The organism is Mycetocola sp. Y171 (assembly GCF_056713165.1).
In genome coordinates, this window is the sequence record NZ_JBWYGX010000001.1 from 280,527 (window position 1) to 393,892 (window position 113,366).

The 113,366-nt window shown below is 67.7% G+C and carries 105 protein-coding genes, 1 tRNA gene and 1 pseudogene (2 of these 107 cut by a window edge); 49 read left to right on the top strand and 58 right to left on the bottom strand.

The features are described 5' to 3' along the window. The 7 genes from rho to argS all read right to left on the bottom strand — a co-directional run. Positions 1–436: the 5' end (the start) of a transcription termination factor Rho gene (gene rho, locus AC1M2K_RS01405; RefSeq protein ID WP_480239551.1), read on the bottom strand. The gene continues 1,808 nt to the left of window position 1, outside the view; the window shows 436 of its 2,244 coding nt (coding positions 1–436); it begins with the start codon at positions 434–436; its stop codon lies off the left edge, out of view. 439 nt (positions 437–875) lie between these two features. Further along, positions 876–1,805 carry a homoserine kinase gene (gene thrB, locus AC1M2K_RS01410; protein WP_480239552.1) on the bottom strand — a complete coding sequence of 310 codons (930 nt, stop codon included), beginning with the start codon at positions 1,803–1,805 and terminating at the stop codon, positions 876–878. Beyond that, complete coding sequence (gene thrC / locus AC1M2K_RS01415; protein WP_480237629.1) at positions 1,802–2,884, bottom strand: threonine synthase; 1,083 nt, start codon at positions 2,882–2,884, stop codon at positions 1,802–1,804. The genes thrB and thrC overlap by 4 nt, the downstream gene beginning before the upstream one ends. A 2-nt stretch (positions 2,885–2,886) precedes the next feature. Continuing rightward, complete coding sequence (locus AC1M2K_RS01420) at positions 2,887–4,194, bottom strand: homoserine dehydrogenase (protein ID WP_480239553.1); 1,308 nt, start codon at positions 4,192–4,194, stop codon at positions 2,887–2,889. Further along, positions 4,191–5,594: a diaminopimelate decarboxylase gene (lysA, locus tag AC1M2K_RS01425; RefSeq protein WP_480239554.1), complete on the bottom strand. Its 1,404-nt coding sequence runs from the start codon at positions 5,592–5,594 to the stop codon at positions 4,191–4,193. Before lysA ends, AC1M2K_RS01420 begins: the two co-directional genes overlap by 4 nt. A gap of 140 nt (positions 5,595–5,734) precedes the next feature. Then, the gene (locus AC1M2K_RS01430; protein ID WP_480239555.1) at positions 5,735–6,559 is read right to left on the bottom strand and encodes an LmeA family phospholipid-binding protein; all 825 of its coding nucleotides are present in this window, start codon (positions 6,557–6,559) and stop codon (positions 5,735–5,737) included. A 1-nt stretch (position 6,560) separates the two neighbouring features. Next, positions 6,561–8,228, bottom strand: coding sequence for an arginine--tRNA ligase (gene argS, locus AC1M2K_RS01435; RefSeq protein WP_480237633.1), 1,668 nt, complete (start codon positions 8,226–8,228; stop codon positions 6,561–6,563). A gap of 107 nt (positions 8,229–8,335) precedes the next feature. Here argS and AC1M2K_RS01440 point away from each other — a divergent pair, with 107 nt between their 5' ends. Further along, positions 8,336–8,959 carry an iron ABC transporter ATP-binding protein gene (locus AC1M2K_RS01440; protein WP_480237634.1) on the top strand — a complete coding sequence of 208 codons (624 nt, stop codon included), beginning with the start codon at positions 8,336–8,338 and terminating at the stop codon, positions 8,957–8,959. Positions 8,960–9,053: 94 nt separating this feature from the next. Here AC1M2K_RS01440 and AC1M2K_RS01445 read toward each other — a convergent pair whose 3' ends face one another. Then, entirely contained in the window at positions 9,054–9,848 is a 795-nt protein-coding gene (locus AC1M2K_RS01445; RefSeq protein ID WP_480239556.1) for a transglutaminase-like domain-containing protein, read from the bottom strand. A gap of 98 nt (positions 9,849–9,946) precedes the next feature. Here AC1M2K_RS01445 and AC1M2K_RS01450 point away from each other — a divergent pair. Continuing rightward, a tRNA-Arg gene (locus AC1M2K_RS01450) sits at positions 9,947–10,019 on the top strand. 40 nt (positions 10,020–10,059) lie between these two features. Here AC1M2K_RS01450 and AC1M2K_RS01455 read toward each other — a convergent pair. Both AC1M2K_RS01455 and AC1M2K_RS01460 read right to left on the bottom strand, forming a co-directional pair. Beyond that, positions 10,060–10,347, bottom strand: a complete 288-nt coding sequence (locus AC1M2K_RS01455; protein WP_480239557.1) for a DUF1905 domain-containing protein — start codon at positions 10,345–10,347, stop codon at positions 10,060–10,062. A 48-nt stretch (positions 10,348–10,395) separates the two neighbouring features. Then, entirely contained in the window at positions 10,396–11,769 is a 1,374-nt protein-coding gene (locus tag AC1M2K_RS01460; protein ID WP_480239558.1) for an aspartate aminotransferase family protein, read from the bottom strand. An 80-nt stretch (positions 11,770–11,849) separates the two neighbouring features. Here AC1M2K_RS01460 and AC1M2K_RS01465 point away from each other — a divergent pair, with 80 nt between their 5' ends. Beyond that, positions 11,850–13,280 (top strand): gamma-aminobutyraldehyde dehydrogenase, encoded by a 1,431-nt coding sequence (locus AC1M2K_RS01465; RefSeq protein WP_480239559.1) that lies wholly within the window; start codon positions 11,850–11,852, stop codon positions 13,278–13,280. A gap of 105 nt (positions 13,281–13,385) precedes the next feature. On the opposite strand, the gene AC1M2K_RS01470 is transcribed toward AC1M2K_RS01465, so the two are convergent. Next, a complete protein-coding gene (locus AC1M2K_RS01470) occupies positions 13,386–14,222 on the bottom strand; it encodes a DUF3097 domain-containing protein (RefSeq protein WP_480239560.1) in 837 nt (278 codons plus the stop codon). A gap of 147 nt (positions 14,223–14,369) precedes the next feature. Between AC1M2K_RS01470 and AC1M2K_RS01475 the strand changes: the two genes are divergently transcribed. Together AC1M2K_RS01475 and AC1M2K_RS01480 are read left to right on the top strand one after the other, a co-directional pair. Continuing rightward, positions 14,370–16,403 carry a TPM domain-containing protein gene (locus AC1M2K_RS01475; protein ID WP_480239561.1) on the top strand — a complete coding sequence of 678 codons (2,034 nt, stop codon included), beginning with the start codon at positions 14,370–14,372 and terminating at the stop codon, positions 16,401–16,403. A 40-nt stretch (positions 16,404–16,443) separates the two neighbouring features. Further along, complete coding sequence (locus AC1M2K_RS01480; RefSeq protein WP_480239562.1) at positions 16,444–17,232, top strand: PspA/IM30 family protein; 789 nt, start codon at positions 16,444–16,446, stop codon at positions 17,230–17,232. Between the two features lie 125 nt (positions 17,233–17,357). Here AC1M2K_RS01480 and AC1M2K_RS01485 read toward each other — a convergent pair whose 3' ends face one another. Then, positions 17,358–18,110, bottom strand: a complete 753-nt coding sequence (locus AC1M2K_RS01485) for a gamma-glutamyl-gamma-aminobutyrate hydrolase family protein (RefSeq protein ID WP_480239563.1) — start codon at positions 18,108–18,110, stop codon at positions 17,358–17,360. Between the two features lie 152 nt (positions 18,111–18,262). Here AC1M2K_RS01485 and AC1M2K_RS01490 point away from each other — a divergent pair, with 152 nt between their 5' ends. From AC1M2K_RS01490 to AC1M2K_RS01505, 4 genes are read left to right on the top strand one after another with little or no spacing between them, the layout of a single operon-like run. Continuing rightward, a complete protein-coding gene (locus AC1M2K_RS01490; RefSeq protein WP_480237643.1) occupies positions 18,263–19,081 on the top strand; it encodes an arginase family protein in 819 nt (272 codons plus the stop codon). 38 nt (positions 19,082–19,119) lie between these two features. Next, complete coding sequence (locus AC1M2K_RS01495; RefSeq protein WP_480239564.1) at positions 19,120–20,544, top strand: dihydrolipoyl dehydrogenase family protein; 1,425 nt, start codon at positions 19,120–19,122, stop codon at positions 20,542–20,544. 5 nt (positions 20,545–20,549) lie between these two features. Continuing rightward, on the top strand, positions 20,550–20,921 hold the full coding sequence (locus AC1M2K_RS01500; RefSeq protein WP_480237645.1) for a Fe-S oxidoreductase: 372 nt from the start codon (positions 20,550–20,552) through the stop codon (positions 20,919–20,921). A 33-nt stretch (positions 20,922–20,954) separates the two neighbouring features. Beyond that, entirely contained in the window at positions 20,955–21,992 is a 1,038-nt protein-coding gene (locus AC1M2K_RS01505) for an LLM class flavin-dependent oxidoreductase (RefSeq protein WP_480239565.1), read from the top strand. Between the two features lie 7 nt (positions 21,993–21,999). Here AC1M2K_RS01505 and AC1M2K_RS01510 read toward each other — a convergent pair whose 3' ends face one another. After that, positions 22,000–22,827: an aldo/keto reductase gene (locus AC1M2K_RS01510; RefSeq protein WP_480239566.1), complete on the bottom strand. Its 828-nt coding sequence runs from the start codon at positions 22,825–22,827 to the stop codon at positions 22,000–22,002. Positions 22,828–22,858: 31 nt separating this feature from the next. Here AC1M2K_RS01510 and AC1M2K_RS01515 point away from each other — a divergent pair, with 31 nt between their 5' ends. Beyond that, positions 22,859–23,431: a uridine kinase family protein gene (locus tag AC1M2K_RS01515; RefSeq protein WP_480239567.1), complete on the top strand. Its 573-nt coding sequence runs from the start codon at positions 22,859–22,861 to the stop codon at positions 23,429–23,431. A 25-nt stretch (positions 23,432–23,456) separates the two neighbouring features. On the opposite strand, the gene AC1M2K_RS01520 is transcribed toward AC1M2K_RS01515, so the two are convergent. The 3 genes from AC1M2K_RS01520 to AC1M2K_RS01530 all read right to left on the bottom strand — a co-directional run bounded on the left by AC1M2K_RS01520 (position 23,457) and on the right by AC1M2K_RS01530 (position 25,932). Then, positions 23,457–23,930, bottom strand: a complete 474-nt coding sequence (locus tag AC1M2K_RS01520) for a siderophore-interacting protein (protein WP_480239568.1) — start codon at positions 23,928–23,930, stop codon at positions 23,457–23,459. Between the two features lie 72 nt (positions 23,931–24,002). Beyond that, complete coding sequence (locus AC1M2K_RS01525) at positions 24,003–24,464, bottom strand: carboxymuconolactone decarboxylase family protein (RefSeq protein WP_480237650.1); 462 nt, start codon at positions 24,462–24,464, stop codon at positions 24,003–24,005. A 34-nt stretch (positions 24,465–24,498) separates the two neighbouring features. Then, positions 24,499–25,932: an amidase gene (locus AC1M2K_RS01530; RefSeq protein ID WP_480239569.1), complete on the bottom strand. Its 1,434-nt coding sequence runs from the start codon at positions 25,930–25,932 to the stop codon at positions 24,499–24,501. 105 nt (positions 25,933–26,037) lie between these two features. Between AC1M2K_RS01530 and AC1M2K_RS01535 the strand changes: the two genes are divergently transcribed. Genes AC1M2K_RS01535 through AC1M2K_RS01545 form a run of 3 tightly spaced genes read left to right on the top strand, consistent with a single transcriptional unit; the run spans position 26,038 to position 28,087 of the window. Further along, positions 26,038–26,400 (top strand): GntR family transcriptional regulator, encoded by a 363-nt coding sequence (locus tag AC1M2K_RS01535; RefSeq protein WP_480237652.1) that lies wholly within the window; start codon positions 26,038–26,040, stop codon positions 26,398–26,400. After that, positions 26,397–27,305 (top strand): ABC transporter ATP-binding protein, encoded by a 909-nt coding sequence (locus tag AC1M2K_RS01540; protein ID WP_480237653.1) that lies wholly within the window; start codon positions 26,397–26,399, stop codon positions 27,303–27,305. The genes AC1M2K_RS01535 and AC1M2K_RS01540 overlap by 4 nt, the downstream gene beginning before the upstream one ends. Continuing rightward, on the top strand, positions 27,302–28,087 hold the full coding sequence (locus tag AC1M2K_RS01545; protein ID WP_480237654.1) for a hypothetical protein: 786 nt from the start codon (positions 27,302–27,304) through the stop codon (positions 28,085–28,087). The genes AC1M2K_RS01540 and AC1M2K_RS01545 overlap by 4 nt, the downstream gene beginning before the upstream one ends. A gap of 65 nt (positions 28,088–28,152) precedes the next feature. Here the strand turns inward: AC1M2K_RS01545 and AC1M2K_RS01550 are convergent, their stop codons facing one another. Genes AC1M2K_RS01550 through AC1M2K_RS01570 form a run of 5 tightly spaced genes read right to left on the bottom strand, consistent with a single transcriptional unit; the run spans position 28,153 to position 31,119 of the window. Then, positions 28,153–28,521 carry a hypothetical protein gene (locus AC1M2K_RS01550; protein ID WP_480237655.1) on the bottom strand — a complete coding sequence of 123 codons (369 nt, stop codon included), beginning with the start codon at positions 28,519–28,521 and terminating at the stop codon, positions 28,153–28,155. Between the two features lie 32 nt (positions 28,522–28,553). Next, a complete protein-coding gene (locus AC1M2K_RS01555; protein WP_480237656.1) occupies positions 28,554–29,132 on the bottom strand; it encodes an N-acetyltransferase family protein in 579 nt (192 codons plus the stop codon). A 35-nt stretch (positions 29,133–29,167) separates the two neighbouring features. Beyond that, positions 29,168–29,878 (bottom strand): uracil-DNA glycosylase, encoded by a 711-nt coding sequence (locus AC1M2K_RS01560; RefSeq protein ID WP_480239570.1) that lies wholly within the window; start codon positions 29,876–29,878, stop codon positions 29,168–29,170. Then, complete coding sequence (locus AC1M2K_RS01565; protein ID WP_480239571.1) at positions 29,875–30,600, bottom strand: Type 1 glutamine amidotransferase-like domain-containing protein; 726 nt, start codon at positions 30,598–30,600, stop codon at positions 29,875–29,877. The genes AC1M2K_RS01560 and AC1M2K_RS01565 overlap by 4 nt, the downstream gene beginning before the upstream one ends. A gap of 9 nt (positions 30,601–30,609) precedes the next feature. Next, the gene (locus AC1M2K_RS01570; protein WP_480239572.1) at positions 30,610–31,119 is read right to left on the bottom strand and encodes a phosphoribosyltransferase; all 510 of its coding nucleotides are present in this window, start codon (positions 31,117–31,119) and stop codon (positions 30,610–30,612) included. Positions 31,120–31,202: 83 nt separating this feature from the next. Here AC1M2K_RS01570 and AC1M2K_RS01575 point away from each other — a divergent pair, with 83 nt between their 5' ends. Continuing rightward, a complete protein-coding gene (locus tag AC1M2K_RS01575; protein WP_480239573.1) occupies positions 31,203–32,408 on the top strand; it encodes a benzoate/H(+) symporter BenE family transporter in 1,206 nt (401 codons plus the stop codon). Then, positions 32,405–33,691: a GNAT family N-acetyltransferase gene (locus tag AC1M2K_RS01580; RefSeq protein WP_480237661.1), complete on the top strand. Its 1,287-nt coding sequence runs from the start codon at positions 32,405–32,407 to the stop codon at positions 33,689–33,691. Before AC1M2K_RS01575 ends, AC1M2K_RS01580 begins: the two co-directional genes overlap by 4 nt. Positions 33,692–33,698: 7 nt before the next feature. Here AC1M2K_RS01580 and AC1M2K_RS01585 read toward each other — a convergent pair whose 3' ends face one another. Further along, positions 33,699–34,424, bottom strand: a complete 726-nt coding sequence (locus AC1M2K_RS01585) for an aminoglycoside phosphotransferase family protein (protein ID WP_480239574.1) — start codon at positions 34,422–34,424, stop codon at positions 33,699–33,701. A gap of 2 nt (positions 34,425–34,426) precedes the next feature. Then, positions 34,427–35,194: an SDR family NAD(P)-dependent oxidoreductase gene (locus AC1M2K_RS01590; protein WP_480239575.1), complete on the bottom strand. Its 768-nt coding sequence runs from the start codon at positions 35,192–35,194 to the stop codon at positions 34,427–34,429. Positions 35,195–35,322: 128 nt separating this feature from the next. Here AC1M2K_RS01590 and AC1M2K_RS01595 point away from each other — a divergent pair, with 128 nt between their 5' ends. The 7 genes from AC1M2K_RS01595 (at position 35,323) to AC1M2K_RS01625 (ending at position 42,409) form a co-directional block, all read left to right on the top strand. After that, positions 35,323–36,648, top strand: a complete 1,326-nt coding sequence (locus tag AC1M2K_RS01595; protein WP_480237664.1) for a bifunctional o-acetylhomoserine/o-acetylserine sulfhydrylase — start codon at positions 35,323–35,325, stop codon at positions 36,646–36,648. An 81-nt stretch (positions 36,649–36,729) separates the two neighbouring features. Continuing rightward, positions 36,730–37,635 (top strand): oxygenase MpaB family protein, encoded by a 906-nt coding sequence (locus AC1M2K_RS01600; protein WP_480239576.1) that lies wholly within the window; start codon positions 36,730–36,732, stop codon positions 37,633–37,635. 91 nt (positions 37,636–37,726) lie between these two features. Further along, on the top strand, positions 37,727–38,959 hold the full coding sequence (metX, locus tag AC1M2K_RS01605; protein ID WP_480239577.1) for a homoserine O-acetyltransferase MetX: 1,233 nt from the start codon (positions 37,727–37,729) through the stop codon (positions 38,957–38,959). Positions 38,960–39,033: 74 nt separating this feature from the next. Continuing rightward, entirely contained in the window at positions 39,034–40,230 is a 1,197-nt protein-coding gene (locus AC1M2K_RS01610) for a sensor histidine kinase (protein WP_480237667.1), read from the top strand. Then, entirely contained in the window at positions 40,227–41,402 is a 1,176-nt protein-coding gene (locus tag AC1M2K_RS01615) for a hypothetical protein (protein WP_480239578.1), read from the top strand. Before AC1M2K_RS01610 ends, AC1M2K_RS01615 begins: the two co-directional genes overlap by 4 nt. Before the next feature lie 26 nt (positions 41,403–41,428). Beyond that, positions 41,429–42,076, top strand: coding sequence for a LuxR C-terminal-related transcriptional regulator (locus AC1M2K_RS01620; RefSeq protein ID WP_480237669.1), 648 nt, complete (start codon positions 41,429–41,431; stop codon positions 42,074–42,076). A 27-nt stretch (positions 42,077–42,103) separates the two neighbouring features. Further along, positions 42,104–42,409 carry a thiamine-binding protein gene (locus tag AC1M2K_RS01625; RefSeq protein WP_480239579.1) on the top strand — a complete coding sequence of 102 codons (306 nt, stop codon included), beginning with the start codon at positions 42,104–42,106 and terminating at the stop codon, positions 42,407–42,409. On the opposite strand, the gene AC1M2K_RS01630 is transcribed toward AC1M2K_RS01625, so the two are convergent. The 5 genes from AC1M2K_RS01630 to AC1M2K_RS01650 form a co-directional block, all read right to left on the bottom strand. Then, positions 42,349–43,629, bottom strand: coding sequence for a glycosyltransferase 87 family protein (locus AC1M2K_RS01630; RefSeq protein WP_480239580.1), 1,281 nt, complete (start codon positions 43,627–43,629; stop codon positions 42,349–42,351). The two genes, AC1M2K_RS01625 and AC1M2K_RS01630, sit on opposite strands and share 61 nt — an antisense overlap. Positions 43,630–43,656: 27 nt before the next feature. Further along, complete coding sequence (locus tag AC1M2K_RS01635; protein ID WP_480239581.1) at positions 43,657–45,150, bottom strand: ferredoxin--NADP reductase; 1,494 nt, start codon at positions 45,148–45,150, stop codon at positions 43,657–43,659. Continuing rightward, a complete protein-coding gene (locus tag AC1M2K_RS01640; protein ID WP_480239582.1) occupies positions 45,147–46,028 on the bottom strand; it encodes an FAD:protein FMN transferase in 882 nt (293 codons plus the stop codon). The genes AC1M2K_RS01635 and AC1M2K_RS01640 overlap by 4 nt, the downstream gene beginning before the upstream one ends. Beyond that, positions 46,018–46,458 (bottom strand): FMN-binding protein, encoded by a 441-nt coding sequence (locus tag AC1M2K_RS01645; RefSeq protein ID WP_480239583.1) that lies wholly within the window; start codon positions 46,456–46,458, stop codon positions 46,018–46,020. The genes AC1M2K_RS01640 and AC1M2K_RS01645 overlap by 11 nt, the downstream gene beginning before the upstream one ends. 115 nt (positions 46,459–46,573) lie before the next feature. After that, positions 46,574–47,425: an ADP-dependent NAD(P)H-hydrate dehydratase gene (locus AC1M2K_RS01650; RefSeq protein WP_480239584.1), complete on the bottom strand. Its 852-nt coding sequence runs from the start codon at positions 47,423–47,425 to the stop codon at positions 46,574–46,576. 41 nt (positions 47,426–47,466) lie between these two features. Here AC1M2K_RS01650 and AC1M2K_RS01655 point away from each other — a divergent pair, with 41 nt between their 5' ends. After that, the gene (locus AC1M2K_RS01655; RefSeq protein ID WP_480239585.1) at positions 47,467–48,090 is read left to right on the top strand and encodes an HAD family hydrolase; all 624 of its coding nucleotides are present in this window, start codon (positions 47,467–47,469) and stop codon (positions 48,088–48,090) included. A gap of 2 nt (positions 48,091–48,092) precedes the next feature. Beyond that, on the top strand, positions 48,093–49,175 hold the full coding sequence (locus AC1M2K_RS01660; protein ID WP_480239586.1) for an NADH:flavin oxidoreductase/NADH oxidase: 1,083 nt from the start codon (positions 48,093–48,095) through the stop codon (positions 49,173–49,175). A 44-nt stretch (positions 49,176–49,219) separates the two neighbouring features. Here the strand turns inward: AC1M2K_RS01660 and AC1M2K_RS01665 are convergent, their stop codons facing one another. The 3 genes from AC1M2K_RS01665 to guaB1 form a co-directional block, all read right to left on the bottom strand. Then, positions 49,220–50,269, bottom strand: coding sequence for a hemolysin family protein (locus AC1M2K_RS01665; RefSeq protein ID WP_480237678.1), 1,050 nt, complete (start codon positions 50,267–50,269; stop codon positions 49,220–49,222). Next, the gene (locus tag AC1M2K_RS01670; RefSeq protein ID WP_480239587.1) at positions 50,262–51,578 is read right to left on the bottom strand and encodes a hemolysin family protein; all 1,317 of its coding nucleotides are present in this window, start codon (positions 51,576–51,578) and stop codon (positions 50,262–50,264) included. Before AC1M2K_RS01670 ends, AC1M2K_RS01665 begins: the two co-directional genes overlap by 8 nt. Before the next feature lie 133 nt (positions 51,579–51,711). Continuing rightward, on the bottom strand, positions 51,712–53,151 hold the full coding sequence (gene guaB1, locus AC1M2K_RS01675; protein WP_480239588.1) for a GMP reductase: 1,440 nt from the start codon (positions 53,149–53,151) through the stop codon (positions 51,712–51,714). Positions 53,152–53,285: 134 nt separating this feature from the next. Here guaB1 and AC1M2K_RS01680 point away from each other — a divergent pair, with 134 nt between their 5' ends. The 3 genes from AC1M2K_RS01680 (at position 53,286) to AC1M2K_RS01690 (ending at position 59,879) form a co-directional block, all read left to right on the top strand. Further along, positions 53,286–56,969: a multifunctional oxoglutarate decarboxylase/oxoglutarate dehydrogenase thiamine pyrophosphate-binding subunit/dihydrolipoyllysine-residue succinyltransferase subunit gene (locus AC1M2K_RS01680; protein ID WP_480239589.1), complete on the top strand. Its 3,684-nt coding sequence runs from the start codon at positions 53,286–53,288 to the stop codon at positions 56,967–56,969. 106 nt (positions 56,970–57,075) lie between these two features. After that, a complete protein-coding gene (locus tag AC1M2K_RS01685) occupies positions 57,076–58,110 on the top strand; it encodes an alpha/beta hydrolase (RefSeq protein ID WP_480239590.1) in 1,035 nt (344 codons plus the stop codon). A gap of 50 nt (positions 58,111–58,160) precedes the next feature. Beyond that, complete coding sequence (locus AC1M2K_RS01690) at positions 58,161–59,879, top strand: cation:proton antiporter (protein ID WP_480239591.1); 1,719 nt, start codon at positions 58,161–58,163, stop codon at positions 59,877–59,879. Between the two features lie 8 nt (positions 59,880–59,887). On the opposite strand, the gene AC1M2K_RS01695 is transcribed toward AC1M2K_RS01690, so the two are convergent. The 3 genes from AC1M2K_RS01695 to AC1M2K_RS01705 are packed head-to-tail and all read right to left on the bottom strand — an operon-like array spanning position 59,888 to position 63,101. Then, on the bottom strand, positions 59,888–62,134 hold the full coding sequence (locus tag AC1M2K_RS01695; protein WP_480239592.1) for an MMPL family transporter: 2,247 nt from the start codon (positions 62,132–62,134) through the stop codon (positions 59,888–59,890). Positions 62,135–62,187: 53 nt separating this feature from the next. Beyond that, positions 62,188–62,430 (bottom strand): alpha-ketoglutarate decarboxylase, encoded by a 243-nt coding sequence (locus AC1M2K_RS01700; RefSeq protein WP_480237685.1) that lies wholly within the window; start codon positions 62,428–62,430, stop codon positions 62,188–62,190. After that, a complete protein-coding gene (locus AC1M2K_RS01705; RefSeq protein WP_480237686.1) occupies positions 62,427–63,101 on the bottom strand; it encodes a sigma-70 family RNA polymerase sigma factor in 675 nt (224 codons plus the stop codon). Before AC1M2K_RS01705 ends, AC1M2K_RS01700 begins: the two co-directional genes overlap by 4 nt. Positions 63,102–63,148: 47 nt before the next feature. Between AC1M2K_RS01705 and aroA the strand changes: the two genes are divergently transcribed. The 3 genes from aroA to bcp are packed head-to-tail and all read left to right on the top strand — an operon-like array spanning position 63,149 to position 66,052. Next, positions 63,149–64,510 (top strand): 3-phosphoshikimate 1-carboxyvinyltransferase, encoded by a 1,362-nt coding sequence (aroA, locus tag AC1M2K_RS01710; RefSeq protein WP_480239593.1) that lies wholly within the window; start codon positions 63,149–63,151, stop codon positions 64,508–64,510. Then, positions 64,507–65,559 carry a ribosome small subunit-dependent GTPase A gene (rsgA, locus tag AC1M2K_RS01715; protein WP_480237688.1) on the top strand — a complete coding sequence of 351 codons (1,053 nt, stop codon included), beginning with the start codon at positions 64,507–64,509 and terminating at the stop codon, positions 65,557–65,559. The genes aroA and rsgA overlap by 4 nt, the downstream gene beginning before the upstream one ends. A gap of 19 nt (positions 65,560–65,578) precedes the next feature. Then, positions 65,579–66,052 (top strand): thioredoxin-dependent thiol peroxidase, encoded by a 474-nt coding sequence (gene bcp, locus AC1M2K_RS01720; RefSeq protein WP_480239594.1) that lies wholly within the window; start codon positions 65,579–65,581, stop codon positions 66,050–66,052. Here bcp and AC1M2K_RS01725 read toward each other — a convergent pair. After that, positions 66,049–66,501: a hypothetical protein gene (locus tag AC1M2K_RS01725; protein ID WP_480237690.1), complete on the bottom strand. Its 453-nt coding sequence runs from the start codon at positions 66,499–66,501 to the stop codon at positions 66,049–66,051. The two genes, bcp and AC1M2K_RS01725, sit on opposite strands and share 4 nt — an antisense overlap. 182 nt (positions 66,502–66,683) lie before the next feature. Here AC1M2K_RS01725 and AC1M2K_RS01730 point away from each other — a divergent pair, with 182 nt between their 5' ends. Beyond that, entirely contained in the window at positions 66,684–66,932 is a 249-nt protein-coding gene (locus AC1M2K_RS01730; RefSeq protein ID WP_090711166.1) for a WhiB family transcriptional regulator, read from the top strand. Positions 66,933–66,949: 17 nt separating this feature from the next. On the opposite strand, the gene AC1M2K_RS01735 is transcribed toward AC1M2K_RS01730, so the two are convergent. Genes AC1M2K_RS01735 through AC1M2K_RS01745 form a run of 3 tightly spaced genes read right to left on the bottom strand, consistent with a single transcriptional unit; the run spans position 66,950 to position 70,337 of the window. Further along, a complete protein-coding gene (locus tag AC1M2K_RS01735; protein ID WP_480237691.1) occupies positions 66,950–68,443 on the bottom strand; it encodes a sensor histidine kinase in 1,494 nt (497 codons plus the stop codon). A gap of 49 nt (positions 68,444–68,492) precedes the next feature. Further along, positions 68,493–69,731 carry a CpaE/TadZ family protein gene (locus tag AC1M2K_RS01740; RefSeq protein ID WP_480239595.1) on the bottom strand — a complete coding sequence of 413 codons (1,239 nt, stop codon included), beginning with the start codon at positions 69,729–69,731 and terminating at the stop codon, positions 68,493–68,495. 3 nt (positions 69,732–69,734) lie between these two features. Further along, complete coding sequence (locus AC1M2K_RS01745; protein ID WP_480239596.1) at positions 69,735–70,337, bottom strand: flagella basal body P-ring formation protein FlgA; 603 nt, start codon at positions 70,335–70,337, stop codon at positions 69,735–69,737. Between the two features lie 127 nt (positions 70,338–70,464). On the opposite strand from AC1M2K_RS01745, the gene AC1M2K_RS01750 reads away from it, so the two are divergent. Then, positions 70,465–70,752, top strand: a complete 288-nt coding sequence (locus AC1M2K_RS01750; protein ID WP_480239597.1) for a helix-turn-helix domain-containing protein — start codon at positions 70,465–70,467, stop codon at positions 70,750–70,752. Between the two features lie 29 nt (positions 70,753–70,781). On the opposite strand, the gene AC1M2K_RS01755 is transcribed toward AC1M2K_RS01750, so the two are convergent. Beyond that, positions 70,782–71,384: a hypothetical protein gene (locus AC1M2K_RS01755; protein ID WP_480239598.1), complete on the bottom strand. Its 603-nt coding sequence runs from the start codon at positions 71,382–71,384 to the stop codon at positions 70,782–70,784. A 282-nt stretch (positions 71,385–71,666) separates the two neighbouring features. Here AC1M2K_RS01755 and AC1M2K_RS01760 point away from each other — a divergent pair, with 282 nt between their 5' ends. Then, positions 71,667–72,119: an Rv3235 family protein gene (locus AC1M2K_RS01760; protein WP_480239599.1), complete on the top strand. Its 453-nt coding sequence runs from the start codon at positions 71,667–71,669 to the stop codon at positions 72,117–72,119. Positions 72,120–72,197: 78 nt separating this feature from the next. Here AC1M2K_RS01760 and secA read toward each other — a convergent pair whose 3' ends face one another. The 7 genes from secA to mtrA form a co-directional block, all read right to left on the bottom strand. After that, positions 72,198–75,014, bottom strand: a complete 2,817-nt coding sequence (secA, locus tag AC1M2K_RS01765; RefSeq protein ID WP_480239600.1) for a preprotein translocase subunit SecA — start codon at positions 75,012–75,014, stop codon at positions 72,198–72,200. Between the two features lie 211 nt (positions 75,015–75,225). Continuing rightward, positions 75,226–75,888 carry a ribosome hibernation-promoting factor, HPF/YfiA family gene (gene hpf / locus AC1M2K_RS01770; protein ID WP_480237698.1) on the bottom strand — a complete coding sequence of 221 codons (663 nt, stop codon included), beginning with the start codon at positions 75,886–75,888 and terminating at the stop codon, positions 75,226–75,228. Positions 75,889–75,979: 91 nt separating this feature from the next. Beyond that, complete coding sequence (locus AC1M2K_RS01775) at positions 75,980–76,558, bottom strand: ComF family protein (protein WP_480239601.1); 579 nt, start codon at positions 76,556–76,558, stop codon at positions 75,980–75,982. A 224-nt stretch (positions 76,559–76,782) separates the two neighbouring features. Further along, complete coding sequence (locus tag AC1M2K_RS01780) at positions 76,783–77,553, bottom strand: CYTH domain-containing protein (RefSeq protein ID WP_480237700.1); 771 nt, start codon at positions 77,551–77,553, stop codon at positions 76,783–76,785. A 100-nt stretch (positions 77,554–77,653) separates the two neighbouring features. Next, the gene (locus AC1M2K_RS01785) at positions 77,654–79,339 is read right to left on the bottom strand and encodes an LpqB family beta-propeller domain-containing protein (protein ID WP_480239602.1); all 1,686 of its coding nucleotides are present in this window, start codon (positions 79,337–79,339) and stop codon (positions 77,654–77,656) included. Next, positions 79,336–80,988 (bottom strand): MtrAB system histidine kinase MtrB, encoded by a 1,653-nt coding sequence (gene mtrB, locus AC1M2K_RS01790; protein ID WP_480239603.1) that lies wholly within the window; start codon positions 80,986–80,988, stop codon positions 79,336–79,338. Before mtrB ends, AC1M2K_RS01785 begins: the two co-directional genes overlap by 4 nt. Positions 80,989–80,995: 7 nt before the next feature. After that, positions 80,996–81,682, bottom strand: a complete 687-nt coding sequence (gene mtrA, locus AC1M2K_RS01795; protein WP_480237703.1) for an MtrAB system response regulator MtrA — start codon at positions 81,680–81,682, stop codon at positions 80,996–80,998. A 201-nt stretch (positions 81,683–81,883) separates the two neighbouring features. Between mtrA and AC1M2K_RS01800 the strand changes: the two genes are divergently transcribed. The 5 genes from AC1M2K_RS01800 (at position 81,884) to AC1M2K_RS01820 (ending at position 87,708) form a co-directional block, all read left to right on the top strand. Then, positions 81,884–83,281: a DUF7847 domain-containing protein gene (locus tag AC1M2K_RS01800; protein ID WP_480239604.1), complete on the top strand. Its 1,398-nt coding sequence runs from the start codon at positions 81,884–81,886 to the stop codon at positions 83,279–83,281. After that, entirely contained in the window at positions 83,272–83,940 is a 669-nt protein-coding gene (locus AC1M2K_RS01805; protein ID WP_480239605.1) for a DUF4129 domain-containing protein, read from the top strand. Before AC1M2K_RS01800 ends, AC1M2K_RS01805 begins: the two co-directional genes overlap by 10 nt. After that, positions 83,937–85,160, top strand: coding sequence for a DUF4350 domain-containing protein (locus tag AC1M2K_RS01810; RefSeq protein WP_480239606.1), 1,224 nt, complete (start codon positions 83,937–83,939; stop codon positions 85,158–85,160). Before AC1M2K_RS01805 ends, AC1M2K_RS01810 begins: the two co-directional genes overlap by 4 nt. Before the next feature lie 61 nt (positions 85,161–85,221). After that, entirely contained in the window at positions 85,222–86,400 is a 1,179-nt protein-coding gene (locus tag AC1M2K_RS01815) for an AAA family ATPase (protein WP_480239607.1), read from the top strand. Beyond that, positions 86,401–87,708 (top strand): DUF58 domain-containing protein, encoded by a 1,308-nt coding sequence (locus tag AC1M2K_RS01820; protein WP_480239608.1) that lies wholly within the window; start codon positions 86,401–86,403, stop codon positions 87,706–87,708. Between the two features lie 61 nt (positions 87,709–87,769). On the opposite strand, the gene AC1M2K_RS01825 is transcribed toward AC1M2K_RS01820, so the two are convergent. The 3 genes from AC1M2K_RS01825 to AC1M2K_RS01835 form a co-directional block, all read right to left on the bottom strand. Beyond that, positions 87,770–89,233 carry a catalase gene (locus AC1M2K_RS01825; RefSeq protein ID WP_480239609.1) on the bottom strand — a complete coding sequence of 488 codons (1,464 nt, stop codon included), beginning with the start codon at positions 89,231–89,233 and terminating at the stop codon, positions 87,770–87,772. Positions 89,234–89,308: 75 nt separating this feature from the next. Beyond that, positions 89,309–89,746: a Fur family transcriptional regulator gene (locus AC1M2K_RS01830; RefSeq protein WP_480239610.1), complete on the bottom strand. Its 438-nt coding sequence runs from the start codon at positions 89,744–89,746 to the stop codon at positions 89,309–89,311. Between the two features lie 87 nt (positions 89,747–89,833). Further along, positions 89,834–90,427: a TetR/AcrR family transcriptional regulator gene (locus AC1M2K_RS01835; protein WP_480239611.1), complete on the bottom strand. Its 594-nt coding sequence runs from the start codon at positions 90,425–90,427 to the stop codon at positions 89,834–89,836. A 33-nt stretch (positions 90,428–90,460) separates the two neighbouring features. Here AC1M2K_RS01835 and AC1M2K_RS01840 point away from each other — a divergent pair. Continuing rightward, positions 90,461–91,276: pseudogene (locus AC1M2K_RS01840) on the top strand (DMT family transporter); the annotation flags it as partial. Between the two features lie 186 nt (positions 91,277–91,462). Here the strand turns inward: AC1M2K_RS01840 and AC1M2K_RS01845 are convergent. Then, positions 91,463–92,458 carry a stage II sporulation protein M gene (locus AC1M2K_RS01845; protein WP_480239612.1) on the bottom strand — a complete coding sequence of 332 codons (996 nt, stop codon included), beginning with the start codon at positions 92,456–92,458 and terminating at the stop codon, positions 91,463–91,465. Between the two features lie 17 nt (positions 92,459–92,475). On the opposite strand from AC1M2K_RS01845, the gene AC1M2K_RS01850 reads away from it, so the two are divergent. Next, the gene (locus AC1M2K_RS01850) at positions 92,476–93,324 is read left to right on the top strand and encodes an RDD family protein (RefSeq protein WP_480237713.1); all 849 of its coding nucleotides are present in this window, start codon (positions 92,476–92,478) and stop codon (positions 93,322–93,324) included. Between the two features lie 210 nt (positions 93,325–93,534). Here AC1M2K_RS01850 and ahcY read toward each other — a convergent pair whose 3' ends face one another. Next, on the bottom strand, positions 93,535–95,037 hold the full coding sequence (gene ahcY, locus AC1M2K_RS01855) for an adenosylhomocysteinase (RefSeq protein ID WP_480239613.1): 1,503 nt from the start codon (positions 95,035–95,037) through the stop codon (positions 93,535–93,537). Between the two features lie 41 nt (positions 95,038–95,078). Beyond that, positions 95,079–95,300 carry a DUF3499 family protein gene (locus tag AC1M2K_RS01860; RefSeq protein ID WP_480237715.1) on the bottom strand — a complete coding sequence of 74 codons (222 nt, stop codon included), beginning with the start codon at positions 95,298–95,300 and terminating at the stop codon, positions 95,079–95,081. Between the two features lie 80 nt (positions 95,301–95,380). Between AC1M2K_RS01860 and AC1M2K_RS01865 the strand changes: the two genes are divergently transcribed. Beyond that, complete coding sequence (locus AC1M2K_RS01865; RefSeq protein ID WP_480237716.1) at positions 95,381–95,821, top strand: metallopeptidase family protein; 441 nt, start codon at positions 95,381–95,383, stop codon at positions 95,819–95,821. A gap of 8 nt (positions 95,822–95,829) precedes the next feature. Here AC1M2K_RS01865 and AC1M2K_RS01870 read toward each other — a convergent pair whose 3' ends face one another. From AC1M2K_RS01870 to AC1M2K_RS01890, 5 genes are all read right to left on the bottom strand, one after another. Continuing rightward, a complete protein-coding gene (locus tag AC1M2K_RS01870; protein WP_480239614.1) occupies positions 95,830–97,251 on the bottom strand; it encodes a DUF5719 family protein in 1,422 nt (473 codons plus the stop codon). After that, a complete protein-coding gene (locus tag AC1M2K_RS01875; protein ID WP_480239615.1) occupies positions 97,241–100,336 on the bottom strand; it encodes a glycosyltransferase family 2 protein in 3,096 nt (1,031 codons plus the stop codon). The genes AC1M2K_RS01870 and AC1M2K_RS01875 overlap by 11 nt, the downstream gene beginning before the upstream one ends. A gap of 162 nt (positions 100,337–100,498) precedes the next feature. Beyond that, positions 100,499–100,816: a WhiB family transcriptional regulator gene (locus tag AC1M2K_RS01880; protein ID WP_480237719.1), complete on the bottom strand. Its 318-nt coding sequence runs from the start codon at positions 100,814–100,816 to the stop codon at positions 100,499–100,501. Positions 100,817–101,027: 211 nt separating this feature from the next. Continuing rightward, positions 101,028–102,002 (bottom strand): UDP-glucose 4-epimerase GalE, encoded by a 975-nt coding sequence (gene galE / locus AC1M2K_RS01885; RefSeq protein ID WP_480239616.1) that lies wholly within the window; start codon positions 102,000–102,002, stop codon positions 101,028–101,030. Between the two features lie 75 nt (positions 102,003–102,077). Next, positions 102,078–102,248, bottom strand: a complete 171-nt coding sequence (locus AC1M2K_RS01890) for a hypothetical protein (protein WP_480237721.1) — start codon at positions 102,246–102,248, stop codon at positions 102,078–102,080. Positions 102,249–102,339: 91 nt separating this feature from the next. On the opposite strand from AC1M2K_RS01890, the gene AC1M2K_RS01895 reads away from it, so the two are divergent. Beyond that, entirely contained in the window at positions 102,340–103,308 is a 969-nt protein-coding gene (locus tag AC1M2K_RS01895; RefSeq protein WP_480237722.1) for a GlxA family transcriptional regulator, read from the top strand. Positions 103,309–103,317: 9 nt separating this feature from the next. Here AC1M2K_RS01895 and manA read toward each other — a convergent pair whose 3' ends face one another. Then, positions 103,318–104,511, bottom strand: coding sequence for a mannose-6-phosphate isomerase, class I (gene manA, locus AC1M2K_RS01900; protein ID WP_480239617.1), 1,194 nt, complete (start codon positions 104,509–104,511; stop codon positions 103,318–103,320). Positions 104,512–104,686: 175 nt separating this feature from the next. On the opposite strand from manA, the gene AC1M2K_RS01905 reads away from it, so the two are divergent. The 7 genes from AC1M2K_RS01905 to AC1M2K_RS01935 all read left to right on the top strand — a co-directional run. Continuing rightward, positions 104,687–105,865 (top strand): acyl-CoA dehydrogenase family protein, encoded by a 1,179-nt coding sequence (locus AC1M2K_RS01905; RefSeq protein ID WP_480239618.1) that lies wholly within the window; start codon positions 104,687–104,689, stop codon positions 105,863–105,865. 85 nt (positions 105,866–105,950) lie between these two features. After that, positions 105,951–106,781, top strand: coding sequence for an ACT domain-containing protein (locus AC1M2K_RS01910; RefSeq protein ID WP_480239619.1), 831 nt, complete (start codon positions 105,951–105,953; stop codon positions 106,779–106,781). A 97-nt stretch (positions 106,782–106,878) separates the two neighbouring features. Then, complete coding sequence (locus tag AC1M2K_RS01915) at positions 106,879–108,411, top strand: glycosyltransferase (protein ID WP_480239620.1); 1,533 nt, start codon at positions 106,879–106,881, stop codon at positions 108,409–108,411. 145 nt (positions 108,412–108,556) lie between these two features. Then, entirely contained in the window at positions 108,557–109,789 is a 1,233-nt protein-coding gene (locus tag AC1M2K_RS01920) for a lipopolysaccharide biosynthesis protein (RefSeq protein WP_480239621.1), read from the top strand. Further along, entirely contained in the window at positions 109,786–111,129 is a 1,344-nt protein-coding gene (locus tag AC1M2K_RS01925) for an O-antigen ligase family protein (protein ID WP_480239622.1), read from the top strand. Before AC1M2K_RS01920 ends, AC1M2K_RS01925 begins: the two co-directional genes overlap by 4 nt. After that, on the top strand, positions 111,126–112,460 hold the full coding sequence (locus AC1M2K_RS01930) for an O-antigen ligase family protein (RefSeq protein WP_480237729.1): 1,335 nt from the start codon (positions 111,126–111,128) through the stop codon (positions 112,458–112,460). Before AC1M2K_RS01925 ends, AC1M2K_RS01930 begins: the two co-directional genes overlap by 4 nt. Before the next feature lie 90 nt (positions 112,461–112,550). After that, positions 112,551–113,366, top strand: partial view of a glycosyltransferase gene (locus tag AC1M2K_RS01935; protein ID WP_480239623.1) — the beginning only. It continues 1,098 nt past the right edge of the window; the window shows 816 of its 1,914 coding nt (coding positions 1–816); its start codon is at positions 112,551–112,553; its stop codon lies beyond the right edge, outside the window.

A 113,366-nucleotide genomic window follows, 5' to 3' on the forward strand; every position in this document is an offset into this window, starting at 1 on the left:
CTGCGCCGTCGGAGTTGATGTGACCGGCTGCAGCAACCGGGGCTGCTTCCTTGGCGGACTGCGTGGTCGCACGACGCGGCGCACGCTTCCTGACCACGGGAGCCTCGGCCACGGGAGCTTCGGCGGCAGGAGCTTCGGCGAGGGGCTGCTCGGCAACGACAGCCGGCGCCTCCACTGGAGTCGCTGCGTCAGCCGGGGCGGAAGCCTCGGCAGGCGCGTCGAACGGCAGTTCCACGTCGAGGGTGCCGGGCAGCGTTGCCCCGTCGACCTCGGCTGCGGCCTGAGCCTCAGAAATTTTCTCCACGAGTTCCCCCTTGCGAAGTTTGGATGCGCCCTGAATCCCCCATCGGCTGGCGAGCAGCTGCAGGTCTGAGACCTTGAGGGATGTCAGGTTTGCGCCTGATTCCGTATCGATACGGATGTTGACGTTTGTCACTGAGAGTGGGTTCCTTCCCCCTGAACCGCGGCATGCGCGTCAGGAGAGCTCATCGCGTGTGCAGGAGAGTCCGTCAGATTGACTCGCGCCCTACACGCCGTGTGTACCTCAGAGCACAGATACACAATGCTGTCGGCGATGGCGTTGGGTTTGCAGAAATCACCCGAAGGCCAGATTTGCCTGTTCGGCGTTGCCTGTCGGGATCGGGTCAACTCTACCACTACTGCACGACGCCGCAGCACCGAGCGAACGGGCGCGTCGTGGCCCCAGTTCAGGCGTCTCGCGTCGATCGGGCGCGAAAGATCCCGTTCCGGACGACAGCATCCTGTGCGACGGGATCTCTCGACCGGAACTGATGCTTTCGGGTCGCGCGAGATGGCTGGGGGTCGCCGTCTCGTTGTCGAGATTGCCTTAGCTCAGGCTGCCGCCTTTCGCGTCCCTACTCGTCGCTTCGCGACGAGTAAAGGGACGCGCCCTTCACGTCCACGGCCAGGAACATCGCCTCCCAGGGCGACTCCGACTCCGTTGCGACCAGTTCGGCGGCATCCAGCCTGCGACCGGGGCCGTCGGCGAGGACGAGGATCGACGGACCGGCCCCTGAGACGACGGCCGCGTAGCCGCGTGCACGCAGCAGGGTGACGAGCCGGTCGGTCTCGGGCATGGCCGCTGCCCGGTAGCTCTGGTGCAGTTTGTCCTCGGTGCCGGCGAACAGGAGTTCGGGGCTCTGGGTGAGCGCCGCGATCAGCAGGGCGGAACGGGACACGTTGAACACGGCATCCTCGTGCGGCACGCTGACCGGCTGCAGGCTCCTGGCGAGCTTCGTCGACAGCGTGTGCTGCGGAACGAAGATCAGCGGCGCGACGCCGCGATGGACCATGAGCTTCTTGTGCTGCGGGCCGGTCGGTTCGAGCCACGCGATCGTGAGACCGCCGAACAGGGCAGGGGCGACGTTGTCCGGATGCCCCTCCAGCTCGGTGGCGATGCGCAGGAGCGTGTCCGCGTCGATCTCGACGATGCCCTCGAGCAAGCCCTTGGCCGCGACGATCCCGGCCACGACCGCAGCCCCCGACGAACCGAGTCCACGGCCGTGAGGGATGACGTTGTTCGCGACGAGGTCGACGCCTGGTACCGGCTGGCCCATGGCCTCGAAGGTGTACGCGAGCGAGCTGACGACGAGGTTGGACTCGTCCGTCGGCACGACGCCTGCGCCGATGCCGCGCACGTCGACGAAGGCCCCCGGCTCGTCCCTCACCGTGACGGTGACCTCGTCGTAGACGCTGAGCGCCAGCCCGAGGGTGTCGAACCCCGGGCCGAGGTTGGCCGACGTGGCCGGAACGCGGACCGTGACTGACCGGCCCGTCAGGCTCACGCCGTGCCCTTGACCAGCCCGAGAACGCTCGCAACTTCGCTGACGTCGACGGGGACGATGGTCGGGGCGATCTCGCCGCCTTCTGCGTTGCGAAGGGCCCACTGCGGGTCCTTGAGGCCGTGGCCGGTGACGGTGAGCACGACGGTGGACCCGGCGGGAACCTCGCCGGCCTCAGCACGCTCGAGCAGCCCGGCGACGCTGATCGCGGATGCCGGTTCGACGAAGATGCCGACCTCGGCCGAGAGGATGCGCTGGGCGGCGAGGATCATGTCGTCCTCGATCGCTCCGAAATAGCCATTCGTGGCTTCCCTCGCGGTCAGCGCGAGCTCCCATGATGCCGGGTTGCCGATACGGATGGCGCTCGCGACCGTCTCAGGGTTCTTCACGACGCTGCCGGTGACGAGCGGTGCGCTTCCTGCAGCCTGGAACCCGAACATCCTGGGCAGTTTCGTGCTGACGCCGCGCTGCAGTTCTTCGGTGTAGCCGCGGGTGTAGGCGGTGTAGTTGCCGGCGTTGCCGACAGGGATGAAGTGGAAGTCCGGTGCATCCTCGAGGACTTCGACGACCTCGAATGCCGCGGTCTTCTGGCCTTCGATCCTGTCGTTGTTGACCGAGTTCACGAGGTGGACCGGGTAGTTCGCGGAGAGCTCACGAGCGATGTCGAGACAGTCGTCGAAGTTGCCCTGCACCTGGATCAGCTGGGCATTGTGCGCGATGGCCTGCGCCAGCTTGCCCATGGCGATCTTGCCCTCGGGCACGAGGACGGCAGCGGTGATCCCCGCGTGGGTGGCGTACGCGGCGGCGGATGCCGACGTGTTGCCTGTCGACGCGCAGATGACGGCTTTGGCGCCGGCCTCGACGGCCTTCGACACGGCCATGGTCATGCCGCGGTCCTTGAACGAACCCGTCGGGTTCATGCCCTCGTACTTGACCCACACCTTCGCCCCGGTGCGCGCCGAAAGCGCGGCCGCGTAGATGAGCGGTGTTCCGCCCTCACCGAGGCTGATGATCGGTGTCTTGTCCGTCACGTCGAGACGGTCTGCATACTCGTGCAGAACTCCGCGCCACTGCTTGGCCATTTCTAGGCTCCTTCAACTCGTAGAACACTGACAACTGAATCGACAACGTCGCTCGCCTTCAGGGCGGCGACGGTGGCCTGGAGGGCGTGCTCCCGCGCGGCATGTGTGCCGATCACGAGGAACGCCGTTCCGTCTTCGTCCGGGTCGACCGTCTGTTCGACGGTCTCCACCGAGACGCCGCCCGACGCGAAGATCGACGCGACCTCGGCGAGAACACCCTGCAGGTCGCTCACCAGGAGGGTGATCTGGTACTTCGTGATCACGGCGCCGATGGGCAGCAGGGGAAGGTCTGCGTGGGTGGACTCGCCCAGCCCCGGGCCACCTGCCACGTGTCGGCGCGCGGCGGAGACGAGGTCTCCGAGCACGGCCGATGCGGTCTGGACCCCGCCCGCGCCTGCGCCGTAGAACATGAGCGGCCCTGCGGCCTCCGCTTCGACGAACACGGCGTTGTTCCCACCGTGGACAGCGGCGAGAGGATGCTCTCGTGCGACGAGCGCCGGATACACGCGGGCGGAGATGCCCTCGGTCCCATCTTCGGTCGTGATGCGCTCGGCGATGGCCAGGAGCTTGATGACATGACCGGACTTACGGGCCGCTTCGATCTGCGCCGGCGTGATGTCTGCGATGCCCTCGCGGAAGACGCCGTCAGCCGGGACGGTGCTGTGGAAGGCGAGGCTGGCCAGGATGGTGGCCTTCTGGGCGGCGTCGTACCCGTCGACGTCGAGGGTGGGGTCCGCCTCGAGGAAGCCGAGCTCGAACGCCGTCTTCTGGGCGTCCTCCATGCTGTCGCCGAACCGGTCCATCCGGTCGAGGATGAAGTTGGTCGAGCCGTTGACGATCGCAAGGATCCGCCTGACGTTGTCTCCGGCGAGGCTGTCGCGCAGCGGCCGGATGATCGGGATTGCAGCGGCGACGGCCGCCTCGTAGTAGATCTCAGCGCCGACCTGTTCGGTGGCGTCGAAGAGTTCAGGGCCGTGTGCGGCGAGGAGCGCCTTGTTGCCGGTGACGACGTCCGCTCCTGCGTTGATGGCCTGCAGGATGAGCGAGCGGGCGGGCTCGATGCCGCCGATCAGCTCGATCACGATGTCGGCGCCGACGACGAGGGATTCGGCATCCGTCGTCAGGAGTTCACGCGGGAGATCGACGTCGCGCTCCGCGTCGATGTCGCGCACGGCGATACCGACCAGTTCGAGCTTCGCCCCTGCGCGGGCTGCCAGTTCGTCGCCGTTGGCGAGGAGGAGTCTGGCCACCTGCGATCCGACGGATCCGGCCCCGAGCAGAGCCACTCGGACAGTGCGGTATTCGATCATCGTGCATCCAATCCGGCGTCTCGCGCCAGTAGGTCGGACTCGGTTTCGCCGCGGACGATCACGCGTGCGACGCCGTCACGGACAGCGACGACCGGCGGGCGCCCCAGGTAGTTGTAGTTGCTCGCCAGCGACCAGCAGTACGCGCCCGTCGCCGGGACGGCGACGAGGTCTCCCGGCGTCACGTCGCCGGGAAGATAGTCGGCGTTGACGAGGATGTCGCCTGATTCGCAGTGCTTGCCTGCGAGGCGGATGAGCGCGGGGGCCACGTCGGAGGTTCTGCCGGCCAGTCGCACCGAATAGTCCGCACCGTACAGCGCCGGCCTCGCGTTGTCGCTCATTCCCCCGTCGACGCTGACGTAACGGCGGACGGCGGACGTCCCGGCATCCGTCTGGACCTCGACGTCCTTCGTCGTTCCCACCTTGTAGAGCGTGAACGTGCTCGGGCCGATGACGACGCGGCCTGGTTCGAAGGCCACGTGCGGCACGTCGATGTCGAGACGTGAGCATTCGGATGCCACGATCCCGGCTATCTCGCGGGCGAGTTCGTCGATCGGGGTCGGGTCGTCTGCCGCGGTGTACGCGATGCCGAAGCCGCCCCCGAGGTTGAGTTCGGGCACAGCGCCGCCGGCCAGAAGGTCGCGGTGGACGGACAGCAGCCGGGCGGCTGACTCGGCGAAACCGTCAGAGCCGAAGATCTGCGATCCGATGTGGCAGTGCAGGCCGAGGAAGTGGAGCGAGTCGAAACCCCTGATGATCGCGACGGCGTCAGCGGCGTGTTCGAGGGGAAGACCGAATTTCTGGTCTTCGTGTGCCGTGGCCAGGAACTCATGGGTGTGCGCGTGCACTCCGCTGTTGACCCTGAGCCGGACGGACTGTGTGCGGCCGTGACGCGCTGCAGCTTCGGCGACCCGGGGGATCTCCTGGAGGCTGTCGATCACGATCGCGCCGATGCCTGCGCCGACGGCCCTGTCGATCTCTGCCACCGACTTGTTGTTGCCGTGCAGGCCGAGGCGCGACGCGTCGACTCCTGCGGCCAGGGCGACGGCGAGTTCACCGCCGGAGCACACGTCGATGTTGAGGCCTGCCTCGGTCACCCAGCGGGCAACCTCGGTGCAGAGGAACGCTTTTCCGGCGTAATACACGGTCGCCGTGCTGCCGACCGCGGCGAATTCACGCTGGAAGGCCGCGAGGACGTCCGCTGCGCGGGAACGGGCATCCGCCTCGTCGACGACGTAGACAGGGGTCCCGAACTGTGCGGCGAGGTCAGTGGCGGCCACTCCTGCGACGGCGATTTCGCCGGTCGCCGTCCGAGTCGCGTTCCGGGACCAGACCGACTCCTGCAGGGCGTTCGAGTCGTCCGGCAGGCGCAGCCACGACGGGGCGAGTGGGTGAGAAGCCACGGCAGGAACCAATCGTGCGGGGGACGTACCGCGCGGGTGAGCGGTGGAGACGTAATGAATTCTACCGAGAACTCAGAAGCCGCAGTTGAATTGTGGCACGCGGCGTATGCGGGCCACGGAATCCACCGGCGTCTCGCGCCCTACTCGGGGCACTCCCCCGTCGACCTGAGCGACGAGCCAGAGAGGGTGAAGTCGGACGCGGCCAGGCTCAGCGCGGCCTGCCCACCGGCCACGTCGATCCCGGAGATGGTGACGCCGACGGGCAGCCGGTCGGCCACGCAGACGCGGACCGGTTCAGAGCCCAGAAGACGATCCACGATCCCGGAGACGTCGAGGCTCCCTGCCGATGAGGTGACTTCTGCGCCCTCGGGCGTGAGGAGGACATCGGTTCCGTCCGGTGTGAGGGCGGCGGTGATGAGGTACCCGACGCTGAAACCGAACACCGTCGTCGAGTCCTCGTATCCGACGGTTCCTTCACCGAGAACCAGCTCGGGGTCGTTGCCTGGGAGGGCGAGCAGCTCGTTGAGCGCTGCCTGGTCGAGTGTCGCTGTTGCGTCGATCGAATCAACTGCCGACTTGAGGTCGATCGGAACCCCGGATGCCGTGACAGTGACTCCGTCGACGGGGATGCCCTCGAAGACGGCATCGTCCGAGGTGATCGTGACGTCCTGCATCCGGCCGCTGAGCAGCTGCAGGATCACCCAGTCCCCGGCGATGTCGACGTCGACGGTCGCCTCCACGTTCGACGGGAGGTTGGCTTCGACGGCCGCGGCGACCGCATCCTCGGTGAATCCGCGCGCGACCGACTCCGCGAGGAACGCACCGCCGACGACGACGACGAGGGCGACGACCAGCACGATCATGGCGGTGAGCCACCGCCTGCCCGCCGATCTGCGACGAGGCTCGCGGTGGTCATCGGAACCCCGGCTCAGCTGAGCCCAGCCGTCCGCCTCCTGCGACGTCACGTCACATCCGCTCGGGTGCCGAGACGCCGACCAGGGCGAGACCGTTGCGGATGACCTGGCTGGTGGCGTCGTTGAGCCACAACCGGGTGCGGTGCACGTCGCCGATCGGTTCCTCACCGAGCGGGATCACCCGGCAGTTGTCGTACCAGCGGTGGTAGAGGCCCGCGACCTCTTCGATGTACCTGGCCACGCGGTGCGGTTCACGCAGTTCGGCAGCCTGGGCGACGATGCGCGGGAACTCCTGCAGCGCGCCGAGCAGTGCCGACTCGGTTTCGTGGTCGAGCAGTTCAGGGGCGAACACGCTCCTGTCGACACCTGCCGTCTCGGCGTTCCTCGCCACGGAGCGGGTGCGCGCGTGGGCGTACTGCACGTAGAAGACGGGGTTGTCGTTGCTGCGCTTCTTCAGCTGTTCGGGGTCGAGCGTGAGGGGCGAGTCCGCCGGGTAGCGCGCGAGCGAATAGCGGAGGGCATCCGTCCCGATCCATGCCTGGAGGTCGTCGAGTTCGATGATGTTGCCTGCGCGCTTGGACAGCTTCGCGCCGTTCACGCTGACCAGCTGGCCGATGAGGATCTCGATGTCGGTGTCCGGGTTGTCTCCTGCGGCACCGGCGAGTGCCTTGAGACGGTGGACGTAGCCGTGGTGGTCGGCGCCGAGCAGGTAGATCTTGTGGGCGAAACCGCGATCGGACTTCGACAGGTAGTAGGCGGCATCCGCGGCGAAGTAGGTGTAGATGTTGTTGCCGCGGCGGATGACGCGGTCCTTGTCATCCCCGAAATCGGTGGTGCGCACCCACACAGCATCGTCTTCGTCGAAGACGTGACCCTGCTCGCGGAGGCGGTCGACGGCGCTGTCGATGGCGCTCCGGCCGGTGGCGGGGTCTTTGGCGTGGAGTTCGCGTTCGGAGAACCAGACATCGAAATGCACGTTGAAGGAGGCCAGGGACTTCTCGATCTCGACCAGCTGGAGCTTGTAGGCGAGCTCACGCGCGGTCGCGAGCGCCTCGTCGGCGGGCAGGTCGAGCAGGCCTGGTTCGATCTCGAGCACCTGGCGGCCCAGTTCCGCGATGTAGGCGCCGGGGTACCCGCCCTCGGGCGTCGGCTCCCCCTTGATCGCGGCGAGCACGCTGGCGCCGAAGGTGTCCATCTGGCTTCCGGCGTCGTTGATGTAGTACTCGCTGGCGATGGTGGCACCGGATGCCCTGAGCACGCGGGCGAGGGAGTCGCCGAGTGCGGCCCAGCGGGTGTGACCGATGTGGAGCGGGCCCGTCGGGTTCGCCGACACGAACTCGAGGTTGATGCTCTGCCCGGCGAGCGACTCGTTGTGCCCGTAGACGGCCCCGGCGTCGACGATCACCTGCGCGAGCGCTCCGGCGGCCGCGGCATCGAGTCGGACGTTGAGGAAGCCGGGTCCAGCGACCTCGGCTGTCGCCACACCGGGGACGGCGGCAAGGCCGGCGGCCAGGTCGGTTGCCAGCTCACGCGGGTTCGCGCCCAGGCGTTTGGCGATGCGCATGGCGACGTTCGACGACCAGTCACCGTGATCGCGATTCCTCGGACGTTCGAGGATGACGTCGTCACGGCTGATCTCGGCGCCGGCGCCCGCGCGTCGGCTCTCGGCAAGCGGAACGACGAGATCGAACAGGGCAGCGGCAAGGTCGTCAGGAGTCACGCGCTCGATTCTATCCGCAGCCGCGAATTCGCCCCGACCCGGGTGGGCGGCATAGGCCGGCATATTGCTCTTGCTATCGTCGGAGCATCCAACACAGAGAGATGTACATGGCCTCCTCGTCGCTTCGCTCCCGCACGTCACGCCCGCTCGCCATCGGCGCCGTCCTCATCGGTGCGTTCCTGTTCTCCGGCTGCGCCCCAGCCGACGCCCCTGCGGCATCCTCGAGCCCAACCCCGAAACCGAGCCAAAGCTCGACACCGAGCGGCACGCCGACCCCGGAGCCCACGAGCGACACGATCGTCAGCCAGAAGGTCGACACGACCTGCGACGCTCTGCTCACGCCTGACGACATGTACGCGTTCAACCCGAACGTCAGCCTCGTCGAGGACGGCAAACCCGCCGCGGACAGCAAAGCGGGGCAGATCGCCGGCATGAACGGACTCACCTGCCAGTGGGTCAACAACTCGAGCAACGAGACCATCGACGTCGGCGTCGCCAAGCTCTCCGACGACGAGCTGACCGCGCTGAAGAACCTCGCGGTCACCGAGAGCCAGCAGGTCCCGACCTACGGCGCTCCCCCTGTGGAGGGCTACTTCATCGTCATCGGCTCCCAAGGTGAGGCCCAGGTCTTCAGCGGCTCGTACTGGGTGACCATGCGCTCGGTCGCATTCTTCGAGCCCGGCGACGCCGAACAGCTCGCCGAAGCAGCGATCGCGCACCTTCCCGCGTAGCGCGACGCGGCGCCAGGTGCCGTAGCGCGGGCGATTCGGCTTCGCGCGGGTGAAAAAACACCCGCGCAGGGCCGGAACACCCGCGTGAACGCCGTCAGGCCAGGAGCACCGGCGAACGCTGGTCGTCCATCGGCAGCATCTGGGCGACGGCACCCACCTCGACACGGTCGAGCGTGAGGTTCGCGAAATGGTTGGTCAGGAACGCGATGTCGGATGCGTCGCGGCCGGTGGCGATGCGGACGAGCGACTGCCGCGGTGCCAGCCGGGTGGCATCCACGATCTGCCAGCGACCGTCGACCCACGCTTCGGCGAGCGCGTGGAAGTCCATCGGCTTGAGCCCCGGCGCGTACGCGGAGACCATTCGGGCGGGCATGTCGCAGGCGCGGAGGAGCGCGATGACCAGGTGTGCGTAGTCGCGGCAGACGCCCTGCCTGGATGCGAACGTCGTTGCGGCGCTGTCGCCGACATCGCTCGACCCGGGCACGTAACTCAGGTTGTCGTGAACGTACGACGCGACGGCGTCGAGCAGCACCTGACCGTGCAGTCCGCCGAACAGGTCGCGCGCTGAGCGGAACAGTTTGTCCGACTCGGCATACCGGCTGGGGCGCAGGTACAGGATGTGATCGAGCGGGCTGGACGGTTCCGCCGGCCGCTGCCCGGCAACGACGGCGTGGTAGTGGATCTCGTGCCCGCCGGCGTGCCCGGTGAACCGGTGCAGCCTCGACCCGTGCCTGTCGGTGAGCTCGATGGGAGTGATCGTTCCGTTGGATGAACGGATCGACAGGGTCTCAGAGAGGATGGGCGTTCCCGCGGCCACAGCAATCGACAGGATGACATCGCTGGAGCCGCCGAGGCGGAATTCGAGGTGGGCCGAAACGGTGCGATGCATTCGACCATCCTCACATGCCGCGGCGCGGCATCCGTCACCGGCCGAGGCTCTTCCGAGGGGATTGGGTCCCTCTGAATTCTGATAGTTTTGTTTTATACGCCTTCGTAGCTCAGGGGATAGAGCGTCGGTTTCCGGTACCGTAGGTCGCAGGTTCGAATCCTGTCGAGGGCACACTTTCTCCAGGCACGCAGCGAGCAGTCATTCCGCTCGCTCAGCTGAGTCGTTCACTGAGATGCACGGTGACCTGGTCGCCGATGTCCTTGCCGATCAGCTTGCGCAGTTTCGCGCTGATCGACAGCATGTGCCCGCCGGTCCCCGTGGGCATGAACGCCGCCGTGACGGGCTGATCGTCGACGGTTGCGACGACCCTGACCGACTTGCCCGTGCCGAAGTAGTCGACCGAGCCGGGCATCTCGACGCACGACCACACCTCGCCTTTCACGTCGACGCCGATGGGCGCCGTGAAGGTGTGGTCGAGGGTCCGGGGTTCAGTGGTCATGAGGCCACGCTACCGAGCCGGCCGTCTCACGGCATCCGTCGATGTCGGTTACAGCTTCGACCACGCGTCTGTGAGCACCCCACGGAGGATCTGCTCCATCTCATCGAACACGGCAGGACCGACGGTGAGGGGTGGTGCCAGCTGGATCACCGGATCACCGCGGTCATCCGCACGGCAGTAGAGGCCGTTCTCGAACAGGCCGTTGGAGATGACGCCCTTGAGCAGGTATTCGGATTCCGGCCCTGACAGCGTCTCCTTCGTCGCCTTGTCTCGCACGAGTTCGATCCCGAAGAAGTAGCCGTCTCCACGCACGTCGCCGACGATGGGCAGGTCGAGTAGTTTCTCGAGGGTCGACCGGAACGCATCACTGTTCGCACGGACGTTCCCGCAGAGGTCCTCCTCGTCGAAGATGTCGAGGTTGTCGAGGGCGACCGCGGCCGACACCGGGTGCCCGCCGAAGGTGTAGCCGTGGGGAAAATACGCCTCACCGTTCGCGAAGGGCTCGTAGATGCGGTCAGAGATGATCGTCGCACCGATCGGCGAGTACCCGCTCGTCATGCCTTTCGCGCACGTGATCATGTCCGGCACGTATCCGTAGGCGTTGCAGGCGAAGATCTCACCGATCCGCCCGAACGCGCAGATCACCTCGTCGCTGACGAGCAGAACGTCGTACTGGTCGCAGATCTCGCGCACCCTGGCGAAGTATCCGGGAGGTGGGGGGAAGCATCCGCCGGAGTTCTGCACCGGTTCGAGGAAGACCGCCGCGACCGTGTCGGCGCCCTCGAAGAGGATCTGCTCCTCGATCCGGTTCGCCGCCCACAGCCCGAACGCTTCGAGGTCATCGCCGTGCTCGGGGGCCCGGTAGAAGTTCGTGTTCGGCACCCGGAACCCGCCGGGCGTCACCGGTTCGAACATCTCCTTCATCGCGGGGATGCCGGTGATCGCCAGCGCCCCCTGCGGCGTGCCGTGGTACGCGACGGCCCGCGAGATGACCTTGTGTTTCCCCGGCTTGCCGCGCAGCTTCCAGAACTGCTTCGCGAGCTTGAAAGCCGTCTCGACCGCCTCTCCCCCGCTCGTGGAGAAGAACACACGGTTGAGGTCGCCTGGCGCGTGGCCGGCGAGGCGTTCCGCGAGCTCGATCGCGGCCGGATGCGCGAAGGACCAGAGCGGGAAGAACGCGAGCTGTTCCGCCTGCCGCGCGGCCGTCTCAGCCAGTCGCTTCCTGCCGTGGCCGGCGTTCACCACGAACAGCCCGGACAGCCCGTCGATGTAGCGCTTGCCCCTGTCGTCGAAGATGTGGTGCCCTTCGCCGCGGGTGATGATCGGGATCCCCGGCTCGCGATCCATCCGCGTCTGGTCGGTGAAGTGCATCCACAGGTGATCGTGGGCCTTCCTCCGGAGTTCGGTCCCGTCGTCGGTCATCTCGGTGCTCCCTCTGTCGCGGCCCTGCGGATTACGCTGAGGCTACTCCCCGTCCCTCCCCCGAGGAAAGAGACAGCGAAATGACCACGCACCTGCAGAATTTCATTTCCGGCCGACGAACGGATGCCGCAGGCGACGGTCGCCTCGACATCATCGACCCGTCGACGGGCGAGGTCTATGCGACCAGCCCGGTGTCGAGCGCACGTGATGTGGGGCTCGCATACGAAGCAGCCGCGGTGGCGTTCGAGTCGTGGGGTGAGACGACCCCGTCGGAGCGCCAGCGCGCGCTGCTCCGGATCGCCGACGCGCTGACGGAACGGGCCGGGGAGTTCGCCGCCGTCGAGTCGCGGGACACCGGTAAACCGCTGAAGAACCTCATCGCGGACGAGATTCTCATGTCCGCCGACCAGATCCGGTTCTTCGCCGGGGCGGCCCGCACCCTCGGCGGGCTCAGCGCCGGCGAGTACCTCACCGATCACACCTCGTACGTGCGGAGGGAACCGATCGGTGTCATCGGTCAGGTCACGCCGTGGAACTACCCGCTCAACATGGCGACCTGGAAATTCGCGCCAGCGCTCGCCGCCGGCAACACGATCGTCCTGAAACCGTCGGACACGACGCCGGCGTCGACGCTGCTGCTGGCAGAGCTGGCCGCAGAGTTCCTTCCTCCAGGCGTGTTCAACGTCGTCACCGGTGACAGGTCCACCGGGGCCGCCATGGTGGAGCATCCGATCCCGGCGATGGTGTCGATCACCGGTTCGGTGCGCGCAGGAATGGAGGTGGCCGCATCCGCTGCCGCCGACCTGAAGCGTGTGCACCTCGAACTCGGCGGCAAGGCGCCGGTCATCGTCTACGACGACGCCGACCTCGAGAAGGCAGCACGCGGGATCGTCGCTGCCGGCTACTTCAACGCCGGCCAGGACTGCACGGCGGCGACACGTGTGCTCGTGCAGGCATCCGTCCACGACGACTTCGTCGCTGCCCTGACCGCGTGCGCCAGGGAGGATGCCACGACGGGCGCCCCGGATGAGGACGTCCTGTTCGGCCCTGTCAACAACGCCACACAGCTGGGCCGGGTCACCGGCATGCTCGACCGGCTGCCCGACCACGCGTCTGTCGAACTCGGCGGTCGCCGCATCGACCGTCCGGGCTACTTCGTCGAGGCCACCGTCGTCTCCGGGCTGCGGCAACGGGACGAGGCCGTCCAGGAGGAGATCTTCGGTCCGATAATCACCGTTCAGTCGTTCACCGACGAGGCCGAGGCCCTCCGTCTGGCCAACGGCGTGAGGTATGGCCTGGCCTCGTCCGTGTGGACGACCGACCACGGCAGGGCGATGCGCGCAGCGAAGAAGCTCGACTTCGGTTGCGTCTGGATCAACACGCACATCCCGATCGTGGCCGAGATGCCGCACGGCGGATTCGGGCACTCCGGATACGGCAAGGACCTGTCGCTCTACGGCTTCGAGGACTACACGCGCATCAAGCACGTGATGTCGTACATCGGAACCTGACATCCCGGCACGAAAACAGGAGATCGGACGGTTGTCAGGAGACGATCGGGCGAATCATCCTGTTCATCGTGCGATCTCCTGTGAATCGAACGGATGCTGTCAGCGCTACGGCGCCGTGACGAAGTCGATGAGTTCCTCGACGCGGCCGAGGAACGCCGGTTCGAGGTCCGAGTACGTCCTCACCCGTCGGAGGATGGCCTGCCACGCCCTGGCGATGTCGGCCTGACTCTCGTTCGGCAGCCCCAGTGCACCGCAGATCCCCTTCTTCCACTCGATCGACCGGGGAATGTCCGGCCAGGTATTCAGCCCGACGCGTTCCGGCTTCACCGACTGCCAGACGTCGATGTATGGGTGCCCGACGACGAGGACGTTCCCTCCGTGGTTGCCGCGCATGACGGCATCCGCGATCCGGCTCTCCTTCGACCCCGGCACGAGGTGGTCGACGAGAACGCCCACCCGGCGCTTCGGGGTCGGAGCGAAGTCCGCGATGATCGCGGCGAGGTCATCGATGCCGCCGAGGTATTCGACGACAACACCCTCGACCCGCAGGTCGTCGCCCCAGACCTTCTCAACGAGCTCGGCGTCGTGTCGCCCTTCGACGTAGATCCGCGACGGAAGGGCGACGCGGGCACGCGAGTCCGCGACCGCGAACGAACCGGATGCCGTTCGGGTCTGGGCGCCGGCCTTCTTTTTCGGCGCGACGAGGATGACCGGCTTCCCGTCGAGGAGGAACCCGGGGCCGAGCGGGAAAACCCGGCGCTTGCCGTGCCTGTCCTCGAGTTGCACGGTCTTGCCTTCGATGCCGGTGACGGCACCGCACCAGCCCGTCGCGGTCTCCTCGACGACGAGATCCGCGAGCGCCTCGTGCTCGGCGGGTGGCGGGGTCTTGCTGGCGCGCCAGTTCGTCGCCAGCACATCGGATCCGTAGGGGTCGTAACTCACCCGGGCTACGGTAGTCGCCGTCCGTTGCGTCGTCCGGATGCCACGCGCAGTCGCCGCACGCAAGGCCCCTCCGACTCTCTGGACGCATTCAGCCAGGCAACCCTAGACTCGGGATCGTACCTCCACCGACGAACAGAAGGCGGGCAGATGCGGGCACGCTCATTCTGGGCGATTGCGGCAGTGAGCGCCGCGATCGTGCTGGGGAATCCTGCAGCCGCGCTGGCCGCCGATCCTGTCGAACTCGGGTCTGACCGGGTCCTCGACGATGCGGGCGTTCTCTCGTCAGGGGACGTCAGCGAGATCGACGCCGCCATCGACACCCTCAACGCCGACAGCGGGGCCGACCTGTGGGTCGTCTACGTCGACGAGTTCACCAACCCCAGCGACGCAGGCGACTGGGCGAACGGCACCGCTGAGGCGAACGGCCTCGGGCCGGCACAGTACCTGCTGGCGGTCGCTGTCGACCAGCGCAGTTACTACCTCTCCGGCGCGAGCGACGGACCGGTGACCGAGGAGCAGCTCGGGGAGATCGAACAGCAACTCGTCCAGCCGCAACTGAGGGAAGACGACTGGGCGGGCGCCGCGATCGCCGCCGCCACCGGGCTCGGAAACGCCATCGTCGGCGAGGACGTGACGGCGTCAGCTGACGGCGAAGGCTCGAACTCGATCATCTGGATCATCATCGGCGTCGCCGTTGTGATCGGCATCATCGTGATCGTCGTCGTGTTGCGCCGCCGGAAACCCGCCGTGGATCCCCGTGCCGGCGAGCCGGCGGAGCTTGCAGCGGTCTCGACCATCGACCTCGAACGCCAGGCGGGCAGCGCGCTCGTCGCCACCGACGACGCCGTGAAGACCAGCGAGGAAGAGCTCGGCTTCGCCGTCGCGCAGTACGGCGAAGAGACCGTCGCGGCGTTCCGGACGGCGATCGCCACGGCGAAGGACAACCTCTCGCAAGCGTTCACGATCCGCCAGCAGCTCACCGACGCCGCACCGGACAGCGAGCAGCAGGTCCGCGCCTGGAACGCCGAGATCGTCCGCCTCTGCATCGACGCGAACTCAGCCCTCGACCGCGAGGCCGACGCCTTCGACGAGCTGCGCAAACTGGAGCAGAACGCGCCCGCAGCCGTCGGTGCGCTGCGCACCGAGCGGCAACAGGTCGGTTCGCGGTCCACCGTTGCCGCCGAAACTCTGCAGTCGCTGTCCAGCCGATACGCCGCCACCTCACTGAGCACCGTCGCCGACAACCTCGAGCAGTCGGCCGAACGGCTCCTCTTCGCCGACCAGACGCTCGCCGCCGCTGACGCGGACATCGCCGCAGGGGACCTCGCCGGCGCTGCCGTGGACATCCGTGCCGCTGAGGAGGCCATCGACCAGGCCGGACTCCTGCTCGACGCCATCGACAAGCTCGGGGCAGACCTCGATACCGCAGACCGGTCGATCACCGCTGTCGTCACCGATCTCAGGAACGACCTGCAGCTGGCACGGTCCCAGCCGGACCCGGACGGCTCCCTCGTGAACGTGATCGCCGCCACCGACGCAGTCGTCACCGAGGTGGAGCAGAAGCGAGCCGCAGGCCAGCACGCCCCCGGCGAGTTGCTCGCACGGCTTGAGGCCGCGAACACCTCGATCGACGGGATCCTGCAGCAGGTCCGCGACGCCCAGGCGCGGTCGCAGCGAGCCCAGTCCCAGCTCGGGCAGGCGCTCTCGTCCGCAGGCGCAGTGGTCTCCGCCGCTGAGGATTACATCACCGCCAGGCGCGGAGCCGTCGGCGCCGACGCACGAACCCGGCTCGCCGAGGCGGGACGCAACCTTGTTCAGGCACAGCAGCTCGCGGCATCCGACCCCGTAGCGGCGCTCGCGAGCGCACAGACGGCCGACCAGCTGGCCCGCGCCGCCATCGACTCGGCCCAGTCCGACGTGTCCGGCTTCGGTATGCAACAGGGCGGCTTCGGCGGCATGATGGGCGGCGGACAGCAGCAGTCTGGCAACGGCATGATGGGCGCCATCCTCGGCGGCATCATCATCAACTCGGTGCTCGGAGGCGGCGGCCGCTCGAGCGGGGGGTTCGGCGGATTCGGCGGCGGAGGCGGCGGGTTCGGCGGCGGTCGCAGCAGTGGCCGCAGCGCAGGAAGTTTCGGCGGGAGCGGTACGCGCTCCCGGCGGGGAGGTGGCCGGTTCTGACGGCCACCGAAGACACAGATACCGATCGAGAGGAAGAATCATGGCCAAGCAATCGATCTTCGGGCGCATCGCCCAGCTGGCGAAGGCGAACATCAACGCGCTCATCGACCAGGCGGAAGACCCCCAGCTGATGCTGGACCAGATGGTGCGTGACTACACCAACAGCATCGCTGATGCCGAAAGCGCCATCGCCGAGACCATCGGCAACCTGCGACTGCTCGAGGAGGACCACGCAGAGGACGTCCGTGCAGCGAGCGACTGGGGCAACAAGGCCCTCGCCGCCAGCCGCAAGGCCGATGAGTACCGCACGTCGGGCAACACCGCTGACGCAGACAAGTTCGACAACCTCGCGAAGATCGCCCTGCAGCGCCAGATCGCTTCCGAGGGCGAGGCCCGCCAGGCCGAGCCGCAGATCGCCTCGCAGTCGCAGGTCGTCGAGCAGCTCAAGAACGGCCTCAACGGCATGAAGGGCAAGCTCGAGCAGCTGAAGAGCAAGAGGAGCGAGCTCCTCGCCCGTGCGAAGACCGCCGAGGCCCAGAAGAAGGTGGCCGACGCCGTCAAGAGCATCGACATCCTCGACCCGACCAGCGAGGTCAGCCGGTTCGAAGACAAGATCCGCCGGGAAGAGGCGAAGGTCCGAGGCCAGCAGGAACTCGCGGCGTCCAGCCTCGACGCGCAGTTCGAGTCCCTCGAGGACATCGGTGAGCTCACCGAGGTCGAGGCCCGTCTCGCCGCCCTGAAGTCCGGTGGCTCAGCCGCCGTCACGGCTAAGCCAGCACCGCACGCCGTCGAAGCGACACAGGGCGCGCCGTACACGCCGAACGAGTAATGCGACCGGGCTGACCGCCCGGGACCCAGGCGCGGGAGAAGGACACGCTGCGAAAGCGGCATCCTTCTCCCGTTTCTGTTTCTACAGACGGGATACCGTCGGTTGGCCGCAGGTGACGGAGGCGGTCAGGCGCGTTCGAGGACCGTGTCCGCCTGCGCGGCGAGGGAGTCGAGGAGCACGAGAAGCTGACCGGCCGGAGCGAGGAGAGCCTCCGGGTGCCACTGCACGCCGGTGATCGGGAGTGTGTCGTGCTCGATCGCCTCGATGTGTCCGTCGTGTGCCCAGCCCACGGCACGGAGGCCGGAGCCGAGGCGGTCGACGACCTGGTGGTGGGCGCTCTGCACCACGAGGTGATCGCGGCCGTAGCGTTCGCCGAGTCCGCTTCCGGGCAGCAGGCGAACCGGATGCTCCACGAGCGCGTACTCGACGGGGAGGTCGATGTTGCGGTGCCCTGACGCGTCGACGTGCTGCAGGAGCGTTCCGCCGAGGGCCACATTGATGATCTGGTGGCCGCGGCAGATGCCGAGCACGGGAATCCGTCTGGATGCGGCGACCCTGACGAGCTGGATCTGGGCGGCATCCGCCACCTCGAAGTGGTAGCCCTCGCCCTCGTAGCCGCGTTCGCCGTCGTAGAACTGGGGATCGATGTCTTCGCCTCCCATGATGACGACCGCATCGGCGTCATCGGCGGCGTGAAGGAGACCGTCGACGCCGAGGTCCGCGGCGGAGAGCTGCGTGACGTCCCAGCCGGAGTCGCGCGCGTCCGCGGCCGCCCGGTCGATCATGGTGCGAACATAGGCGTCGTACGCCGGCGAGTGGTCACGCTGGGCGGTCACCTCGACCATGACGAGACGGCGGCCGTGGGTGTTCTCGGTCATCCCGGCCTCCTCCCTGTCGCGGTGCTGCGCTTGGACCATTCTGCACTGCGGATGGCGCGCCTGCCACGCCAGATGCAACAGGCCGCAACAGTCGTGCCTGGCATGGCCGTCCGCACGTCGCGCGAGCTGCTCAAAAACCGGATACTTGGGGGATGGCGACTTTCGTGGTTGTGCCCGCGTGGCAAGGTTCCGGTTCGTCCCGCGCGATGCGGCTCATCGATGGAGCTGAGGCGATCCGCGGGGACCTTCCCTCTTCGGCCACCGTCGTCGTCGACGTCCCGATCGAGGCCGGAGAGTCACTCGACACCGGCGTTCACCGGTTGTCCTCACTGAAGATCATCCGCGAGCGGCAGGACGCCGCGCTCCGTTCCGCGACCGCCCCCGTGATCACGATCGGTGGCGGATGCTCGGTGGAACTCGCCGCCGTCGACCACGTGCTGTCGACGAGCGACGACACCTGCGTGCTCTGGTTCGACGCCCACCCCGATCTCAACACACCTGACGAGTCGCCGTCCGGATCATTCGACGGCATGGTGCTGCGTGCTCTCACCGGCGAGGGCGTGCCCGACCTCGCGGCCAGGAACCCGCTCGCCCCCGGCCGGCTCCTCGTGCTCGGAGCCCGCGACATCGACGGTCCCGAGCAGGAGTTCCTCGACGGCTCCCCCATCACAATGCTGTCCGTCGACGAGCTGACGCCTGCCGCCCTTCTCGACGCGGTCACAGCATCCGGAGCCACCAGGGTCTACATCCACGTCGACCTCGACGTGCTCGACCCTGCCGACATCGCCGGGACCGACTGGGCGGAGCCGTTCGGACTTCCTGCCGCGCACCTGATCGAGCTGATTGGCGCCGTCAAGGCCGGATTCGCACTTGCAGGAGCAGGCATCACGGGTTTCGCCCCCGCGAGCTCAGCGCACGCCATCGACGATCTCGGAACCATCCTGAGAATTCTCGGCGCTCTCGCCCGCTGACCTTTCCCACCACCCCGGGGTGGCCCTAGCCTCGAACAATGACCGATACCGAGTATGACCTCATCGTTCTGGGTGCTGGACCCGTCGGAGAGAACGTCGCCGACTACGCCACCAAAGCCGGACTCTCCTGCGTGATCGTGGAGAGCGAACTCGTCGGAGGAGACTGCTCGTTCTGGGCGTGTGTTCCGTCGAAGGCGCTGCTCCGTCCTCCTGCCGCTGTAGATGCCGCCAGGCGCGTCAACGGCGCGAAGCAGGCCGTGTCAGGCGACATCGACGTCGACGCCGTCCTGAAGAGACGCGACTACTGGGTCAGCGACTGGGACGACTCAGGTTCGCTGCCCTGGCTGGAGCAGACGGGCATCGCGCTCGTGCGCGGCCACGGGCGGCTCGCCGGGGTGCGGAAAGTCGAGGTGACCGGACCGAACGGCGAGTTCGTGACCCTGACGGCACGGCACGCCGTAGCCGTGGCCACCGGCTCGGCTGCACTGATCCCCAACATCCCCGGGCTGAAGGATGCCTCGCCGTGGACGAGCAGGAACGCCACGGGTGTGAAGAACGTCCCCTCATCACTCGCGGTCATCGGCGGAGGAGTGGTTGCCGCCGAGATGGCGACGCTCTACGCCGCACTCGGGTCGACGGTCACCGTGATCGCCCGAAGCGGGATGCTGGCCGGCCTCGAGGACATCGCCGGTGAAGCCGTCACGAAGAGTCTCCGCGCAGCGGGCGCGACAGTGCTCCACGGCTCACCCGTCGGGGTCGAGCGCACAGGCGACGGTGTGGTTATCGAGCTTGATTCAGGTGAGTCGGTGACAGCGGCCGAGGTGCTCGTCGCGACTGGCAGGACCCCACGGACCTCCGACCTGGGCCTCGAGACGATCGGTCTCACGCCCGGCTCCTGGCTCGATGTCGATGATTCCCTCCAGGTCAGAGGCGTCGACGGCGGCTGGCTCTACGCCGTCGGCGACGTGAACCATCGCGTGCTGCTCACCCACCAGGGCAAATACCAGGGCCGCGCGGCGGGCACCGTCATCGGCGCGCGTGCGGCAGGAGACGACTCGGAGGCCGAACCGTGGGGTGACCACGCAGCATCCGCAGACCACGAACGCGTCCCGAGTGTCATCTTCACCGACCCGCAGGTCGCATCGGTCGGCCTGACCGCTGCCGCAGCAGAGAAGGCGGGATACCGGACGCGCGTCGTCGACTATGACTTCGCCGGGGTGACCGGTGCCGGGCTGCACTCGGATGACTACGAGGGCGCCGCCAGGGCTGTCGTCGACGAGGACCGCGGCGTGCTCCTCGGTGTGACCTTCGTCGGCCAGGACGTGGGAGAGCTCCTCCACTCCGCGACGATCGCGGTCGTGGGCGAGGTCCCCCTGACGCGGCTCTGGCACGCCGTCCCCGCTTTCCCGACGATGAGCGAAATCTGGCTGCGGCTGCTCGAGACGTACCGGAACGACCGTTGAAGCGGATGCTCGTCGACTCTCCGCTGAGCAGGCTCGGCTACCTCTACGCGAACCTGGTCGGACTGGTCTGGGGGTCGATCTGGTCGACGGGGAGGGTCGAACGACGGAACGGGCTCTGGGTGTTCACCGGGATGCCGAACTGGACGTTCGGGCGCGGCGGTTCCTGCGTCGGCGGGTGCTACCTGACCCGGTCGAATGTCTCGGATGACGTTCTCGAGCACGAGGCGATTCACAAACGGCAGTGGCAGCGCTACGGAATGCTGTTCCCCCTGCTCTACTTCGTCGCCGGGCGGAACCCGCTGAAGAACCGGTTCGAGATCGAGGCCGGCCTGGAAAAGGGCGGCTACATCCGGTCGCCCGGCGGCCGCGGCAGGTAGCGAGGGAATAGGAATGATGCACCGGTTGTATTCATGAGTATGGAATTAGGCGTTTACAGCTTCGGTGACATCCCCACTGACCCCGCGACGGGGAAGCTCGTCTCCCCCGGGCAGCAACTGCGTGAGACGATCGAGCGGATTCGACTGGCGGACGAGGCAGGCCTGGACTGGTTCGGTATCGGCGAGCACCACCGGCCGGAGTACTCGATCAGCTCGCCGGCGACCGTGCTGGCCGCAGCGGCGACCGTGACGAAGAACATCCGGCTTTCCAGCGCCGTCACCGTGCTGTCGACCGAAGACCCCGTGCGCGTCTTCCAGCAGTTCGCGACGATCGACCTGCTGAGCGGAGGCCGCGCGGAGATCGCCGCAGGGCGCGGCTCGTTCATCGAGTCGTTCCCGCTGTTCGGCGCGAACCTCGCCGACTACGACGAGCTCTACGAGGAGAAGCTCGGGCTTCTGCTCGAACTCAACGACCATGAGCGGGTCAGCTGGAATGGCCGATTCCGCCCCGCACTCGACGACGCACTCATCCTCCCCCGCCCCCACGGGGAGAAGCTCGACATCTGGATCGCCACCGGCGGCAACCCCGAATCGTCGATGCGTGCCGGGTACCTCGGCCTTCCGATCAATTACGCGATCATCGGCGGATACCCCGAGCAGTTCGCGCCGCTCGCGAAGCTCTACCGTGAGGCGGGCGAGAAAGCCGGGCATGAGACATCCGCCCTCAAGGTCGCCGTCTCCGGTCCCGGCTTCCTCGCCGCCACGAGCCAGGAGGCGAAGGACACGTTCTACCCGTACTGGCGCACGTCGATGACCAAGATCGCCGCCGAGCGCGGGTTCACCGCGCCGAGCCGGCTCGGTTACGACAGCCAGACCGCCAGGCGCGGAGCGATCTTCGCGGGCAGCCCGAACGAGGTGGCCGACAAGATCATCGCCCTTCACGGACATCTGGCGTACGACCGGCACGCCCTGCAGATGGACTGGTCTGGGCTGCCTCACTCCCTCGTGATGCGATCGATCGAGCTGCTCGCCTCAGATGTCATGCCTCAGGTACGCGCCGCCATCGGCTAGCCGACGCTCAGTCGAGGTCGTCGGGGTCGCGGCCGGTCCGCTCGCCGGACTCGAGTGTGGCGATCCCTGCAATGTCGGTCTCGTCGAGCTCGAAACCGAAGACGTCGATGTTCTCGACGATGCGCGACGGCGTCGCCGACTTCGGGATCACGACGTTGCCCAACTGCAGGTGCCAGCGGATCACGACCTGCGCAACGCTGACGCCGTGCTTCGCGGCGATGAGGTCGAGTGGGGGGTTGCCGAGGATCCCGCCCCTCGCCAGCGGTGACCACGCCTCTGTGACGATGCCTCTCGCGTCGTGGAACTCCCTTGCCTCGCGCTGCGGCAGCCACGGGTGGAGCTCGATCTGGTTGACCGCCGGCACGATCTCTGTTTCGGCGAACAGGCGCTCGAGGTGGTGCGGGTGGAAGTTGCTCACCCCGATCGACGCCACGCGGCCATCGGCCCTGAGCCGTTCGAGCGCCCGCCAGGTGTCGACGTACCGGTCCTGCGCCGGCGCCGGCCAGTGGATCAGGTAGAGGTCGAGGACGTCGAGACCGAGCAGCTCCATGCTGTGGTCGAATGCCCGGAGCGTGCTGTCGAAACCGTGGTCGGTGTTCCAGACCTTCGTCGTCACGAAGAGATCGCTCCGATCGACTCCCGAACGACGGATGCCATCCCCGACGGCCTTCTCGTTGGCGTACAGCGTCGCCGTGTCGATGTGACGGTAGCCGGCGTCGATGGCGGTGGCGACGACATCCGCCGCGATGCGATCAGCCACCTTGTACACCCCCAGCCCGAGCTGCGGGATGGTGTGGCCGTCGTTGAGTGTGCGCGCTGGGATCTCGGATGCCATGACTCCATTATCGGCTCGTTAGGCTGGCGCCATGGACGCAGCAGTCACCGATCCCGTCGCCCGGATCGCGCAGGACGTCCTCGACGCGCCAGCGGTCCGTGGCATCCGCATCGTCGGAGTCGACGGCCCATCTGGCTCAGGAAAAAGCACACTGGCGGCACGCGTCGCGTCGGCCCTCGACGCACCGCTCATCCAGATCGACGACTTCGTGTCCTGGCCGGACTTCTCCGGCTGGTGGCCCCGGTTCGAGGCGCAGGTGCTTCAACCGCTCCTGGCCGGACGACCGGCACACTGGCAGGTACGGGACTGGGCGGGCGACGAGTTCGGCACCAGCCTCGGCGAGTGGAGAACCCTCGAGTGGGCACCCGTCGTCATCGTCGAAGGCGTCACCTCCTGCCGCCGGGCGGCAGCGGACAGCCTGACCTATTCGATCTGGGTCGACGCACCGCCCGGTCTGCGACTCGGCCGCGGAATCGAGCGTGACGGAGAGAGCCATCGTGCACTCTGGGAGACCTGGATGGCCGAGGAAGACGAATTCTTCCGCGACGACGGCACGCGGGACCGTGCCGACCTCATCGTTTCAGGTGAGCGCGCGCTGCCCTGACCGAACCACGGGCACGGGAGGAAGGTCAGCGCGAGGTGCTGAGGCGATACGCCGGTGGGGTCTGGATGACCTCGTCAGACACGCCGAGTCCGCCGGTGAGGTAATCGTGTGCCTCGGCGACGCCGCGGTAGTGACCACCGAGCCAGACGTGGATCTCTTCCGGGTTCTCGCACAGCATCTCGCCGGCCCAGGCACGGACGGCTCGGGAGACGGCTTCGCCCGGCGCGCATGTGCGCCCGGTGCCAGGGGCGCCTGATCGCCTCGACCGAGGCAGCCAGGTGACCGTCATGCGCGGAGGAACGTGCAGGGCACCGATCTCATCCTCGGATCCGACCTCGACGAAGACACGTCCGGTCGCACAGAGCGGGAGCGTGGCAAGCATGGCTTCGAGTTCCGGGAGCGCCGATTCGTCACCGGCGATGAGGAACTGGACGCGATGCTTGTGGTTCGCCTCGTTGGCTCTGTGACCGGAGTGGTCGGTGCGGGTCTGTACGGTCATCTCCCCTCCAGTATAGGCAAGCCTTACCTGAATTCGCCAGACGACCGCCGACTGCCCAGTCCGCTCCCAGCCTCACACGGGATCGACGATGTACCTGCTGGTCACTGCGATGCGGTTGAAGGCGTTGATCGAGACGATGATCCAGCTCAGCGTCGCGAACTCGACCTCGTCGAACACCTCACGCGTCGCCGCGTAGACGTCATCTGTCACATGCCCCTCAGACACGAGGGTGATCGCCTCGGTCAGCGCCAGGGCGGCACGCTCCCTCTCGGAGTACAGCCCGGCCTCCCGCCAGGCCGACAGAACGGTCAGCCGTTCCGCCGTCTCGCCGAGCGACAGGGCTTTCTTCGTGTGCACCCGGAGGCAGTACGCACAGGCGTTGATCTGCGACGCCCGCATCTGCACCAGCTCCGAGAGCAGGGGCTCGATCCCGGCCTCGCGGGCGAGCTGGCCGACCTCGGCCGAGAGCGCCGCGAGCTTGGCGTATGCGGTCGGACGGGTCTTGGAGAGGTGCACGCGGGCGGCAGTCGTCATGCATCCATTGTGGGCCATCGCCCGGCTGCCGGGGTCAGCGGGCTGCGATCGGCGGCGTCCGCAGCTGCCAGCGGATGCGACGCTCCAGCTGACTGCCCAGGGACAGCAGGGTCGACTCGCCACCGGGGCGGCCGATCAGCTGCACTCCCATCGGCAGTCCGTCCGCGGTCTCGCCCACAGGCAGGGAGATGGCCGGGAGCCCAGCGACGTTCACGAAGGACGTGAACGGTGAGTACTGGCATTGCTGGATGAAGTTGAGATCGGCGTCCTCGGCGTCGAACCAGCCGATCGGCCGCGGCGTCTGGCCCAGCGTCGGAGTGATCACCGCGTCGAAGCTGGCGAACTGAGCGATGACGCTGCGCTCGAAGTTCGTGAGCGTCGTCAGCGTCTCGGCGACGTCGCGGGCGCCGAGTTCGCGCCCGGACCGCACGAGGTGCCTGGTTACCGGCTCGAGCAGGTCCAGCCTGTCGTCGTCGACCGGGATCGTCGCTGCCGAGATCCGCCATAGCCGGCGGAAGGCGTCAAGGTATACGCCGTCGTGATCGAGACGGACGTCGTCGATCCCGTGTCCCATGGCTCCGAGGTGCGCCAGGGCCATGCTCACGGCAGCGGATGCCTCCGGTGCGACCCGGATGTCCATCCCGTCCTCGAACGGCGAGTTCGCGAGCACTCCGATCGAGAACCGCCCCTCTCCGCGCACAGCGGCGCCGAGCAGGTCACCGTCGTTCTCGTCAGGCGCGCGGAGCGCGAAGTGATGATCGATGCGGCCGTTGCGCCTGCCGATCATGGCGTCGAGCAGCAGGGCGGCATCCGTCACGCTCCGCGCGATCGGACCCTTCACGCCCAGGCCGCCGATCGTGTCGATGCCTGAACCGGCAGGCACGAGGCCACGGGAGGGTTTGATGCCGACCAGCCCGCACGCTGCCGCCGGAATCCGGATCGAGCCGCCGCCGTCACTCCCAGGGGCGAACGGCAGCAGTCGGGCAGCGACAGCCGCGGCCGCTCCCCCGCTCGACCCGCCTGCGCCGAGGTTCAGATCCCAGGGGTTCCTTGCGGGCGGCGCGACGAAGGACTCGGTGTAGCCGTGCATCCCGAACTCGGGGGTGTTGGTCTTGCCGACGCTGATCGCGCCTGCGCCGTCGAGCACCTCGACGATTTCGTCTGAGCGGGGTGAAATCGTGCCCGCGAACGCGCGCGAGCCGAAGCCGGTCGCGACGCCGCGCCGCATGGTGAGGTCCTTGTCCCCGATCGCCAGTCCCCACAGCGCGGTCGTCCGCGGAACCGTCTGCTCCAGATCCTGGGCCCGTCGCGTGGCAGCGTCCGCTGTCACGGTGACGAAGGCACCCAGCTCCGGGTCGAGCCGCTCGATCCTCTCGAGGTAGTGGGCGGTCAGCTCGGCAGGTGAGACCTCCCCGCGCTGAAGGGCGAGCCACTGGTCGAGGGCGCTGAGTTCATGCAGTTCGGTCACTCGTCGAGCCTATGCCCGACGGGATTTCGATGGGGGTCTTGACAAATGGAACGAAACAATGTTGGTTAGTTAGTGAAGTAATGAACCACATAACCCGGAGGTGCCGTGATCGACGAAGGCAAACCGATCTTCCTTCAGATCGCCGAACAGATCGAGAACGACATCATCGCGGGCTCGATCGCGGAGGAGAGCCAGGTGCCGTCGACCAACGAGTTCGCCGCGTTCTACCGCATCAATCCAGCCACAGCCGGCAAGGGGGTCAACCGACTTGTCGACGACGGAATTCTGTACAAGAAGAGAGGGATCGGCATGTTCGTCGCCGAGGGCGCCCGCGCCCGACTCATTTCCGCCCGCACGACCCGGTTCCGCGACGAGTTCATTCGCCCGCTGATCGCTGAGGCGGCAAAACTCGGAATCGATCCGGACCAACTCACTGAAATGATCTCAAAGGAAGGCGTCACAGCATGACCACCTCATCCGCCCCCAGTCCCGTGATCAGCGTCGACGGTCTCACCAAGCGTTTCGGCAAAGTCGTCGCGGTGAACGATGCCAGCTTCGACATCCAGCCGAACACGATCACCGGACTCCTCGGCCGGAACGGTGCAGGCAAGACGACAGTCATGCAGGTGCTCACCGGACAGGACTTCGCCACTTCAGGAACGGTCAGGGTGTTCGGGGAATCGCCCGCTGAGAACGCCAGCGTCCTCAGCCGCATCTCGTTCATCAAGGAGAGCCAGCGCTACCCCGACGATTTCCAGCCCAGGCATGTGTTCGCGAGCGCGCCGTGGTTCTTCGAGAACTGGGACGCGGAGTTCGCCGAACAGCTCATCGAGGAGTTCCGCCTCCCGGTGAATCGCCGGATCAAGAAGCTCTCCCGCGGGCAGCTCTCCGCTGTCGGCGTGATCGTCGGGCTCGCGTCCAGGGCTCCGCTGACATTCTTCGATGAGCCGTACCTCGGGCTGGATGCCGTGGCGCGCCAACTCTTCTACGACCGCCTCCTCGAGGATTACGCGGAGCATCCGCGCACCGTCGTCCTCTCCACGCACCTGATCGACGAGGTCGCCCAGCTCCTCGAGCACGTGATCGTCATCGACCAGGGCTCGATCATCATCGACGAGCCCGCCGAATCGCTCCGCGGCTCGGCGACGACCGTCGTCGGGATGCGGGGGGCTGTCGACGCGTTCGTCAGCGGACGCGACGTGCTCCACCGTGACGGCATCGGCGGCCTCTCGTCCGTCACGGTCGGGCGCCTCAATGCCGACGAGCGGAAGGCGGCAGCGCAGGCCGGACTCGAGCTCTCGCCGGTCTCGCTCCAGCAACTGATCGTCCGACGGACGAACGTCACCGAGAAGGAATTCGAGAACCACTCATGACCACGACAGCTCTCACGACAACGGCTCCCCTGACCGAGGCAGGACACCCCCATCGCATGACTCGCATCTGGAACGCCGCACGGCTCAACTTCGTCAACCCGTGGACCGTCTACTGGACCCCACTGATGATCCTGTTCTTCATCTGGCTCGTCAACTTCGCGATCTGGTGGATCATCAGCTCCAGCGTCGGCGCCTCAGACCGGCAGGACGCGATGGACGGGACCCAGTGGAGCGGGGCATCCTTCTTCATCTTCGTCTACATGCTCGTCATCGGCGTGCAGTCGATGAATGCGACGTTCGCATACGCGCTGGGGCTCAGCCTCAGCCGACGCGAGTTCTACCTCGGGTCCTCGCTGGCCTTCGTCGTGCTCTCCTCGGCGTACGGGGCCATCCTGACCACCCTGTCGTACCTCGAGGAGTGGACGAATGGCTGGGGCGTCGGAGGACACATGTTCACGTCGTTCTACTTCGGGGCCGGACCGGTCTGGCAGCGCTTCTTCATCTTCACCGTTGCCCTGCTGTTCTTCTCCTTCATCGGGGCGGTGAGCGGCACGATCTTCATGCGCTGGCGCACGAACGGCCTGCTCATCGCAGCCGCGATCAGCATCGTCCTCGTCGTCGCCCTGCTCGCCCTGATCACACTGACGGGAAGCTGGCCGCTCGTCGGCGAGTGGTTCGTCGCGTCGGGCCCATCCGGGGTCGTCGCGTGGATGCTCATCCCGACGGTGATCTCAGCCGTCGCCGGGTACTTCATCCTCAGCAGGGCCACCTCGAGGGGCTGACCATGCAACGCTGACCCATACAGGACAGAGACGGGCCGGGAGAGCGGAAGCTCCCCGGCCCTTTTCTACTCGAGTTCCGCAGCCAGTTCGGTCAGCAGCCGGCCGAAGACGTGTGCGGACTGCGCGATGGATTTCCTCCCGGTGATCGGTCCTGCCCAGTGCGCCGTCTGGGCGACGTTGACGAGTTCGTGCTCGATCCGCGCCCCGCCAGGAGTCGGCAGCACGCGGTACTCACCCCGGTACCACCAGCCGCCTTGAATGATCAGCAGACGCTCGGCGTCATCGGCCGTGAAACCGGTCACATCAGGGTCAGGAGGGGTCAGCCGCCGTTTGATCGCGGCGTAGACAGTCGAGGGATCGGCGTGGATCTCCCCCGCGTACGAGCGAAGGACGGTGTTTCTGGCCGGACGGTCGTGTGGAGCGGTTTTCGGCATGCCGACACGCTATCGCAGCCTGCCGGCATCCGTTATTTGAGCGATTTCTGCAGCAGAACCGTTCCGAGCCAGCGTTCGAACTTGAACCCGACCCGGCCCATCCGCCCGATCTCGGTGAAACCGAACGACTCGTGGAGGGCGATGGACGCTTCGGCGCCCTTGTCGCTGATCACCGCGAGGATCTCCTTGAGACCGGCAGCCTTCGACCTGTCGATCAGCTCGCTGAGCAGGACCCGCCCGAGTCCCTTCCCGGTCGAGGCCGGGCCGAGGTAGATCGAGTTCTCGACAGTGAAACGGTACGCGCGCTTCTCCTTCCACGGCGAGACGAGCGCGTAGCCGAGGATCACCTTGTTCGGCGACTCGGCGACGATGAACGGCATGCCGAGCTTCTGCAGGTGCGCGAACTTTGACTTCCACTTCGCCAGGGACATCTTGTCCTCATCGAAGGTCACGACGCTGTTGGCGACGTAATAGTTGTAGATCTCGCGGATGTGCGGCAGGTCGGCCAGCTCGGCGTCGCGGATCGAATACTGGAACGGCGCCTCAGGCTCGGGTTTCTTCCGCAGGTGCGGTGGCAACTGTCTACGGGGCTGGTATTCCTCTTCAAGCACGGCTCAAGCGTAGACGACCGCGCTGTCAGCGATCCTCACCAGAGGCGAGCCGATTCGAGGCTCCAGTCCACCGGTACTGCGCCCTGCGCCTCGAGAAGCTCGTTGGCTCGCGAGAACGGCGCCGATCCGAAGAATCCGCGGGATGCCGAGAGCGGGCTGGGATGCGCGCTCGCCACGATCGGGGTGTCACCGAGCAGCGGCGCCAGCGACTGGGCATCCTTCCCCCAAAGGATGGCGACAAGTGGGGTGCCACGCCCGACGAGGGTGCGGATGGCGAGGTCGGTGACCGCCTCCCAGCCGATGCCGCGGTGCGATCCGGCCTCCCCGGCGCGAACCGTGAGAACCCGGTTGAGAAGCAGCACGCCTCGTCCGGTCCAGGCGCTGAGGTCACCGGAAGCCGGCGGAGGAGTGCCGAGATCGTCGGCGAGTTCCCTGAAGATGTTCGCGAGGCTCCGCGGCAACGGACGGACATGCTCGTCAGCGGCGAAGGAGAGGCCGATCGGATGGCCTGGGGTGGGGTACGGATCCTGCCCCACGATGAGCACGCGCACGTCGTCGAGCGGAGCCGCGAAGGCGCGGAGGATGTTCTCCTCGGCCGGAAGCACGTGCTCGCCTCGCGCCGTCTCGGCCGCGAGCTCACCGGCGATCGCGTCGAGCCGAGGTTGAACCGGTGCGAGTGCCGCGGCCCAGCCGGCATCGATGCGACCGGATGCCGCCAGCGCGGCCAGGTCGAGCGACGAGGTCATCCGCCGGCCAGCGAGGAGACGCGAACCCCCGCCTCGGTGGGGAGGATCTGCCAGACATTGCCGGTGCCGACGGCGCGGAGCGCGCCTTCGCCGACGATGAATGCCGTGTTCTCGTCGATCGCGATCCCGCCGGCGACCAGGCCGGCTTCCGTCGCCGCGATCAGCCGGGAGAGGTTGCCCCACTGCACGGCATGGACGTCGACCGAGATGTCGATCAGCCCGATGCCGTTCTCGACGGTCACTTCGTCGAGATCCTCGGAACCGTCCTCAGGGCTCACTTCGACCCCGCCGATCCGCCATCCGCCCACAACGGCGTGCTCGGCGGCGATCATCGACCCTGCTGAGAAACCGAGGTACGGCACCCCGGCCGCGACCTGACGCCTGATCTCCCCGAAGATCGGCCGCAGGGCCTCGAGGTATGCGGGGGTCAGCCCTCCCCCGATCAGGATCCCGTGCACGTCGGCGAGCGCAGCGGTCGTGGCCGGGTCGCCGTGACCGAATGCGCTGACGACGGGCTCGAAAGCGCCGCCAGGTGCGGCCGCAGCGATGAGCTTTTCCGCGTGATCCGCACCGTCGCCGTCACGCACCACGACAACGGCGATCCGCGGGGGGCCCTCGAAGCCGGCTGCAGCCGCCCGTTCAGCCGCTTCGGCCAGGAATGGAGCGTAAACCGCCCCGTCGTTCGATGCGGACCAACCGCCGCCGACCAGATGCACACTCATGGTTCGAGCCTAGACAGTGAGCGGCGGGAGCGCCGACCACGGGAAGGTGATCCACTTGTCCGTGTCCCGCCAGACATAGTCGGGCACGAGGACGGTCCGTGGCTTGGAGTAGAGAGTGAGCGTGCGCACCGTTGCACCGTGTTCCGACAGCAGGTCGACGACCATGGCGAGAGTGCGACCGGAATCGGAGACGTCGTCGACGAGCAGGACGTTCTTGCCCGTCAGCGCCGGCGCATCGAGCAGCGGAGGGTGCAGCACCGGTTCCGGCAGACGCTCGTCGACGTCGGTGTAGAACTCGACGTTGATGCTTCCGCAGTTCTTCGTGCCGAGGGCGTAGGCGATCGAGCCGGCGAGCAGCAGTCCACCGCGGGCGACGGCGACGACGATATCGACGGCGAAACCGCTTGCGACGACCTTCGAGGCCATGTCCCTCGAGGCCTGGCCGAATTCCTCCCAGCCGAGGACTTCCCGCTCAGGTGGAAAGGATGCGGGGAGTTCGGTGGGTGTGGGGATCGTCATGGAATCACGCTACAGCTCTATCCGGCTCCATCCGGCTCCATCCTGAGGGCCGGAATTGGCACCGGGGCGCGCGTGCCGCCAAGATGATGTCGTGGCCTGCCGGTCACCCGCGACCGCTCCGCACAGAGGACTCCGCCATCATCCAGCCCATCTCCGCCGGGATCGTCGCGGCCATCACCGGGTTCGCCACATCGTTCGCTCTCGTCATCGCCGGGCTCCAGGCGGTCGGCGCGACCGAAGCCCAGGCCTCGTCCGGGCTCCTCGCCCTCTGCCTCGTCGTCGGGATCCTCAGTGTCATCCTGACCTGGCTGCTGCGCATCCCGCTCTCCTTCGCCTGGTCGACCCCTGGCGCCGCACTGCTGCTCGCCGCCGGCTCCGGCACGACCAGTTTCGCCGCCGCCGTCGGCGCCTTCGTCGTCTGCGCGCTGCTCATCGTGTTGTGCGGGCTCTGGCCGCCACTCGCGAACGCGATGACGCGCATCCCGAAGCCGCTGGCATCCGCGATGCTCGCCGGCATCCTCTTCCCCATCTGCCTGGCCCCGATCCAGGCGTCGATCGAACTTCCCCTCCTCGCGCTTCCGATCGTGATCACCTGGCTCGTGCTGTACCGGTTCGCCCCTCGCTGGGCCGTGCCAGGCGCCATGGCGGTCGCCGCCGTCGCGATCGCGATCAGCGCAGGGACAGACTGGATGGCGACGGCGACGCTCGCCCCTCAGCTGGTCTTCGTCGCCCCGGTCTTCGAACCCGCAGTCATCCTCAGCCTCGGTGTCCCGCTCTTCGTGGTGACCATGGCCGGGCAGAACGTGCCAGGCGTCGTCGTCATGTCGACCTTCGGCTACACCGTGCCGACCAGGACCGCGCTCGTCGGCTCGGGCGCCGCGTCAGGGGTCGGCGCACTGTTGGGCGGCCACGTCATCAACCTCGCCGCGATCACAGCGGCCCTCATGGCCAGTCCGGAGGCGCACCCAGACAAGGCGAAGCGCTGGATCGCCTCGTTCACGGCGGGCGTCGCCTACCTCGTGCTGGGCCTCGGCGCCGGCGTAGCCACCGCGCTCGTCGCGGCATCCCCTCCGATCATCATCACGGCCGTCGCCGGGCTCGCCGTCCTCGGCGCCCTCATCGCCTCCCTGACAGGAGCACTCGACGACCCGCATTCCCGGGTCGCGGCTGTCGCCACGTTCCTCGTCGTCGCCTCAGGCATCGTCGTCCTCGGCGTCGGCAGCGCCTTCTGGGGGCTGCTGGTCGGTGCTGTGATTCTGCTCGTCCTCCGGCGTAAGGTTCACGCGTGACCACAATCGACGATTCCTACGAATTCCGCACGTTCGACGCATCCGGCCGTGAGGTCAACGCTGAGACCCGCGGGTGGCTCCAGGCCGACGCCCAGGGCTTCCACGCGAAGAAATACACCGACGAGTCACTGTCCCGGGTGTCAGAGGGCCTCGTCACCGATAGTCAGACCCTGACCGGCGCATACGCGAAGCACCGCAGGGACGCCTCGCTCCCGGCCGAATACCCCGTCGCCACGTTCGCGTCGTTCGAGAAGACGATCAACGTCGGGGGCGGGACGATGCTCCCAGCCCACCTCATCTCATCCGTCACCGTCCGGCCGACCCACCGCAGGCGAGGACTGCTGCGCCGGATGATGACAGACGACCTGGCCACGGCGAGCGCGAACGGATACGCCATCGCGGCGCTCACGGCGTCTGAGGCCAGCATCTATCGTCGTTTCGGTTTCGGGCCGGCCGTGTGGCACCGATCGATCACGGTGTCCACAGACGCCGGATTCCGCCTGCTCACCGTACCGAGCGGCACCTGCGACTGGATCGATGCCCGCGAGCTCGAGGCGATCGGTCCGCAGGTCTTCGCGCGATTCCACGCTCGGCAGACCGGCTCGGTCGACCGCCACGTCGGCATCTGGCATCACATCACCGGGAAGTTCGATTCGGACGGTCAGGAAGACCGCAGCATCCGTGCCGCCCTGCACTATGACGGCGACGGCGAGATCGACGGCTATGTCTCGTACCGCTTCACCGGCTGGGAGTCTGAGAAGCGCGCGGTGAAGGTGGTCGACTTCGTCGCCGCCGACGACAATGCGGCCGTCGGGCTGTGGCACTACCTCGCCTCGATCGACCTCGTCGACACGGTGACCTGGAACATGGGACGCATCGACGACCCTCTCGCCTGGGCACTCGACGATCCACGGCGGATCACCGTCGGCAGCGTCGACGACTGGCTCTGGATGCGGATCCTCGACGTACCCCGCGCCCTCGAGGCGAGGCCGTACTCGTCTGACGGCGACGTCGTCCTGCGCGTGACGGACGAACTCGGCTACGCGGCAGGCGTGTTCCGGCTCACCGTGTCGGATGCCACGGCGCGCGTCATCCGCGACGACGCGGCACGCCCGGATCTGGAACTCGACGCATGGGTCCTCGGCTCGCTCTACCTCGGCGGCGCAGACCCGCTCGTCCTGGCGGCTGCCGGGCAATTGCGTGAGCACACGGAGGGGGCCGTCGCGACCATGCGCACCCTGCTGGCGCCGGACCAGCCGGTATACGGAATCACTCCGTTCTGAGCCCGGGTCAGAGCAGTGCTGCGAGGTGCCGGGCGTCCCGCTCGTAGGCGACGGCCTCAGCCCTCAGGTGCGGCTTGAACAGCTCGTCGGCCTTCTCGACCGACATCTCAGCGAGGTCGTGGAGTCGTGTCACCGCGACCCGGACGACGTCGCGCCATGAATCGTGTGAGCCGTACGCGTCGAGGACGATCTCGATCCGCCTGCGCATCTGGTTCTGCCCAGGGGCGCCGTCAGGGATGTCAGCCGTCAGCGGGCAGGCGCGCGTGGCGAAGTAGGCGATGTCCCACAGCCTGGGCCCCGGCGAGCACATGTCGAAGTCGATCGCGCCCGTGATCGCCCCTTCGTCATTGAAGGCGAGGTTGTGCGGCGCGAAATCGTTATGACAGATGACCTCGGACGGGACCTTCGTCGGCGACTGCCAGATCGCCCCGTCGACGGCGAACCCGATCGACGCGTCGTGCAGCTGACGCAGCTTGTGCGCTCCGTCGACGAGAACGGCGTCATCCCAGACGAAATGAGGCAGCGGATACAGGGGAACGTTCCCCTCGACGAAACTGAGGATCTCGACGTCTCCCTCGATCCCGAGCGGCGTCGGAGTCCAGTCCACGCCGTTCCTGGCGAGATAGCCGAGGTAGCGGTGCACGGTCGGGGTCCACGGCCCGGCCGTCCTGCGCACGGTGTTCCCCACACGCTGCACCGCGTTCATGTTTCCGCCAGGGAGGAACCCGTCCATGATCAGTCGCTCTTCATCCTCAGGTCGCCGCGGATCACCTTGTGAGGTGCCGCCTGCGCGACCGGCTTCACGGTGATCGAGTCGATGTTCACGTGGGAGGGAAGCTCGACCGCGTGCACGATGGCTTCGGCGATGTCGTCAGCGCTGAGCGGGTCAGGGACGTTGTCGTAGACGGCGTCCGCCCTGGCCTGGTCCCCGCCGAACCGGACGAGGGAGAACTCGTCCGTGCGCACCATCCCCGGTGCCACCTCGATGACGCGGATCGGTTCGCCGGCGAGCTCGAGCCTGAGCACCTGCAGGAGGGCCCGCTGCGCGAACTTCGCGGCGTTGTACCCGCCGCCGCCCTCGTACGCCACCGACCCGGCGATCGACGTGATGCCGACGATCGACGCGGCATCCGCCTGGCGAAGGATCGGGAGCAGGGCCGAGATCACACGCTTCGTCCCGAGAACGTTGATGTCATACATCCTGGCCCAGTCGTCGGTGTCACTGGCTTCGACCGAGTCCATGCCGAACGCACCTCCGGCGTTGCTGACGAGCGCGTTCGCCCCTCCGGATGCCGCGACCACGTCGCGCACCCTGTCCACATCCGCCTGCACGGTCAGGTCGGCGACGACCACCTCGGCGCCGGTCTCGGCTGCGAGCGCCTCGAGACGGTCAGCCCTGCGGGCGACCCCGACGACGTCCCATCCCCTCGACCGGAACAGCCGCACCGTGGCGGCACCGATCCCCGAACTCGCCCCGGTCACGACCACGCGCTGTGCACTCATGCCACAAGCCTATTGCGCGTGCGTTACGTCATATTTCCGGACGCATTGAGATGTCGGCTGAACCGCCATAGCGTGAGGGCAACGATCTTCCGCAATCTCTTGACCCGACCCGAAACGAGGGGGCTATCATGGCCGATTCCAACTCCACCTGGCAGTTCGAAACCAAACAGATCCACTCGGGTGCGGCTCCCGACCCGACCACGAAGGCCCGTGCCACACCGATCTACCAGACGACGAGCTACGTCTTCGACAGCGCGGACCACGCCAAGAACCTCTTCGCCCTGGCCGAGTTCGGCAACATCTACACCCGCATCCAGAACCCGACACAGGCCGTCGTCGAAGAGCGCGTCGCGGCGCTCGAAGGGGGCACAGGCGCCCTCCTCCTCGCCTCGGGCCAGGCGGCGTCCACCATCGCGATCCTCAACATCGCCCAGGCCGGTGACCACATCGTCTCGTCGTCCTCGATCTACGGCGGCACGTACAACCTCTTCAAGTACACCCTCGCCAAGCTCGGCATCGAGACCACCTTCGTCGAAGACCAGGACGACTCGGACGAGTGGCACCGCGCCATCCGCCCGAACACCAAGGCCTTCTTCGCCGAGACCATCGGCAACCCGCGGATCAACATCCTCGACATCTCCCTCGTCTCCGGGATCGCGCACGAGGCCGGCATCCCGCTCATCGTCGACAACACGATCGCCACGCCGTACCTCATCCGCCCCTTCGAGCACGGTGCGGACATCATCGTCCACTCCGCCACGAAGTTCCTCGGCGGTCACGGAACAGTCATCGGCGGCGTCATCGTCGACGGCGGTACCTTCGAATGGTCGAAGAACGTCGAGAAGTTCCCCGGGCTGACCGAGCCAGACCCGTCCTACCACGGCGCCAGCTACACCACAGCGGTCGGCGACAGCCTCGCGTACATCATCAAGGCCCGCGTGCAGCTGCTTCGCGACCTCGGCTCTGCGATCGCCCCTGCGAGCGCCTGGCAGCTCATCCAGGGCATCGAGACCCTGTCGCTGCGGATCGAACGTCATGTGCAGAACGCGCAGGAGATCGCTGAGTGGCTCGACAACCACCCGGACATCGCCAGCGTGAACTACTCAGGACTTCCGTCGAGCCCGTGGTACGCGGCAGCCAACAAATACGCGCCCAAGGGCGTCGGCGCCGTGCTGTCGTTCGAGCTGAAGGGCGGCGTCGATGCCGGCCGCGAGCTCGTCGACACCCTCTCGCTGTTCTCCCACCTGGCGAACATCGGCGACGTGCGCTCGCTCGTCATCCACCCTGCGTCGACGACGCACTCGCAGCTCACCCCTGAGCAGCAGCTGACCACCGGCGTCACGCCCGGTCTGGTGCGCCTCTCGGTCGGCCTCGAGAACGTGGCAGACCTCAAGGCAGACCTCGAGCAGGGACTCGCGGCCGCTCGCGCCGTGGTCGTCGCCGCCCGCGGCTAGCGCTCTGGGCACGGCACCCTGTGGCGGCCCATTCGTGGGCCGCCACAGGCATCTGCACAGTCGGCGGGTTACGATTCGTGCATGAGCAGGATCACCGACACCTGGCGTTCGCACCTGCTCACAACGCTCTCCGGCTCGAGCGACGGCAAACCGCGCTGGGTCGACGCCATCGAGCACGGCTCCGACGAGGGATTCTTCGGTCCGGGCTCAGCTTCGTGGGCGGTCCACGGCGGACTGGCCACCATGGTCGCCGGCATCCGCGCCCTGCTCCTCCAGACCCTGCACCCCGGGGCGATGGCGGGGGTGCACGACTGGTCGAGGTACAGGGAAGACCCGCTCGGCCGGCTCTCCGGCACCATCCAATGGCTCATCACCGTCACGTTCGCCGACACGGCGACGGCCGAGCGGGAGTCCGCCAGGGTCGGCAGCTTCCACAGCAGGGTCTCCGGCACCTACACGGACGCGACGGGAACGGTGCACCCATACTCGGCCGGCGACCCGGACCTGCTCAGCTGGGTGCACATCGTCTTCACCGACTCCTTCCTGGCCTGCCACACCCTCTGGGGCGGTCCGATCCCGGGCGGCGCGGACGCGTACGTGGACGAGTGGGCGCGGGCGGGCGAACTCGTCGGTGTCCCTGACCCGCCACGGTCGGCAGCCGAACTCACAGCCGCGCTGGCGGCGTACCGGGATGCCGGCATCCTGCAGCACGACGAACGGGTCGCCGAGGCAGTCCGGTTCATTCGGAACCCGCCTCTTCGCCGCTCCATGATGCCTGCCTACCGGATCATGTTCGCCGGCGCCGTCGCATCGATTCCCCCTGAGTACAGGGATCTGCTCGGACTCCGCCGTTCCCGACTCCCCGTGGTCGGGGCGACATGCCTTGTCCTGGGCGCCGTTCGCCGCGTCCTCGGTGGGTCGTCGACCTCCGAGGACGCCGCGCGCAGACGGATCGCCCGGTTGCGTTCGGCCGCTCCCCCGCGCTGAGCGGTGTGACGACAGCCTGTCAGCCACCCTTCTTTCGTCGCCACCTTGTAACACAGGCCACGGCGCGTGATCCAGCAGACAGAATGGATGCATGGACTGGCAGACACCCGAAGACACGGTCCCGTCGAGCTTCATCACCGAAGAACTCGCACGGCACCTGCTGGGCAAGCCACCGGCGACAGGGGCCTGGCGCGACGGTGACCCCGCCGGCTCCCGGCTGTTCGCCGACCTCGGCCCCTTCGACTTCGAGAGCGGCGGCAGCCTGCCGCACGTGCGGATCGCCTACGAGACTCACGGCACGCTCAACCCTGAGCGAGACAACGCCGTCCTCATCACCCACGCACTCACCGGCGACAGCCATGTCATCGGGGAGCCAGGCAACGGACATGCCACAGGGGGCTGGTGGGGCGCCATCGTCGGGCCCGGCCTCGCCATCGACACGAACGAATGGTTCGTAGTCACCCCGAACATGCTCGGCGGCTGCCAGGGTTCGACCGGCCCCGCCTCGTTCGCCCCAGACGGCTCCGAATGGGCGTCCCGGTTCCCGTACACGACGATCCGGGACCAGGTCGCCGCACAGGTGCTCCTCTCCGACCTGCTCGGCATCGACCGCTGGGCCGCTGTCGTCGGCGGTTCTGTGGGGGGCATGCACGCGCTCGAGTGGGCCGTCGGCTTCCCGGACCGGGTGTCACGACTGGCCGTGCTCGCCGCACCTCCCCACACAACGGCCGACCAGATCGCACTGAACTCGGTGCAGATCGAGGCGATCCGGATGGATCCGCTCTTCGCGGGCGGGCACTACTACGACGCGCAGGACGGCGACGGTCCCCACCGCGGACTCGCCCTCGCCCGACGGATGGCGCTGCTGAACTATCGCAGCCCGTCCGAACTCAACGCCCGGTTCGGCAGGACATGGCAGTCGGCGCTCAGCCCGCAAGGGGACGGGGGCCGTTACGCGGTCGAGTCGTACATCGACTTCCACGGCAACAAGTTCACGAGGCGGTTCGACGCGAACAGCTACATCACCCTCGTCGAGGCCATGAACTCGCACGACATCGGCAGGGGCCGCGGCGGGATCGACGCCGCGCTTGACCGGATCACGGCGACCACCCTCGTCCTGGGAATCGACTCCGACCGGCTGTTCCCCCTTGAAGGACAGGAGACGATCGCCAGCGGCATCCGTCACAACATCGACGGGACCCAGCCGGCGGTCATCACGTCGGACTACGGACACGACGGCTTCCTCATCGAGGCTGACGCCGTCAGCAGCCACCTGCGGCGCCTGCTGGACACAGCCGACCGGCGAGCCGCTTCCCTCTCCTGAGCGGCCGATCGCCATAGACTGCTCGACATGACCGGCAGCGACAACGATGCGCGCGCCGCCCGGTGGGCGGTGTCGTGAGCCCGTCCCGACTGAGCCCGGAGGAGCGTGACCGCTTCTCGTGGCAGTTGGCGCGTCTGCTGTACCGCACCACGCGCCTGTTCGCCCTGACGGGGACGATCGTCGCCGCGATCTGCGTGTCGATACCGGGAGCCATGCCTCTTCCGAACACGGTCCTCTGCCTCGCGTTGCTCGCCGCCCTCGCCGTGACCCAGCTGCTGATGACCCACCGGCCGCACCCGCTCTGGATGATCCTCGCGTTCTCGATCGGTCTCTGTCTCATCGCGGCCATCTACATGCCTGCCGGAGGTCAGCTCAACGTCGCGACCGGATCGGCCATCGCCGCGATCGGCGCGTGGGGAATCGGCTCGATGGCCACCATCCTCGTGTCGTCATGGGGCCAGTTCCTCTGCCTCATCCTCGCTTTCGTCGCCACGATGGGTTACCTGCTCCTCCTCAGCATCGGGAACAACCCGCGCACGAGCACACTGCTCCTCTTCGTCCTCTGCGGCTGGGTGGTCTCGACGCTCTTCGGCACGTGGCTGCGGTCCAGCTTCCCGCGGGTGATGCGCCGGATCTCGAGCATCGGCCGCGCACACAACGTCGAGCGGCGTGCGAGCGAGACCGAGGCGCAACGCCACAGGGACGCACGACTGCTGCACGACACAGTCCTCGCCACCCTCACCCTGCTCGCCCACTCCGGTGTCGGCGTTCCCGCCGCCGCGCTCCGCTCGCAGGCCGAGTCCGACGGTCTCCTGCTCAAACGTCTGCGCCTCGGCGAGACGCCCCAGCCCCGCTCCTCAGGGGAATACACGCTCACGAACACCGCCGAACTCGCGCTCGGCGGGACCCTCGAGGCGCTCAAGGGGCGTTTCGGATCGATGGGGCTCGACATCGACTGGCACGGCTCGGGCCAGATCGGCCTGCCGGGGAAGAAACTCGAGGCGTTCATCCTCGCCCTTTCGGAGTGCCTGGAGAACGTGCGCAGGCACTCGGGAGTGAGCGAGGCCCACGTCACCCTGAGCGACGACGGCGAGATCGTCCGCGGTGTGGTGACGGATGCCGGGAGCGGCTTCGACCCGGCAACCGTCCCCCACGGAAAACTGGGCTTCGCCGACTCCGTCGTCGCCAGGGTGCGCGACTCGGGTGGAAGCGTGCGCGTCTTCAGCGCACCGAGTGCCGGAACGACCGTCGTACTGGAGATGCCGAAATGACCGACGTCAGGGACAGGCCGGACCGCACCGCATCCGCACGCGCCACGCTGGGGACGAGCCAGCTGGGAGCATCGCTCGCCATCGCCGGCGGCGTCATCATGCTCAATTCGCTGTGGCGATACAGCCAGCACCTGGCCGAATACCAGGCGCCGATGCTCAACGCGGGCGCGTGGATCCTGCTGCTCACGGCATCCGTGGTCACCGTCGTCACCGTGCGCGCCAACGGTTACCTCCTCGGCGACCTCTCCTTCGCCCTGCTCATCCTCTGCCTCGCGATCGTGGTGACGCTGGATCTCGTCGCGGTGTGGGGACAGAGCGAGGCAGGGCTGTACCCCACAGCGGCGATCGGGGCGGGCGGCGCCCTGCTCGGAATCGTGACGCTCCGTTCGGTCTGGGACGTCGCGCTCGCGGCCGGCGCCCTCGGACTCGCCATCGCCGCCACCTTCATCACCGGGCAGAACGCCGACCCGCTGAACGGCGGGACGGAGCTCCTGCTGACGGCGCTCGCGATCATGCCTCCGCTGATCGCCTGCATCATCGTCAGCTCCTATCGCCGGATGGTCCTCATGGCGCTGGACCGGGTGCTCATCCAGTCGACGGTCATGGCTCCGGCGTTCGGAGTGAGCATGCTCGAGTCCGAGGAACTCGCAAGCGTCGACCTCGAGGTGGAGCAGCTCTTCGATGACATCGCATCCGGCCGTGAACCGCTTCCGCTCGGGCCGGACCGCGCCGAACGCGCCGGCGAACTCTCCACCGTGCTTCGCCGGCACCTCATCGCCGGCCGGAACTACACCTGGCTGCACCACGCAATCGCCGAGTCGGATTTCCTCTCGGTATCGGTCGAGCTTCGCGATGAACAGGCACTCGCCGCGCTGCTCGACCAGCGCCAGCGCGACGGCCTGCTGTCTGCCCTCTGGCTGCTGATGTACGGCGAGCAACGCACGGCAAGACGCGCCATCGTGACGCTCGGGCCGTCCGTGGCCACGACCGTCGGCGGCAAGCCGCGCCTGCGCTTCCCGATCCAGATCGAAGCCAAAGGCATGCGGCGCGTCGACGTCGAACCTGCCACATGGCAGCATTTGAGCCGCGCAGGGCGGTATGTTGATACCACGACGCCGAGCGCCCTGATGGTCGTCATCGAGTGCACGGTCGACAGTCCGATCGATCACTAGACCACGGGCGCGTAGAGGGGAACCACATGAGCAGCGCTGACAGTCCAATTCGTCTCGCCATCGTCGACGATCACAAGATGCTCCTCGGAGCACTGACGGAATGGATTCGTGGCGCCGCCACCGACATCCGCATGGTCGCTGCCGTGCCGACCTGGCCGGAATTGCTCACGCATTCCGAGTTCCCGGTCGACGTGGTGCTGCTCGACCTCGACCTCAAGGACAACATCCCGGTGTCCCTGAAGCTCTCCATCCTCAAGACCACCGGGGTGAAGACCGTGCTCATGAGCACATACTCGGATCCCGCCGTCGTGCGTGAGGCTCTCGCATCGGGCGCCCTCGGCTACCTCGTCAAGACCGAGGACCCGACGATGATCGTCGAGGCCATTCGTTCCGCATTCGCCGGTGAGTCATTCATCTCGCACGAACTCGACATCGCGCTCAACGCCACAACGACCGGCTCGCCGAAGCTCAGCGCACAGGAGCGCCGTGTGATGGCGCTGTACGCCGCCGGTGAACCTGTGAAGAGCGTCGCTTACGAGCTCGGCATCTCCGAAGAGACCGCGAAGAGCTACCTCAAACGCATCCGCGAGAAGTACCGCGCCTCCGGGTTCGACGTCGGCACCAAGGTCGCGCTCCGTAAGCGCGCCATCCTCGACGGCATCATCCTCGACTGACAGCGCAGCGAGTGGGAGAATGGGCACATGCTCGTCTCCTTCTCCGTCGCCCCCTCAGGTACCGGCCGCGCCGACGCATCGGTGCATGACGCCGTCGCCGCCGCTGTCCGCATCGTCAGGGATTCCGGCCTGCCCAACCACACCGACGCCATGTTCACGACGATCGAGGGCGACTGGGACGAGGTGTTCGACGTCATCCGGCGCGCGACGGACGCGGTCGGCCAGTACGGGTCACGGGTGTCGCTCGTCCTCAAAGCGGATATCCGCCCCGGCTACTCCGGAGAACTGACCGCCAAGGTCGACCGGCTCGAAGCGGCACTCGGCGACGGCTGAGCCGCTCTGGTGCCCGCCCGCCACACGTCGGCGAGCGCCCAGCCGAGCAGGACGAGCAGCCCGACGTTCCGCAGCGTGAGCACGAACACCATGGCGGGCGCGGCCGTCAGGAGCGCCCCGTACAGGTAGGGGTAGAACATCTGGGTCAGTGCCGCCAGGGCGAGGGCGAGCCCGGCCGGCCAGGCGAAGCGCCTGCCCCTGTGGACGATCCCGATGATCACCGGTGCGATCAGCCAGACCTGGAACTGCGGTGACCCCACCTTGTTGAAGACGATCAGCACGAGAACCAGGGCAAGGGCGAGCGACGGGAACAGCCGGACCAACGATGCTCCCCTCCGCGTCGCGAGGATGCCGGCGAGGACGGTCCCGGCGACGGCAAGCGCGAGGAGTGGCGTCATCAGTGCGATCGCCGTACCCACGCCAGGGCCGCTGACCTGGAAGGTGAGGATCCGCTGGTCGTAGTACACGAAGCTGCCGGGACTGGCGGCAGAGGCGAGCCAGAGATACGGCGTCGACACCGGCGCCTCGATCTGCAGCCCGCGACCGGTCTGTTCGGTGACGAACCCGAAAAGGTGTTGCCCTCCACCGAGCACGAACACGGCGGCCGCGATGATCGCGCTCGTCACCGCCCCGGCCAGCAGGATCGCGATCCGCTGTCGTGAGCTGACGAGCAGGGCCCCGATGAGGGCGGCCGGCCACACCTTCATCCAGGTGGCGACAGCGAGAAGAACCCCGCCGACCGTCGGGTGGCGTGCGACGAGGAGCAGGGCCACGACCGCGATCGGCACGGTGATCGAGTCGATCCTCGCCAGCGCGATCGGCCCGAGCAGCGCGGTGAACGCGAGCCACCACCAGGCCGCGAGCTCCCGGCGGCGTGAGGCCCCTGAGCCGAGCAGCACGGCGAACGCCGCAGCGTTGAAGACGGTGACGAGCGCCAGCCAGAGCTGGCCGTAGAGATCCGGGCCGAGGCCCATTGCCGCGAGCATCGGCACGATCGCGAGCGCGGGATACACCCATGACTCGGTGATGCCGACGATCGGGCCGCCGGAGAGCGCCTGCTCGATCCACGGCCGGTAGACCAGGGTGACGTCGCCGAGCGGCAGACCGATGGCGTAGTCGCCGATTCCGGTGCCGGGGAGGCCGAGGCAGATCCACGCGAGAACGGCGTGCACGACGACGAACGCCGCCCAGATGCCGATTCGCCTGCTCACCGCACTCATCCTAGGCGGGTGCGCCGGAGGCGCAGGTCAGTAGCCCGAGAAGTAGTCTGTCTTCGCCCGGCGGCCGAGCACGGGCCGCAGGGTGTCGACCAGGCCGGGCGGACCGGAGATCAACGCGGTCCGCTCACGCAGGTCGGGGATGGCCTCGGTGAGCCGTTCAGCCGTCAGCCGTCCGGGGCCGAGCCAGGTCCAGCCGGCAGGGAGGTCGCGTGGGGGCTCCTGGGAGGCCACGAAGACCGGCACGCCGAGCAGTTCGAGTTCCGTCCGATATGCGATCTCCGACGGTCCTGCGACCGCGTAGACGAGCACGAGGTCCCGTCGTTCGCTGCGCCTGCCCAGGTCGGACAACTGGCTGAGGAATGGGGTGATCCCGATCCCCGCGGCGACGAGGACCAGCGGTGTCGCCGCATCCCGTGGCAGTGTGAAGTCACCCCAGATCCCTGTAGCCCTGATGCTCGCCCCCGGTTCGATCCGGCCGAGGGCGGTCTTGAACGAACTTCCGGGGTCATTCTCCCTGTACGCGATCGCCACTGTCCTGTCGACCGGTGCCGTCACGATGCTGAACATCCGGCGGTCTCCCCTCGAGTCGGCACCGCGGTGCGGGACGGAGAGCTCGAGGTACTGGCCTGCGGTGAACCGGAGTTCCGCCGACGGACGGAACCGCAACTCCACGGCCGACGGTGTCAGCCGGGTGCGCGATTCGAGGACCAGGCGGATGCCGCGGCGCTGGCCGGCGAGGAAGGCGAGCAGATTCCCGACGACGAGGGCGAGCTCGGGTGTGGCGAAGAGCGGGCCGATGGCGTACGGGATGGCGAACAGCACACCGACGACGACGGCCTCGGCGAGCTGCTGCCACCGCCTCGGTGGGAGCGTGAGCGGTTCGGTCAGCATGAACGCGGCGAAGAAGACGACGGGATACGAGGTGAACGGTGTCGCGAGGGCTGCGCCGAGCGACATCCCGTTCCCCAGGAGCTGGGACACGATCACGGCGACGCTGACGAGGACGAACACACCGGCCAGTGCGAAGCGCCGCGTGCGGTAGAGCACGAAGAATGCGGCGATCGCCACCGCCGGGAGCATGGCGGTACTGCCCACCCACCAGTACGACACGCCGAGCCCGGTGACGCCGACGAGAACGGTGCCGAAGGCCGCCGGGTTGAACAGGTGTCTGCCCCGCACTGCCACGACATATTTGGACGCGGTCGCCACGAGGGCGGCGACGGCGGTGGCGAGGAGCTCGAGGGGTTCGAGGCTCGGCCGGAAGATGAAGAACAGCAGCAGTCCGGTAATGATCGCCGATTCGGTGTGGGCCGTCACCCGGAACAGCGGCGCGACGAGCCGGTTCGAGATCACGCTCACGCCGACGGCCACGGCGAGTCCGGCGAAGAGCTCGAGAGGGGTGAAGAAGAGCACCCCTGTCGCGGACAGGACCAGGCTGACGACGACGAGGATCCCCAGCCAGACGCTGACCAGCCGGTACATCGTCACCCGGCCGATCGCGATGTCGAAACGGCGTTTCATCGGAAGAGCTCCCCGGGGAAGCCGGGCGATCGCTCGATGCGCCCGTCGGTGAAGATCCGGACGCCCTCGGCGCCGAACGTGGTTGCGAGCTCCGCCGGTGCGGCGAAGAAGAGTGCGGTGGCGACACCGTCGGCGACCGCGGTGTCGTCGGCGAGAGCCCAGGTTGCGACGACCGTGTCCACCGGCGACCCCGTCCGTCCGTCGATCACATGGTGAAGTCCGTTCCCCCACGCCCGGCGGTTCGTGGCCGATGCGCAGAGGGCTCCGTCGGTGAGGGTGACGACGCCGACGGCCCGTGTCGCGTCGAACGGATGCTCGAGGGCGACCCGGATCGGGGCGCCCCTGTGTGCGATGTCCCCTGACGCGTCGACGGTGAACGCCGAGTGACCCGCCGTGTGAAGAAGGCCGGCGACGAGGTCGACCAGGTAGCCCTTCCCGACAGCGCCGATGTCGATGGTGACGGCGCTGGTCGTGTGCAGCACCGTGCCGTCGAGGCTGGCGATGTCGATCCAGGCGGGCGCACCTGTACGCGGTCCGTCCGAGGCGCGCAGCGAATAGGCCGCGTCATAGCCGAGCCGGTTGAGTGCGTCGCCCACGAACGGAGACACGGCGCCGGCCGTCGCACGGCTGAGACGCTCGTAGAGGGCGAAGAGCGGCGGCGCGTCGGAGCCGAGGTCCCGTGCCCCGGGAGACGCGGCGATCTGCGCCACCACCGAATCGGAGCGGAACCGCGACCAGGTCAGGTCGAAGGCGGCGATGCGGTCCAGGATGTCGGAGGAGAGACCCTGCCCGATCGGTTCAGCCGAGTCGATCTGCCAGCGGGTTCCGATGGCCTCGAAGACCATCGGAACCGCCGTCCCGGCCTGGTCAGCTGGCATCTTCCCTGATCTGCTCGATCGCGTCGTTGAAGCCGCCGCTGGTGAGCGACGAGCCCGCGACCTTCGACACGTTGAGCTCGTCGATGTTCTTGCCGACGGCGAGCTCGTCGATGCCGCCGATGAACTCACCCTGGAATTTCTTCGCGTTCGGGGTGCCGCCTGAACCGGTCACCTCCAAGTCGGAGATCGTGTTGTCCTCGAGGCTGAGGGTGACGGTGACCGATTCCTCTCCGCCCGGGGACTGGTAGTTCCCTGTCGCCGTGTATTCGCCGTCCGCGTACTCGGTGGTCGTCGTCGGCTCCTGTCCGGCGTCCGTCGACCCCGACGGGTCCTCGCCCGAGGATCCGGAGGAGGCGCATCCGGCCAGTCCACCGATCATGGCGATACCGGCGAGTGCCGCCGCAACGTTCTGTCTCGTTCGAATCTGCATTGCCTGTCCTCTTCCCGGTGACTGAGCACCGTCTCAACGGCTGCCGTTGGCAACGCTAACCCGTGTGTCACAAGCTCTTCGTTGCGGCGGCTGTGAGGAGCCTGTGAAACCAGGGTCACGCCGGTTCGGCGCTGAGAAGCCGCCTGACGGCATCCGGAACCCGCTCGGCGATGTCGAGCGCGACGATCGGTCCCCCGCGCGACGCGATCGAGGCCGCCAGCCCGTGGATCACCGCAGCGCTTGCGGCGATCCGCGCGGTCATGCCGGGCTCCGCCGCCGCATCGGTGTGCGTGGCGAGGAGCGCACCGAGGATTCCGCCCAGCACGTCTCCCGAGCCCGCCGTCGCCGTCCATGGAGGGGCGATCGACACGGAGAGCACCTGGCCGTCCGGTTCTGCGACCCACGTGGTCGAGCCTTTGAGCAGCACCGTGACGCCCAGCTGACGTGCCGCCCGCGCCGCCCAGCGGTCGGGCGCCGCAGCGATGCCAGCCACGTCCACTGTCGTCCCCGCAGCGGCCAGCATCCTCGACAGTTCGCGGTAATGCGGTGTGACGATCACCCCTGGGCGCGGAGCGAGCGCGACACTCTCGAGCGCCCCGGCATCGGCGACGACGGGCTGGCTCGACGCCAGGGCGTCCGAGAACAGCGCGCCGAGCAGCCCGAGGTCCTGTGAGTCGGTGCCCGAACCGATCAGCCAGGCCTGCACGCGCCCCGGCGCGGACACCACCTCGGGGCGTCGGGCGATGACCGCTTCTGTGGCATCGCCGAGGTACCTGATCATGCCGAGTCCGGTCCTCGCCGCGGCCTCCACACCGAGAACGGCAGCACCGGGGAATGCGCTCGAACCGGTGACGACGCCGAGGACGCCGCGGCTGTATTTGTCGCTGGCAACTGTCGGAACCGCGATGCACGCTGCCGCATCTCGCTCGCCCCACGGCATCCGGTGTGCTCCGGGAAGATTCTCCATCCCTTCACGATAGGTTGAATTCTGGCAGGAGGGCGGTATTCATGGCGATTCGGATCCCAGGGCGTGTAGTCGTGTTCGACTACGGGGAAGTCATCTCGCGGTCGCCGAGCGATGCGGACCGCACCGCCGTCGAACACGCTGCAGGGGTCGACGCCGAGCCATTCTGGCCGGCGTACTGGAGGCACAGGGACGCCCTCGATCATGGGCGCCTGTCCACCCACGACTACTGGAGACGGATCGCAGACGACCTCGGAACCGACTGGTCCGACTCGCACATCCACCAGCTCTGGATCACCGACTACCGCAGCTGGCTGTCGATCGATACGCAGGTCTTCGACATCATCGCCGAGCTCCACGACGGAGGCACGCGCGTGGCTCTGCTCTCGAACGCGGCCGAGGAGTACGGCGGTTACCTGCGCGGCGGCCCCATGGCCCGGTTCTTCGAGCGCATGTTCGTGAGCGCCGAGATGGGCAAGCTCAAACCGTCCGCCGACATCTATCTCGAGGTCGCTGCCGAACTCGGCGTCACCCCCGACCAGCTCATCTTCATCGACAACAAAGCCACCAACGTCGAGGGTGCCGAGGCGCTCGGCGTCACCGGGCACGTGTTCACGGATGCCGCCGGGCTCCGCGCCTTCCTCACAACGCTCGCCGACCAGGAGTAACAATGTCCGCTCTATTCGAACCGTTGACCTTGCGCGCCCTGACGCTGCGCAACCGCCTCTGGATCTCCCCGATGTGCCAGTACTCCGTCGAGGCGGAAGACGGCATCCCCACCGACTGGCAGCTCGTCCACCTCGGCCAGTTCGCCATCGGGGGCGCCGGGCTGATCTTCGCTGAGGCGACGGCGGTCACCCCTGACGGCCGCATCTCACCGCAGGACACCGGGATCTGGAACGACGAGCAGGCGGCGGCGTGGGAACGCGTCGTCCGTTTCATCCGCGGCCAGGGCTCAGCGGCCGGCATCCAACTCGCCCACGCCGGCCGGAAGGCTTCGACGTTTGCCCCGTGGGGCACCGACAGGCGCGGCAGCGTGCCGGTGTCGGACGGGGGCTGGCAGACAGTCGGACCCACCGACGCGGCGTTCGGCGACTTCGCCGCTCCTGTCGCCCTCGACGAGGCCGGGATCGATGAGATCGTGGCGGCGTTCGCCGTCGCAGCGACCCGCGCGGTGAACGCCGGATTCGACGTGATCGAATTGCACGCGGCCCACGGCTACCTGCTGCACCAGTTCCTCACGCCGCTCGTCAACACGCGCACCGACGCCTACGGCGGGTCACTGGAGAACCGGGCCCGCTTCCTCCTCCGCGTGATCGAGGCCGTGCGTGCCGTCATCGGCGAGACGGTTCTCATGGTCCGGTTCTCGGCGACCGACTGGGTCGAGGGGGGTTGGAACGACGTCGACACGGCCACGGTCGCCGGCTGGGCGGAGGATGCCGGCGTCGACTTCTTCGACATCTCCACCGGCGGCGCGGTCGCCGGAGCGCAGATCCCGCTCTCACCCGGCTACCAGGTGCCGTTCGCCTCGTCCGTCAAGGACAACGCCCAGGTGAGGGTCTCGGCGGTCGGGCTCATCACGGACCCGCTCGAGGCCGAGGACATCGTCCGTTCGGGTCGCGCCGACGCGGTCATGATCGCGCGGGAGGCGCTTCGCGACCCGCACTTCGCCCTCCGCGCTGCCGCGCTGCTGGAGGCCCAGGACCCCACGCCGGGGCAGTACCGTCGGGCGCCCTACCGCGTCACGGCCTGAGCCGGTGTGTCCGTCCGCGTCGCGGACGGGACACGCCGTCGTGCTCAGCGGCGCTGCGTGGCATCCTGAACTTCGCCGACCAGTTCTTCGATGATGTCCTCGAGGAACAGCACACCGGTGGTCTCCCCCTCGGTGTTGAACGCGCGCGCCAGGTGCGCCCCGGAGCGGCGCATGATGGCGAGGGCGTCCTCGAGGTCGGTGTCCTGGAAGATCGACACGAGCTGACGGATGCGCTTCGCCGGCACCGGCTTGTCCTCATCGCCGGCCTCGGCGGTCGACTCGAGCCGCAGGATGTCCTTGAGGTGCAGGTAGCCGCTCGGCAGGCCGTCGGCGTCGACGACGACGTATCGCGAGAACCCGTGCTTGGCGACGGCACGCTCGACCTGCGCAGGCGTGGTGTCCGCCGGCAGCGTGACGAGCTTGTCCACCGGGATCGCGACGTCGATCACGGTCTTGTTCGTGAACTCGAACGCCGCGAGAAGGGCGCCGGTCGAATCGAGCAGCAGACCCTCCTTCGTGGACTGGTTGACGATGTTCGCGACTTCGTCGAGGGTGAACGTCGACGTGGCCTCGTCCTTCGGTTCGACCCCGAACAGCCTCAGAACCGCGTTCGCGACCGCGTTGAGCGACCAGATCACCGGCTTGAAGACGCGCGCGACGAAGACGAGAGGAGGGGCGAGCAGCAGCACCGCCCGGTCAGGCAGCGAGAACGACAGGTTCTTCGGCACCATCTCACCGAAGACGACGTGGAGATACGACACGAGCAGCAGCGTGATGATGAACGCGATCGTGCCGACCGCTTCCTCCGGCAGGCCGGTGACCTGCAACGGCACCTCGAGGAGGTGGTGAATGGCCGGCTCGGACACGTTGAGGATGAGCAGCGAGCACACCGTGATGCCCAGCTGGCTGGTCGCCAGCATGAGGGTGGCGTGTTCCATGGCCCAGAGCGCCGTGATGGCGCTCCGCTTGCCCTGCTCGGCGAGCGGCTCGATCTGCGACCGCTTGGCCGAGATCACGGCGAACTCGGCGCCGACGAAGAACGCATTGCCGGCGAGCAGCACGAACAGCCAGGCGATTCCTGCCCAATCACTCATCGTCTTCGCCCTCCTCGGCGGGGTGGGGGGTGAAGCGGATGCGGTCGATCCTGCGACCGTCGAGGCGTTCGACGCGCAACGTGCCCGAGTCGATCGACACCTCGTCGCCGATCAGCGGAAGTCGACCGAGTTCGCTCATCACGAAGCCGGCGACGGTCTCGTACGGTCCGTCCTCAGGCACGGTGATCGCCGTGCGTTCCAGCAGTTCATCCGGGCGCAGGCTTCCGGGGAATGCGATCGAGCCCAGCGTCTTCACGACACCGGCGCGGGTGCGGTCGTGCTCGTCTGCGACCTCACCGACGAGTTCCTCGACGAGGTCCTCGAGGGTGACGATGCCTGCGGTTCCGCCGTATTCGTCGACGACGACGGCCATCTGGTAGCCCCGGCCCCTCAGTTCCTCGAGGAGCGCGTCGAGCCGCATGGTCTCAGGCACGCGGACGATGTCGTACTGCAGGGCCGAGACCGGAACATCCGCCCGCCTGTCACGGGGGACCGCGATGGCCTGCTTGACGTGGACGAGACCGACGACGTCATCCGCGTCCTCGTCAATCACCGGGAAACGCGAGTAACCCGTTGTGCGGGCACGGTCAACGACGACCTGCGCGGATTCGTTGCGGCGGACGGACTCGACTCGTGGCCGCGGCGTCATGACGTCGTCCGCCGTGTGGTTCGCGAACTGGAGGGTCCGGTTGAGCAGGGTCGCGGTGTCGCTCTCCAGCGTTCCTGCTCCAGCGCTCCGTCGGACGAGGCTGGACAGCTCCTCTGCGGTGCGGGCGCCGGACAGTTCTTCCTTCGGCTCGATGCCCATCGAACGCAGGATGCCGTTGGCGCTGCCGTTGAGGACGACGATCGCGGGCTTGAACACCGTCGTGAACACGGTCTGGAACGGGATGACGAGTTTCGCGGTCTGCACGGGGAGCGCGAGGGCGAAGTTCTTCGGAACCAGCTCGCCGATGATCATCGACAGCAGGGTGGCCACGGTGATCGCGACGGTCACGGCGATCGGTGTGACCGCTCCCTCGGGGATCCCGAGAGCCGTGAGCGGCGGGGTGAGGAGCGTGGAGATGGCCGGCTCCATCGTGTAACCGGTGAGCAGGGTGGTCAGCGTGATGCCGAGCTGGGCGCTCGACAGGTGCGTCGAGGTGATCTTCAGCGCGGCGATGGTCATGCCGAGCCTGGTCTCCCCCTTCGCCTGTCGGGCTTCGAGGTCGGATCGGTCGAGGTTGACGAGAGCGAACTCGCTGGCGACGAAGAGGCCGGTGCCGACGGTCAGAGCCAGGCCGACACCGAGGAGGATCCACTCAAACATGGGTCAACTCCCGCGCAGGCGAGACGGGTTGATGGGCTTCGGGCGAACTGGCAGGAGGGGGGTCGTCCATTGTGCGCTCAATTATACGCAGCACGGAGTGGGGGTTCGCTGCAGGGGCGGTGCAGCGCGACCGCTACCAGGACACCGGTAGCGCCTTGCCCTCTTCGTAGCCGGATGCCGACTGCAGGCCGACGAGTGATCGCTCCCTGAACTCGGCGAGCGACGCTGCGCCGGCGTAGGTGAACGACGACCGCACCCCCGAGATGATCATGTCGAGCAGGTCCTCGAGCGACGGACGGGCGGGGTCGAGGTAGATCTTCGACGACGAGATCCCCTCGGCGAACAGTGTCTTCCTCGCGAGCTCGTAGGGGTCGAGCCTGCCGAAACGTTCCTGCACCGCCTTCGTGGACGCCATGCCCCAGCTCTCCTTGAACAGCCGGCCGGACGCATCCGTCTTCAGGATGCCGGGGGCTTCGACCGTCCCCGCGAACCAGGAGCCGATCATCACAGACGCGGCCCCTGCGGCGAGTGCGAGTGCGACGTCGCGCGGGTAGCGCACGCCGCCGTCCGCCCAGACGTGGGCACCGAGGTCGCGCGCGGTCTCTGCGGTCTCGAGCACGGCCGAGAACTGCGGGCGCCCGACGGCGGTCATCATGCGAGTGGTGCACATGGCTCCAGGGCCGACGCCCACCTTGACGATGTCGGCGCCGGCGGCGACGAGGTCGGAGACGCCGCTCGCCGTTACGACGTTGCCTGCGACGAGGGGAATCCCGAGCCCGAGCCCCTTCACCGTTGCGAGCGCGCGCAGCATCCCCTCCTGGTGTCCGTGCGCCGTGTCGATGACGAGGGTGTCGACCCCGGCAGCGGCGAGCGCGCGGGCCTTGGACGCGACATCGCCGTTGATGCCGATGGCGGCGGCCACGAGCAGACGGCCGGATGCGTCGACGGACGGCGAGTAGAGCGTCGAACGGAGCGCAGATGTGCGGCTCAGCGTGCCGACGAGCTTCCCGTGGCGGAGCACGGGGGCGAAATCGAGGTCGGCGGCGACGAGCAGGTCGAATGCGGCACGCGGGTCGGTGACGTCTTCGGCGTCGATCGAGGCGAGGGACCCGTGCAGTAGATCGCCCAGCCTGGCGTCGGGGAGGGCGTGCTCCAGGTCCGTGGCGTGGAGACACCCGGCGTATCCGCCGTCGGCCTCCGTGATGACGATGCCGTGGCCGGCCAGAGCGGGGAGGAGGGAGAGCGCCTCGGCCACCGTGGCTTCCCTGCCCAGTTCGATCGGGATGTCGAATTCGACCGGACGTTCCTTCACCCAGCGGATTGCGGCATCCAGTCGCTGCAGCGGCATGTCCTGGGGAAGGACCCCGAGTCCTCCGCGCCTGGCGAGCGTCGCCGCGAGCCGCGGGCCGGTGACCGAGTTCATGTTGGCCGACACGATCGGGAGCTTCGCCCCTGTGCCGTCCCCCGGCGCGAGCGACACGTCGAGGCGGCTCGACACACCCGATCGGGACGGGACGAGGAACACGTCCGAGTAGGTGAGATCGAAAGTCGGTGCGTCTCCGTAGAACTCCATACGACCACGCTACCCATCACGCAAGCGGGCCGCAGCTTCCGCTTAAGGGATTAGGCTTGAACACGGATCTGGCAACGCTTCCCACGGATGTCGTTGTCGTACTCACATCGACGTAAGAGAGTGGTGGTCTGGCGGTGTCAAGCCAGTTGACCGGAGTGGGAACTGACGACGGTTCGTCGGGAGAATTCGGAGCCAATGAATGGCTCGTCGACGAAATGTACGAGCAGTACATCGTCGACAAGAACTCGGTGGATAAGTCCTGGTGGCCGATCCTCGAGAGCTATCAACCTGTCAAGGGCGACAAGTCGACCGGTGAGATCCCGGCTCATCCCATCACTGCCCCGATTCCCGTGATCGGCTCACAGCCGGTCGCGAAGACGACGTCGGTCCAGCCGAAGGCCGCTCCGATTCCCGCCGATGCCCCGCGCAAGGCACCGGCGAAACCGACTCAGGCGGAGACATCGGCCGACACCGCCGAACCGGTCGACACGGTCGCACCACTGCGAGGTATGGCGAAGTCGCTCGCGACGAACATGGATGCCAGTCTGACCGTCCCGACGGCGACGAGCGTTCGGACGATCCCCGCGAAGCTGATGATCGACAACCGCATCGTCATCAACAATCACCTCAAACGTGCCCGCGGCGGCAAGGTCAGCTTCACGCACCTCATCGGCTGGGCGCTCATCCAGGCGCTCAAGGAGTTCCCGAGCCAGAACGTCTTCTACGACGTCGTCGACGGCAAGCCCAGCGTGGTCTCCCCCGCGCACATCGGACTCGGCATCGCGATCGACATCCCGAAGCCTGACGGCACCCGCGCTCTTCTCGTTCCGGCGATCAAGCACGCCGAGACGCTGACCTTCAGCGAGTACCTCGCGGCGTACGAGGACCTCGTCACCCGGGCGCGCAGCAACAAGCTCACCGCAGACGACTTCAAGGGCGCTTCGGTGTCGCTGACCAACCCGGGCGGAATCGGCACCGAGCACTCGGTTCCCCGCCTGATGAAGGGCCAGGGCTGCATCATCGGTGCAGGGGCCCTCGACTACCCGGCCGAGTTCCAGGGTGCGAGCGAGCACACGCTCGTCGAGCTGGCCATCGGCAAGACGATCACGCTCACCTCGACCTACGACCACCGCGTCATCCAGGGCGCGGGTTCGGGCGAGTTCCTCAAGAAGGTCCACGAGAATCTCATCGGGTCGAAGACGTTCTACCAGGACATCTTTGCCGCGCTGCGGATCCCCTACGACCCGATCCACTGGGCACCGGACATCTCGGTCGACCTCAGCGACACCGTCAACAAGACCGCGCGGGTGCAGGAACTGATCAACTCGTTCCGTGTGCGCGGCCACCTGATGGCCGATGTCGACCCGCTCGAGTACGTGCAGCGTTCGCACCCCGACCTCGACATCCTCAACCACGGCCTCACCTTCTGGGATCTCGACCGCGAGTTCGTCACCGGAGGTTTCGGCGACAAGCGCCAGTCCAAGCTCCGCGACATCCTCGGCCTCCTGCGCGACTCGTACTGCCGCACCATCGGGCTCGAGTACATGCACATCCAGGACCCAGGTCAGCGCAAGTGGATCCAGGAAAAGGTCGAGCGGCCGTACGCCAAGCCGCGTCATGACGAGCAGATGCGCATCCTCGGCAAGCTCAATGAAGCCGAAGCGTTCGAGACGTTCCTGCAGACGAAGTACGTCGGCCAGAAGCGGTTCAGCCTCGAGGGCGGCGAGTCGACCATCGCGCTGCTTGACACCATCCTCCAGGGTGCTGCCGAGTCCGGTCTCGACGGCGTCGCGATCGGCATGGCCCACCGCGGCCGGCTCAACGTGCTCACCAACATCGCCGGCAAGACCTATGGGCAGATCTTCCAGGAGTTCGAGGGAACGAACAACTCCAAGAACTCCGGCTCCGGTGACGTCAAGTACCACCTCGGCACCGAGGGGACTTTCCGGGCCACTGACGGCTCGGAGCTCCCGGTCTACCTCGCGGCCAACCCCTCCCATCTGGAAGCCGTCGACGGGGTCCTCGAGGGCATCGTCCGTGCCAAGCAGGACCGCCAGCCGATCGGGACGTATTCGACCCTGCCGATCCTCGTCCACGGTGACGCGGCCATGGCCGGCCAGGGTGTGGTGCTCGAGACCATGCAGCTGTCCCAGTTGCGCGGCTACCGCACCGGCGGAACGATCCACATCGTCGTGAACAACCAGGTCGGCTTCACCACTCCCCCTGGCGAAGGTCGCACCTCGGTGTACTCCACCGATGTGGCCAAGACGATCCAGGCTCCGATCTGGCACGTCAACGGCGACGATCCCGAATCGGTCGTGCGCGTCGCCGAGCTGGCACTGCAGTTCCGTCAGGAATTCAAGAAGGATGTCGTCATCGACCTCATCTGCTACCGTCGCCGCGGTCACAACGAGGGCGACGACCCGTCGATGACGCAGCCGCTGATGTACAACCTCATCGAGCAGAAGCGCAGCGTGCGCAAGCTCTACACCGAGGCCCTCGTCGGCCGCGGTGACATCACCGAGGACGAGTACGAGGCAGCGCACCGCGACTTCCAGGACCGCCTCGAGCGGGCCTTCATGGAGACCCACGCGGCGCAGACGGCATCCACCCCCGTCATCATCGACGACCAGGACGAAGACGGCTACTCGGGCGAACCGGAAACCACCGGCGTCCCCGAGGCCGTCGTCCAGCTAATCGGAGACGGCTTCAACAACAAGCCGGCCGGCTTCACCGTGCACCCGAAACTGCAGCAGCTGCTGCAGAAGCGCCTCGAGATGAGCCGCAACGGCGCCATCGACTGGGCGTTCGGCGAGCTTCTCGCGTTCGGCTCGCTCGTCATCGAGGGAACCCCCGTCCGCTTCAGCGGTCAGGACTCCCGCCGCGGCACGTTCGTCCAGCGCCACGCCGTCCTGCATGACAGGATCAACGGCCAGGAGTGGCTGCCGCTCGCGAACCTCGCAGACAACCAGGCCAGGTTCTGGATCTACGACTCGCTGCTCTCGGAGTACGCGGTCCTCGGCTTCGAGTACGGCTACTCGGTGGAGCGCCCTGACGCGCTCGTGCTGTGGGAGGCCCAGTTCGGCGACTTCGCCAACGGCGGCCAGACCATCATCGACGAGTTCATCTCGAGTGCCGAGCAGAAGTGGGGCCAGCGCTCCAGCGTCGTCATGCTGCTTCCGCACGGGTACGAAGGCCAGGGGCCAGACCACTCGTCTGCGCGGATCGAGCGTTACCTCCAGCTCTGCGCCGAGAACAACATGACCGTCGCACGGCCGTCGACTCCGGCGTCGTACTTCCACCTGCTCCGCCGGCAGGCCTACGCCCGCCCGCGCCGCCCGCTCGTGGTGTTCACCCCGAAGGCGATGCTGCGCCTGCGCGGGGCATCGAGCCCGGTGTCGGACTTCACCAGCGGCAAGTTCGAGCCCGTGATCGACGATGCCCGCATCACCGACCCGTCGTCGGTGAAGCGGGTGCTCCTCCACGCGGGGAAGATCCACTGGGACCTGCGTTCAGAACTCGATAAGAAGCCGAACGATTCCATCGCCCTCGTGCGAGTCGAGCAGTACTACCCGCTGCCGATCGCCGAGCTGAAGGCCGTGACCTCCCGGTACCCTAATGCCGAACTGGTCTGGGTGCAGGACGAGCCGGAGAACCAGGGCGCCTGGCCGTTCATCGCTCTCGAAGCGTCGAAGCACCTCGGGAGCCGTTCGGTCCGCGTCGTGTCACGCGCCGCTGCGGCATCACCGGCGACCGGCTCGGCCAAGCGTCACGCGGCCGAGCAGGCGAAGCTCCTCTCTGAGGCGCTGACCTTCTAGGAACAGCACTCAGGAAGACGGGCGCCGGCATCAGCCGGCGCCCGTCTTCCGTTTCCGGCACCTGCCGGGCCGGCCATTCTGCGACACTGGGTTCTCGGAGGTTGGCATGGCGTTAGATCAGAGACGGTCGCTGTTCGGACGCGGTCCGGCATACTCGCGCGCGGCGACCAGCATCTCGGGGTCCGTGGCCGTCGTCCTGCTGCTCGCCCTCATTGCGTCGCTCACCCCGTGGCCGTCTGCCCTGCTCATCCGCGGCGTCTTCGAAGCGGGCGCTCGGGCGCTCGTCGACGAGATGGAACCGCACGTCCCGGACACCCCTCTCGTCGAGGACATCGGGATGCCCGCCGGCGATGGCGGCGGCAGCATCGACCGGTTCTCCCCCGCAGACTCCACAGGCCCGCTGCCGACGGTGATCTGGATCCACGGAGGCGCCTGGTTGTCCGGCAGCTCAGCCGACGTGCGGCCGTACCTGCGGATCCTTGCTTCACACGGGTACACGACGATCGGGCTGAACTACCCGCTCGCCCCCGAGGCCGCGTATCCGACCGCGGTGAGCGGACTCAATGACATCCTCGGCTGGATCACCGCGCACGCCGCCGAACTCGACGTCGATCCGGCGACGATCGTTCTCGCCGGCGACTCCGCCGGAGCCCAGCTCGCCAGCCAGCTCGCGGCGCTCACCACCAACCCGGACTATGCGCACCTGATGGGTATCGATCCGGCGCTCTCCCGCGACCAGCTCGTCGCCACGATTCTGCACTGCGGTGTCTACGATCTCCGCGCCATGGCCGACCTCACAGGCGTCACGGCGTGGGGTTTCAAGATCGCCCTGTGGGGGTACACCGGCACCAGGGACTGGTCGGACACCGCTGCAGGCGCAACGATGTCGACGATCGACGCGGTGACTCAGGATTTCCCGCCGACCTTCATCAGCGGCGGCAACGGTGACCGGCTGACCTGGCTGCAGTCGGTGCCGATGGGCAGGGAACTGAAGGCCAGGGGCGTCGAGGTCACTGAGCTTTTCTGGCCGGCCGGCCACGAACCCGCACTGCCGCACGAGTTCCAGTTCCACCTCGATTCGGTCGAAGCACAGACCGCCCTCACGAAAACCCTGGCCTTCCTCGACGGCCGGACCGGCTGACCGGCCTGCCTCCGGCGAATTCCGGGCCCGCAGCGTCATAATCTTGAGCTATGGAGTATGCGCTTCTGGGCCTCTTCGGACTCCTCGCCATCGTGGTGGTCGCCCGCTTCGCACCCAAGGTCGGGGTGTCAGCGCCGCTCATCCTCGTCGTCGTCGGCATCGTCGTGAGCTTCCTTCCCGGCGTTCCCGCCTTCGACTTCCCCCCTGAGCTGATCCTCGCTGTGGTTCTCCCGCCGATCCTGTACTCATCGGCCGTGAACGTGCCGCTCGTCGACTTCCGCAGGAACCTCAAAGCCATCACCGGTCTGTCGGTGCTCCTCGTCATCGTCACGGCGCTGGTGAGCGGGGCCATGCTCCACCTGTTGCTTCCCGACCTGAGCCTCCCGGCTGCGATCGCCCTCGGTGCCGTGATCAGCCCACCGGATGCCGTCGCGGCGACGTCGATCGGCAAGCGGCTCGGTCTGCCCCCTCGGCTGGTCACCGTGCTCGAGGGCGAAGGTCTCGTCAACGATGCGACCGCCCTCGTCCTGCTCAGGTCCGCCATCGCGGCGACGGCAGGGGCCGTCTCACTCGCCGAAATCGCCGGCGATTTCCTCTACGCGGTCACCGCCGCCGTCGTGGTCGGCCTGGTCGTCGGGCTGGTCACGGTCTGGGTCCGTTCCCGGCTCCATGATCCCGTGCTCAACACCACGATCTCCTTCGCGGTGCCGTTCCTCGCATTCATCCCCGCAGAGGAGATCGGCGCGTCCGGCGTGCTCGCTGTCGTCGTTGCCGGCTTGGTCACCGGGCACAACAGTGCGAGGTTCTTCAGCGCTCAGGACCGGATCTCTGAGCGGATCAACTGGCGCACGGCCCAGTTCGTGCTCGAGAACGGCGTCTTCCTCCTGATGGGCATCGAGCTGAAGTCGCTCGTCGAACAGGTCCAGGACGACAATCTCGGTGTGTGGCACGCTGTGGGAATCGGCCTGGCGGCCACCGTTGTGCTCATTCTCATCCGGATCGTGTTCGTCGTGCCGCTCGTCGCCCTTCTCCGCCACGACCAGCGGCGGGCGAAGACCCACGGCAAGCACCTCGACGTCATGCTCAGCCGACTGGACGCCTCGGACACCGCCCAGGACAGCAAGCGACTCTCACGATTTCGCCTGCTGGTCACCCGCAAGCGGGCGGACGTCGATTTCCTCACCTCAGAAGGGCTCGGCTGGCGCGGCGGCGCCGTACTGGCCTGGTCGGGCATGCGCGGCGTGGTGACGCTCGCCGCAGCGCAGTCGCTGCCCACGGACATCCCTTACCGCCCCCAGCTCGTCCTGATCGCCTTCACCGTCGCCGTCGTGACGCTGCTGGTCCAGGGCGGAACCCTCCCTCTCCTGATCCGGGCACTCGGGATCGTCGGCACGGACGCGGCCGCGGACCGCGCCGAACTGGCCGCCCTCATCGATGAGATCTCTGCCGTGGGGATGTCGACGCTCGACAACCCGGACCTGCTGGAGGCGAACGGAGGAGACTTCGGCCCCGAGGTGATCGAGCGGGTGCGCGAGGACAGCATCATGCGTGGCGAGTCCCTCGCCGAGGACGCGGGCGACGGACGTCCCGGGCCGCACCAGCAGCATAGGACCCTGCGCCAGCGGGTCCTCCAGGCCGAACGCGGCGCACTGCTCGACGCCAGGGCGACCGGGGCGTACAGTTCACGCGTGATGGAGCGTGCGCAGGGCATCCTCGACCTGGAGGAGTCCCGGCTCGCGCAACTCGACGACGGAGCCGGGACCCACTGACGGCAGGGTCAGCCTCGCGGCGACGCGAGGACCGGCTCGTCGGCGTGTTCGCCTGTGTCGAGGTGCTTCGGTACTGCACGGCGGTGCGACAGCCTGCTCGGCCACCAGATGGCCCTGCCGATGTCGTAACTCAGCGCAGGTACGAGCAGGGTCCGGACGAGGAACGTGTCGAGCAGCACGCCGAAAGCCACGATGAAGGCGATCTGGAGCAGGAACAGGATCGGAATCACTCCCAGCGCCGCGAAGGTGGCGGCGAGGACGAGCCCGGCAGACGTGATCACGCCACCGGTCACGGCGAGGCCGCGGAGGATGCCCTGCCTCGTCCCGTGTTTCTTCGATTCCTCCCTCACGCGCGTCATCAGGAAGATGTTGTAATCCACCCCCAGCGCCACGAGGAACACGAATCCGAACAGGGGGACGGACGGGTCGGCTCCCGGGAACTCGAAGATCCCGTTGAACACCCAGGCGGAGACCCCGAGGGTGGCCGCGAACGACAGGACGACGCTCGCGATCAGGAGCAGCGGAGCGACGATCGACCTCAGCAGGAGCATGAGGATGATCGTGATCGCTCCGAGGATCAGCGGGATGAGCAGGTTCCTGTCGTGGATGGCCGTCTCGTTGGAGTCGAGGGCGATGGCCGTCGTCCCGCCGACCAGGACGGGTGGTTCCCCCGTCGACACGTCGGCGAGTTGCTCCCTCAGGTCGACGACGACGTCCTCGGCGGCGATTGAGTCTCCCGCGTCATCGAGGGTGGCCTGCAGCAGGACGGTGCCGTCGACGACGGTCACGTCGGGAACGGGGGTCCCTGGGGGCCCGAGCGGCTGTATGCCATCGTCGGTGACGGGGAGTGACCCGGACGGTGAATCGGAGGAGAGCACGGTGAGCGAGTCGACGCCGTCGGTCTCGAGTACGATGCCGGCGACCTCGTCGAGAGTGTCCTCCGGAGCGATGATCACGGTGGGCGAACCGGAGCCGGCCGGGAAGTGATCGGCGAGGACGGCCTGGCCGTCACGAGCCTGCGATTCGCCGAGGACGAACTCGCTCTGGGCGACCCCGTCCGCCTTGAGCTGGAACATCCCGAGTGAGAGGACTCCGAGGAGCAGAACACTCGAGATCCAGATGACCCGTGGCCGCCGGGCGACGAGTCGCGCCAGCCACGGCCACAACCCGGTCTTGTCGTCGCCGACCGGGTTGTCGTTCGCCGGCCGCGCCTTGGGGCGCACGGGCCAGAAGGCGACCCTGCCTGCCCAGAACAGCAACGCGGGCAGAAGAGTGAGCGATGCCAGCAGAGCGAAAACGATGCCGATGGATGCGACGGGGCCGAGTGACTTGTTGGAGTTCAGGTCAGAGAAGAGCAGCAGGAGCAGTGCGGCGATGACGGTTCCGCCGGAGGCGAGGATCGGCTCCCACGAGCCCTTGAGTGCCGCCCAGGTCGCCGTCCACTTCGTCGGCTGGGTGACGAGTGCCTCGCGGAACCGCGCGATGTACAGCAGTGAATAGTCCGTCGCAGCGCCGATGACGAGGATGAACAGGATGCCCTGGGTCTGCCCGCTGAGCAGCAGAACATCGGCCCTGGCGAGCTGGACGACGACCAGGATCGACGCGCACAGCGCGGAGAGGCTCGAGAAGAGCACGAGCACGGGGAGAAGGGGCGAGCGGTACACGATGACGAGGATGACGAAAACGGCTCCGAGGGCGACAAGGAGGAGCAGCCCGTCGATACCTGCGAAGGCGCCGGTGAGGTCTGCGGTGAGTCCTGCCGGTCCGGTGATCGCGCTGGTGAGCCCGTCGACGGCGTTCTCGTCGAGGATGCCGCGGAGCGCCTCGACCGTGTCGGCCACCTTCACGTCGGTGTCGAGGGTCAGGACCACCTGGGCGGCTTCGCCGTCTTCGGAAGCGATGGCCGGTGAGCTGTCCTCCGCCAGCACACCGTCGACGTCGCCGAATGCGGCGATGTCGTCATCGATCTGCGCGAGGTCGGCGTCGGTGAGGCCGCCGTCGCGCTGGTAGACGACGAGGGCGGGGATCACGTCGTCGCTTCGGAACTCCGACTGAAGCTCCTGCACCTTTGTCGCCTCAGCGCTTGCGGGCAGCTGCTGCGACTGGTCGTTCGTGCTCACGGCGCTGATCTGCCCGAAGCTCGCTCCACCTGCCCCGAAGAGTCCGAACCAGACGAAGATGAGGGCGACGGGGATGAGGACGCGCAGCCAGGTGGGGACGCGCGAGTCTCGGACGGGGGCAGGAGTCTTGATCACACCATCGACGTTACGCGGCACTGTGCTTCGCGCGCGTCGATCAAAAGGTTGAGTTAATGCGCAGCCTGTGCAGACCGAAGCTTCGCCAGGACCTGAAGCTTCAGGTCTTCAGGAGCGGTCTCCTTGCAGGCGCGCTGCACGGCCTCGGTGAGGGTCCGCGACAGCAGGGCCTCCTCCTGGCACGATGTGCAGTGCTCGAGGTGCTCCCGGATGTCCGAGGCGTTCGTCGAGCACACTTCGTGCCTGAGGTACTCCTCGAGGTCGCGTTTCGCTTTGTCGCATCCGCAGTCGGTCATTTTTTCGCTCCTGCCCTGCCGGTGTCGATACCGCGCTCCTGGGCGTAGTCGGCCAACAGGTCCCTCAGCATGCGCCTGCCTCGATGCAGGCGGCTCATGACGGTCCCGATGGGTGATTTCATGATGTCGGCGATCTCCTGGTAGGCGAAGCCCTCGACGTCCGCCAGGTAGACCGCAAGTCGGAAGTCCTCAGGAATGGCCTGGAGGGCATCCTTCACCGCGCTGTCCGGCATATGGTCGATGGCTTCGGCCTCGGCCGACCGGGAGCTCGATGCGGTGGTCGATTCAGCGCCGCCCAGTTGCCAGTCCTCGAGGTCATCGATGGTGCCCTGGTACGGCTCGCGCTGCTTCTTGCGATAGATGTTGATGTAGGTGTTGGTGAGTATGCGATACAGCCAGGCCTTGAGGTTCGTCCCCTGCTGGAACTGGCCGAACGCCGCATACGCCTTCACGAAGGTCTCCTGAACGAGATCCTGCGCGTCGGACGGGTTTTTGGTCATGCGCATCGCGGCGCCATAGAGCTGGTCGATGAACGGCAGCGCCTGTTCTTCGAACAGGGCGCGCGGATCGTTCTCCGGCTCGGGCGTGGGTGCTTCGTCGACGGTGGTCATCACGGGCAAGTCTACGTCCGCAACCGTTCCGCTGGGTCGCTCAAGCACTGCTGTCGCCATGCGGCGCACGCCCTTTCTCCTGAAATCCTCGATACATTAGAAGAACAATGCTTGAGTCGAAATATTCCGCCCCGGAGTTCGACCTGTACGGCGACCGGCACCAGCCGGACGGCGACGGGTCTTGGCCCGCGCCCGAGAGCACGGAGCCGGTCTCGGCAACCGTCTCCCTGCCCGGGTCGAAATCGCTGACCAACCGCGAACTCGTTCTCGCTGCACTCGCCGATTCGCCGTCGCTTCTGCGTTCCCCGCTTCACTCCAGGGACAGCCAGAACATGGTCGAGGCGCTCCGCGCACTCGGCGCAACGATCACCGAGGCGGATGCCACGGGCAGCTTCGGACCCGACTGGCTCGTCACCCCCGGCGAACTGACCGGGTCGACCACCGTCGACTGCGGGCTCGCCGGAACCGTGATGCGCTTCGTGCCGCCGGTCGCGGCACTTGCACTCGGACCGACGACATTCGACGCGGACGAGGCCGCACGGGGACGGCCGATGGGGACGATGATCTCCTCGCTCCGCGAACTCGGCGTCGACATCAACGACGACAAACGCGGTTCGCTTCCGTTCACGGTCCATGGAACGGGCCGCGTCGGCGGCGGCGAGCTGACCATCGACGCCTCGAGCTCCAGCCAGTTCGTTTCCGGCCTGCTTCTCGCGGCCGCCCGTTTCGACGACGGGCTCACCCTCACTCACTCAGGTGAGCGCCTGCCGAGCCTGCCACACATCGAGATGACCGTTGCAGCTCTCGCTGCCAGAGGCGTCCCCGTCTCCTCCCCCTCCGTCGGTGTGTGGCGAGTGGAACCGGGAACGATCTCCGGACTCGATGTCGACATCGAACCCGACCTCTCCAACGCGGCCCCGTTCCTCGCGGCAGCCGTCGTCACAGGCGGCAGCGTCACGATCACGGGCTGGCCAGCCGAGACCACCCAGGTCGGCGCAGAACTGATCGAGATCCTGCCCCGGTTCGGCGCCACCGTCACCCTCACCGGCGACCGGCTCACCGTCACCGGCGGCGACAGCATCCGCGGTGTCGACCTCGACCTCACGACCGCGGGGGAACTCGCGCCGGCTCTCGTCGCCATCGCGGCGTTCGCCGACGGGCCGTCGACGATCACGGGGATCGGGCACATCCGCCACCACGAGACCGACCGCCTCGCCGCGCTCGCGTCTGAGCTGAACAAGCTCGGCGGCAACGTGACCGAGCTGGAGGACGGGCTCCTCGTGGAACCACGGCCGATGCACGGCGGGACCTGGCTCAGTTATCACGACCACCGGATGGCCACGACGGGCGCGATCGTCGGGCTCCTCGTTCCCGGTGTCGTCATCGAGAACATCGCAACGACGGCCAAGACCCTGCCCCAGTTCCCGGAACTCTGGACGTCGATGCTCTCCGGGACCGTCCTCGGATGAGCTGGTGGGACACCGGAGAGGCAGACGACGAACCCGAGTTCGACGAGTCGAGCATCCGCGTACGGCCGAACCGCAAGGGCAACCGCCCGCGCACGAAGACCCGCCCGGAGCACAACGACGCCGAGACGGCACGCGTCCTCGCCGTCGACCGCGGCCGGTACACCGTCCTGCTCGACGAGGGCACAGGTGACGAACGCCGCATCACCGCGTCCCGCGCCTCAGAGCTCAGGAAGCAGGCAGTCGTCAACGGCGACCGTGTCCGTGTCGTCGGCGACCTGTCAGGCGATGAGGGAACGCTCGCACGGATCGTCGGGATCGTTCCGCGCACGACGCTCCTCCGGCGAAGCGCCGACGACACAGACGAGGTCGAGCGCGTCATCGTGGCGAACGCCGACCAGATGCTCGTCGTCGTTGCCGCAGCCGACCCCGAGCCCCGTGAGCGCCTCGTCGACCGCTACCTGATCGCCGCACTCGACGCAGGCATCCGTCCCATCCTCTGCATCACGAAGACCGACCTCGCCGATCCGACCGACTTCCTGCACAACTTCGCCGGCCTCGACCTCACCGTCTTCACCAGCTCGACCGACCGGATGCCCCTGGCCGAGATCACCGAAGCGCTCGTCGATCACGACACCGTCTTCGTCGGCCACTCCGGGGTGGGTAAATCCACCCTGGTCAACGCCCTCGTCCCCAGCGCACAGCGGGCCACCGGCCACGTCAACGCCGTCACCGGACGCGGGCGCCACACGTCGTCATCGACGGTGTCGTACCGGATCGAGGGCCAGAAGGGCACCGGCTGGGTGATCGACACCCCCGGCGTCCGCTCGTTCGGGCTCGGTCACATCGACCCGGCAAACATCCTCCGCGCCTTCTCCGACCTCGAAGAGGTGGCCGAACGATGCCCGCGCGGCTGCACCCACCTGCCTGATGCGCCCGACTGCGCCATCGTGGAAGCGGTGGAAGCCGGTGAGCTCGGCGACACGGGGGCGGCACGGCTGGACTCGCTCCAGCGCCTGCTGGCGACGTTCATGAAGCCGGCCCAGTACTGACCTCGCCTAGGCTGGAACCATGACAGACGCGCGACTCGTCCCAGGCGACCAGGCTCCTTCGTTCACCCTTCCAGACGCAGACGGGAAGAGCGTCTCACTCGCCGACTTCGCCGGCAAACGAGTGATCCTGTACTTCTATCCGGCGGCGATGACCCCGGGTTGCACCACCCAGGCCTGCGACTTCCGCGACAACCTCGGTTCGCTGCAGGCGGCCGGGTACACGGTCCTCGGCATCTCCAAAGACGACCCTGCCACCCTCAAGACCTTCGAGGAGCGCGACCACCTCACCTTCCCGCTGCTGAGTGACGAGGACCTCACCGTCCACAACGCCTACCGCGCATACGGCGAGAAGAACTCGTACGGCAGGATCGTGACCGGCGTCCTCCGCTCCACGTTCGTGATCGGCGAGGACGGCAGGATCGTCGAGGCCCTCTACAACGTCAAGGCCACCGGCCACGTCGCGTCCCTGAGGAAGCGCCTCAAGGTCGCCTAGGGCAGATCACGCCTGATCGCCGTCATCACCGACGGGGTGAAGAGCAGGACGAGGACGACAACGCTGGGAACGAGGATCGCCCAGCCGATGGCAGGCTGTGCGAACGCGCCCTGGAACGCTCCGAGCGCGATCGCGAGCTGAACGAGCTGCCAGATCACCGCTCCGCCGCGCACCCAGCCCTGCCTCCGCAGCGCGCCGACGGCGACCGCAGTGATGAAGACGGCCCCGATCGCGACGAGAACGGTCAGCGCGATGGCGCTGGCCATCGACGACGCCGGCAGGGTCAGGATGTCGACCACGAGCACACCGACGACGATCACCATGGCGAGTGCCTCCACGAAGAGCAGCGCGATGACCACCAGGAGGGCGGTGGATCCTCCGCGGCGCCCTGGTCCGGCGGGAATCATAGCGTCCCCAGGTGTCGAGCCGGTTTCGTCAGTGTTATTCACAGGTGTATCCCATACAAAACTATTGATTTGGTAGTGGCACTATGTCACGATTGTTGAGGCCCGAGTACGACGCTCACAGAGAGGTGAGCAGATCCGGTTTTCGTGATCGCCCTCTCTCAGACTCGGCAGACCCTTATTCCCGACCATATCGGTCGTTTACCCCCATTCAAAGGAGCACCCGCATGGACTGGCGCGACAAAGCCGCTTGCCTCACCGCTGACCCGGAACTTTTCTTCCCGGTGGGCAACACAGGGCCGGCAGTCGACCAGATCGACAAGGCCAAGGCCGTCTGCGGTCGGTGCACGGTCACCGAGATCTGCCTCCAGTACGCTCTCGAGACCGGCCAGGATTCCGGCGTCTGGGGCGGCCTCTCCGAAGACGAGCGTCGCGCCCTCAAGCGTCGCGCTGCTCGCGCGCGCCGCGCTTCCTAGCCGGCGTTCCCGCTCCGTCAGGAGCGGGAGATCCAGCGCAGGGGAACCTCGATGGTGACCTCTGTGCCAGATCCCATCACGGTGTGCCAGTCGATCGTGCCGCCCAATTCACCCTGGATGAGCGTCCGGACGATCTGAGTCCCGAGACCGGTGCCGACCTTGCCTTCCTGCAGGCCGACCCCGTTGTCGCGGACGAGCACCGTCAGTTCGTCGCCTGAGCGGTCGGCGACGATCTCGACTTCGCCGTCCCTTCCGGCCAGGCCGTGCTCGACCGCGTTGGTGACGAGTTCGGTGAGCGCCAGCGCGAGTGGAGTGGCGTATGCGCTCGGCAGCACCCCGAACTCCCCCGTTTTCCGCGGGTGCACGGTGGTGTTGTGTGACGACGCCACCTCGGCGATGAGCATGAGGACGCGTTCGAACACCTCGTCGAAGTTGACGTCCTGGGTGAGCCCCTCCGAGAGGGTGTCGTGGACCACCGCGATCGCCGCGACCCGCCGCATGGCCTGCGTCAGCGCCTCGCGGCCTTCGTCGGTGCGCGCGCGCCTCGCCTGGATCCGAAGGAGCGACGCGACCGTCTGAAGGTTGTTCTTGACCCGGTGGTGGATCTCCCGGATGGTCGCGTCCTTCGTGATGAGCTCGCGTTCCTGGTGCCGGAGCTCTGACACGTCCCTGCACAGCACGATGGCACCGGCGCGTTCCCCGCGGTGACGGAGCGGGATGGCCCTGAGCGATACGGTGACGCCGCGGGCTTCGATGTCGGTGCGCCACGGGGCGCGTCCGGTGACGACCAGGGGCAGCGACTCGTCGATGACCTGTTTGCCCGGCAGGATCTGGGTGGTCACCTCGGCGAGCGACTCCCCCTCGAGTTCGTCGTTGAACCCCATCCGGTTGAACGCCGAGAGGGCGTTCGGGCTGGCGAAGGTGGTCGTGCCGTCGACGTCGAGCCTGATCAGTCCGTCCGACGCCCGCGGGGCGCCGCGGCGGGGGCCTGTTGGCGCGGAGAGGTCCGGGAAATCGCCCGTTGCGATCATCTCGAACAGGTCGTTGGCGCACTCGTTGAAGGTGAGTTCCTGGCGGCTGGGCGTGCGCGCCTCACCGAGGTTCGTGTGCCGGGTGAGCACGGCGATCGGCACGGTCGCGTTCTCCGGCGAGGTCGCGGCCAGGCGACGCATCACCGGGACAGCGCGCACCCGCGTCGGCGTCTCCTCGTACCAGTCCGGGGCGGTCGAATCGATGATCCTGCCGGTCTCGAACGCCTCGGTGACCTGCGTCCGCCACTGGGGTTTCACCAGCTGGCCGACGAAGTCGCGGTAGAACAGGGTGGCGGCACTCGACGGACGGTAGTGCGACACCGACATGAAACTGCCGTCCCTCGTGGGAACCCAGACGACGATGTCGGCGAAGGCCAGGTCGGCGAGGAGCTGAGCGTCTCCGACGAGCATGTGCAGCCAGTCGACGTCCTCGTCTGTGGAGCGGCCGTTGGCGAGGACAAGGTCACTGAGCGTCGACATTCGTCCAGTCTACGACGCGCGCTCCTGCCGCCAGACGTGCGCCGGCGCCTCACGAACCGGCCCGGAGCGGCGAGAGGACCCGTCGCCCCCGGAGGGCACGACGGCCGGCCGGTGCCGCGGGAGGCAGGATGCGATCGGCTGCGAGGCGCGAGATGGCCGCGAGTGCCTGCGACCGTGGACTCACGTCGCGGAGCGCGCGACCGGCCAGCAGCGCGGCATCAGTGCCCTTGTCGTCGGCGGGGATGAGGACGGCGTCGTCGATGCCGCCGAACCGCTGGAGGGTGGCGCGCACCTGACCGGACGGGTTGAGCCCCACGACGCTCGCCCGCACCTTGTTGACGACCGTGGTGACCTGGCGTTCTTCGGCGAGCTCGACAAGGTCGGCGTATGCACGGAGATAGCGGGCGAGCCCGATCGGGTCTGCCGTCGCTACCGCGAGGATCCGGTCAGCCGACCGCAGCGCCTGGAGCGTCGCGGCGTTCCTTCGCGGGGCGAACAGGTCACTCGAGATCTCTTCGTCGTCCTCGAGGCTGAAGCCGGTGTCGACGACCACGTAGTCCGCCCAGTCCCTGCACGCCTCGAGCGTCCGCGACACCCGGGCGGAGCTGAGTTCAGGCCATCGGGAGGCCCTGGGGATGCCGGTGAGCACGTTGAGCGTGCCTCCGTGCACCGGGTACGGCTGCCTGATCCGATCGAGTTCGGCAAGGCTGAGTCCGTCCTGCCCGGCGAGGCGGCAGGCGGCAGCGAACCCGGGGGCTTCGTCGAGCATGCCGAGAACAGGGGCGATCGAGGCACCGTGGGTGTCTGCGTCGACGAGGGCGACGACGTTGCCTGCAGCTGCCAGTTCGGTGGCGAGGGAGACGGCGACTGTCGTCCGGCCGGGCGACCCTGCCGGGCCCCACACGGCGACGATGGTCCCGTGCTTCACGGCAGCGGTGGGAGACACGTCGACCGTCCCGCCACGGACGGCGGCGTCGACGGCATCCGCGTGGCATCCGACATCGAGGACGTCGTGGAGTCCGAGCGACGCCGCGTTGCTGCGCCCGGCAGACGACGACGCGATGGCGAGAATCCGGATGCCGCGGCGATCGCACAGCGCGAGGAGCGACGGAGTGAGCCGGTCGGCGTCGGCGGAGACGAGGAGGACATCCGGATGCCTGCCCTCGAGAGCGGCGGCGGTGTCGGCGACGGGCCCGATCCTCGCCTCCACCCGATGGCCCCGTTCGACGAGCGCAGACACCAGCCGGTCTTCGTCGTCGCGGTCGAGCGCGAACGCCAGGTCGGCCACCGGTCAGCCCGCCGGCACGATCGAGATGGCGCTCTCACCGGAGAGTGCGGCGAGGAGCGCTGCCACGGTGCCCGTCGGGACGAGGATCTCCACGGTGTCACCGCTCCCGGTCGAGACAAGGCCCTGTTGTTCGACCACCCGGACGACACTGGCGCCAGACACGATGACGGTCGGCGGCGTGAACGATCCGTCCTCCTGCTGCTCGGCGGCCCACACGTCGACGCGCGAACCGGGCTCCACTGAACCGGCGATGGCGATGGCGGACTCGACGACGACGGCACTGACCTGGACCTCGGCGTCCGCCCTCACCGCCGCCCGAGGAACGAGTTCTCCTTCGAAGATCGTGCGGGTCACGACGAGTCCGTCGTCAGGGATGGTCGTGAGGTATCGTCCCGCGGCAGATTCGAGCCGGACGTGTGCCACGGACAGATCGTCACCGGTGATCGTGTCGCCGACCGACAACGTCGAGGACGCCACGAAGACGGGACTCGACCGGTCGGCCGCCTGCACCACGGACCACACACCGACGATCGACGCGATGATCAACCCAACCCCGATGCCGAGACGAGGGTCGACGCCGAACCGTCGCGATCGCGTTGCCTTCATGCCCTCTCCAGCCGTTGAACCGCGCACGTCAGGTGCCGGTGGTCCCATGCTGCCAAGTTCGTGCGACACGCGAGAAAGTTATCCACACCCGCGTCGGTCGCGAACAGCCGGCGCAATAATCGGATCCATGGATACGGTTTCTTCTGACTCCGTCGGGCGCTTCCTCACAGTGGCCGACGCGGCGGACATCCTCAACATCCCGGCATCGGACGTCATCGAACTCGTCCGGACGGCCGAACTTCCCGCGATCCAGGTCGGAACCCCCGGCCGCTGGCGGATCGAACGCACCGTCCTCGAGGCGTACATCGCGGGAAAGTACGAGGAGACCAGGCGGATGGGGCTCTGGCAGGAGTCCGACCTTGCGAGCCTCCCCGAGGTATCCGACGGGAAGATCCTGCCTCCGCGCGAGGTGTGAGAGTCGCCGTCCCACCGGCGACGCACGGCTCACAGGACGATGAGCCCGATGTCTCCGATCGGCACGAGCCGGTGATGGCTGACGTTCCGTTCGCGACGGGGAGCACCTCGCTCGTGCACGGCGAGGTCGACGTGGTCGCCGGCGACACGGTCGAGCGTGCCGCCGTGCACGACCTGCCGCGAGCGGGCGTGCAATTCGACGTAGACCCGGCGCCGGCAGAGGTCGCGTAGAACGAATGGCAGACCGATACGATCGGCCAGACGTGGCGCCTGCTCGTCACGGGGAGGGACGTCGAGGCTCCTCGCCAGACTCGACTTGGGCAGTGTTACTCCTGCGACGGCCTCGATCGGGACGATGCAGGCCCCGGATGCTCCGTCGCGTGTGACGAGGTCCGCACTCATCCAGTCCCGTCCGAACGACTGCGGGAGGACCGTGACCACAGCTCCTGTGACCAGTTCGATGGTGACCTCGTCTCGACGGCCGTCGCTGCCCGCGAACGTCTGGAGCCGATCGCGGAGCGTGAGCCTGCCGACCCGGAGGCGGTGTTCCTCGGCACGCCTGTCGAGCTCCTCCGCGTGCAGCTCATGTTCGAGCTGGCTTTCGAGGTCGTCGAAGAGGCTGTCCCAGCGCATGGATGGAGAGTAGCGACTCCGTCGCCAGGGCGCGGGAGTTATCCACAGATTGAAAACGTGGGGTTTACACGGGCCTGCAGGCGCTGGGAGAGTAGCTCGGCATAACGAGCCCCCGAACGGGGGACTGCTGACGCAGGCCATGCGTGGACCCGAAACAGGCATCCTGTCACCGAGCGATACGCCGAGCCCCCGGCAGCCGACGTCGCGCCCTCCAGACCCCGCCCAGGTCGCCGTGCCCACCTTTCCAGGTCGTTTCCGTCGCACGTTTCCACGGAGCAACGCATGAACTCCACGTCCGCCGGCGAGCCCGCTTTCCGTCATTCAGGCAGCAGCGCGCCTCACCACTCCTTCGATTCCGAACAGTTCTTCGGCAGGCAGAAGACGCCCACCGGACAGCTTCCCCCTCCTGAACCGCTGCTGGAGAATCTCACGCGATGCGTGATGGAGGTCCTCGCCGGTGCGCGGGAACTCGACCAGCTCGCCCGCTGGATCTCGGAGGAGGTGTACAAGCACCTGCTCAAACGTCAGGTCGTGTCGGCGCGGGCGCGGCAGGTCAAGGGGCTGCAGGCGGTGCGACCGGTTCTCAGGATCGGGCGGATCACGACGTTCGAGCCACGGGACGGTGTCATCGAAGCGGTGGTCATGGTCCATCAGCGCACGAGGTCGCGGGCTGTCGCGATCCGGCTCGAGGGCATGGACAGGCGCTGGCGGGCTACGGCCATCTCCGTGCTCTGACCCTTCGACCACGGGCAGGAACACAGACACCCCCGGCCGGCGAACCGGTCAGGGGTGTCTGTGACGGGCTGTCGAGCGTTACTTCTTCTTGCCCTGGGCCCTGCGGTCGGCGCGGTTCCCGGCAGGGGCCGCGGGAGCGTCGCCCTTCTGGCCGAACGCTCCACGGGTGGCCGGCTGTGCCGGCTGGGCCGGAGTGCCGCCTGTGCGCGGTGCTGCCGTCACGTCTGAAGCGCGCTGGGCGCGAGCGGTCGCTGACTTCTCGATCTGGCCCTTCTGGTTGCGGACCTCGACCTCGCCACCCTCGTTGGCCGCCGAGTAGCTGAGCTTCTCATCCTCGGTCGTGTCGCGGGTGAGGCCCTTGGCCTCGACCGACGTCACTTCCTCTGTGGCGCCCTTCTTCACCTCGACCTCGAGGTTGAACAGGTAGCCGACGGATTCCTCGCGGATCTGGCCCATCATCTGCTGGAACATGCTGAAGCCCTCGCGCTGGTACTCGACCAGCGGGTCGCGCTGGGCCATGGCGCGCAGGCCGATGCCGTCCTTGAGGTAGTCCATCTCGTACAGGTGGTCGCGCCAGCGGCGGTCGACAACCTGCAGCACCACGCGGCGTTCGAGTTCGCGCATGGCCGGTGACCCGAGCTGCTCCTCGCGGTGGGAGTAGGCGAGCCTGGCGTCAGACAGGATCTCGCGGCGCATGAAGTCGCGGTTGATCTTGCCCTTCTGCCCGGCCTCTGCCACGACCTCGTCGATGGTGAGGCTGATCGGATACAGCGTCTTCAGGTCGACCCACAGTGCGTCGAAGTCCCAGTCGTCGCCATTCCCTTCGCCGATGTGCACGTCGAGCACCTCGTCGATGACGTCTTCGAGGAACTTCTGGGTGCGCTCGTGCAGGTCGTCGCCCTCGAGGATGTGGCGGCGGTCGGCGTAGATGGCCTCGCGCTGCCGGTTGAGGACGTCATCGTACTTGAGCACGTTCTTGCGGATCTCGGCGTTGCGAGCCTCGACCTGTGACTGTGCGCTGCGGATGGCGCGGCTGACGACCTTGGACTCGATGGCCATGTCGTCTGGCACTCCCCCTCGGCCCATCAGGGCTTCGGCGGCGCCGGAATTGAAGAGGCGCATGAGGTCGTCGGTGAGCGAGAGGTAGAACCTGCTCTCACCCGGGTCGCCCTGACGGCCCGACCGTCCGCGCAGCTGGTTGTCGATGCGGCGCGACTCGTGGCGTTCGGTTCCGAGGACGTAGAGTCCGCCGGCGTCGATGACCTTCTCGGCCTCCTCGTTCACCGTCTCCTTGACCGCGGTGAAGACGTCGTCCCACGCTGCCTCGTAGTCGTCGGGCGTCTCGGTGGGGCTGAGGCCCTTCTGGTTCATCTCCTGGACGGCGAGGAACTCGGCGTTTCCGCCGAGCATGATGTCCGTCCCACGTCCGGCCATGTTGGTCGCGACGGTCACCGAACCGAGGCGGCCCGCCTGCGCGACGATCGCGGCTTCGCGGGCGTGGTTCTTGGCGTTGAGCACCTCGTGACGGATGCCCTTCTTGGCGAGCAGGCGGGAGAGGTATTCGCTCTTCTCCACGCTCGTCGTTCCGACCAGGACCGGCTGCCCCTTGGCATTGCGCTCGGCGATGTCCTCGACGACCTGGGCGAACTTCGTCTCCTCGTTCTTGTAGACGAGGTCGGACTGGTCGAGGCGCCGCATCGGCTTGTTGGTGCGGATCGGGACGACGCCGAGCTTGTACGTCGACATGAACTCGGCGGCTTCGGTCTCGGCCGTACCGGTCATCCCGGCGAGTTTCTCGTACAGGCGGAAGTAGTTCTGGAGCGTGACGGTTGCGAGGGTCTGGTTCTCGGCCTTGACCTGCACGCCTTCCTTGGCCTCGATCGCCTGGTGGATGCCCTCGTTGTAGCGGCGTCCCATCAGGATGCGTCCGGTGTGCTCGTCGACGATCATGACCTCGCCGTTCATGACGACGTAGTCCTTGTCCTTCTTGAACAGGGCGCGCGCCTTGATCGAGTTGTTGAGGAAGGAGATGAGCGGCGTGTTCGCAGACTCGTACAGGTTGTCGATGCCGAGGTAGTCTTCGACCTTCTCGATGCCGGACTCGAGGACACCGACGGTGCGCTTCTTCTCGTCGACCTCGTAGTCCTCGTCCTCGACGAGGACGGTCGCGAGGCGGGCGAACTCGGCGAACCAGCGGTTGGCTTCGCCTGACGCCGGTCCGGAGATGATGAGCGGCGTCCTGGCCTCGTCGATGAGGATCGAGTCGACCTCGTCGACGATCGCGAAGAAGTGACCGCGCTGGACGAGGTCCTTGGACTGCCACGCCATGTTGTCGCGGAGGTAGTCGAAGCCGAACTCGTTGTTCGTGCCGTAGGTGATGTCGGCGGCGTACTGTTCGCGGCGCTGCTCGGGGGTCTGGCCGGCCAGGATGACACCGGTGGTCATGCCGAGGGCGCGGAAGACGCGGCCCATGAGCTCGGACTGGTAGGTGGCGAGGAAGTCGTTCACCGTGACGACGTGGACGCCCTTGCCTGCGATGGCGTTGAGGTACGCGGGCAGGGTGGCCACGAGGGTCTTTCCCTCACCGGTCTTCATCTCGGCGATGTTGCCGAGGTGGAGTGCAGCGCCACCCATCAGCTGGACGTCGAAGTGACGGAGCCCCAGCGTGCGCTTGGATGCTTCGCGGACGGCAGCGAACGCTTCGGGCAGGAGGTCGTCGAGCGACTCCCCGTTGGCGTGCCGCTCCCGCAGCTCGGCCGTCTCGTTGCGCAGTTCCTCATCGGTGAGGTCGGCGAAGTCGGGCTCGAGCGAGTTGACTGCCGTTGCGAGGTTCTCGAGCTTCTTGATGACTCGGCCCTCACCCAGGCGAAGAACCTTCTCTAGTACTGAGGCCACGTATTGAACTCCACTTTGCTCTCGGGGCACGTTTTCCGACGTGCGGCCGTGCCGTGTGCACGGTGTGGTCACCGGCGCTCCTGCCGACGACCGTCTCTATGTTAGTCCGGTGCGGGGTGTGAGCATCCTGAATCCGGGCGGATCCACTCCCCCGAACGCGGCTCACGCGGGTGCCGATACCGGGCACCCGCGTGAGCTGGACAGCGAACTGCTAGGCGCGCTTCTTCTCGTTCCCCGCGTCTTCGTCGAGACCGATGACTCCGTAGTCCCAGCCTTTGCGACGGTAGACGACGCTCGGTCGGTCATTCTTCGCATCGACGAAGAGGAAGAACGGATGCCCGACGAGCTCCATCCTGTCGACGGCTTCGTCCACGGTCATGAATTCGGCTGCGAACACCTTCTCCCTGATCACGACGGGGCAGTACTCGTCGTCTTCAGGCGCCTCGTCCTCGACCGTCGCAACGGCCCCCGTCGCGACGCGGCGGATCGTGTCGAGGTCCGCCGGTTGCACATCGATGGTGCTGAACCCGGCAGCGCTTGCCTCGGACAGTGATGTCCTGCGTTTCCCTCGAAGGACCTTCTTTCGATCCTTCGCCCGACGCACCTGTTCGAGAAGTTTGGCGATTGCCAGATCAAAGGCGACGTACTTGTCCGAGCCGGCGGCCTCCGCTCTCACGAGCGGGCCCGGTCCGATGAGCGTCAACTCGACGCGATCGTCTCCAGCCTTCCCGCTCTTGTCGTGGTGACGGCTGACCTTGACCTCGAATGCGAGGGCCCGGTCCGACAGGTGGGCGATCTTCTCAGACTTTTCTTCCACATAATCGCGAAAGCGATCGGTGAGTCCCAGGCCTTGTCCGACAATGTTTGTTTCCACGTCAACCTCCCAGATCAGGCGTGCCGCCGCACTATCCAGGGCGGTCCTTTCACGCCTTTAGCCCCCACCGTAGTCCCGCACGGCTGATAAGTCACTCAGCAAAGTGTGCCCGTGACGAAGCGGTCCGGAAGAGTCGCGGAGTTGCGGCGATCACGGCCGCGCCGATGACCGAGCCGCCCGCCTCCACCACCGCGCGGCGTGCTTCCCTGAGCGTCTGGCCCGTTGTCACGACGTCGTCGACGAGAAGGAAACGGCGCCCGGTCACCGGTCGTTTCGTCCGGAGAGCGCCGGAAAGATTGGCCTGCCGCGCGGCGATACCGAGTCCGATCTGATCTCCTGGCTGGCGCCGCCAGGCGAGGGGATGCTCGAGCGTGAACGCCGTCCGCGCGACGACCACGTCCACCGGCCGGTAGCCGCGCCGCCGGAATGCTGCCCTCGTCGACGGCAGCGCAGCGAGTGTCACGACGCCACCCGCGGCCGTATCACCCGGCAGGGAGTCGATGGCAGCGTCGATGGCCGGGAGGAGGATGCGGGCGAGGGCGGAGGACGCGTCGGTGCGCTGGTCGTTCTTGAGCGCGAGGATCGCGCGCCTGGCGACATCCGTGTACTCCGTCCCCGCCCAGACCGGGAACCCTGGCTCGAGCTCGCGGCACACCAGCCGGCCGCCCATCCGGACGGAACATCCTGGGCATACGGCGATGCCGGGCACCCCGCATCCGACACATTCCACGGGAACGAGGAGAGCAACCGCTTCTCTCGCGGCCCTCGCCAGCCTGATGCCTGCCGACTCCATCACCACAGGCTGCCCGGGCACCGTTCCACAGGTGAGAAGACGGCGAAAACTGTGGACGGGACGGCAACGGCCCTCGGCGGTGGAGAGCGGGCACTCCCGGCTCAGGGCGTGGTGATCTCCCGGGAGAAGAACTCGAGAGCCGTGCGGGTCTTCGCCTGCTGTTCCCCGGTCAGGTCGATTCCGCGGTCCTCGAGGTAGGCCCTCGTACGGACGGCCACGTCGAAGGTCTCATTCGACGCGCACTTCGTGGACAGCTCCAGGATGCGTGAGCCGTCCGGGTAGAACCACAACTCGGCGACGAGTTTGCCGGTGTAGCCGCTCGGCGAGTACTTCAGCTTGAGGGCGGTGACCGGCCCGAGGACCGACAGGTCGTCGAGCGAGACTCCCTCGGGCGCGCAGTCGCCGAAAAAGGCCCGCTGCTGTTTGGTGAAGAGCGAGGAGATGGCGCGCCCGCCCGCGATGGCCTCCTTGACCTTCCCTTTGCGCTTCTTTGCTCCCATGCTCGCCGAGCACACGAAGGCCCCTGGCATCGCATCCACTTCGACGCCGAAACCGGGTACGCCCGTCAGCTCGGTGGACAGTTCGCTCGGGACGACGGGGCGCAGCTTGATCACGCTGTCGTCCCCATCTGTCCGCCTCCGGGCCCGCACGATGATTCCGTGCCGGTTCAGCGCTAGGTCCGGTGTGTCGAAGTAGACCACCTGCCGGATCTGGGCGTCAAGCGCATCCATCTCAAGGGCCTGCATCGTCGATCGCTGATCCCTGTCGGGAACGGTGACCTTCAACTCGACCGAGTCACATCCCTCGAGGGCGGAGAGCAACGCAGCCATCTGGTCGGCAGGCAGGTTCGGGGCTCCAGGTGAATTCGTCATGATCACTCCTCACTGCCCGGCTCGTCGGCTCGAGAGTACGCCGACGCCGAAACCCGCGCCTCACCCGTCGAGGGTGACTGCGCGAGGCGACTCCGGGCGATCAGCCGGGATTGCCGAGCTGGGTGGCGATGAGCGAGACCCCGGAACCGACGACCTGCCAGGCTGAGGTGCGCAGGGCCGTGAGGTTGCCACCGGAGATCACCGCTCGCAGCTGGCGCAGCCCGCTTCCGCCGACGAGTGACACAGCGCCAGCAGGGCCGCCGAGAATGTCGGACTGGCCGCCGACGACCTGCCTGACGACGTCCGTCGAGCCGTCAGGAGACGTGGTGAGCGTGGCGACGGTGAGGTCGTCCACCCACGTGGAGGTCACGGCAGTGCCGGTACCGACGGCGAGCGACTGCGGGTCACCGAGGCTCACAGGTATGTTGTCCCCGTCGCGCTGGATGCCTGCCACGAGCAGCCGCGACTCGTCTCCGACACGCACAAGCGCGAGGAGCCGGGTGCCGTCCCTGGAGACCGCGATCGACAGGATCGAGGATGCCTCGGGCCAGCTGGTGAGGACGGCCCGCTGCGTCCCGTCAGAGCGCGAGACGAACAACGCACCCGGAGACGAGGCAGGGACGGTCCAGATGTGTCCGAACGTGTCGAGCGATGGCGCCACGAGGCCCGGTCTGGCGTCCACCCGGAGCGGGTCGGCACCGGACGCGCGCACCGCGAACACCCCGTCGGCTGTCCGCACCGCAGCGAGGCTGTGGGTGGCGTTCACGACCACCGCTGTCGGTGCGAGCGATTCGATGAGCGGAGACAGTCCTGGCAGCCTCTCGAGCGAGTCGCCGTTCGAGAGGAAGCCGAAGCCCTCCTCGGTGAGGACGAGGGCGCGCGGGTCCACACGGGGCGACGGCACCGTCAGCGCGGGGATGTCCTCGGTGTTGTTGTTCACAGTGATGCTGACGGAGTTGATGGCGGAGACCCCGGCGAGGCTGGCGGACAATTGCGCCTGCATCCGCTGCAGCGTCACATCGTCTGCCTGAAACACCTCGCTGCTGAGGTCGATCTGGGCGACGTCGCCGACGACAGGGACGGCGTTCTTGGTCAGTGTGGTGCCCTCGGGGAACGCCGTGGTCACCGCGCCGGCCAGCAGCGGGCTCGGACCGTCGAGGAGCGCCTTGACGATCCGTGTTCCCGTCGACGTCCTCGACGGGAACCAGCGGAGGTCAGGCACCAGGTAGGTCCAGGACGGGTCGAAGAAAGTGACGGCGTAAGAACTGAAGACGTCGTTGAACCGCTGAGGGTCGAGGATGACCCGGTCGGGCGCGACGCTGATCCGCCACTCGCCCTTGACCTGGGTGAAACTGTAACCCTGGATCAGCGGCGTGCTCGAGGCGAACTCGGTGTACTCGCCCTCCTCGTTGACCTCGGCGAGCGGGGTGACGGTGAGCTGCATCGACGTGTCGTCGACCGAGAGGTAGCTGCGCTGCGCGGCCTCGTCGACGATCGCGTTGAGGTCGGGGTTCCAGACGGTCTTGATCTCAGGGGCCAGGTACTCGCGCGCCGTGGCGTAGTCCTCCCTGGGGCTCGAGGCCGCATCGATGAAGCCCCGGAGGATCTGCTCCTGGCTCGCGCCGGCCTCAGGACCCTTCGCGATGAACTGGACCTCGGGGTCCTCGGCACCGGTGACGGGCTGCCCGATCCGGGGCGCGCCGCCCTGCGGGATGCCGGCGCAGCCGGCCAGCAGGAGGGAGGCGGCGAGCGCGACGGCTGCTGCCGCCCGAATTCGTGATCTCATACACCGACTCCGTTCTCGCGACGGGTGGCATCCGTACCGTCGGTATCGACCGGTTCGGCGTCTTCGGGCGGCAGCGGAATCGGCGAGAGCGTGACGGGTCCGCCCAGGACCCGCGGCAGCGTCAGACGGAAGCAGGTGCCCTCGCCCACGCGGGACCACAGCTCGAGGCTTCCGCCGTGCAGCTGGGCGTCCTCGAGCGCGATGGCCAGTCCGAGCCCGGTGCCGCCGATGGTTCGTTTGCGGGAGGGATCGGCCCTCCAGAAGCGGTCGAAGACCCGTTGGGCGTCCTCCTCGCTCATCCCGTGGCCGTAGTCACGCACGGAGAGCGCAACGGCCTGCTCGTTGCTGTCGACGGTGACGACGATCGGTCTGCCCTCCCCGTGTTCGATGGCGTTGCCGAGGAGGTTGCGAACGACGCGGCGGATGCGACGCGGATCGATCTCGACGTTCGAATAGCCGCCAGGGGCAACGAGCCTGACGTCCGAACCCTTCTGCTCAGCCAGGGAGGCCATCCCATCGATCGAGTCCTGGGCGAGGTGAACGAGGCTGTGCGGTTCGATCTCGAGCTGGACGGAGCCTGCGTCGTACCGGCTGATCTCGAGCAGGTCGGCGAGCAGTACTTCGAAGCGCTGCGTCTGGGTGTGGAGCAACTCGGCCGTGCGCGCCGTCGCAGGGGGGAAGTCCGAGCGCTGGTCGTAGAGCACGTCCCCGGCCAGCCGGATCGTCGTGAGCGGCGTGCGCAGTTCGTGCGAGACGTCGGAGACGAAGCGCTGCTGCACCTGTGACAGGTCGGCGAGTTCCTTGATCTGGGACTGGAGGCTGTCGGCCATGCCGTTGAACGATCGCGCGAGTGTGGCGAGTTCGTCCTCGCCCTTCACCGGGATCCTCACCTCCAGGTCTCCCTGCGCGAGTTGCTCACTGGTCTCGGCTGCCACCCGCACCGGGTTGGCGACGAGGCGGACGATCACCCAGGCCACTGCTCCGACGAGCAGGAGCAGGGTGAGCCCGCCGATGAAGAGGGTGCGCTGGACGAAGAGCAGCGTCTGTTCGGTGTCGTTGAGGTCGAAGCCGATGTAGATCTCCCACCGGCTGCCCTCTGGCAGGGTGATCTGAGATCCGACCACGATCCCGGGAACGCGGCTGCCGTCCGCCGTCGCGAGCGACACCGACTGCCACCACTGTTCGTCCGGGTTGTCCTGCACGACGGTGCGCAGTTCGTCGCTCACGACGTCTTTGAGTCTGACGTTTTCGAAGTCCTGCGGACCCGTCGGGCTCGGCTCCTGCCCCGGGACACGGTAGCCGGCGATCATGGCGCTCGACGACGTGCGCGCGATCTCCTCACGCGCGGCGCCCATGAGTTCCTGGGTGCTTGCACGGCCCTGGTCGCTCGAGGAGTCGAGGATGCTCTGCGCAGCCTCGATCGCGCGGGCGGAGTCCTGTTGCACCTGGCTCACGCGTGACTGGAAGAGGTCGTTGCCGATGGTCAGGGACATGTAGAAGCTCGAGATGAGCAAGGCGAAGAGTGACAGGGCGAGCGTGACGACGATGGTGCGGAACTGCAGCGACCGTCGCCAGGAACGCACGGCACGTGCCGGCCATGTCCTCCAGTTGTCGAGCCGAATGCCCGACACGCCCTGCCCAAGTGCCATCTCGTCCTCAGGCGGCGGCGCCGGCGCCGGCGCGATAGCCGACGCCGCGCACGGTCATGACGATGCGCGGGTTGTCAGGGTCGTCTTCGACCTTGGCGCGCAACCGCTGGACGTGCACGTTCACGAGGCGGGTGTCCGCTTTGTAGTGGTAACCCCAGACCTGCTCGAGGAGCATCTCGCGGGTGAACACCTGCTGGGGCTTCGACGCCAGGGTCAGCAGGAGATCGAACTCGAGGGGGGTCAGGTTGATGCGCTTCTCGCCGCGCTTGACCTCGTGGCCTGCGACGTCGAGGGTGAGGTCGCCGATCTGCAGCGAGTCCTGCGACTGGGGGGACGCCGGGCGCAGGCGGGTGCGGATCCGCGCCACGAGCTCCTTGGGGTTGAACGGCTTGACCATGTAGTCGTCAGCGCCGGATTCGAGCCCCTTGACGACATCCGAGGTGTCCGTCTTCGCGGTGAGCATGATGATGGGCACACCGGACTCGCTGCGGATCCGGTTGCACACCTCGATGCCGTCGATGCCCGGGAGCATGAGGTCGAGCAGGACGAGGTCGGGTCTGGCCTCCCGGAACGCGTCGAGTGCGCCGGAACCGTCAGCGCAGAAGGAAGGGTCGAAACCCTCCGTGCGGAGCACAATGCCGATCATTTCAGCCAGGGCGGTGTCGTCGTCGACCACCAGGATCCGTGCGTTCATACGCCTCGTTCTCGATTCGTGTGCAGGCCGCGTCTGGTGGACGCAACCGTGCGGTACCTGGCACAAGATTAGCCGCAACGTGGTGACAGTTCGCCGAGAACCGCACGGGGCCGCGGGTACCTCGACCGCATGGTGAGGATGGGGCGGGTGTGACACGATTAGGGAGCGCATCATGTCGACGAGCCTGAGGGAGCCGCTGGAGTGACCACCGACGAGAACGGGCAGGACTGGGCACGACCGGAGGGCGACCCGTCGCGCGGCGAGGAACGCCGCAGGATGGAGGCCGAGCAAGCCGGCCAACAGTCCGCACCGGAATGGGCCTCTGACCGGGAGTTCTACCCACCCCCGGTGCCGCAGGTTCCGCCGGCGCCTCCGCAGAATCCCTACGCGCAGAACCCATACCCCGCTTACCAGCCCGCACCGACGTATGGACCGCCGCAGCCCCAGTACCCACAGGGCGCCTACGGCCAGTACGGCTACCAGCAGCCCGGCCAGGCGCAGTGGGGCTACCCGGTCGGACAGCCAGGGGCCGCCGCGCCCGCCGCGTGGGCGCCTCCCCCCAAACCGGGGCTCATTCCGCTCCGGCCCCTCGGTTTCGGCACGCTGCTCGGAGCGCCGTTCCTCACTCTCAAGCGCAATCCGAAGGCCACGTTCGGGAGCGCACTGCTCATCCAGGCCATCACTACCGTGATCACGCTTGTCGTTATGGGCATCGTCGCCGTCTACGTGATCAACCGGGTCACCAGTGCCGCCCCGGAGGACCAGGAGGCGATCACGACCGGCGGAATCTTCACCGGGCTCATCGTGAGCGTGCTCGTCGCGCTCCCTCTCAGCATTGCGGCGACCGTGTTCCTCCAGGGCGTCATCGTCATCGAGGCCGCCCGGTCGACCCTGGGTGAGAAGCTCACGCTCCGCGCCGCGTGGAAGGCGACCTGGCCCAGGTTCGGCGCCCTGCTGCTGTGGACGCTGCTCGCCGGCGTCGCGGTCGCGGTCGTCGTCGCGGTGATCGTCGGCCTTGTCTGGTCGCTCGTCGCTCTCGGTGAGGGTTTCATCGCCATCGGGGTCATCCTCGCCATCCTCGCCGCGATTGCATTTTTCCTTCTCGGTTACTGGCTCGGCACCAAGCTCTCCCTCGTGCCGAGCGCGATCGTCCTCGAACGGCTCGGCGTCGGAGCCGCGATCCGGCGGTCCTGGCGGCTCACCGACGGCTACTTCTGGAAGACCCTCGGCATCCAGCTCCTTATCGCGTTCATCGTCGGCACCGTCTCGCAAGTCGTGGTGACACCGATCAGCTTCCTCTACGGCATGGCGATCAGCGTGATCGACCCCACGGGGTCGACAGCGGAGGACTGGATCATCCCCGCCCTGCTCTACGTGGCGACGATCATCCTGACCCTCCTCGTGGCATCCATCACCGCGGTGGTCCAGTCGGCGACCATCGCGTTCATCTACGTCGACCTGCGGATGCGCAAGGAGGGACTCGACCTCGAGCTCATCCGGTTCGTCGAGGCACGCCAGTCCGGCGACACGACGGTCGCAGACCCGTATCTGGTCCGCACGACAGGAACCGTGCCGCCGACGGGAACTTCATGGGCCTAGCGAGCGGCATCGAGTTCGACGTGCCTGTGGTGCCCGACGCGCCAGAGGCACGCGACTGGCTGCTCGAAGAGTTGTCGAAACCCGAGTACGCCGCGGCGACACCGAGCCTGTTCGACGTACTGAGCCAGGAGTTCTTCGCCTGGCTGATGCGGCTGTTCCAGCCCGGCGAGTCCGTTCCCCTCGACTGGCTGCCCGTCGCCATCGTCGCGCTCGTCATCGCCGCGCTCGTCGTCGCGCTCCTCATCTGGGGCATTCCCCGGGTCAACAGGAAGAGCGCCCCGTCGTCGGGCCTGTTCGGCGACGACGACCGCCGCACCGCTGCCCAGCTCAGATCGGCGGCCGCCATGGCGGCATCGGCGGGCGACTGGACCACGGCCGTCCTCGAGCTGTTCCGCGGGGTGGCCAGAGGACTCGCCGAACGCACCATCGTCCTGGTCAGCCCTGGGACGACCGCGCACGATTTCGCCCGTCGCGCCTCCACGGCCTTCCCCGCGCAATCCGACGACCTGGCTGTGGCGGCGGACGGCTTCGACCGGGTGAGATACCTCAGCCACGACGGCACACCCGAGCAGTACGAGCGTTTGCGCGCCCTCGACGGACGGCTGCAGAAGCAGACGCCGGTGTCGTCTGAACCGCTCGACCAGGTGCCGGTCGCATGACGAGGATCGCCCCTCCCGCTCCGGGTCGCGACGACGACACCGTGCTGACCCCCCGGGCCCGCACCGTCGCGAGGCGCGGGCTGTTCTGGGTGGGAGTGGCCGTCGTCTGCATCCTCGTCGTCGCCGTCAGCCTCGTCCTCACCCGTGGCGGTTCCTCCAGCAGTATTCCGCTCGACCCGGCCAGCCCGGCTCCAACAGGCGCCAGGGCCGTCGCCGAGGTCCTCCGCGGGCAGGGCGTCGACGTGATCATCCCAGAGGGCTACGACGAGGCCCTGGCTGAGGCGGAGACGCCGGGGACGACCTTCGCGCTGTACGACCCCTCCGGCTACCTCACCGACGCCCGTCTGACCGATCTCGTCGAACGCGCAGGAGACGTCGTCATCTTCTCCCCCGCATTCCTGCAACTCCAGTCTCTCGCCCCTGGCGTCAGCGCCGCGGGCGCGGCGGCTGCCGGCACCCCGCTCGACGAGGCGTCGTGCACGCTGGGCGCCGCCGAACGCGCAGGCACGATCAGCCCGGGTCCGACTCTCGCCATCTCCCCTGATTCGGATGCCGACGGCTGCTTCCCTGCGGACACCGGCGGCTTCGCCGTCGTGACGATCCCGAAGGACGACGGAAGCCTCACGCTCCTCGGACCGTCCGACCTGGTCAGCAACGACAAGGTCGTGCTGCACGGCAACGCCGCGCTCGCCCTCGGGCTGCTCGGTGGGACCGACCGTCTCGTCTGGTTCCTCCCGTCACTCGCCGACGTCGAGGCATCCGGACCTCCCAACCTGCAGGACCTGACCCCGACCTGGCTCGTCCCGGTCACCTCCCTCCTGGTCATCGCCGCGCTTGTCGCGATGTTCTGGCGCGGCCGCCGCTTCGGCCCGCTCGTGGCCGAGGACCTGCCGGTGACGGTGCCATCTGGGGAGACGATGGAGGGCAGGTCGCGCCTCTACCAGCGCACCGCTGCCCGCACGCGTGCCGTCGACGCGCTCAGGATCGGCACCATCGGGCACCTAGGAACGACGCTCGGACTCCCCCGGACGGCAGGGGTAGGCGAGGTTTCGGATGCCGCCGCCTCCGCCACCGGAAGGAATCCGGCCGAAGTCCGTGGCATCCTCGTCGACATGCTGCCTCGGACCGAGCGCGACGTCCTGACGTTGTCCGACGCCCTGCGCGACCTGGAGTCCGCCGTCACCGCCGCCGTCGACCCCCGGCCACCAGGGCCCCGCTGATGCCGGGAACCTCCCTCTTCTCCCCGACCTGCCTCCACCGACCCAACCGGAAGAACGCGACATGACCACTCCGACACCGCACGGCCAGCCGAATCCGCAGGGCTACCCACAGGCGCCCCAGCAACAGATGCCCCCGCAGGGCCAGGGCGTCCCGCAGGGCCAGGGCGTCCCGCAGGGCCAGGGCTACCCGCAGGGCCAGGGCTACCCGCAGGCCCAGCCCCCCGCAGCGCCCATCCGCCAGGATGCCGCACCTGAGCGCCGGCGAGCGCCGCAGACGGAGTCGCCGCGGATCGCGGAGCTCCGTGAGAAGCTGGCGCAGGTCCGCCGGGAGGTCGGCAAGGCCGTCGTCGGCCAGGAACCGGCCGTCACCGGCCTGATCATCGCCCTGCTCGCCAAGGGGCACGTGCTGCTCGAGGGTGTGCCCGGCGTCGCGAAGACGCTGCTCGTCCGCACCCTCAGCCAGGCTCTCGACCTCGACACGAAGCGGGTCCAGTTCACTCCGGACCTCATGCCTGGCGACGTGACCGGGTCGCTCATCTATGACGCGAAAACCGGCGAGTTCGAGTTCAGGCGCGGTCCGGTGTTCACGAACATCATGCTCGCCGACGAGATCAACAGGACGCCTCCGAAGACCCAGTCCTCGCTGCTCGAAGCGATGGAGGAGCGCCAGGTCTCCACCGACGGCGTCACCCTTCCGCTGCCTGTTCCGTTCGTCGTGGCCGCGACGATGAACCCGATCGAGTACGAGGGCACGTACACCCTCCCTGAGGCACAGCTCGACCGCTTCCTCCTCAAACTCGTCCTCGACATCCCCGAACGCGACCTCGAGGTCGAGGTACTTCGTCGCCACGCCGCGGGCTTCAACCCCCGCGATCTTGCCGGAGCCGGCGTCACCGCCGTGCTCAACGCCGCAGACCTGGCCGAGGCGCAGCTCGCCGCAGCAGCCACAGGTGTGAGCCCAGACGTGCTCAGCTACATCGTCGACCTCGCGAGGGCCACCAGGCGCAGCCCGTCGGTGCGGATGGGCGTCAGCCCCCGCGGAACGACAGCCCTCCTCGCGGCCGCGAAGTCGTGGGCGTGGCTGAGCGGCTACTCGTGGGTCACCCCGGACCACGTCCAGGCCATGGTGATCCCGGTCTGGCGCCACCGCCTCCAGCTCCGCCCTGAGGCCGAGCTCGAGGGTGTCGGTTCGGACGCGATCCTCCGTTCGGTCATGCAGCAGGTGCAGGTGCCGATCTAGATGACCGTGTCTGGGTGGTTCGTCGCGCTCGTCGCCGTCGGCGTCGTTCCCGTCGTGGTGTTCGGCACAGCGACAGGTGAGCCGGGGGTCGTGCTGGGGCTGTGGCTGCTCTTCGCGGTCGCGCTCGGCGTCCTCGACGTGCTGCTCGCGGCATCCCCCCGTGTGCTCGTGCCCTCGCGGTCGGTGCCGGCACGGACCAGGCTGGGCGAGACCGTGACCAGCGAGCTGTACCTGGCCAACCCGGGCAGGCGCACCCTGCGCGGCATCGTCAGGGATGCTTGGCAGCCGTCGGCAGGTCCAGCCGTCACCCGCACCAGGGTCACCATCCCGGCAGGAGAACGACGAATGGTCGCCGTCCCCCTGACCCCGTTCCGCCGGGGCGAACGCCGGGTCGAGCTCGTCACCGTCCGGTCGTTCGGCCCGCTTCGGCTGTGGGCGCGGCAGGCCACACTGAAGAGCCACGGCCACATCCGCGTGCTCCCGCCGTTCAACGCCCGAAAGCACCTGCCGTCCCGGCTGGCCCGGCTTCGGGAACTCGACGGAGCCACGAGCGTGATGGTGCGCGGCCAGGGCACCGAATTCGATTCGCTGCGCGAGTACGTGCGCGGCGACGACGTGCGATCGATCGACTGGCGGGCCACCGCCCGCAGGCGTGACGTCGTCGTGCGCACCTGGCGTCCTGAGCGCGACCGCCGCGTCGTCATCGTCCTCGACACCGGGAGGACCTCAGCGGCCCGCGTCGCCGACGAACCACGGATCGACACGGCGTTCGAGTCCTCCCTGCTGCTCGCGGCGCTCGCCACCCGAGCCGGTGACCGGGTCGACCTGATCGCCTACGACCGGCGTGTCCGCGGCCGGGTGCAGGGCGCGACGGGGGCCGACCTGATGTCCAAGCTCGTCGACACCATGTCCACCATCGACCCCGAACTGCTCGAGATGGACTGGGCGGCCGTCCCTGCGCTGGTCCGCGGGGTGACGAGCCAGCACTCGCTCGTCGTGCTGCTCACCTCAGTCGACGCGCCAGGCGCATCCACAGGGCTGCTGTCGATGCTTCCCCAGCTGACGAAACGGCACACGGTCGTCGTGGCATCCGTCACCGACCCCACTGCGCTCACCGCGAGCAGGGAGCGCGGAAACCGCGACGAGGTCTACCTGGCCGCAGCGGCGGAACGCGCGCTCCTCGACATCGCGCGCGTCTCAGGTGCCGTGAGGCAGCTCGGCGCCGACGTGGTCACCGCAGCACCCGCCGACCTGCCGCCAGCCCTCGCTGACCACTACATCGCGCTGAAGGCGGCCGGCCGGCTCTAGCGACCGCGAAGGGCCCGGCATCCGTGTCTGACGTATGCCGGGCCCTCTGTGGTGGTGTCGCCTAGAGCACGCTGGTGGCGGCGAGAGCCGCACCGAGCTTCGACCCGAGTTCGATGTCGACGTTGGACCAGTACGCGATGGCCCGCGCGCGGATCTCAGCGTTCTGCACGGCGCCGACGTGGCCGGTGATCTGCGCGAGCAGGCGGGCCTTCGCCGCGTCGTCCATCACGTCACGGTAGAGCGTTCCGGCCTGGCCGAAGTCGTCGTCCTCGGGGTGCAGGGTCGCCGAGGTGCGCACGAGCTCACCGTCGTTCTGCCAGCCGGTCGACTCGGCCGCGCGGGCAGCATCCGCGTGCGGTCCGCCGAACGAGTTCGGGGCGTAGACCGGACGGTCGGCCGGCGGGAAGTCGATGCGGCCTGCGCCGTCCTTCGAGTAGCTGTTCACCGGGCTCTTCGCCGCGTTGACGGGCAGCTGGGCGTGGTTCACACCGACGCGGTAGCGGTGGGCATCCGCGTAGGAGAAGATCCGCGCCTGGAGCATCCTGTCCGGGCTTGCCGCGATTCCGGGGACGAAGTTCGCCGGAGAGAATGTGGCCTGCTCGATCTGGGCGAAGTAGTTCTCGGCGTTGCGGTTCAGCGTCATCGTGCCGACCCGGATCAGCGGGTAGTCGGCGTGCGGCCAGACCTTCGTGACGTCGAACGGGTTGAAGCGGTAGGTCTTGGCGTCCTCGTACGGCATGACCTGCACGGACATGGTCCAGCTCGGGACGTTGCCCTCTGCGATGTTCGTGTACAGGTCGTGCTGGTGGTAGTCGGCGTCCTGGCCGGCGATCTCCGTCGCCTGCTCGGCGCTCAGCACGCCGATGCCCTGATTGGTCTTGAAGTGGTACTTCACCCAGAAACGCTCACCAGCGGCGTTGATCCACTGGTAGGTGTGCGAGCCGAACCCGTCCATGTGACGCCACGAGGAGGGCAGGCCGCGGTCGCCCATGAGCCAGGTGACCTGGTGCGCGCTCTCGGGGGACTGGCTCCAGAAGTCCCACTGCATGTCATTGTTGCGCAGGTTCGAGCCCGGGAGGCGCTTCTGCGAGTGGATGAAGTCGGGGAACTTGATGCCGTCGCGGATGAAGAACACCGGGGTGTTGTTCCCGACGAGGTCGTAGTTGCCCTCGGAGGTGTAGAACTTGAGCGCGAAACCGCGGGGGTCGCGCCAGGTGTCAGGAGATCCCTGCTCGCCTGCCACCGTGGAGAAGCGGGCCAGCATCTCGGTGGTCACTCCCGGCTGGAAGAGCGCGGCACGGGTGAAGCGTGACACGTCCTCGGTCGTCTCGAACACTCCGAATGCGCCGCCGCCCTTTGCGTGGACGACGCGCTCCGGCACTCGCTCCCTGTTGAAGTGGGCGAGCTTCTCGGTCAGGTAGCTGTCGATCAGCGGGATGGCGCCATCGGCACCGACGGTCAGCGACTGCGAGTCCGCCTGGACCGGCGTGCCGGTGTTTGTGGTGGTGAACGAGGTATCGGACATGGATCTCCTTGGGATTTTCGGGCAGGGACAGGCAGCTCCGTGCACGCTGGATGCACGCCGGAGCGGAAGAGGACGTCAGGCGGGTGGCGTGGCCGCGCAGTCGGGGCACAGACCCCAGTAGGTGACTTCGGCGGTGGCGATCGTGAAACCGGATGTTCCAGACGGCGTCAGGCACGGGGCGTGGCCAACGGCGCAGTCGACGTCGCCGATGGCGCCGCACCGGGAGCAGACGACGTGATGGTGGTTGTCCCCCACACGCAACTCGTAGCGGGCGGGCGAACCGGCCGGTTCGATCCGGCGCACCAGGCCGGCATCCGTCAGCGCGCCGAGGATGCCGTACACCGCCTGCACCGACGTGTCAGGGAGCGTCGGGGTGACCGCCGCGAGGACACCGGCGGCATCGGCATGTGGCGCTGCCCCCAGTGCCTGCAGCACGGCGACGCGCTGCTCGGTTGCGCGGAGCCCGGCGGCGCGAAGGCTCTCGCGCAGTTCCGTCGCTTCCGTCGTTGTCATGATCCGACCCTATCGCGTTGTTTTGAGTCATTCAAAACTGCGGAGCGCCCGGGCGCGTCGACAGGGATGGCCGCGCGGCGTCCGGGATCACGGAGTCCGGCGAACGAGAATCTCGTGCGCGACCTCCCGCGCCCGGTGGAAGGGATGGTCGAATGTCGACATGCCGACCGTCACGATCGCCCCCTCATAGAGCAGCATCATCGACCGGGCGACGTCCTCTGGCCGCTCGGCACCGGCCTCCAGGCACAACGCTGTGAACACGTCGAGCAGCCACGACTTCTGGCGCACCACTTCCGGGAAAATCAACCCATCGACCCCGTCGCCGATTTCGGCGCGCGCATTGATGGCACTGCAGCCCCTGGGGCTGTTCTCGTCGGACCAGGAGATCGCCGCGTCGAAGACGACGAGCACGCGGTCGACACCCACCGCCGGCGACCGGTCGAGTTGTGCCGCCAGGTGCTCGCGCCAGCGTGCGTCCCTGTGCTGGAGATAGGAGACGACGAGCGCCTCCTTCGAGCCGAAGCGGTCATACAGCGTCTTCTTCGTGACCCCGGCCTCGTCGGCGATGGTGTCGACACCGACGGCGTGGATCCCTCGCTCGTAGAAAAGCCGGGAAGCCGCGTCGAGGACCCGACGAGCGCCAGGAGTCAGGGCGGGCAGGTCAGCTGGGGTGATGGCCATGCCTCGAGTATACCGACCTGTATAGTTTAGGCAATGAGTAAACAGATCGGTATACCCACCCGCGTCGTAACCGTGCTGGCCTCGGTCCTCTTCGTCGCCTCGTGGAGTTCAGGCTTTCTCATCGCAGCCATCGCCACCGCCGACGTCGCGGTTCTGACGCTCCTCGTCTGGCGGTTCGTGCCGCTCGCGGTGGCTCTGATCGCCGTTGTGCTGGCATCCGGAGCCCTGAAGAGCGTCGCTCCCCGCGCGCTCCGCGGCCAGGCGGTCGTCGGCCTCTTCGCCCAGTTCGGGTACGTCGTGCTCGTGTACGCGGCAATCGCCTCGGGTGTCACCGCGGGCACGACGGCCCTGATCGATGCCGTGCAGCCCCTTGTGGTCGCGACCCTGGTCGGGCCGCTCCTCGGGCTCAGGGTTCGCGGCGTTCAATGGGCGGGTCTGGTGGTCGGCGCCTCCGGTGTCGTTCTCGTCGTGCAGTCGCAGATGGCCGGCTCGGATGCTCCGCCGACGGCCTTCGTGCTGCCCGGCCTGGCAATGGCGTGCCTCGTCGCGGCGACGTTCCTCGACCGTCGGTCGCCGTCGACGCTGCCCGTGCTCGTCACGCTGACCGTGCACGTCACCGTGACGGCCCTGGCGCTCCTCGTGCTCGGCGCCGCCACGGGAACACTGGCGCCACCGGCATCCGCTGTCTTCTGGCTCCAGACCGTTCTTTCGGCGCTCATCCCGACCGTGATCGCATACGGCCTGTACTGGTGGTTGCTGCGCCGGGTGGGCATCACCGTGCTCAACGCGCTGCTCTTCCTCGTCGCGCCGGCGACCGCCCTGGCCGGCTGGGTGGTCCTCGGTGAGCCGATGACCGTGCTCACTCTCGTCGGCTTCGTGTTGTGCGGCGGCGGTGTCGCCGTCGTGCTTGCCACGGACTCAGCGGGCCGCGCCAGCCGGGTCGGCGGCGCACGGAAGACCACAGCTGGTCCTCTGTCGGGGCATTCCAAGACTTCGGACAGCCGTTGCCGGCATCTCGACGCCGTCTCGTCCGGCTCAGTTCGCGTAGATGCGCGCGGCGCCCGCTTCGAAGGCGGTGAGGTCGCCGGTCTCGCCCGCGCGGTACGCGCGGCGGCCGATCACGAGCATGTAGAACAGGAACGCACCGAGTGCCGCAGCGCCCAGCCCGATCTTCACCGGCCACGGCCACGGCTGAGGAGTGACGAATCCCTCGAGGATGCCTGAGACCAGGAGAACGAGGATGAGCCCGATGGCCACGGTGAAGAGAGCGCGAGCGTCTTCGGCGAGCGCCTGCCCCCTCGTCCGCTTGCCCGGAGACACCCAGGCCCAGAAGATCCGCAGCCCGCCCGCCGCCGCCACGAAGATCGCCGTGAGTTCGAGCATCCCGTGTGGTGCGATGTAGAGGAAGAACGTGTCGCCCTCTCCGACGCTGAACAGGACGGCAGCCGATGTCCCGATGCCCTGCGCGTTCTGAAGGATGACCCACGGGACCCAGATGCCGGTGATACCGAACGCGATGCATTGGGCAGCGATCCACGCGTTGTTGGTCCAGACCTGGCCGGCGAACGACGCAGCCGGGTTTTCCGAGTAATAGTCGATGAAGTCCTCGTCGGCATACTTCTGGAGTTCATCGGAGTTGCCGAAGTTCGCGAGCACCTGCGGGTCGCCGAGGATCCAGGCCGCCCAGAGCCCGGCGACCGTGACGGTCACGAGGGCGACGGCGAGGGTGAGCCAGCGCAACCGGTACAACGCCGCGGGGAGCTGCAGTGCGAAGAACCGTGGCAGCTGGCTGAAGACGTTCGAGCCGGCGGAGGTGAACCGCAGCCGCGCCTTGGAGAGGCTGACGCTCAGCCGGTCGCCGTGCACGGTCGAGCCTGCGGTCGTCTTGATGGCGGAGAGCTGGGTGGCGCCCGCCTGGTAGCGGTCGATGAGTTCGTCGGCTTCAGCGCCCGACAATGACCGCTTCGACGCGAGGGCGTCGAGGCGATCCCACTCGTCCCGGTGGGCGGCGCTGTATGCATCGAGATCCATCTGCTTAGATACTATTCATGGCAGAGCCCTCCGGCACACTTTCGAACACGCCGGACTCCTCCGAGCTCCTCACCGGCGAAGCCGTCGCTCTCGACGTGCAGTCAACGAGCTTCATCCTCCGGGCTGCAGGCACCATCATCGACTTCGTCGCCACCGTGCTCCTCGCCGCCCTGTTGTTCTGGCTTCTCTTCGTCCTCGCCAACCAGGGTGTGATCGACCAGTCCGCCACAGCGGCCTTCACCACGTCGATCATCGTGTTCTGCTGCGTCGTCGTTCCGACGGCCGTCGAGACCCTGAGCCACGGCCGGTCGCTCGGCAAACTCGCGGTCGGAGCGCGCGTCGTGCGCGACGACGGCGGCGCCACAGGATTCAGGCACGCCTTCATCCGCGCCCTCGTCGGCTTCTTCGAGATCTACATGACCCTCGGTGGCGTCGCCGCGCTCACCGGTCTGCTGTCCAGCCGCTCGAAGCGCCTCGGCGACCTCCTGGCAGGCACCTATGCGCAGCAGGAACGCGTGCCCCGCTACACCGATCCCGTGTTCGGAATGCCGCCTGCGCTGGCCGGCTGGGCAGAGCTGGCCGACGTTGGGCGGATGCCTGACCGGCTGTCACGTCGGATCGCCCAGTTCCTCAAGCAGGCGCCGAAGCTGACGCCGATGACGCGGGCGCGACTGGCCCAGGATCTCGCCGTGGAGGCATCCGTCTGGGTGTCGCCTGTTCCGCGCGCAGACCCCGAGCTGTTCCTCTACGCGGTCGCCGCCAAGCGGCGGGATCGCGAGTACGCTGCGCACATGCTCGAGCGCGAGCGCCTCGCCCGGGTTCAGCCGGTGCTGACCGGTCGCCCGCACGACTTCCCCGAGCGCTAGGCACGGCGCCCGGCGAGTCAGGTGGGGTCTCGGCCGAACCTTCTTCGGCCGCTCAGTGTTGTCCGGCGCTTCCGTCCCCAGCCTTCAGTGGACGCAAACGGTCGCTATCCGCGACCCATGAGGACATATCGCGACCAATGAACACTCTGCACCAGCCGCAAACGGCGCCGCAGGGCCTGAGCCCCACGACGCCGTTGCGACGGGCGGGTCCTAGTACCGGTAGTGGTCGACCTTGTACGGGCCGTCGACGGAGACGCCGATGTATGCGGCCTGCTCCTCGGTGAGGGTGGTGAGTTCTACGCCGAGAGCGTCGAGGTGCAGGCGGGCCACCTTCTCGTCGAGGTGCTTCGGCAGCACATAGACGCCGATCGGGTAGTTCTCGGGGTGGACGAAGAGCTCGATCTGCGCGAGCACCTGGTTGGTGAACGAGTTGCTCATGACGAACGACGGATGCCCCGTGGCGTTTCCGAGGTTCATCAGGCGGCCCTCGCTGAGAACGAGGATCGACCGGCCGGTCGGCAGGCGCCACTCGTGCACCTGCGGCTTGATCTCGACACGCTCGGCGCCGTCAAGCGACTCGAGGCCGGCCATGTCGACCTCGTTGTCGAAGTGGCCCACGTTGGCGACGATGGCCTGGTGCTTCATCCGGAGCATGTGCTCGGTGGTGATGACGCTGAGGTTTCCCGTTCCGGTGACGAAGATGTCGACCTGCTCGACGACGCTCTCGATCCGTGCCACCTGGTAGCCGTCCATGGCCGCCTGCAGTGCGCAGATCGGGTCGACCTCGCTAACGATCACCCGTGCTCCCTGGCCGCGGAGGGCCTCCGCCGCTCCCTTGCCGACGTCTCCGTAGCCGACGACGAAAGCGACCTTCCCGCCGATGAGCACGTCGGTGGCGCGGTTGAGGCCGTCAGGGAGCGAGTGCCTGATGCCGTACTTGTTGTCGAACTTGCTCTTCGTGACCGAGTCGTTCACGTTGATCGCAGGGAACAGAAGCTCGCCGGCCTTCGCCAGTTCGTAGAGGCGGTGAACGCCGGTCGTTGTCTCCTCGGTGACGCCCATGAGCTCTGCGCCGATCTTCGTCCAGCGGTCGGACGACGCGGCAAGCGAGCGACGGAGCAGGTCGAGCACGACCCGGCCCTCTGTGCTGTCCCCGTCCGTGGTTTCGGGCACCGCACCGGCCAGTTCGTACTTCCTGCCGTTGTGGACGAGCAGGGTCGCGTCGCCACCGTCGTCGAGGATCATGTTCGGGCCGGTCCAGTCGGCCCCTGCCGCTTCGGCCTCGGCGCTCCAGTCGAAGATCCGCTCGGCGCACGCCCAGTACTCCTCGAGGGTCTCGCCCTTCCAGGCGAACACGGGCACACCGGCCGGGGCGTCGACGGTACCGTTCGGGCCGACGGCGATGGCCGCGGCGGCCTCGTCCTGGGTGGAGAAGATGTTGCAGCTCGCCCAGCGCACCTGCGCGCCGAGGGCGACGAGTGTCTCGATGAGCACAGCGGTCTGGACGGTCATGTGCAGGGAGCCGGCGATGCGGGCGCCGGCGAGCGGCTGCGAGGTGCCGAATTCCTCGCGGAGGGCCATGAGCCCTGGCATCTCGTTCTCGGCCAGCCGGATCTGGTGGCGGCCGGCTTCAGCGAGCGAGAGGTCGCGGACCTGGAAAGCCAGGGCGGACGTGGATTCGACAGCGGATGCTGCGGGCGGAGTAAGCGTCATACCTTCATTCTCGCAGACCCCGCCGGAGCGTGAACCGGGGGTCAGGCGGTCGAGTCGACGTCGCGCAGGATCTGGTGCCGGATGACCTGCCAGCCCTGCGGCACGCTCATCCGCTCCGCGTGGATGGAGCAGAGGTCGTAGGTGTGTGGCTCGCGGGACAGGCTCAGGGGGCCGAGTACGGCCATCGAGTCCCCGTAGTCGTAGGTGAGGGTCGACACCGCGTCGCGGGAGCATCCGACTTTCGAACAGGGCCTGTCAAACATTCTCATCACCATACAAGCCCCGCAGGGGTTCGCCCGGGCACCTCGCCGGGAGGACGGCCGATGGCGAATAGGATGGCGTCATGGCCAGACGCACTTCCCGGAGCAGCACATACGCTCGGCGGGCGGTCCGTCACGACCGGCACGGGCGCTCCGAACGGAGTGCGGCGACCGGCCCGCACCTGGATCCACTGAAGAACCGCATCGACTCATTCGACATGACCGTCGCGGCCGCAGCCGATTTCCTTCGCAGCGCCTGGCCCGAAGACCTCGCGAACGTCCGCTACGAGGTCGGCGCAATGCCGATGGGCGCACTTCCGGACGGTACGGTGCCGCGGTGGTGGACAAGCGCGGCCGAGCGGCGCATCGTGCTCTACCGCCTGCCCATCCAGCGGATGAGCAAGCTGCACCGCGACGACGACCTGCACCAGCGCATGATGATCGAGAGTTGTGTCTTCCGGGCCACAGCCGAACTCATCGGCAAGGACCCGTGGGACCTGGGCCCCGATCGCTTCCACTTCTGACGCGGCGGTTATCTCGGGTAGACGGTGACCGGTGACGCCGACGGATTCGCCGGCTGGATGGCGTATGCGGAGAATCCGGCCGTCCCCCAGTAGCTGACCTGCGCGTGCAGACCGTCTGTGCCGGAGATGTCGTATGCCATCCCCGAGCGGACCGACGCTGCTATCGCCGATCCGGCCGGCACGTCGAGGGTCGTCTCGCCGCCGTTCCGGTCGGTGAGCACGACCTCGGCGTCGTCGGCCGTCGGGTTGAACAGGTGCACTCGGGGACCCTGGCCGGGTGCGACGGCGATCTTCGTGTCGTCGACGAGCGGGCCGGATGCTCCGAACCAGGCGAAGTCGGTGGTCTCCCCTGCCGCTGCCGTCGTGTGGGCGGCGGCGACGACGGGCAGGTCTGACGTGATCTTCACGGCGTAGCTCCCCGTCGGGAGGTTCGTCAGGTTCACTTCGCTGACGATGCCGCCCTCGAAGTCGTAGGTCAGAGGCAGCGGCGCTTCAGCGCCCTGTTCGCTGACGAAGTCCAGGGTGACGCTCGCGGGTTCGGTGCCGGGAACGAGGATGCGGATCGCGGCGATGCGGTCGTCGTATGTCGCACCGACGGCCGTGGGTGCGGAAGCGGCTAGGACGACACCCGGAATCATCTGTTCGGTCGCCGGAGGCGTCGTTGCCGCTGAGAGTTCGACTCCCTCGGGCGTGATGCCCCTGACCGTGCTCTGCTGCAGCACGGCGGAGACCTGGCCGCCTGTGGTCTGCACCCGGATGACCGGGTTGCGGACTCCCGGCACGAAGCTCGCGAGGGAGAACAGGCGCTGTTCGCCCGCGTTGACGATGATGCCCGTTGCCCCTGGGGCTTCGATCTCACCCGTCTCGCTGAAGAATGAGAGGTCGATGACCGCGTCTGCGCGCGTGGGGTTGTTGAGCGAGAGGATGCTCGTGCGCCCGACATCGGTCGATCCGCCCACCAGCCAGCTGTCTGCGCTCACTTCACCGCACGCGGTGGCGGCGAATCCGCTGAGGTCGTCGAGCGCTGCCGCCTGCGACTGGGCCGCGGCGATCGGCGGAGTCCCCTCCCCCGGTTCGCTGGCGACGCTGACGACCGTGGGCAGCCCGAACTGATCCCCGGTGAGATTGTCAGGCGCGGTGAGGGCTGTCTGTTCGGGAGCGGTGTCCGTCGCGATCGCGGCGCCAGGGTTGCCGAACGCGGAGGCGGCGCCGGCTGAGGCGACGTCGTCGCCCTGCCGAAGCAACGGACCCGGGCAGAGGCGCGACTGGTCCGATGCCGTCGGGGTGACCGTCGAGCTCGGGGCGTCGACGGAGTAGACCGGCAGGTCCAGCCGTCCGACGGCGACGATGGAAACGAGCGCGACGGCGATGCCGACCGCTCCGCTGATCACCCGGCCGCTGGTCACGGCGATGCGTCGCTTATCGGCCATGGGAGTTCTCGCTTTCGGCGGGTGAGCCCGGCACAAGGGCGTCAGGCTGTCGGTCGTCGTCGCGGTCTGCGGTCTCGGCGGCGAGGGTGGCGTCGTCTGCGGACTCGTCGGCCACCGCCTGCTCGGCCTCGCGTTCCTCCGCCTCTTCCGACTCGGCGGCCACGCGGAGTTCGACTGCCTTCTCCGCCTCGGCCTCCGCCTTCTGCTCGGCCCTCTCGGCGCGGCTCAGCCGCTGCGCCGGCTCGGCTTCACGCCTGCCGATGGTGCGCGGACGACCTTCGGCAGCGCGTCTCGATGCCGCTGTCGGGATCGACAGGAGCAACGCGAAGCCGAACACCAGCGCGAGGCCGACCAGCACGAGGGTCGACAGGAACGGCACAGGATTGGGGGTCGCCGGTGGCGAGATCTCGCCGTCGAAGCGCCAGAGCGTTCCGCGGTCGGTGAGACCGACGTGCGCGAGCACAGCGTTCGAGTCGAGGGATGTCGCCGCCCGGTTGGTCATCGACTGAGCCGGCCCCGCGACCTCCTCGCCGAGTTCGGTTGCGGCAGGGGTGAGCAGGATGAACTGGACGCCGAAGTCGGTGAGGAGTTCGCTGGGGTCGAGTCCGCCCTGCGAGACGAGGTTGGCGGCGAGGACTGCCACATCTTCGTCGTCTTCGGTCAGTCCGGGGTTGGTCGACACCAGGGTCGACTGATTGTCGAGGGTGTCTCCGATCCCTTCGACGACGCGGGCAGAGATCCCGCCGTCCGGCTGCGGCGTGAGGGTGAGGGTGCGGGTCGCGGGGTTCGCGGCCGCGGCAGCCGTCACGTATGCGGGAAGAGTGCGGCCGTTGCCTGCCGTGATCTGTCCATGGCCGGCGGGGAGGGCTGCGGCCATGGGAACGGCAAGGACGACGGCGAGCACGCCGATGACGAGGGCAGGAACAGCTGCCGTCCGACGGAGGCTGTCGAATCCGACGATGACGGCGCCGACGAGACCGAGCCAGTACAGGCTCAGTCCGGCTCCGGCCCAGATCGAGGTCGGTGCCGAACCGGTGATGCTGACCAGCAGGTGGGTGGCGCCGAACGCCGTGACGAGTCCGAGCAGCCCGACGAAGAGCAGAACAGCCGCGCGCTGGCTCCCCGGAAGGAAGAGGGCGAGCAGCGCCATCACGGCGAGTGGTGCGAGGAGCAGCGGGACGAGGAGGTGGGCGGGCACGCCTGTCAGCCCGATGGCATCCGTCACGCCGTCCCAGCCGGGGTTACCAGACGGGAGGCCGAGCAGGAGCTGCCAGCCTGTCGGGCGGTCGACGACGACGGCGACGCCGGGGTCGGAGAAGAGGCGGAGCCAGTTGCCGCCCACGACGCCCTGCTGCCAGACCAGCGGTGCGAAGAGAGCAGCCGTCGGCAGGATCAGCCAGACCACACGAGCCAGGTGGCGACCCGCGAAAATGAGCGCGAGAAGCCAGATCGCCAGGAGTGCCGGCGCGAGCGACGGCGCGATCGCGATCGTCGCAGCGAGAAGGACGGATGCCACGGCCGCAGAGCCCCACGAGCGGGCGGCGACGCAACCGCTGTAGAACAACCAGGGAAGGAGGAGGTGGACGAGGATGCCGGTGATCTGCCCCGAGACGAGCGCGGAGAGGAAGGTCGGGGCGACGGTCCAGAGCACTGCGGCGACCATGCGGTAGGCGCTGCGCTCGGTGAGCCTGGTGGCCGCGAACCATCCGCCGAGGGTCGCAAGCGGAAGCGCGAGCAGCGTGACGAGGACGAGGGAGTACGACGGGTCCCAGAACGTGATCGTTCCGACAACGGCGAGCACGGCGGAGAACGGGTCTGCTGCGCCTGTGAAGCCGAGGCCGATCTGGCGCCAGCCATAGCCGACGTGCTGCCAGAGGTCGCCGACAGCGGCGGACAACGGAAGGAGGGTGCCCCCTTCGACCGCGGTCGCCGCGAGCAGGTTGAAGAACAGACCGGCGCTGACGAGGGCCGACCCGATCACGAGCCATCCGCCGCCACCGGTGAAGAAGCGGAGGTCGCTGCGTTCGATCGTGTAGACGGCCGCCCCGGATTCCCGGCGGAGCCTGCGGCGTCTTCTCACCTCGCCGAACGGGATCCGCAACGCCTGGAGCGAGGACCAGCCGACAGTCTTCGCCTGACGGAGGTTCCTCCTGGCGCGGAACACCCTGACGGGGCTGAACGCTACCCGGAATGCCGCTGCGATCTCGGAGCCGACGAGATCGGGTTGCTTGCCGATGATGCGGCGGATGCCGCGCAGGATGCCGAGTGGCACGAGGGTGAGCCAGTGCAGCCAGACGACCGCAGCGGGCGCGTAGACGAGCCGGCGGTACAGCTGTGCGCCCCTGGACTGGCGGGCCCGCTTCCGTCGCGCGCCGGGCCTGTTGGACCTCGACGGTCCTGCGATGCCTGCCCCAGCTGTCAGAACCGTCGCAGCGGGTACGACGGTGACACGGTGGCCTGCGAGGCGTGTCCTCGTGCAGAAGTCGAGGGCGTCGTCTGCCGAGCCGAAGGCTGTGTCGAATCCGCCGAGCTCCTCCCACACGGTGTGGCGGACGAGCATCCCTCCTGGCGCGACACCGAGGACATCGCTCACGGTGTCGTGCTGGCCCTGGTCGAGTTCGTTCTCGACCAGGTAGACGGTCGCACCCAACGGGGTCACCGACTCACCGAGAGAGACGATCGTCGACCCGTCGGTCGCATCCTTGAGTTTCGGGCCCGCGACGGCCACGGAAGGCGCGACTTCGATCGCGCCGAGCAGGCGTTCGAGCGCATCCGGCTCCGGTGCCGTGTCCTGGGCGAGCAGCCACAGGAACTCGTCTGCGCTCTCCGGCTGCTCGATGACGCGGATTCCGGCGGTGAGGGCCTGACCGAAGTTCAACCGCTCCCCTGAGGTGACGATGCGGTCGACAGCAGCCTTCTCGAGGGCGAGCGTCGTTGCTGCCGGCGCGGCGCACGCGACGGCGATGACGGCGTCAGGTTGCCTGGACTGGGCGGCAAGCGCGTCGAGGGTGCCCTGAAGGCTGCCGGCGCCGGCAGGGCCGGAGCCGTCATGCACGACAAGGATTACGGTAACTCGGGGAGACATCGCGTCCAGACTATGTCGGGTGCGACGCTCGGCATCCGACTGCATCGGCGTGGCACGATATCGCCACGACCACCGGCGCGAGGCGCGTCAACTCCGACGCGTCAGGCGCCGATCCCGCCTGGACGGGCGACTCCATCTCGGGCGATGCCGGGACGAACGGCCTCAGACGGCGCGCTTCTTGAGCTTGCGACGCTCACGCTCGGAGAGGCCACCCCAGATGCCGAACCGCTCGTCGTTCTCGAGGGCGTATTCGAGGCACTGCGTCCTGACCTCGCAACTCGTGCAGATGCGCTTGGCATCCCGCGTCGAGCCGCCCTTTTCGGGGAAGAATGCTTCAGGGTCCGTCTGCGCGCAGAGTGAATCCGTCTGCCAGGCCAGTGGGTTGTCATCTTCGACAGCCTTGCGAACCCCAGGCACACCCAACTGGACCGGATCAATGAACCAGTCTTCGGGAACACCAGAGCGATATTCAGGTGACATATCTCTCTCCCCACTCAATGCCTGTGCGCCACGCGGCGCTAGTCATAATTACACCCGTGTAGTTCGCTCACGTCAAGTCGCAGATGGTAAACCCTCAACCCCCAATGGAGGGTTCATCCCGTGTTCTCCGGCGTGTCGGGAGGGGAGACGCTTTCGGATTCCGACTGTCGGGCCAAGCGTGGCCCGCCGCTCAGTCTCCTCGCGTCGCGAGCTACGCTCGCGGCGCTCGGACGGTTGAGCGAGCCTGCCACGCACTCTCGACCATCTCGGCGAGCGAGTGCCGCATCTCCCAGTCGAGGTCACGCGCAGCGAGCTCTCCCGAGGCGACGATGCGCGCAGGATCCCCCGGGCGACGCGGCGCCACCTCGGGCGTGAACTCGATTCCGGTCACGTCGCGGACGGCGGTCATGATCTCCCCCACAGAGACGCCGTCGCCCGAACCGAGATTGTAGACCGCCTCGATCGGCTCGCCCGCGTCCAGCCGCTTCGCGGCGGCCACGTGCGAGAGGGCCAGGTCCGCGACGTGCACGTAGTCACGCACGCACGTTCCGTCCGGTGTCGGGTAGTCGTCGCCGAAGATCTTCGGCGAGCGACCGTCGAGGAGCGCGTCGAAGAGCAGCGGGAACAGGTTGTGCGGGCTCGTGTCGTAGACGTCCTGGTAACCGGAGCCGACGACGTTGAAATACCGGAGCGACGTGTGGGTGAGCCCGGCGGCGACGCTCTGGTCCCTGAGGATCCACTCGCCGATCAGCTTCGACTCCCCATACGGCGACTGGGGGTTCTTCGCCGTGTCCTCGGTGACGAGGTCGGTGTCCGGGGTTCCGTACACGGCCGCGCTGGAGGAGAAGACGATCCTGGAGACGCCTTCGTCCGCCATGGCCTGGAGGAGGACGAGGGTCCCCGTCACGTTCTGCGCGTAGGTGTGAAGCGGCCGCTGGACAGAGACGCCCGCGTACTTGAAACCGGCCACGTGCACGACGCCGGTGACGTGGTGCTCGCGGAGGGCGGAGGACACGACGTCACCATCGAGGATGTTCCCCTGCACGAACGGAACTCCTGCAGGGAGGAAGGAATCATGCCCGGAGGACAGGTCGTCGAGGACGACGACGTCCATCCCCTGTTCGACGAACGCACGGACGACGTGGGCGCCGATGTATCCGGCTCCTCCAGTGACCAGCCAGGTCATATTTCCTCCTCGGTGTCGGGCCTCGGACGAAGCCCGACACCGAGCCTAGAGCACGCCTCCCCTGCGGCGAGGGGCTCAGCGGAGGCCGGCCACGAGGGGCCGTCCGAGGGAGTCGGTCTTCTCGTTCGATGCCGGTCCGAAGGTACGTTCGGGCATCCGGCGGAATCCGTCGCGTCGCAGTTCGGCGACGGTGGCGATCGTCGCGAAGACGACCGCGGCCACTATCAGGATCATGAACATCATCATGGCTGTAAATCTATGGATTGCGAGTTCCCGCCAACAGTGGCAGACTTGCCACTATTCGATCCTTTTCTGCCAAAGCTGGAGGCGTCCGGAAATGCTCAAGAAAATCGTGGTCATCGCACTCCCCGAGATGGCGCCGTTCGAGTTCGGCGTGATCTGCGAGGTCTTCGGCATCGACAGGTCCGACATGGGAGGGCCCGCGTTCGACTTCCACATCGTTGCGGCGACACCGGGGCCGATCCGCACGAAACTCGGGTTCGACATCATCGTCACCGAAGGCCTCGACGAGGCCGAGGACGCCGACCTCATCGCCGTACCCGCGTACTACTTCGGAGAGCTCGATCCCCGCACGGTCGAGGTCCTCCGGTCGGCAGAGGCCAGGGGGGCATGGATCCTCAGCGTCTGCAGCGGAGCATTCGCGCTGGCGGAGGCCGGCATCCTCGACGGGAGGCGCAGCACCACCCACTGGATGTACACCGACAGGCTCACCCGCGACTATCCCGCGACGACGGTCGACCCGGACGTCCTGTTCGTCGAGGACCGCCACGTCATCACCGGAGCGGGAACGGCGGCCGGCATCGACGCGTGCCTGCACCTGGTGCGCAAGGAACTCGGTGCAGCGGCAGCGAACGTCATCGCGAGGCGCATGGTCGTCCCCCCGCAGCGGGACGGAGGGCAGGCGCAGTTCATCGAGGCTCCCGTCCACGAACGCCAGAGCGACTCGTTCGCCGGAGTGACGGCCTGGATGCTCGAGAACCTCGCGGACGACCTCCCCGTCGACGTCCTCGCGACGAAGGCGCACATGTCCGAGCGCACGTTCGCCAGGCGGTTCCGCGCCGAGATGGGAGCCACCCCGGCTGCCTGGCTCAACCGCCAGCGTCTGATCAGGTCGCAGCATCTGCTCGAACAGACCGATTTCGGCCTCGAACAGGTGGCCGCTGAAGCCGGATTCGGATCGTCCGCCGTGATGCGTCACCACTTCCTGAAGGTGCTGCACACGACACCCAACGCCTACAGGAACACCTTCAGCTGCACGGGAGAGCCGGCTATGACCGCCGTCTGACCCATGCGGTCAGAGGCGCGTCGTCGCGACGAAGAGTTCCCCGGCACCCGCGACGTTCAGCCGGACCTCGTCCGGGGTGACATATGCGGCCTCACCCTGGCCCAGCTCGATCGTGCCTGACGCCCCGCTGACCATGAGGCTCCCTGCAGTGGCGATGGCGATCGCCGGCCCGGGGAGGTCGATCGCCGCAGGCCGGCCGTCGACAGGGACGATGTGCGCCAGCTCGAAATCGGGGACGTCAGGCCGGTAGACCTCGACGCCGTCAGACGGGCGGGCGGGTTCGAGGTACGGCAGGGGCAGCGGCGTGAAGTCGAGGACGCTGAGGAGCTCCTGCACGTCGATGTGCTTCGGCGTGAGTCCTCCGCGGAGCACGTTGTCGCTCGCTGCCATCAGTTCGACGCCGAACCCGCGCAGGTAGGCGTGGATGTTCCCGGCGGGCAGGTAGAGGACCTCTCCCCTGGAGAGGGTGACGCGGTTGATCAGCAGGGACACGACGATGCCGGGGTCCCCCGGGTAGAACTCGGAGAGCAGCCTCACCGTGTCGACGGCAGGGGTGAGCTCAGCGGATGCCGCGGCGTCGGTGACGGCGGTGACGAGCACGGAGACGTCGTCGCCGAGCAGGGAGGCGACCACCCGGCGGAGGACGTCGGCATCGTCACCGTCGAGCGACTCCCGGAAATCGGCAAGCGCGGCACGTGCCTGGTCCGCGAGGCCCGGGGCGGCGAGCAGCGCGTCGACGTCTGCGGCGGCCTCGGCGACGGGACGGAACCCGCAGAGGGCGTCGAAGGTGGGGCTCAGCGCGAAGATGAGCTCCGGTTTGTGGAACGCGTCCCTGTAGTTGCGGTCGGCGGCTCCGAGCGGGATCCCTGCGGCGTTCTCACGCTCGAAGCCTTCCCTGGCCTGTGCCGGCGACGGGTGCGCCTGCAGCGAGAGCGGAGCGTCAGCGGCGAGGAGCTTGAGCAGGAACGGCAGCCGCGGTTCGCTGAGACCGGCGGATGCCGCGTCGGCGGCGACCCAGTCGGCGAGCGTGTCGTGCCCTCCGGCTGCCCCTGGCGAGAGGATGCGCGCGGGCGAACCAGGGTGTGCGCCCAGCCACAGTTCCGCTTCAGGGGAGCCTGACGGCGTCGAGCCGAGCAGCCCGGCGATCGCGGTGGTCGACCCCCAGGCGTAGTCGCGGGGGGTGTTGGCAATGGGAACGAACACGGACAGGCCTCATCGATCGTCAATGGTGTGCTGGGTTATCGCCACCCTACAAGAGCCGACGTTCAGCAATCGGCCGCGCTTGTCCGTTCGGCCAAGGACGTTGTCGGCCGAACAGCGCATCCCTAGGCTGCAAGGAGTTTTCCGCACGGAACATCCCAGACGCAATGGAGCCAGCATGTCGTTCGAACCCCTCGCCAGCGATTTCTACGGATTCGAAACACTCCTCTCGGCGAGGGAACAGGACGCCCTGATGCGACTCCGCAGCTACATGGAGGGCACCGTCCGCCCGGTCATCAACGACTACTGGGAGCGGGCGGAGTTCCCCCACGACCTCATCTCCTCGTTCATGGGGACCGACGTGGCCCGTTACCCGTTCCCCGAGACCCGCCCGTTCGAGAACACCGCCGTCTTCCGCGGCCTCGCCGCCATGGAGATGGCGAGGGTGGACGCGTCGATGGCCACGTTCATCGGCGTGCAGGAGGGCCTCGCGATGGGCTCGATCAGCGTCTGCGGTTCGCAGGAGCAGCGGGACGAATGGCTCCCGAAGATGGCGTCGGGTGAGGTGCTCGGCGCATTCGGCCTGACCGAACCGCTCTCGGGCAGTGACAGCGCCAGGGGTCTGCGCACGACGGCCACGCGCACGGGAGACTCGTGGACGATCAACGGGGCGAAGCGCTGGATCGGCAATGCGACGTTCAGCGACATCACGATCATCTGGGCGAAGGACACGGCCGACGACCAGGTGAAGGGGTTCATCGTTCCCACCTCGACGCCCGGCTACACGGCAACGAAGATCGAACGCAAGATCGCCCTGCGCCCTGTGCAGAACGCGGACATCACGCTCGAGGACGTCGTCGTGCCCGAGAGCATGCGTCTGCAGAACTCCCGGTCGTTCCGGGACACCGCGAAGGTTCTCCGCCTGACCAGGGCGGCAGTGGCCTGGTCGAGCGTCGGAGTATCCGTCGGTGCGTACGAGGCAGCGGTGGCCTACGCGAAGGAGCGCGAACAGTTCGGCAAGAAGATCGCCGAACACCAGCTCGTCCAGGATCTCCTCGCCAGGTGCCTCGGAAACATCACGGCGTCGATGGCGTTGTGCGTCCGGGTCTCCCAGATGCTCGACGAGGGCACGCAGAAGGACGAGCACTCCGCCCTGGCGAAGGGCTTCTGCACGTCGAAGATGCGTGAGACGGTGGCGTGGGCACGCGAGTCGATGGGCGGGAACGGCATCGTGCTCGACTACGAGGCCGCGCGGTTCTTCGCCGACGCCGAGGCGCTCTACTCCTACGAGGGCACCCGCGAGATGAACGCACTGATCGTCGGCCGCGCCATCACCGGCAAGGCCGCATTCGTCTGATCCGTCCCCGCAGGCGTCCGAAACGCTCACGCAGTCGGAACAGGACGGAAACGCGGCCGAAACGGCGCGCGGGTCACTATGGAACATGACCCAGAGAACCGGAAAGGCCGCACAGGCTGATCTCCGCTGCGAGGCGTGCGGACAGCTCCCTGAGGCGCCGCGCGTGAGGCTCACCGTCGCAAACATCGCAACGGTTCTGCCGATCGAGCTGCTCGTCCATGCCGTCGTCCTGCAGACGGGTCTGCCGTACCTGGCCAAGGTCTCCGTCCTGGCCCTGAGCGCGACAGCCCTCGTCATCTGGGTCGCGGAACCGTCGGTCAGGCGGATGCTCCGTGCCTGGCTGCACGCGGGCGAACTGACGAGGCACCGGAGGCTTCACAGCTCGCCGTCTCTCTGGCGCGCCCGCCTCGTCGTCCCAGACGAGCCCGGCGCTCTTCAGCGCATCACGCGCGCCCTCGCCCGTCTCGACGTGAACATCCTCAGCATCCAGACTCAGCCGCTCCAGGAAGGGACGCTCGACGATCTCGTGGTCGGGGCCCCCCACGGTCTCACGGGCCACGACCTGGAGACCGTGCTCCTCGGCGCAGGCGGCCGCGAGGTTCTCGTGTCGCCGACGACGCCCGTCTCGCTCACCGACGGCCAGACCCGGGCGCTGAACCTCGCCACCCGGGTCGTCGGCGATCCGACAGACCTTCCCGGCGTCCTCGCGGAACTGCTCGGCGCCGACCAGGCGGCTGTCGGCCTCTCCTCCGCCGAGGTTCGGGCGCATCTGGCGGACGGCACCATGCTCAAGGTGCCGTCGCCATCCTCGGGGGTCCTGCTCTTCCACCGCAGGGGCGTGCCGTTCACGCCCGTCGAATCGGCTCGGGCCCACCGGCTCGCCGAGCTCGCCGAGATCTCCGAATACACCAGGTGACCGGCCAGGGGCAACCAATTGGTGTGCAGGATGCCGCCCTGACAGAATTCGGGAGTGGACGGCGACCGCCGGATCCGCACGACACAGAGGGGGACCTGTGAGCGCGCGCGTGCGACTCCGCCCCGGATGCCATCTCGCGGTGAGCTGGGGAATCGCCGACCAGTTCGGCGGCATGACAGCGGCGCTCCTGCACCGCTCCCGCGCCTTCGTGAGGCTGGGTGGCGTCGAGGTCGACGTCGTCACGTTCGACCTCCGACCGGACTACCCCGCCGTCGCCGAGCGGCTGCGGACCGCAGGTGAACTCATCGACGGCATGCGGCTGCACAACCTCTGGGACTGGCTGAGGGATCACGCCCCGTCCGTCGACGCGGATGCCGCCGATGCGGCGGCTCGCGCCGTGTTCACGCCGCTCGGCGTCGACCCGGCATACGGATCCGAATGGCGTGACGGCCGGGAGATGACCCGGATCCGGTACGCCGATGACGGCACCACCCAGCTTCAGGTCGACCACTATCGCCTCGACGGCAGCCTCGCCGCATCCGACCGTCGTGACGTCCGCCGTCGCGGAACGACCGGGGGCCGCTCGATCGTCTGGTGCGACAGGGCCGGCCGGCCCCTCCGTCGGTGGACGCAGGCCCGCTCGCTCTACCGCTGGTGGCTCGACCGTCTCAGGGACGACCGCCCGACCACTCTCATCGTCGACAGCAAAACCAGCGCCCGGTTCCTCCTCGGCTACCGGCGCCGTGGCCTCCTGACCTTCCACGTCGTCCATGCCTCACACCGGCAGGGCAAGGAGGGGACGGCAGTGCGGGCGTCACGCGCCGACGTGTTCGGGTCCCCGGACGGGTTCGACAGGCTCGTCTTCCTCACCCAGCGCCAGCGCAACGACGCCAGGGAGCTCCTCGGGCCCGACGCCCCGCTTACCGTGATCCCCAACAGCAGGACCATGGCTCCCGGCGGGCCGACGCCGGCGCCAAGGGACGCCGGGCGAGGCATCGTCCTCGCCTCGCTGGAGAAACGCAAACGCGTCGACCATGCCGTCCGCGCCGTCGCGAACGCCTCATCTCCTGCGACCCTCGACATCTTCGGAGACGGGCCCGAACGACACCGCGTCGAGCGCGCAGCGGCCCAGGCACCCGGTATCACCGTCCACGGCTACCGCGCCGACGCGAGCAGCGAACTCGGCCGGTCATCGTTCCTCCTTCTCTCGTCCAGGAGTGAGGGCTTCCCCCTCGTCCTCGTCGAGAGCATGGCGAGCGGATGCCTCCCCATCGCCTACGACATCCCCTACGGCCCAGCCGACATCATCCGCAACGGGCACAACGGATTCCTCGTCCCTGCCGGCGACGTCGCCAACCTCACCGCAGCCGTCGACCACCTCATCGGGCTCCCCGCCGAGCAGGTCGCCGCGCTCAGACGCAACGCGGTGCGCACGGCCGCCCGCTTCTCCGACGACGCGGTCACCGCCAGATGGGCACGGGAGATCGACCGTGCCGCCGTCGGGAGAGGGATCCCGCCTGCCGCTCCCGTCCGCGCGGTGACCTTCCGCCTCCGGCGCGGAATCGCCAGGCGCGTGCGGCTCCTGCGGCAGCGGTCGAACCGGTCGGGCGAGGCCGCAGGTCGGGGCTGAGGCGACACGTCAGGCCGACCGACTGCGCACGGCGGTCGGTACAGCCACGCTCGCCTATACTTGCGACGACCCGAGGCGGATGCCGCCCCATTGTCGAGCCCGGCCGCTGCGGCCAGAATGGCGTGGATGCTGTGAGAACACCGTGGTGAGCCGGCGGCGCCTGCTGAGTTTCACTGGCGGCTACGGGGCATCCGTCATCATCAGCGGCGTCATCAGCATCGCCGTCCTGCCGGCCATCATCATCCTCGCCGGCGAAGCGGCGTGGGCTGAGATCGCGGTCGCCCAGGGCGTCGCCGGGTTCGCGTACGTCCTCGTCGTCTTCGGCTGGGGGGTGACGGGACCGACTGAGGTGGCGAGCCTGCCGCCCGAGTCGCGGGGCCGTTTCTACCTCGACTCCCTCGTCAGCAGGTGCTGGCTGCTGCTCGTCGTGCTTCCGCCGACGATCGTCGTCGCGCTCCTGTTCAGCACCAACTATCGCCTGATCGCAGCGATGACCGTCGTCACCGGGCTCGTCGCCGCGCTGTCCGGTGCCTGGTTCTTCGTCGGTGAGGCCAGCCCCGGGCGATATTTCGTGCTCGACACGATCCCGAAGAGCATCGGCACGCTCGCGGGAGCCGGCCTGCTCTTCGTGACCAACGACGCGCTCTGGTTCATCGTGGTGCAGGGCCTCGGCTCGGTCACGGCCATCGCGCTGAGCACGGCGAGCATCGCGAAGCGCTATCCGGGCTGGGTACGTGACTTCTCGCCGCGCAGCGCGTTCCGCCGGTTGTCCGGCCAGTCGGCCGCCGTCGCCATGTCTGCGACGAGTGCCGTCTATGTCAACCTCCCGATCCTCATCGTCGGCGCGTTCGCCGGCACCCAGGCCACGGCGGCATACGCCCTCGCCGAGCGGCTCATGCGGTTCGCCCTCATGGCGACCCGACCGATGGTGCAGGTGGCGCAGAGCTACGTGCCGTCGAAGGACCTCGACGACCAGGCCCGCCGGTCACGCGTGGTCATCAGGATCGCCGTCGCCACCGGCATCCTGGGCGGCCTCGCCTTCGCGGTGGCCACCCCGTGGATCGTCGTCCTCTTCTCCGGCAGCGGACTGGCGATCTCGTACGCGCTCTCGATCCCCCTCGGCGTCGCGCTCGGCGCCATGCTCGTCTCCCAGATCACCGGCTTCGCCTGCCTCACGGCGTTCGGTCTGACCAGGGCGCTGGCGACGAGCACGATCGCCGGCGCGATCAGCGGCGCGATCCTTCTCGTGCCGCTCATGCTCCTGTTCGGAACGCCGGGTATCGCCGCAGGACTCGCCGTGTCCGAGATCGTCGTCCTCGTCGTCCAGCTGGCGAAGCTTCGGCCGTTCCTCTGGCAGCGCGATACCCTGACTGCATGACCTCGCCGACCGTCGCGCCTCCCGAAGCGCTCTCGACTCCGCGACTGTGGGCGTCCGGCATCGGTACCCTCGCCCTCTTCGTCGCGCTGGCCGGCGACGCCGTCAGACACCTGCTCGGCCTGTGGGGCTTCGTCGCCGTGTGCTTCGTCGTGGTCGCGGCGTGCCTGACCATGGTCGTGATCCTCAAGCCACGTGGGGACCGCCGCCTGGTTCCGAAGGCACTTGTCGCGTTCATCGGGTTCGCCATCCTCTCGATCGCCTGGTCCGCCTACCCCGGCGCTAGCGTGTTCACCCTGACCGGCATGCTGCTGTGCACGATCGTCGGTGTCTTCCTCGCCCTCGCCTTCGACTGGCCCGAGGTCGTCAGGATGTTCTCCAACGCCATCAAGTGGGTCCTGGCGCTCTCCCTGCTCTTCGAGCTCTGGGTGTCGATCGTGGTCCGAGATCGGGTGCTGCCGTTCTGGGTGGATTTCGGGGATGACCCCCCTCTCCTGGCCTTCTGGTCGCGCAACCTGCTCTTCGACGGCGGCAAGATTCAGGGCATCCTCGGAAACTCGAACCTGCTCGGCATCATCGCCCTGTTCGGCCTGATCGTGTTCAGCCTGCAGTGGGCGGCAGGGACCGTGCGCCGCCGGTCGGCGATCCCCTGGCTCATTATCGCCGCCGCCGTGTTCGCCCTCACCCGGTCGAGCACGATGATCATCGCCGCTGTCGTGGTCGTGCTCGTGCTCGCGGCGGCCCTGCTCATCCGCAACGCCGGCACGCCGGCCGGACGCACGCCCGTCTACCTGGCCTTCGCCGGCGTCGTGGTCGCGGCAGCAGCGGGCGTCGCACTGTTCAGCGAGCAGGTGCTCGGCCTGTTCGGGAAGAGCGACGACCTCACCGGCCGCCTCGACATCTGGCAGACCGTGATCGGCGCCGCGGCAGAACGGCCGTGGTTCGGCTGGGGATACTCGAGCCCCTGGGTGCCGTGGGCAGAACCGTTCACCGACCTCGTCGTCCGCCGCGGGGTGCTGCAGCTGCACGCGCACAACGCCTGGCTGGACGTCTGGTTCCAGCTCGGCATCGTCGGGCTCGTCCTCTTCGCCGCTCTTCTCGTGAGTGTGACCTGGCGGTCCTGGTTCGCCGCCGTCGACCGTCCCCGCGCCGGTCTCGATGATTCGCTCCCCTACTCGCCGCTGTCGCTCCTGCCGATCCTCCTGATGACGGTCCTGCTGGTCCAGAGCCTCGCCGAGAGCCGCATCCTCATCGAATCCGGCTGGGTCCTGCTCGTTCTCCTTGCCGTGGTCACCAAACAGCAGAGGGTCGCTGTTCCCTCCGCCAGGGCAACCAGGCGATGAGCACCGGCCGCGGACTCCCTGCGCACCGGTTAGCCGCGATCGAGAAGACCATGGGTTCAGCGCCCGTGGCGCAGGCCCTCGCCTGGTGCATCATCGGTGTGGCGTTCGGGGCGCCTGCGATCCGCAGGGTCATCGGAACTCCCGGCCTCGTCGCCATGCTCGTCACCCTGGTCGTCGGCGCCGCCGTCGTTCTCATCGCCAGGAGGCAGTACCTGGACTGGCACGGCCTGCTGCCGCTGTCGATCATCGCGTTCATCGCGTGGTGTGCCGTGTCCGTGGCGTGGAGCGGGTACCCGACCGACTCTCTCGAGGGCGCCTTCAACCTCGCCGTCTACGCGTTCCTCGGCCTCACCGTCGCCCTCACCAGGGACCTCATCCAGATCGTGCGCACGACGGGCGCCGTCCTGCGTGTGCTGCTGACGGCATCGCTCGCGCTCGAGGTCGCGAGTGGCATCATCTTCGACCAGCCGATCGGCTTCCTCGGAATCGAGGGGCTGCTCGCGAACGGCGGGCCGATCCAGGGCCTGTTCGAGACCCGCAACCTGCTCGGGATGGTCACCTCCATCGCCCTCGTCACCTTCGTCATCGAATGGCGCACGCGATCCGTGCCCAAACCGGTCGCCAGGTATTCGATCACGATCGCCGTGCTCTGCCTGCTGTTCAGCGGTTCGCCAGTGACGCTCATCGTGGTCCTCGTCCTCGCTGTGGCTTCGGCGGCGCTCTACGGCCTCAGGCGGGCCCGCCCTGAGGCACGCCGCCTGCTCCAGGGGGCACTCCTCGCCGTCGGCTCGATCTCGCTCATCGTCGTCTACCTGCTCCGCACCCGCATCATCGACCTCCTCAACGCCGGCAGCGAGTTCGAGGTGCGCTACCGGTTGTGGCTGAGCGTGTGGAACTACATCCAGATCCATCCGCTCGAGGGCTGGGGCTGGACCGGCAGCTGGCAGACCGACGAGCCGCCGTTCAACTACATCATCTGGACCGTCGGCCGCGAGCACACCTCTGCGCTCAACGCGTACCTCGACGTGTACCTGCAGGTCGGTCTCGTCGGAATCTTCGCCTTCGTTCTGCTCTGCGGCTTCGCGTTTCTCCGCAGTTGGCTGCTCGCATCCAACCGCCGCAGCACGGTGTACGCCTGGCCGGCCCTCGTCCTCGTCGCGCTCCTCGCCACCGGTATGACCGAGAGCTTCCTGCTCAGCGAGTCCGGCTGGCTCCTCCTCGTGATCTGCGCGGTGAAGGGGTCGCAGGGCATGAGCTGGCGGTCCAGGCTGCCCGAGAAACCGCCCCAGGCGCAGGGTCCGGGCGCCTCGCACCCTGAGACTCTCGACTGACCCTCACAGGTGCTGCGACTAGGCTCGTCGAGGCGCAACGCGTCGAACGGAATCTCGATCAACTGCAACGAACACGGAGTCGAAAAAATCGTGACTGGCTGGTCCACCCTGCAAAACGTCGTCTTCTCCACCGATGGCGACCCCGACGTCCTGCCGCTCTATGCGGACCCGGAGACGTGGACGCAGATCGGCGGGGAGACCGTCAGGATCAGTGAGAACGCGCACATCGAGGACGTCCTCTCCCGGTCGAGCATGCGCATCCCCGCCGGACGCCGTATCTCGTTCGCGAGCTACTTCAACGCTTTCCCCGCCTCGTACTGGCAGCACTGGTCGAACGTCCGCTCGGTCCGCCTGACCGTGACGACGACCGGGGAGGGCACCGTCCTGGTGTTCCGCTCCAATTCGCAGGGGATCCAGCAGAGCGTGACATCGCGCGCCGTCAGCGGTACGTCCGAGACCGTCGTCGACCTGCCCGTCACGTCCTTCGGGGACGGCGGGTGGTACTGGTTCGACATCGTCGCCGAGAACGAGCCCGTCATCCTCGAGCACGGCACGTGGGCGACGGACGCCCCCGAGGTCACCACGGGCAAGGTCTCCCTCGGCATCACGACGTTCAACAAACCGGACTACTGCGTCGAGACGCTGGCGACCCTCGAGTCGAGCGCCGAACTGCTCCGTGAGATCGACCGCATCTTCATCGTCGACCAGGGCGACCAGCGGGTTGCTGACGAAGCGGCGTACCCTGAGCTCGCCTCGCGACTCGGCGACAAGCTCGAGATCATCACCCAGTCGAACCTCGGCGGTTCAGGCGGATTCGCCCGGTCGATGGCAGAGACCCTCGACCGCCCGGAGAGCGACTACGTGCTGCTCCTCGACGACGACGTGAAAGTGGAGCCGGAGAGCATC

Coding starts and splice junctions, on each gene's coding strand:
- thrC (WP_480237629.1), bottom strand. CDS start 2,884: ATGGCCAAGCAGTGGCGCGGAGTTCTGCACGAGTATGCAGACCGTCTC.
- AC1M2K_RS01420 (WP_480239553.1), bottom strand. CDS start 4,194: ATGATCGAATACCGCACTGTCCGAGTGGCTCTGCTCGGGGCCGGATCC.
- AC1M2K_RS01440 (WP_480237634.1), top strand. CDS start 8,336: ATGGCCTCCTCGTCGCTTCGCTCCCGCACGTCACGCCCGCTCGCCATC.
- AC1M2K_RS01445 (WP_480239556.1), bottom strand. CDS start 9,848: ATGCATCGCACCGTTTCGGCCCACCTCGAATTCCGCCTCGGCGGCTCC.
- AC1M2K_RS01455 (WP_480239557.1), bottom strand. CDS start 10,347: ATGACCACTGAACCCCGGACCCTCGACCACACCTTCACGGCGCCCATC.
- AC1M2K_RS01460 (WP_480239558.1), bottom strand. CDS start 11,769: ATGACCGACGACGGGACCGAACTCCGGAGGAAGGCCCACGATCACCTG.
- AC1M2K_RS01465 (WP_480239559.1), top strand. CDS start 11,850: ATGACCACGCACCTGCAGAATTTCATTTCCGGCCGACGAACGGATGCC.
- AC1M2K_RS01475 (WP_480239561.1), top strand. CDS start 14,370: ATGCGGGCACGCTCATTCTGGGCGATTGCGGCAGTGAGCGCCGCGATC.
- AC1M2K_RS01480 (WP_480239562.1), top strand. CDS start 16,444: ATGGCCAAGCAATCGATCTTCGGGCGCATCGCCCAGCTGGCGAAGGCG.
- AC1M2K_RS01485 (WP_480239563.1), bottom strand. CDS start 18,110: ATGACCGAGAACACCCACGGCCGCCGTCTCGTCATGGTCGAGGTGACC.
- AC1M2K_RS01490 (WP_480237643.1), top strand. CDS start 18,263: ATGGCGACTTTCGTGGTTGTGCCCGCGTGGCAAGGTTCCGGTTCGTCC.
- AC1M2K_RS01495 (WP_480239564.1), top strand. CDS start 19,120: ATGACCGATACCGAGTATGACCTCATCGTTCTGGGTGCTGGACCCGTC.
- AC1M2K_RS01500 (WP_480237645.1), top strand. CDS start 20,550: ATGCTCGTCGACTCTCCGCTGAGCAGGCTCGGCTACCTCTACGCGAAC.
- AC1M2K_RS01505 (WP_480239565.1), top strand. CDS start 20,955: ATGAGTATGGAATTAGGCGTTTACAGCTTCGGTGACATCCCCACTGAC.
- AC1M2K_RS01510 (WP_480239566.1), bottom strand. CDS start 22,827: ATGGCATCCGAGATCCCAGCGCGCACACTCAACGACGGCCACACCATC.
- AC1M2K_RS01515 (WP_480239567.1), top strand. CDS start 22,859: ATGGACGCAGCAGTCACCGATCCCGTCGCCCGGATCGCGCAGGACGTC.
- AC1M2K_RS01520 (WP_480239568.1), bottom strand. CDS start 23,930: ATGACCGTACAGACCCGCACCGACCACTCCGGTCACAGAGCCAACGAG.
- AC1M2K_RS01525 (WP_480237650.1), bottom strand. CDS start 24,464: ATGACGACTGCCGCCCGCGTGCACCTCTCCAAGACCCGTCCGACCGCA.
- AC1M2K_RS01540 (WP_480237653.1), top strand. CDS start 26,397: ATGACCACCTCATCCGCCCCCAGTCCCGTGATCAGCGTCGACGGTCTC.
- AC1M2K_RS01545 (WP_480237654.1), top strand. CDS start 27,302: ATGACCACGACAGCTCTCACGACAACGGCTCCCCTGACCGAGGCAGGA.
- AC1M2K_RS01550 (WP_480237655.1), bottom strand. CDS start 28,521: ATGCCGAAAACCGCTCCACACGACCGTCCGGCCAGAAACACCGTCCTT.
- AC1M2K_RS01560 (WP_480239570.1), bottom strand. CDS start 29,878: ATGACCTCGTCGCTCGACCTGGCCGCGCTGGCGGCATCCGGTCGCATC.
- AC1M2K_RS01565 (WP_480239571.1), bottom strand. CDS start 30,600: ATGAGTGTGCATCTGGTCGGCGGCGGTTGGTCCGCATCGAACGACGGG.
- AC1M2K_RS01570 (WP_480239572.1), bottom strand. CDS start 31,119: ATGACGATCCCCACACCCACCGAACTCCCCGCATCCTTTCCACCTGAG.
- AC1M2K_RS01575 (WP_480239573.1), top strand. CDS start 31,203: ATGATGTCGTGGCCTGCCGGTCACCCGCGACCGCTCCGCACAGAGGAC.
- AC1M2K_RS01585 (WP_480239574.1), bottom strand. CDS start 34,424: ATGGACGGGTTCCTCCCTGGCGGAAACATGAACGCGGTGCAGCGTGTG.
- AC1M2K_RS01590 (WP_480239575.1), bottom strand. CDS start 35,194: ATGAGTGCACAGCGCGTGGTCGTGACCGGGGCGAGTTCGGGGATCGGT.
- AC1M2K_RS01595 (WP_480237664.1), top strand. CDS start 35,323: ATGGCCGATTCCAACTCCACCTGGCAGTTCGAAACCAAACAGATCCAC.
- AC1M2K_RS01600 (WP_480239576.1), top strand. CDS start 36,730: ATGAGCAGGATCACCGACACCTGGCGTTCGCACCTGCTCACAACGCTC.
- metX (WP_480239577.1), top strand. CDS start 37,727: ATGGACTGGCAGACACCCGAAGACACGGTCCCGTCGAGCTTCATCACC.
- AC1M2K_RS01615 (WP_480239578.1), top strand. CDS start 40,227: ATGACCGACGTCAGGGACAGGCCGGACCGCACCGCATCCGCACGCGCC.
- AC1M2K_RS01620 (WP_480237669.1), top strand. CDS start 41,429: ATGAGCAGCGCTGACAGTCCAATTCGTCTCGCCATCGTCGACGATCAC.
- AC1M2K_RS01625 (WP_480239579.1), top strand. CDS start 42,104: ATGCTCGTCTCCTTCTCCGTCGCCCCCTCAGGTACCGGCCGCGCCGAC.
- AC1M2K_RS01630 (WP_480239580.1), bottom strand. CDS start 43,629: ATGAGTGCGGTGAGCAGGCGAATCGGCATCTGGGCGGCGTTCGTCGTC.
- AC1M2K_RS01635 (WP_480239581.1), bottom strand. CDS start 45,150: ATGAAACGCCGTTTCGACATCGCGATCGGCCGGGTGACGATGTACCGG.
- AC1M2K_RS01640 (WP_480239582.1), bottom strand. CDS start 46,028: ATGCCAGCTGACCAGGCCGGGACGGCGGTTCCGATGGTCTTCGAGGCC.
- AC1M2K_RS01645 (WP_480239583.1), bottom strand. CDS start 46,458: ATGCAGATTCGAACGAGACAGAACGTTGCGGCGGCACTCGCCGGTATC.
- AC1M2K_RS01650 (WP_480239584.1), bottom strand. CDS start 47,425: ATGGAGAATCTTCCCGGAGCACACCGGATGCCGTGGGGCGAGCGAGAT.
- AC1M2K_RS01655 (WP_480239585.1), top strand. CDS start 47,467: ATGGCGATTCGGATCCCAGGGCGTGTAGTCGTGTTCGACTACGGGGAA.
- AC1M2K_RS01660 (WP_480239586.1), top strand. CDS start 48,093: ATGTCCGCTCTATTCGAACCGTTGACCTTGCGCGCCCTGACGCTGCGC.
- AC1M2K_RS01665 (WP_480237678.1), bottom strand. CDS start 50,269: ATGAGTGATTGGGCAGGAATCGCCTGGCTGTTCGTGCTGCTCGCCGGC.
- AC1M2K_RS01670 (WP_480239587.1), bottom strand. CDS start 51,578: ATGTTTGAGTGGATCCTCCTCGGTGTCGGCCTGGCTCTGACCGTCGGC.
- guaB1 (WP_480239588.1), bottom strand. CDS start 53,151: ATGGAGTTCTACGGAGACGCACCGACTTTCGATCTCACCTACTCGGAC.
- AC1M2K_RS01685 (WP_480239590.1), top strand. CDS start 57,076: ATGGCGTTAGATCAGAGACGGTCGCTGTTCGGACGCGGTCCGGCATAC.
- AC1M2K_RS01690 (WP_480239591.1), top strand. CDS start 58,161: ATGGAGTATGCGCTTCTGGGCCTCTTCGGACTCCTCGCCATCGTGGTG.
- AC1M2K_RS01700 (WP_480237685.1), bottom strand. CDS start 62,430: ATGACCGACTGCGGATGCGACAAAGCGAAACGCGACCTCGAGGAGTAC.
- AC1M2K_RS01705 (WP_480237686.1), bottom strand. CDS start 63,101: ATGGCGACAGCAGTGCTTGAGCGACCCAGCGGAACGGTTGCGGACGTA.
- aroA (WP_480239593.1), top strand. CDS start 63,149: ATGCTTGAGTCGAAATATTCCGCCCCGGAGTTCGACCTGTACGGCGAC.
- rsgA (WP_480237688.1), top strand. CDS start 64,507: ATGAGCTGGTGGGACACCGGAGAGGCAGACGACGAACCCGAGTTCGAC.
- bcp (WP_480239594.1), top strand. CDS start 65,579: ATGACAGACGCGCGACTCGTCCCAGGCGACCAGGCTCCTTCGTTCACC.
- AC1M2K_RS01730 (WP_090711166.1), top strand. CDS start 66,684: ATGGACTGGCGCGACAAAGCCGCTTGCCTCACCGCTGACCCGGAACTT.
- AC1M2K_RS01735 (WP_480237691.1), bottom strand. CDS start 68,443: ATGTCGACGCTCAGTGACCTTGTCCTCGCCAACGGCCGCTCCACAGAC.
- AC1M2K_RS01745 (WP_480239596.1), bottom strand. CDS start 70,337: ATGAAGGCAACGCGATCGCGACGGTTCGGCGTCGACCCTCGTCTCGGC.
- AC1M2K_RS01750 (WP_480239597.1), top strand. CDS start 70,465: ATGGATACGGTTTCTTCTGACTCCGTCGGGCGCTTCCTCACAGTGGCC.
- AC1M2K_RS01755 (WP_480239598.1), bottom strand. CDS start 71,384: ATGCGCTGGGACAGCCTCTTCGACGACCTCGAAAGCCAGCTCGAACAT.
- AC1M2K_RS01760 (WP_480239599.1), top strand. CDS start 71,667: ATGAACTCCACGTCCGCCGGCGAGCCCGCTTTCCGTCATTCAGGCAGC.
- AC1M2K_RS01775 (WP_480239601.1), bottom strand. CDS start 76,558: ATGGGCGGCCGGCTGGTGTGCCGCGAGCTCGAGCCAGGGTTCCCGGTC.
- AC1M2K_RS01780 (WP_480237700.1), bottom strand. CDS start 77,553: ATGACGAATTCACCTGGAGCCCCGAACCTGCCTGCCGACCAGATGGCT.
- AC1M2K_RS01785 (WP_480239602.1), bottom strand. CDS start 79,339: ATGAGATCACGAATTCGGGCGGCAGCAGCCGTCGCGCTCGCCGCCTCC.
- mtrB (WP_480239603.1), bottom strand. CDS start 80,988: ATGGCACTTGGGCAGGGCGTGTCGGGCATTCGGCTCGACAACTGGAGG.
- mtrA (WP_480237703.1), bottom strand. CDS start 81,682: ATGAACGCACGGATCCTGGTGGTCGACGACGACACCGCCCTGGCTGAA.
- AC1M2K_RS01805 (WP_480239605.1), top strand. CDS start 83,272: ATGGGCCTAGCGAGCGGCATCGAGTTCGACGTGCCTGTGGTGCCCGAC.
- AC1M2K_RS01810 (WP_480239606.1), top strand. CDS start 83,937: ATGACGAGGATCGCCCCTCCCGCTCCGGGTCGCGACGACGACACCGTG.
- AC1M2K_RS01815 (WP_480239607.1), top strand. CDS start 85,222: ATGACCACTCCGACACCGCACGGCCAGCCGAATCCGCAGGGCTACCCA.
- AC1M2K_RS01820 (WP_480239608.1), top strand. CDS start 86,401: ATGACCGTGTCTGGGTGGTTCGTCGCGCTCGTCGCCGTCGGCGTCGTT.
- AC1M2K_RS01825 (WP_480239609.1), bottom strand. CDS start 89,233: ATGTCCGATACCTCGTTCACCACCACAAACACCGGCACGCCGGTCCAG.
- AC1M2K_RS01830 (WP_480239610.1), bottom strand. CDS start 89,746: ATGACAACGACGGAAGCGACGGAACTGCGCGAGAGCCTTCGCGCCGCC.
- AC1M2K_RS01835 (WP_480239611.1), bottom strand. CDS start 90,427: ATGGCCATCACCCCAGCTGACCTGCCCGCCCTGACTCCTGGCGCTCGT.
- AC1M2K_RS01845 (WP_480239612.1), bottom strand. CDS start 92,458: ATGGATCTCGATGCATACAGCGCCGCCCACCGGGACGAGTGGGATCGC.
- AC1M2K_RS01850 (WP_480237713.1), top strand. CDS start 92,476: ATGGCAGAGCCCTCCGGCACACTTTCGAACACGCCGGACTCCTCCGAG.
- ahcY (WP_480239613.1), bottom strand. CDS start 95,037: ATGACGCTTACTCCGCCCGCAGCATCCGCTGTCGAATCCACGTCCGCC.
- AC1M2K_RS01860 (WP_480237715.1), bottom strand. CDS start 95,300: ATGTTTGACAGGCCCTGTTCGAAAGTCGGATGCTCCCGCGACGCGGTG.
- AC1M2K_RS01865 (WP_480237716.1), top strand. CDS start 95,381: ATGGCCAGACGCACTTCCCGGAGCAGCACATACGCTCGGCGGGCGGTC.
- AC1M2K_RS01870 (WP_480239614.1), bottom strand. CDS start 97,251: ATGGCCGATAAGCGACGCATCGCCGTGACCAGCGGCCGGGTGATCAGC.
- AC1M2K_RS01875 (WP_480239615.1), bottom strand. CDS start 100,336: ATGTCTCCCCGAGTTACCGTAATCCTTGTCGTGCATGACGGCTCCGGC.
- AC1M2K_RS01880 (WP_480237719.1), bottom strand. CDS start 100,816: ATGTCACCTGAATATCGCTCTGGTGTTCCCGAAGACTGGTTCATTGAT.
- galE (WP_480239616.1), bottom strand. CDS start 102,002: ATGACCTGGCTGGTCACTGGAGGAGCCGGATACATCGGCGCCCACGTC.
- AC1M2K_RS01890 (WP_480237721.1), bottom strand. CDS start 102,248: ATGATGATGTTCATGATCCTGATAGTGGCCGCGGTCGTCTTCGCGACG.
- AC1M2K_RS01895 (WP_480237722.1), top strand. CDS start 102,340: ATGCTCAAGAAAATCGTGGTCATCGCACTCCCCGAGATGGCGCCGTTC.
- AC1M2K_RS01905 (WP_480239618.1), top strand. CDS start 104,687: ATGTCGTTCGAACCCCTCGCCAGCGATTTCTACGGATTCGAAACACTC.
- AC1M2K_RS01910 (WP_480239619.1), top strand. CDS start 105,951: ATGACCCAGAGAACCGGAAAGGCCGCACAGGCTGATCTCCGCTGCGAG.
- AC1M2K_RS01925 (WP_480239622.1), top strand. CDS start 109,786: ATGACCTCGCCGACCGTCGCGCCTCCCGAAGCGCTCTCGACTCCGCGA.
- AC1M2K_RS01930 (WP_480237729.1), top strand. CDS start 111,126: ATGAGCACCGGCCGCGGACTCCCTGCGCACCGGTTAGCCGCGATCGAG.